At 42.7% G+C, this 115,343-nt stretch carries 91 protein-coding genes, 5 tRNA genes and 1 other RNA gene (2 of these 97 running past the window's edge); 39 read left to right on the top strand and 58 right to left on the bottom strand.

Annotated features, from left to right (window positions below):
* Together aat and M0221_RS02185 are read left to right on the top strand one after the other, a co-directional pair.
* Positions 1–373, top strand: partial view of a leucyl/phenylalanyl-tRNA--protein transferase gene (gene aat, locus M0221_RS02190; RefSeq protein WP_011512796.1) — the 3' end only. Its footprint begins 452 nt before the window's first position; only the last 373 of its 825 coding nucleotides appear in the window; the start codon falls outside the window, past its left edge; its stop codon occupies positions 371–373.
* A 152-nt stretch (positions 374–525) separates the two neighbouring features.
* Positions 526–960, top strand: coding sequence for a MerR family transcriptional regulator (locus M0221_RS02185; RefSeq protein WP_011512795.1), 435 nt, complete (start codon positions 526–528; stop codon positions 958–960).
* Positions 961–1,045: 85 nt separating this feature from the next.
* On the opposite strand, the gene rimI is transcribed toward M0221_RS02185, so the two are convergent.
* From rimI to M0221_RS02140, 9 genes are all read right to left on the bottom strand, one after another.
* Positions 1,046–1,522 carry a ribosomal protein S18-alanine N-acetyltransferase gene (rimI, locus tag M0221_RS02180; RefSeq protein WP_483284227.1) on the bottom strand — a complete coding sequence of 159 codons (477 nt, stop codon included), beginning with the start codon at positions 1,520–1,522 and terminating at the stop codon, positions 1,046–1,048.
* 163 nt (positions 1,523–1,685) lie between these two features.
* Positions 1,686–2,876 (bottom strand): elongation factor Tu, encoded by a 1,191-nt coding sequence (tuf, locus tag M0221_RS02175; protein WP_011512793.1) that lies wholly within the window; start codon positions 2,874–2,876, stop codon positions 1,686–1,688.
* Between the two features lie 483 nt (positions 2,877–3,359).
* Positions 3,360–3,434, bottom strand: a tRNA-Thr gene (locus tag M0221_RS02170).
* Positions 3,435–3,551: 117 nt separating this feature from the next.
* Positions 3,552–3,625, bottom strand: a tRNA-Gly gene (locus M0221_RS02165).
* 85 nt (positions 3,626–3,710) lie between these two features.
* Positions 3,711–3,794 (bottom strand) — tRNA-Tyr (locus M0221_RS02160).
* Positions 3,795–3,861: 67 nt separating this feature from the next.
* A tRNA-Thr gene (locus M0221_RS02155) sits at positions 3,862–3,937 on the bottom strand.
* Positions 3,938–4,412: 475 nt separating this feature from the next.
* Positions 4,413–5,546 carry an FHA domain-containing protein gene (locus tag M0221_RS02150; RefSeq protein WP_483284226.1) on the bottom strand — a complete coding sequence of 378 codons (1,134 nt, stop codon included), beginning with the start codon at positions 5,544–5,546 and terminating at the stop codon, positions 4,413–4,415.
* 82 nt (positions 5,547–5,628) lie between these two features.
* On the bottom strand, positions 5,629–6,483 hold the full coding sequence (locus tag M0221_RS02145) for an RsiV family protein (protein ID WP_483284225.1): 855 nt from the start codon (positions 6,481–6,483) through the stop codon (positions 5,629–5,631).
* A gap of 189 nt (positions 6,484–6,672) precedes the next feature.
* On the bottom strand, positions 6,673–8,268 hold the full coding sequence (locus M0221_RS02140) for a peptide chain release factor 3 (protein ID WP_483284224.1): 1,596 nt from the start codon (positions 8,266–8,268) through the stop codon (positions 6,673–6,675).
* Positions 8,269–8,586: 318 nt separating this feature from the next.
* On the opposite strand from M0221_RS02140, the gene M0221_RS02135 reads away from it, so the two are divergent.
* From M0221_RS02135 to M0221_RS02110, 6 genes are all read left to right on the top strand, one after another.
* Complete coding sequence (locus M0221_RS02135; protein ID WP_483284223.1) at positions 8,587–9,939, top strand: MBL fold metallo-hydrolase; 1,353 nt, start codon at positions 8,587–8,589, stop codon at positions 9,937–9,939.
* Positions 9,940–10,218: 279 nt separating this feature from the next.
* Positions 10,219–10,632 (top strand): Ohr family peroxiredoxin, encoded by a 414-nt coding sequence (locus tag M0221_RS02130; protein WP_011512788.1) that lies wholly within the window; start codon positions 10,219–10,221, stop codon positions 10,630–10,632.
* Positions 10,633–10,871: 239 nt separating this feature from the next.
* Positions 10,872–13,838, top strand: coding sequence for a DNA polymerase I (gene polA / locus M0221_RS02125; RefSeq protein ID WP_483284222.1), 2,967 nt, complete (start codon positions 10,872–10,874; stop codon positions 13,836–13,838).
* Positions 13,839–14,030: 192 nt separating this feature from the next.
* Positions 14,031–14,561, top strand: a complete 531-nt coding sequence (locus tag M0221_RS02120) for a hypothetical protein (RefSeq protein ID WP_483284221.1) — start codon at positions 14,031–14,033, stop codon at positions 14,559–14,561.
* Between the two features lie 118 nt (positions 14,562–14,679).
* Positions 14,680–15,468, top strand: coding sequence for an SDR family NAD(P)-dependent oxidoreductase (locus tag M0221_RS02115; protein WP_483284220.1), 789 nt, complete (start codon positions 14,680–14,682; stop codon positions 15,466–15,468).
* 219 nt (positions 15,469–15,687) lie between these two features.
* The gene (locus M0221_RS02110) at positions 15,688–16,044 is read left to right on the top strand and encodes a hypothetical protein (protein WP_263240740.1); all 357 of its coding nucleotides are present in this window, start codon (positions 15,688–15,690) and stop codon (positions 16,042–16,044) included.
* An 86-nt stretch (positions 16,045–16,130) separates the two neighbouring features.
* Here the strand turns inward: M0221_RS02110 and hemH are convergent, their stop codons facing one another.
* Positions 16,131–17,150: a ferrochelatase gene (hemH, locus tag M0221_RS02105; protein WP_263240742.1), complete on the bottom strand. Its 1,020-nt coding sequence runs from the start codon at positions 17,148–17,150 to the stop codon at positions 16,131–16,133.
* 511 nt (positions 17,151–17,661) lie between these two features.
* Here hemH and metX point away from each other — a divergent pair.
* From metX to trhO, 4 genes are all read left to right on the top strand, one after another.
* Entirely contained in the window at positions 17,662–18,984 is a 1,323-nt protein-coding gene (gene metX, locus M0221_RS02100) for a homoserine O-acetyltransferase MetX (protein WP_483284742.1), read from the top strand.
* Positions 18,981–19,598 (top strand): methionine biosynthesis protein MetW, encoded by a 618-nt coding sequence (metW, locus tag M0221_RS02095; protein ID WP_011512781.1) that lies wholly within the window; start codon positions 18,981–18,983, stop codon positions 19,596–19,598. The genes metX and metW overlap by 4 nt, the downstream gene beginning before the upstream one ends.
* A gap of 402 nt (positions 19,599–20,000) precedes the next feature.
* Positions 20,001–20,582, top strand: coding sequence for a tetratricopeptide repeat protein (locus M0221_RS02090; protein WP_011512780.1), 582 nt, complete (start codon positions 20,001–20,003; stop codon positions 20,580–20,582).
* 267 nt (positions 20,583–20,849) lie between these two features.
* Complete coding sequence (gene trhO / locus M0221_RS02085) at positions 20,850–21,908, top strand: oxygen-dependent tRNA uridine(34) hydroxylase TrhO (protein WP_011512779.1); 1,059 nt, start codon at positions 20,850–20,852, stop codon at positions 21,906–21,908.
* 123 nt (positions 21,909–22,031) lie between these two features.
* On the opposite strand, the gene serA is transcribed toward trhO, so the two are convergent.
* Positions 22,032–23,258, bottom strand: a complete 1,227-nt coding sequence (gene serA, locus M0221_RS02080) for a phosphoglycerate dehydrogenase (RefSeq protein ID WP_483284219.1) — start codon at positions 23,256–23,258, stop codon at positions 22,032–22,034.
* A gap of 399 nt (positions 23,259–23,657) precedes the next feature.
* Between serA and M0221_RS02075 the strand changes: the two genes are divergently transcribed.
* Complete coding sequence (locus M0221_RS02075; protein WP_483284218.1) at positions 23,658–25,100, top strand: FAD-binding oxidoreductase; 1,443 nt, start codon at positions 23,658–23,660, stop codon at positions 25,098–25,100.
* 147 nt (positions 25,101–25,247) lie between these two features.
* Here the strand turns inward: M0221_RS02075 and M0221_RS02070 are convergent, their stop codons facing one another.
* On the bottom strand, positions 25,248–25,880 hold the full coding sequence (locus M0221_RS02070) for a BLUF domain-containing protein (RefSeq protein WP_483284217.1): 633 nt from the start codon (positions 25,878–25,880) through the stop codon (positions 25,248–25,250).
* Between the two features lie 533 nt (positions 25,881–26,413).
* On the opposite strand from M0221_RS02070, the gene M0221_RS02065 reads away from it, so the two are divergent.
* Together M0221_RS02065 and M0221_RS02060 are read left to right on the top strand one after the other, a co-directional pair.
* The gene (locus tag M0221_RS02065) at positions 26,414–28,051 is read left to right on the top strand and encodes a carbon-nitrogen hydrolase family protein (RefSeq protein ID WP_149493181.1); all 1,638 of its coding nucleotides are present in this window, start codon (positions 26,414–26,416) and stop codon (positions 28,049–28,051) included.
* 256 nt (positions 28,052–28,307) lie between these two features.
* Entirely contained in the window at positions 28,308–28,859 is a 552-nt protein-coding gene (locus tag M0221_RS02060; RefSeq protein WP_483284216.1) for a protein disulfide oxidoreductase, read from the top strand.
* Between the two features lie 94 nt (positions 28,860–28,953).
* On the opposite strand, the gene M0221_RS02055 is transcribed toward M0221_RS02060, so the two are convergent.
* The gene (locus M0221_RS02055) at positions 28,954–30,312 is read right to left on the bottom strand and encodes an NCS1 family transporter (RefSeq protein ID WP_011512773.1); all 1,359 of its coding nucleotides are present in this window, start codon (positions 30,310–30,312) and stop codon (positions 28,954–28,956) included.
* Between the two features lie 64 nt (positions 30,313–30,376).
* Positions 30,377–31,075 carry an aspartate/glutamate racemase family protein gene (locus M0221_RS02050; RefSeq protein WP_149493178.1) on the bottom strand — a complete coding sequence of 233 codons (699 nt, stop codon included), beginning with the start codon at positions 31,073–31,075 and terminating at the stop codon, positions 30,377–30,379.
* A gap of 153 nt (positions 31,076–31,228) precedes the next feature.
* On the opposite strand from M0221_RS02050, the gene M0221_RS02045 reads away from it, so the two are divergent.
* The 3 genes from M0221_RS02045 to lspA all read left to right on the top strand — a co-directional run bounded on the left by M0221_RS02045 (position 31,229) and on the right by lspA (position 36,088).
* Positions 31,229–31,945 carry a GntR family transcriptional regulator gene (locus tag M0221_RS02045; RefSeq protein ID WP_133105487.1) on the top strand — a complete coding sequence of 239 codons (717 nt, stop codon included), beginning with the start codon at positions 31,229–31,231 and terminating at the stop codon, positions 31,943–31,945.
* A gap of 656 nt (positions 31,946–32,601) precedes the next feature.
* A complete protein-coding gene (gene ileS / locus M0221_RS02040; protein WP_483284215.1) occupies positions 32,602–35,445 on the top strand; it encodes an isoleucine--tRNA ligase in 2,844 nt (947 codons plus the stop codon).
* The gene (lspA, locus tag M0221_RS02035) at positions 35,438–36,088 is read left to right on the top strand and encodes a signal peptidase II (protein WP_483284214.1); all 651 of its coding nucleotides are present in this window, start codon (positions 35,438–35,440) and stop codon (positions 36,086–36,088) included. The genes ileS and lspA overlap by 8 nt, the downstream gene beginning before the upstream one ends.
* A gap of 95 nt (positions 36,089–36,183) precedes the next feature.
* On the opposite strand, the gene M0221_RS02030 is transcribed toward lspA, so the two are convergent.
* The gene (locus M0221_RS02030) at positions 36,184–36,843 is read right to left on the bottom strand and encodes a DUF1294 domain-containing protein (protein ID WP_483284213.1); all 660 of its coding nucleotides are present in this window, start codon (positions 36,841–36,843) and stop codon (positions 36,184–36,186) included.
* A 155-nt stretch (positions 36,844–36,998) separates the two neighbouring features.
* Here M0221_RS02030 and M0221_RS02025 point away from each other — a divergent pair, with 155 nt between their 5' ends.
* Both M0221_RS02025 and M0221_RS02020 read left to right on the top strand, forming a co-directional pair.
* Positions 36,999–37,496 carry an FKBP-type peptidyl-prolyl cis-trans isomerase gene (locus M0221_RS02025; RefSeq protein ID WP_483284212.1) on the top strand — a complete coding sequence of 166 codons (498 nt, stop codon included), beginning with the start codon at positions 36,999–37,001 and terminating at the stop codon, positions 37,494–37,496.
* 41 nt (positions 37,497–37,537) lie between these two features.
* Positions 37,538–38,578: an aldo/keto reductase gene (locus M0221_RS02020; protein ID WP_483284211.1), complete on the top strand. Its 1,041-nt coding sequence runs from the start codon at positions 37,538–37,540 to the stop codon at positions 38,576–38,578.
* 159 nt (positions 38,579–38,737) lie between these two features.
* On the opposite strand, the gene M0221_RS02015 is transcribed toward M0221_RS02020, so the two are convergent.
* Positions 38,738–39,538, bottom strand: coding sequence for a 1-acyl-sn-glycerol-3-phosphate acyltransferase (locus M0221_RS02015; protein ID WP_133105492.1), 801 nt, complete (start codon positions 39,536–39,538; stop codon positions 38,738–38,740).
* 408 nt (positions 39,539–39,946) lie between these two features.
* Between M0221_RS02015 and hflX the strand changes: the two genes are divergently transcribed.
* The 4 genes from hflX to M0221_RS01995 all read left to right on the top strand — a co-directional run bounded on the left by hflX (position 39,947) and on the right by M0221_RS01995 (position 44,119).
* A complete protein-coding gene (gene hflX, locus M0221_RS02010; protein WP_011512764.1) occupies positions 39,947–41,416 on the top strand; it encodes a ribosome rescue GTPase HflX in 1,470 nt (489 codons plus the stop codon).
* Positions 41,417–41,699: 283 nt separating this feature from the next.
* Positions 41,700–42,128, top strand: a complete 429-nt coding sequence (locus tag M0221_RS02005) for a hypothetical protein (RefSeq protein WP_011512763.1) — start codon at positions 41,700–41,702, stop codon at positions 42,126–42,128.
* A 31-nt stretch (positions 42,129–42,159) separates the two neighbouring features.
* Entirely contained in the window at positions 42,160–42,849 is a 690-nt protein-coding gene (locus M0221_RS02000) for an LrgB family protein (protein ID WP_011512762.1), read from the top strand.
* A gap of 448 nt (positions 42,850–43,297) precedes the next feature.
* Positions 43,298–44,119, top strand: a complete 822-nt coding sequence (locus tag M0221_RS01995; protein WP_483284210.1) for a lytic transglycosylase domain-containing protein — start codon at positions 43,298–43,300, stop codon at positions 44,117–44,119.
* A gap of 135 nt (positions 44,120–44,254) precedes the next feature.
* Here the strand turns inward: M0221_RS01995 and tsf are convergent, their stop codons facing one another.
* The 10 genes from tsf to M0221_RS01945 all read right to left on the bottom strand — a co-directional run bounded on the left by tsf (position 44,255) and on the right by M0221_RS01945 (position 57,264).
* Positions 44,255–45,139 (bottom strand): translation elongation factor Ts, encoded by an 885-nt coding sequence (gene tsf / locus M0221_RS01990; protein ID WP_483284209.1) that lies wholly within the window; start codon positions 45,137–45,139, stop codon positions 44,255–44,257.
* Positions 45,140–45,395: 256 nt separating this feature from the next.
* Complete coding sequence (gene rpsB / locus M0221_RS01985; RefSeq protein WP_011279657.1) at positions 45,396–46,190, bottom strand: 30S ribosomal protein S2; 795 nt, start codon at positions 46,188–46,190, stop codon at positions 45,396–45,398.
* Between the two features lie 355 nt (positions 46,191–46,545).
* Positions 46,546–46,995: a chemotaxis protein CheX gene (locus tag M0221_RS01980; protein ID WP_020442731.1), complete on the bottom strand. Its 450-nt coding sequence runs from the start codon at positions 46,993–46,995 to the stop codon at positions 46,546–46,548.
* A 41-nt stretch (positions 46,996–47,036) separates the two neighbouring features.
* A complete protein-coding gene (locus M0221_RS01975; protein ID WP_011512756.1) occupies positions 47,037–47,486 on the bottom strand; it encodes a chemotaxis protein CheX in 450 nt (149 codons plus the stop codon).
* A gap of 46 nt (positions 47,487–47,532) precedes the next feature.
* Positions 47,533–47,895 carry a response regulator gene (locus M0221_RS01970; RefSeq protein ID WP_011512755.1) on the bottom strand — a complete coding sequence of 121 codons (363 nt, stop codon included), beginning with the start codon at positions 47,893–47,895 and terminating at the stop codon, positions 47,533–47,535.
* Positions 47,896–47,915: 20 nt separating this feature from the next.
* A complete protein-coding gene (locus M0221_RS01965; RefSeq protein WP_483284208.1) occupies positions 47,916–50,117 on the bottom strand; it encodes an ATP-binding protein in 2,202 nt (733 codons plus the stop codon).
* A gap of 12 nt (positions 50,118–50,129) precedes the next feature.
* On the bottom strand, positions 50,130–51,002 hold the full coding sequence (locus tag M0221_RS01960; protein WP_011512753.1) for a transporter substrate-binding domain-containing protein: 873 nt from the start codon (positions 51,000–51,002) through the stop codon (positions 50,130–50,132).
* A gap of 356 nt (positions 51,003–51,358) precedes the next feature.
* A complete protein-coding gene (locus M0221_RS01955; RefSeq protein ID WP_483284207.1) occupies positions 51,359–52,618 on the bottom strand; it encodes a multidrug effflux MFS transporter in 1,260 nt (419 codons plus the stop codon).
* A 197-nt stretch (positions 52,619–52,815) separates the two neighbouring features.
* A complete protein-coding gene (locus M0221_RS01950; protein ID WP_483284206.1) occupies positions 52,816–53,628 on the bottom strand; it encodes a crotonase/enoyl-CoA hydratase family protein in 813 nt (270 codons plus the stop codon).
* 126 nt (positions 53,629–53,754) lie between these two features.
* Positions 53,755–57,264: an ATP-binding protein gene (locus M0221_RS01945; protein WP_483284205.1), complete on the bottom strand. Its 3,510-nt coding sequence runs from the start codon at positions 57,262–57,264 to the stop codon at positions 53,755–53,757.
* Between the two features lie 402 nt (positions 57,265–57,666).
* On the opposite strand from M0221_RS01945, the gene cysM reads away from it, so the two are divergent.
* The 6 genes from cysM to M0221_RS01915 all read left to right on the top strand — a co-directional run bounded on the left by cysM (position 57,667) and on the right by M0221_RS01915 (position 65,838).
* Positions 57,667–58,623 (top strand): cysteine synthase CysM, encoded by a 957-nt coding sequence (gene cysM / locus M0221_RS01940; RefSeq protein ID WP_483284204.1) that lies wholly within the window; start codon positions 57,667–57,669, stop codon positions 58,621–58,623.
* An 87-nt stretch (positions 58,624–58,710) separates the two neighbouring features.
* Positions 58,711–59,526, top strand: a complete 816-nt coding sequence (locus M0221_RS01935; RefSeq protein WP_483284203.1) for a 3'-5' exonuclease — start codon at positions 58,711–58,713, stop codon at positions 59,524–59,526.
* Positions 59,527–59,684: 158 nt separating this feature from the next.
* Entirely contained in the window at positions 59,685–61,226 is a 1,542-nt protein-coding gene (gene rlmD, locus M0221_RS01930; RefSeq protein ID WP_483284202.1) for a 23S rRNA (uracil(1939)-C(5))-methyltransferase RlmD, read from the top strand.
* Between the two features lie 368 nt (positions 61,227–61,594).
* A complete protein-coding gene (locus M0221_RS01925; protein WP_020442723.1) occupies positions 61,595–64,135 on the top strand; it encodes a RelA/SpoT family protein in 2,541 nt (846 codons plus the stop codon).
* Positions 64,136–64,174: 39 nt separating this feature from the next.
* On the top strand, positions 64,175–65,098 hold the full coding sequence (gene mutM, locus M0221_RS01920; protein WP_483284201.1) for a bifunctional DNA-formamidopyrimidine glycosylase/DNA-(apurinic or apyrimidinic site) lyase: 924 nt from the start codon (positions 64,175–64,177) through the stop codon (positions 65,096–65,098).
* A 299-nt stretch (positions 65,099–65,397) separates the two neighbouring features.
* Positions 65,398–65,838 carry a hypothetical protein gene (locus M0221_RS01915; RefSeq protein ID WP_181209564.1) on the top strand — a complete coding sequence of 147 codons (441 nt, stop codon included), beginning with the start codon at positions 65,398–65,400 and terminating at the stop codon, positions 65,836–65,838.
* Positions 65,839–65,937: 99 nt separating this feature from the next.
* Here the strand turns inward: M0221_RS01915 and mscL are convergent, their stop codons facing one another.
* The 3 genes from mscL to M0221_RS01900 form a co-directional block, all read right to left on the bottom strand.
* Positions 65,938–66,387: a large conductance mechanosensitive channel protein MscL gene (gene mscL / locus M0221_RS01910; protein WP_149493160.1), complete on the bottom strand. Its 450-nt coding sequence runs from the start codon at positions 66,385–66,387 to the stop codon at positions 65,938–65,940.
* A gap of 256 nt (positions 66,388–66,643) precedes the next feature.
* A complete protein-coding gene (gene typA, locus M0221_RS01905) occupies positions 66,644–68,491 on the bottom strand; it encodes a translational GTPase TypA (protein WP_483284200.1) in 1,848 nt (615 codons plus the stop codon).
* A gap of 354 nt (positions 68,492–68,845) precedes the next feature.
* Positions 68,846–70,024, bottom strand: coding sequence for an OmpA family protein (locus M0221_RS01900; protein ID WP_333954539.1), 1,179 nt, complete (start codon positions 70,022–70,024; stop codon positions 68,846–68,848).
* 569 nt (positions 70,025–70,593) lie between these two features.
* Here M0221_RS01900 and M0221_RS01895 point away from each other — a divergent pair.
* The gene (locus M0221_RS01895; RefSeq protein WP_483284199.1) at positions 70,594–71,181 is read left to right on the top strand and encodes a prepilin-type N-terminal cleavage/methylation domain-containing protein; all 588 of its coding nucleotides are present in this window, start codon (positions 70,594–70,596) and stop codon (positions 71,179–71,181) included.
* Between the two features lie 37 nt (positions 71,182–71,218).
* Here the strand turns inward: M0221_RS01895 and M0221_RS01890 are convergent, their stop codons facing one another.
* From M0221_RS01890 to coaD, 13 genes are all read right to left on the bottom strand, one after another.
* Positions 71,219–72,016, bottom strand: coding sequence for a pyridoxine 5'-phosphate synthase (locus tag M0221_RS01890; RefSeq protein WP_483284198.1), 798 nt, complete (start codon positions 72,014–72,016; stop codon positions 71,219–71,221).
* 91 nt (positions 72,017–72,107) lie between these two features.
* Complete coding sequence (gene recO, locus M0221_RS01885; RefSeq protein ID WP_483284197.1) at positions 72,108–72,872, bottom strand: DNA repair protein RecO; 765 nt, start codon at positions 72,870–72,872, stop codon at positions 72,108–72,110.
* Between the two features lie 56 nt (positions 72,873–72,928).
* Entirely contained in the window at positions 72,929–73,945 is a 1,017-nt protein-coding gene (gene era / locus M0221_RS01880; RefSeq protein WP_011512737.1) for a GTPase Era, read from the bottom strand.
* A 304-nt stretch (positions 73,946–74,249) separates the two neighbouring features.
* Positions 74,250–75,047: a ribonuclease III gene (rnc, locus tag M0221_RS01875; protein ID WP_483284196.1), complete on the bottom strand. Its 798-nt coding sequence runs from the start codon at positions 75,045–75,047 to the stop codon at positions 74,250–74,252.
* Between the two features lie 153 nt (positions 75,048–75,200).
* Positions 75,201–75,596, bottom strand: a complete 396-nt coding sequence (locus M0221_RS01870; protein WP_483284195.1) for a DUF4845 domain-containing protein — start codon at positions 75,594–75,596, stop codon at positions 75,201–75,203.
* Positions 75,597–75,755: 159 nt separating this feature from the next.
* Positions 75,756–76,658 (bottom strand): signal peptidase I, encoded by a 903-nt coding sequence (lepB, locus tag M0221_RS01865; RefSeq protein ID WP_483284194.1) that lies wholly within the window; start codon positions 76,656–76,658, stop codon positions 75,756–75,758.
* Positions 76,659–76,737: 79 nt separating this feature from the next.
* Positions 76,738–78,534: a translation elongation factor 4 gene (lepA, locus tag M0221_RS01860; RefSeq protein WP_011512733.1), complete on the bottom strand. Its 1,797-nt coding sequence runs from the start codon at positions 78,532–78,534 to the stop codon at positions 76,738–76,740.
* Between the two features lie 408 nt (positions 78,535–78,942).
* Positions 78,943–79,019, bottom strand: a tRNA-Met gene (locus M0221_RS01855).
* Positions 79,020–79,194: 175 nt separating this feature from the next.
* Positions 79,195–79,558, bottom strand: an RNA gene (gene rnpB / locus M0221_RS01850) — RNase P RNA component class A.
* A gap of 66 nt (positions 79,559–79,624) precedes the next feature.
* The gene (gene bioD / locus M0221_RS01845) at positions 79,625–80,344 is read right to left on the bottom strand and encodes a dethiobiotin synthase (protein WP_483284193.1); all 720 of its coding nucleotides are present in this window, start codon (positions 80,342–80,344) and stop codon (positions 79,625–79,627) included.
* 2 nt (positions 80,345–80,346) lie between these two features.
* The gene (bioA, locus tag M0221_RS01840) at positions 80,347–81,642 is read right to left on the bottom strand and encodes an adenosylmethionine--8-amino-7-oxononanoate transaminase (protein WP_483284192.1); all 1,296 of its coding nucleotides are present in this window, start codon (positions 81,640–81,642) and stop codon (positions 80,347–80,349) included.
* Positions 81,643–81,645: 3 nt separating this feature from the next.
* A complete protein-coding gene (locus M0221_RS01835) occupies positions 81,646–81,894 on the bottom strand; it encodes a YfhL family 4Fe-4S dicluster ferredoxin (protein ID WP_011512730.1) in 249 nt (82 codons plus the stop codon).
* Between the two features lie 71 nt (positions 81,895–81,965).
* The gene (gene coaD / locus M0221_RS01830; protein WP_020442709.1) at positions 81,966–82,478 is read right to left on the bottom strand and encodes a pantetheine-phosphate adenylyltransferase; all 513 of its coding nucleotides are present in this window, start codon (positions 82,476–82,478) and stop codon (positions 81,966–81,968) included.
* A 254-nt stretch (positions 82,479–82,732) separates the two neighbouring features.
* Between coaD and smpB the strand changes: the two genes are divergently transcribed.
* Positions 82,733–83,209 (top strand): SsrA-binding protein SmpB, encoded by a 477-nt coding sequence (smpB, locus tag M0221_RS01825; protein ID WP_011512728.1) that lies wholly within the window; start codon positions 82,733–82,735, stop codon positions 83,207–83,209.
* Between the two features lie 104 nt (positions 83,210–83,313).
* On the opposite strand, the gene rarD is transcribed toward smpB, so the two are convergent.
* Complete coding sequence (rarD, locus tag M0221_RS01820) at positions 83,314–84,324, bottom strand: EamA family transporter RarD (protein WP_483284191.1); 1,011 nt, start codon at positions 84,322–84,324, stop codon at positions 83,314–83,316.
* A 254-nt stretch (positions 84,325–84,578) separates the two neighbouring features.
* Between rarD and M0221_RS01815 the strand changes: the two genes are divergently transcribed.
* The 4 genes from M0221_RS01815 to M0221_RS01800 all read left to right on the top strand — a co-directional run bounded on the left by M0221_RS01815 (position 84,579) and on the right by M0221_RS01800 (position 89,234).
* Complete coding sequence (locus M0221_RS01815; protein ID WP_263240801.1) at positions 84,579–85,046, top strand: Lrp/AsnC family transcriptional regulator; 468 nt, start codon at positions 84,579–84,581, stop codon at positions 85,044–85,046.
* A 191-nt stretch (positions 85,047–85,237) separates the two neighbouring features.
* Positions 85,238–87,685, top strand: a complete 2,448-nt coding sequence (locus M0221_RS01810) for a YgiQ family radical SAM protein (protein WP_263240802.1) — start codon at positions 85,238–85,240, stop codon at positions 87,683–87,685.
* Between the two features lie 334 nt (positions 87,686–88,019).
* Positions 88,020–88,430, top strand: a complete 411-nt coding sequence (locus M0221_RS01805) for a hypothetical protein (RefSeq protein WP_011512724.1) — start codon at positions 88,020–88,022, stop codon at positions 88,428–88,430.
* Positions 88,431–88,703: 273 nt separating this feature from the next.
* Positions 88,704–89,234, top strand: coding sequence for a hypothetical protein (locus M0221_RS01800; RefSeq protein WP_483284190.1), 531 nt, complete (start codon positions 88,704–88,706; stop codon positions 89,232–89,234).
* Between the two features lie 100 nt (positions 89,235–89,334).
* Here the strand turns inward: M0221_RS01800 and M0221_RS01795 are convergent, their stop codons facing one another.
* The 4 genes from M0221_RS01795 to M0221_RS01780 form a co-directional block, all read right to left on the bottom strand.
* Positions 89,335–91,599, bottom strand: coding sequence for a tetratricopeptide repeat protein (locus M0221_RS01795; protein ID WP_483284189.1), 2,265 nt, complete (start codon positions 91,597–91,599; stop codon positions 89,335–89,337).
* A gap of 3 nt (positions 91,600–91,602) precedes the next feature.
* Positions 91,603–93,678 (bottom strand): NAD-dependent DNA ligase LigA, encoded by a 2,076-nt coding sequence (gene ligA / locus M0221_RS01790; protein ID WP_483284188.1) that lies wholly within the window; start codon positions 93,676–93,678, stop codon positions 91,603–91,605.
* A gap of 179 nt (positions 93,679–93,857) precedes the next feature.
* Positions 93,858–94,880: a cell division protein ZipA gene (locus M0221_RS01785; RefSeq protein WP_149408849.1), complete on the bottom strand. Its 1,023-nt coding sequence runs from the start codon at positions 94,878–94,880 to the stop codon at positions 93,858–93,860.
* Between the two features lie 188 nt (positions 94,881–95,068).
* Positions 95,069–99,025, bottom strand: coding sequence for an AAA family ATPase (locus tag M0221_RS01780; RefSeq protein WP_263240810.1), 3,957 nt, complete (start codon positions 99,023–99,025; stop codon positions 95,069–95,071).
* A 139-nt stretch (positions 99,026–99,164) separates the two neighbouring features.
* Between M0221_RS01780 and M0221_RS01775 the strand changes: the two genes are divergently transcribed.
* Positions 99,165–99,464, top strand: coding sequence for a DUF4298 domain-containing protein (locus tag M0221_RS01775; RefSeq protein WP_201530833.1), 300 nt, complete (start codon positions 99,165–99,167; stop codon positions 99,462–99,464).
* A gap of 3 nt (positions 99,465–99,467) precedes the next feature.
* Here M0221_RS01775 and M0221_RS01770 read toward each other — a convergent pair whose 3' ends face one another.
* Entirely contained in the window at positions 99,468–100,271 is an 804-nt protein-coding gene (locus tag M0221_RS01770; RefSeq protein WP_263242515.1) for a sulfite exporter TauE/SafE family protein, read from the bottom strand.
* Between the two features lie 213 nt (positions 100,272–100,484).
* On the opposite strand from M0221_RS01770, the gene M0221_RS01765 reads away from it, so the two are divergent.
* A complete protein-coding gene (locus M0221_RS01765) occupies positions 100,485–101,447 on the top strand; it encodes a biotin--[acetyl-CoA-carboxylase] ligase (protein WP_483284187.1) in 963 nt (320 codons plus the stop codon).
* Between the two features lie 37 nt (positions 101,448–101,484).
* Positions 101,485–102,213, top strand: coding sequence for a pantothenate kinase (locus M0221_RS01760; RefSeq protein WP_483284186.1), 729 nt, complete (start codon positions 101,485–101,487; stop codon positions 102,211–102,213).
* 231 nt (positions 102,214–102,444) lie between these two features.
* On the opposite strand, the gene M0221_RS01755 is transcribed toward M0221_RS01760, so the two are convergent.
* The 10 genes from M0221_RS01755 to M0221_RS01710 all read right to left on the bottom strand — a co-directional run.
* Positions 102,445–103,632 (bottom strand): isovaleryl-CoA dehydrogenase, encoded by a 1,188-nt coding sequence (locus tag M0221_RS01755; protein WP_483284185.1) that lies wholly within the window; start codon positions 103,630–103,632, stop codon positions 102,445–102,447.
* A 196-nt stretch (positions 103,633–103,828) separates the two neighbouring features.
* Positions 103,829–104,749: a hydroxymethylglutaryl-CoA lyase gene (locus tag M0221_RS01750; RefSeq protein ID WP_483284184.1), complete on the bottom strand. Its 921-nt coding sequence runs from the start codon at positions 104,747–104,749 to the stop codon at positions 103,829–103,831.
* A gap of 17 nt (positions 104,750–104,766) precedes the next feature.
* On the bottom strand, positions 104,767–106,878 hold the full coding sequence (locus M0221_RS01745) for an acetyl/propionyl/methylcrotonyl-CoA carboxylase subunit alpha (protein WP_483284183.1): 2,112 nt from the start codon (positions 106,876–106,878) through the stop codon (positions 104,767–104,769).
* A gap of 136 nt (positions 106,879–107,014) precedes the next feature.
* Positions 107,015–107,821 carry an enoyl-CoA hydratase/isomerase family protein gene (locus tag M0221_RS01740; protein WP_483284182.1) on the bottom strand — a complete coding sequence of 269 codons (807 nt, stop codon included), beginning with the start codon at positions 107,819–107,821 and terminating at the stop codon, positions 107,015–107,017.
* A gap of 61 nt (positions 107,822–107,882) precedes the next feature.
* The gene (locus M0221_RS01735; RefSeq protein WP_483284181.1) at positions 107,883–109,493 is read right to left on the bottom strand and encodes a carboxyl transferase domain-containing protein; all 1,611 of its coding nucleotides are present in this window, start codon (positions 109,491–109,493) and stop codon (positions 107,883–107,885) included.
* Positions 109,494–109,617: 124 nt separating this feature from the next.
* Complete coding sequence (locus tag M0221_RS01730) at positions 109,618–111,372, bottom strand: AMP-binding protein (RefSeq protein ID WP_483284180.1); 1,755 nt, start codon at positions 111,370–111,372, stop codon at positions 109,618–109,620.
* A gap of 341 nt (positions 111,373–111,713) precedes the next feature.
* Positions 111,714–112,949, bottom strand: a complete 1,236-nt coding sequence (locus tag M0221_RS01725; RefSeq protein ID WP_483284179.1) for an FAD-dependent oxidoreductase — start codon at positions 112,947–112,949, stop codon at positions 111,714–111,716.
* Positions 112,950–113,127: 178 nt separating this feature from the next.
* Entirely contained in the window at positions 113,128–113,847 is a 720-nt protein-coding gene (locus tag M0221_RS01720) for an amino acid ABC transporter ATP-binding protein (RefSeq protein WP_041753349.1), read from the bottom strand.
* A 183-nt stretch (positions 113,848–114,030) separates the two neighbouring features.
* A complete protein-coding gene (locus tag M0221_RS01715; RefSeq protein ID WP_483284178.1) occupies positions 114,031–114,699 on the bottom strand; it encodes an ABC transporter permease subunit in 669 nt (222 codons plus the stop codon).
* Positions 114,696–115,343, bottom strand: partial view of an amino acid ABC transporter permease gene (locus M0221_RS01710; protein WP_011512705.1) — the 3' portion only. The gene runs 99 nt beyond the window's last position; the window shows 648 of its 747 coding nt (coding positions 100–747); the start codon falls outside the window, past its right edge; its stop codon occupies positions 114,696–114,698. Before M0221_RS01710 ends, M0221_RS01715 begins: the two co-directional genes overlap by 4 nt.

The raw sequence follows: 115,343 nt of genomic DNA, 5'->3' as shown, positions 1-115,343 counted from the left end.
ACATGCTCAAGGCTTCGCGCATAGTATTGAAGTTTGGGATGATAAAGGCGCGCTCGTTGGTGGTTTATATGGCTTAAAAATAGGCGGTATTTATTTTGGTGAATCGATGTTCCATATCGCTTCTAATGCATCAAAGCTAGCATTTTGGGGCTTGATGCGCTTATGTGAGCACAGCAATGTTAATCTTGTCGACTGTCAACTACCTAACGATCATCTCATGAGTTTAGGTGCTATCACCTTGTCACGTACTGAGTTTTTGACTCAACTAGATATATTAATATCTAATAGTTCAGATAATTGGCACAAAAACTCGCATAAGCCTCTAGCGGTACCGCTGTTAGGGAGTTTGCAACCTTGGCAATTAAACCTCTAGTTTATTACTTTATTTTAAAATCTAAAGTTGATCTGGCTAATCGATAGTTAAAATAGCGCGACTCGATTGAGTACGTATGATTATTACTGTTACGTTTAATCGGCAATATTTTCATAAATCAGTAACTTACCTATCACGATCATGAGTACATTATGGCACCTGATACCTCTTTTTTATTAATAGGTAAGCTGGCAACCAAAGCCAACACCACCAAAGATACGATTCGTCACTATGATCAATTGGGGCTGCTAAAATCGCGTAAGCGTCAGGCAGGTTCGCGGCTATATACTGAGTTTCATCCAGAATGTGTTGAACGTATCGAATTAATTAAAAGCGCGCAAGCAATTGGCTTTACCCTGACTGAAATCAAAGACAGCCTCAATGATTATTATGATGGGCAGCTTGATATTGACTTACAGCTGAACATTACCCAGCAAAAACTGATTCAAATCAGAAAACAACAAACGACCATCAGTTTGATGATAGAGATGTTGACCGAACGCATTGATATTCTTGAGCATATGAAGGCTGATAGTGATTATAAACTCGACATTGATGTGTGTAAAAAGACACTGCCTTTATCTTAATAAGGAAGCCTCGATACCACACCGCATTTTATATTTGTTATTGTTTTAAATCTCAAACAATAAAAGCTGCTAATATTTTTTAAGATTAATTATAAATACGCTGCATGATTAGCGCGTCGACTGCCGGTTGATGCGCTGCTTGATAGTAGTTTTTACGTGTATGAATCACAGTAAATCCTTGCTGCTCATATAGCGCGATCGCAGCAGTATTGTCTGCCCGCACTTCTAATAAAAGACTCTCTACTTGATTGGTCTTTAACGCCTCATCTAGTCTAATAAAAACTCGTGAGGCTATGCCTTGACGCTGATATTCAGGATGAGTGCCAATGCGTAAAATCTCTGCTTGCTCAAACAATAATTGGTATAGGCAGTAGCCAATCAATTCATTTGCAGAATTATCAGTAACAACCATCAGACTGATACTATCCTGTTCGAGCAGGTCACCTATTGCTTGAGATGTCCAAGGGTCTTGTAGCTGAACCATAGCTTCAACAGCTGCAACTGCTTCGACCATTTCTTTACGCTTATCTGGTTCATCTAATAGCATCTTTATATCGAACATCAGTGCCTCTTTATTTGCTGGCTTTAATATCAGTTATATTATCGTTGATTGTCGACACTGTCATTCTATTAGCAAACCATACCCACAAAAAAGCCACCCTCTTTCGAGGATGGCTTTTGACTAATTATTAACAACGATCAGATTACTCTGACAGCATTAAGTATTAGTTCAATACGTTAGCAACAACACCAGCGCCTACAGTACGGCCGCCTTCACGAATTGCAAAGCGAAGACCTTTGTCCATAGCGATTGGGTGGATAAGCTCTACGCCCATCTCAACGTTATCACCAGGCATAACCATTTCAGTACCGTCTTGTAATTGGATTGCGCCAGTTACGTCAGTGGTACGGAAGTAGAACTGTGGACGATAGCCGTTTAGGAATGGTGTGTGACGACCACCCTCTTCTTTTGACAATACATATACTTCAGCGTCAAACTTGGTGTGAGGAGTGATTGAACCTGGCTTAGCTAGTACTTGGCCACGTTGTACGTCTTCACGCTTAGTACCACGTAATAGTACGCCACAGTTTTCGCCTGCACGACCTTCGTCAAGCAGTTTACGGAACATCTCTACACCAGTACAGGTGGTTTTTTGCGTGTCACGGATACCGACGATTTCGATTTCGTCGCCAACGCGTACGATACCAGATTCAACACGGCCAGTTACAACAGTACCACGACCTGAGATTGAGAATACGTCTTCGATTGGCATTAGGAATGCTTTGTCGATGTCACGCTCTGGCTCTGGGATGTAGGTGTCAAGAACGTTTAATAGTTCTACAACGGCTGGTTGACCATATTTTTCTTGTGAGCCTTTTAGGGCTTCAGTCGCAGAACCGTGGATGATTGGGGTGTCATCACCTGGGAAGTCATAGTCGCTTAATAATTCACGAACTTCCATTTCTACGAGTTCAAGCAATTCTTCGTCATCAACAACGTCGCATTTGTTCATGAATACGACGATGTACGGTACGCCAACCTGACGTGAAAGCAGGATGTGCTCACGGGTTTGTGGCATAGGGCCGTCAGTTGCTGATACAACTAGGATTGCGCCGTCCATCTGAGCCGCACCGGTGATCATGTTTTTAACATAATCGGCGTGACCTGGGCAATCAACGTGAGCGTAATGACGTGATGGGGTGTCATATTCTACGTGTGAGGTGTTGATGGTGATGCCACGTGCTTTTTCTTCTGGTGCTGAGTCAATAGACGCGTAGTCTTTGGCTTCGCCACCAGAGGTGATTGCAGCTACGGTTGCGATTGCAGCGGTAAGGGTGGTTTTACCGTGGTCAACGTGTCCGATGGTACCGACGTTAACATGTGGTTTTAGACGTTCAAACTTGGCCTTTGCCATGGGTATTTCCTCTTTTTTTGGTGAATATTTATCAATCAAAGATCGGTAAATAACTGTTTGACGGCTTATGATGTATGACCATCAAACCGTTGACACTGTGTTTTTTCTATTAAACCAATATTTATTAAAATACTAGCTATAACGCTATACTATCTTTATATTCGATATTTTAGCTGTTAAGCGTATAAATAGGGGCATTATACGTGCTTTTCAATCTGTTGAACATGACAAGTTAATATACAGTACTGCTATTGCACTACTTTATCTAACTCTTATTCATTTAATTCTTTATACAGCTCATTTATTAGGTAAAGATAACACCTACTAATAAACTGACAGCGCAAAAAGGCAACACCTCAGTGTCACCTTTGAATTATTCTCTGCCACACTGTATGTATAATTTTCGATATTTTATAATTTTGATACCAATACTGAGCTATGGACAAGCACTAGCAAAGCGAATATAAATAATGGAACAATAAATGGAGCTCATATTGAGAATTGAACTCAAGACCTCTCCCTTACCAAGGGAGTGCTCTACCGCTGAGCTATATGAGCGTGCTTTTAACAACTACAGTAGCCAACCACTAAGTTGCACTAAAAAAAATATCACGATACAGCAATAATAACTGACTGTCGTGATGAGTATTGATGATTTGTGCAATGGTACATATATGGAGCGGGTGGCGGGAATCGAACCCGCGTCATTAGCTTGGAAGGCTAAGGTGTTACCATTATACCACACCCGCATTTACTCTTATCTGGGTTGACTCTGATAAAGAATCATGGATTGATATAGAGTATGCTTGGCGCTAAGACGAACTTAGAAAAATATGGTGGTGGGAGAAGGATTCGAACCTTCGAAGCTTTCGCGACAGATTTACAGTCTGTTGGGTTTGACCGCTCCCCAATCCCACCTTAGGTTGCTTTAAACAAAAATGGCTTTAGTTTAAGACATATTCATAAAAAGCTACTTTGAGAGAGATGGTGCCGACTGCCGGGATCGAACTGGCGACCTACTGATTACAAGTCAGTTGCTCTACCAACTGAGCTAAGTCGGCTTGTTCTCTCAAAGTGGTGGCTATTCTATCAAATATTTTGAGATGCGCAAGCCCTTTTTTAGTATTTTTGGCTTTATTTTAATAAAAAATCTCAAGCAGCTGATTATAAAAGGGTTTTTATTTTGTGAAAATAGTTATTTTTACTGCTCTTACTTCAACGGTCTATCTTTTAGCCAAAAAACCTAGTCACTTAACTTCTTTGGATTGGTTATTCATTGCTAGAAACATTCAATAATTGTGTAAACCTGCCAAGCGCTAATACTTATCAGTGACAGAATTTTGAAAAGATACCGTTAAAACTTGTGATTCCTACGATGCTAAGACAAAACTTGTTCGCTATAAAATTACTATTTAAAGCGATGCAAAATTTATCCTAACATAGCACTAATCTCTTAAAGCAAATCAACTACAACTTTTACCAGTTGGCCAATTTATTATTTAAATAAACAAAGATAGCTCTCTTGTTAAAAATTGGCTATACCATGCCTGTATTAAACAACCATAGGGCTAAGCCAATAATAATAATCGCGACAAAAACCCATATAAACCAACTACCACTCGGTTTCTTTTCAACTGCTCCAGTAGTGGCAGGGTTATCCAGTGCTTGATCCATCGCATTATTGCCTGTAGTACCCAAATCGCGAGATTGACCTAGATTGGCTGTGCCCGAAAACTGTGAAGTGGCTGCCTGTTTAGCACGCAGTACATCTGGATCTGCTTCTTCTTGCAAGGCCGTCTTAGTGGTTTTGTCATGCTCTGGCTCAATAGCTGCTTCAATGACTGGCGCCTCACTTACAGGAGACGTTTCTGAAAGGGTTTCGGATACAGCGTCTTTATGTAGCAAAGGCTCATCAGATAAGACGGGCTGCTCTACAAGTGATTCTTGATGAGCAGAAGGCGTTGATGTAGTTTCGGTTGAGATAGAATCTATTACTTCGTCCTCAGCAGCCACACTAGGGACACTTGAGGTTTCAGTAGGACTATATTCTACTTCGCTCAATACAGGTTCGGCTTTATCTGCGGCGGCTAAGATATCAGTGATGCCTGTTTCTTTAATCACTGGCTCATCTGTTTGAGCAGCGCTAACAATCGGCTCTGCTTGCACAGCAGCAATAGGCATTGCTTCTAAAGAATTTTCGACAGGTAATATCTCTTCGATTATAGTCTCTTTAACAACTGGCTCTGCTTCAACAATAGGTGCTATTTCAGTATCAGGACTCAACATTAACGTTGGTTTATCAATCTCTACTTGTTCATGAATAACAGTAGCAGCCACTGGCTTACTTACCTGAAAAATAAAGCTTGCAAACCCAAGCGTATCCTCTGCTGCTAACTGCTTCGATTCATTGGCAGCAATACGCTCATCATTAATAAAAGTGCCATTTGACGACTCTAGATCTTTTACGTATAGCTGACCGTTTAAGACACTCAGTTGTGCATGATTGCGTGAAATTTGCTTGCTACCTAGTACCAGATCATTATCACTACCACGGCCCACAGAGAGGCTGTCAGTGACTGTTAATGTCAGATCACCAAGTGCCTCTGTCAAGGCATTCAACTGCCATGTATTGGTCGTTGCGGCATTCATATTATCGATATCATTTGTCATGCGATGACTCCTTATTTATTATTAAATATTCATGATGGTCATTAGCTGATCCATCCTATTGTATCTGACGTTTATAGCTATATTATTTAGGGATAAAGCGCGGTTGTATAATACCGCCAAGCTTATTATAAGGAATGCTAAGCACTGGCATACCATAGGCATAGGGAGCGATAGCATAATGCTGATAACGAATATCAACCCCTTTATCCGTCAATGTGACGTTATCACTTAAGGTAAATGGCCAATTTTTTTCGTAGTTTTTCACATCTTTATCGACCGTTTTCACCCAGTCTTTATAAGCATTGTAGGCCAGTGCCTTAAACTGTGGCTTTTTACCGCTTTGCAGCATATCCGCCAGTTTTATTTGCTTTTTCATCTCTTGATCAAACACTAGATATTCGCTATATGGCATTCCATGTGCGCCGCCAGTAAAGACATATGAGCTTATCTCGAACGTCTCAAAATCATTAATATGACCCACATACTCAGGTGTCACCGTTAGGCTGTAAGCAAACGCACTGTCACTCGGTAGCTCATTCAATTGCGAGGCAGCAAAACCATCAAGCGCGCTTTTGACAGCAGCTGGAGTAGCTTTGGTAGTGATAGGCGCAGATTCAGAGGGTTTACTATTTACAACCAGCGTATTGATACGCTGATTGGTGATATCATTTATCCATTTGTGATTGGTTTTAAGATATTTAACTTCAATCTCCGGACAGTTATCACGCGCCGTGCAGGTTTCTTGTAGTTTTTTGGGTAACTGATAATCAAGATATTCTGTGCTACTAAAAAGGCTATCGGCATATGCTGAGAAGCTTAACGTGCCAAACAGCAACGCACTACTTACTATTGACAATAAACGCAGCCTACCCGCATCCGTAGAAGATTGCTGGACTGATTGTGACTCAATAATAGGACGTTGATTAGCAGTTTTCATATAGCCTCTTTAATATATCTATAAGATTTACTGATATTCTACCGTAACCTTTGTCCTATATTGTAGGAACACTGTTCGTGTTTTTTCTAGATTCATAGGGATTAAAATCAATAACACACTGTTTGATAAGCTAATAAAAAAGACACGATAACGTGTCTTTTAAGATTAAGCAAAGTGGAATAATGGATTTTAGTGCTCACGCGTATTGCTAAACGTCACTTCTGGATAGCGATCTTGCATCAGCTGCAAGTTCACCCGTGATGGCGCAAGATAAGTCAGATGACCACCGCCATCTAGCGATAGTTGGTCATGGGCTTTGCGCTTAAACTTGGCTAACGCTACTTCGTCATCGCAATGTATCCAGCGTACCGTCGCAATCGATACTGGCTCAAAGATACACTGTACTTTGTACTCTTCTTTGAGACGATGGGCAACCACTTCGAACTGTAGTACACCAACCGCCCCCAAGATTAAATCATTATTAATCTGCGGCATAAAGACCTGTGTTGCTCCCTCTTCACTCAACTGCTGTAAACCTTTTTGCAGGGCTTTTGATTTAAGCGGATCTTTTAGAATAACACGGCGGAATAGCTCAGGGGCGAAATGCGGGATACCGGTAAAGTTGAGCTCTTCGCCTTCAGTGAAACTATCGCCGATAGAGATGGTGCCATGATTGTGTAAACCAATAATATCACCCGGATAGGCTTCTTCCAACGCTTCACGGTCACCTGCTAAAAAGGTCAAAGCATCAGCAATACGTACGTCTTTACCCAAGCGTACATGCTTTAATTTCATACCTTTTTCGTACTTACCTGAGCAGACACGTAAAAATGCAATGCGATCACGATGACGCGGATCCATGTTTGCCTGAATCTTAAAGACAAAACCACTAAACGTTGTCTCAGTCGCCGCTACTTCACGTTCATTGGTCGGATGCGCTTTTGGTGGCGGCGCATATTTGATTAAAGTATCAAGTACCATATTGACGCCAAAGTTACCTAGCGCTGTACCGAACAATACGGGTGTCATCTCGCCCGCCAAGAACGCCTCAACATCGAAATCTTCTAGCGCCATTTGTACCAATTCTAATGACTCTTCAAACGAGGCGAACATTAAAGCACCTAAGCGCTCACGGATATCAGGATAATCATAGCCTTCGCGCGTCTCAGCGACCGTCATATCACCGCCATGACCTTTCTCATAAAAATAGGTTTTGTTTTCGGTTAAATGATAGACACCAACGAAATCTTGCCCCATACCGATAGGCCAAGTGACTGGAATACATTTAATCTTTAATACCGCTTCGATTTCACTCAAGAGCTCAAGCGGCTCACGAATCTGGCGGTCAAGTTTATTGACAAATGAGATGATGGGCGTATCACGCATCCGGCAAACTTCCATCAATTTGATGGTACGTTCTTCAACACCTTTTGCGCCATCGACCATCATCAGCGCACTGTCTACAGCGGTCAGAGTACGATAGGTATCTTCACTAAAGTCAGCGTGACCCGGTGTATCTAGCAGGTTGACCATATGTTCTTTATAAGGGAACTGCATGACCGAGGTGGTAATAGAAATACCACGCTCCTGCTCCATACTCATCCAATCAGATGTCGCATGGCGGTCGGTTTTACGACCTTTGACCTCGCCCACTACTTGAATCGCCTTACCCCATAGCAGCAGCTTTTCGGTCATCGTAGTCTTACCAGCATCAGGATGCGAGATGATGGCAAAGGTGCGGCGTTTGGCCACTTCTTTATTTAATTTCTTTGGATCTACGCTCATAATGAATAACTTATCGTTAAATTTTGGAAGAAAAAAACAAGAATTTAGAAAAGATCTAACAGTAAATGTGGTGGATTTTGGTGCGCGTATTGTAGCGGATTTATGGTTAATATACTATTCATCCCTTAGCTTGCAACAGCCTTATTTACACCACTTATCTAGATCCATGATTTTTACAAAACACTCATTTAATTGTATAAGAAACCTGTTTGACAATCAAAACATCATCACACAACATTGATTATTCAAAGATTTTTATTAAAAGAGATAAAAACAATCATATGTTAGTCATTGTAAAATTATTAGAAGGAGACAGTTATGTTGCTTGAAAAGATTAAGACACCTGGGCTTGCCCATCTATCTTATCTGGTGGGGTCAGGTGGTCAAGCTGCAGTGATAGATCCTCGCCGTGACTGCGCGATTTATGTAGAAAAGGCACGGGCACAAGGGTTAGAAATCACACATATTTTCGAAACTCATCGCAACGAAGACCTTGTTTCCGGTGCTCCGATTCTAGCAGAAATGACCGGCGCCAGTGTTCTTCACGGTCCGAACCCAGAACAGCCTATCGTCTATGCTCAAACGGTGCGCGATGGTGATTGTTTTACCATCGGTCAGCTTGAAATACGCGTTTTAGAAACGCCCGGTCATACTGATGACCATCTTGTCTATGCTCTATTTGACACAGCTTACCCCGATAAAGCTGTGGCGGTCTTCACCGGAGATGCCCTATTCGTCGGTGACGTCGGCCGTACTGACTTCTATCCTGATAGAGATGAGGAAGTCGCAGGTCTACTCTATGATTCGCTACAAAAAATCTTAGCACTAGGTGATCAGGCCATTATACATCCTGCACACGGCGCGGGCTCTGTCTGCGGATCAGGTATGGCAAAGCGTGAATTCTCTAGCGTCGGTCATGAAAGATTGAATAACCCACGTTTACAATTCACAGATCGCGACGCCTTTATCAGATTTAAGGTCAGCGAAAACCATTATCAGCCGCCTTATTTCAGACTAATGGAGCGCTTGAACATGGAGGGCGGTACTGCACCTCCGTCTGTTATTCGACCGCGCAGCTTTTCGCTACAGCAGTTGAAAAGCTGCGGTGCCGATCATCTGATTGATATTCGCGAGCCGATGGCTTATGCTTCCGGTCACTTACCTGGAGCGATGAGCCTACCCGTGAGCATGATTTCCGCCTTTGCCGGGTGGTACATCCACGAAGGCGAAAGCTTGGCATTAATTGCCTCTGATGAGGCACAACTCGCCACGGCTATGGAGCATCTGGTTCGGATTGCCCTTGATAACGTATTAGGTGGCTATGTCGGCGTGGTTCCTGCTGCTGCGAAAGGTGAAAAAATGCAGCAAACCCCTATGATTGATACTAGCGAGGTTGAAGCTCGTCTAAAGAATGACACTGAGGGCTGGACCCTACTCGATGTCCGTGATGCCGACGAACGAGATACTGTCGCAATCGAGGGGTCACAACACATTTACGTTGGACATCTTAACAAATGTTGGCGTGAACTTGATAAGAAACATCATTACACCTTGATGTGTGCTAGCGGAGCACGGGCCACAATAGCCGCAGGATGGCTTGCAAGCCAAGGTTTTGAAAACATCGATATTTATCTTGGTTCGATGGGCGCATGGCAAGCAGCTCATAAATAAATCTATAGATACAAGCTGTTTGAATGAGCAACGATTTGTTTTGACTAAATCAGTCTTATCGCCTTCACTTTATTGCAACGACTACTTATAGAGAGCTAGTTATAATCTGATTTTACTAAGAAAACTAACTTACAAATTCATATCATACTTTTACTGCCGCTATATAAAGCTTGCCTTGTCCTCTGGTATGCTAGATGGGCTATTTTATAACTAGCTATAACAAGACTCAAAAATACTACCTAGAAATGATGGAAAACAATTTATATAAAAGGATACATTATGGAAACCCTATATTCGACCAAAGCATCTGTCACTGGTGGCCGTGCAGGTAAAGCTAGCGTACAAGACAGCGATTTAACCATCAATATGGTTGCACCTGGTTCTGGTAAAGACGGTAATAACCCAGAGCAACTGTTCGCTATGGGCTATGCTGCTTGTTTTGATGGTGCACTTGGTGCCGTCAAAGGGGCAGAAAAAGCAAAGTTTGATTCTACTACTGAAGTATCAGTAGATTTAAAGAAAGGCGAAGGTCTAGACTTTAAATTGGCCGTTAAAATTCACGTTATCGGTGAAAATACAGAGCTATCAGCGGATGAGTTTCAGCAATTGGTTGAGAAAGCCAATAAGGTCTGCCCATATTCTAAAGCGACCCATGGTAATGTCGATAGCGAAGTAACCTCAGAAGTAAAATAAATTTCTAGTAACTACAATAGTTACAATGATAAAAAGAACTCAGTTGATCTGGGTTCTTTTTTTATGAATTATCATTTTAGGTCCTACACATCATAACTGTTTATGCATTCTATTCATTCATCATCTATTCGGCACGCAGCGCTTTTATCGTTATAATGAGGGTATCTTTTTATCCCATACTTACTGCAAAATATTTACTGACCAATACTTGCGACCCAAAACCTGATAAGTGACTCTCTATGACTGCCAACGATCACAACTCCCACTCGCCTATTAATCCCAATACGCTACCGAATTTTGCAACGATGCCCAATGTGGCGACAATGGACACCACGCATGTGGACAAAAACCAGCCACCTTTTATTTTGGTCGATGGCTCTTATTATCTGTTTCGTACCTATCATGCGCTGCCAAAAACCATGCAAAACTCGCAAGGGCTAGTCACCAATGCAATACGTGGCACGCTCAATGCACTTTTAAAGCTGATGCGCCGCTATCATCCAACCCATATGGCCGTTTGTTTTGATACCAAATCGCCAACCTTTCGTCATGCTATGTCAGAAGAGTACAAAGCCAATCGTCCAAAAATGGATATCGAGCTTGCCGAGCAGATTCCTTATATTCATCGTTTGGTCACCGCGCTTGGGATTCCACTGTTACGTATCGAAGGCGCAGAAGCCGACGATATCATCGGTACGCTCGCCTATCGTGCAGTTGCCGAAGGGCATCACGTGGTTATCTCAACTGGAGATAAAGACATGATGCAGCTGATTAATGACTGCGTCATACTAGAAGATAGCTTCACAGGCAAGATGACTGATAGCGCTGGCGTGGTTGAAAAATTCGGTATCAATCCTGAGCAAATGATTGATTTTTTAACCTTGATGGGCGATTCCTCTGACGGTATCAAAGGCGTGCCCGGTATTGGTAAAAAGACCGCCAAAGATTTGCTAAACGAATATGGCAATATCGATAATATGCTCAAAAATGTCGCCAATATCAAAGGGCGTGCTGGCAAAAACTTGCTCGAATATGCCGATGATATTCCGATGAACGCGCAGCTGGCAACCATTGTCACTGATTTAGAAGTGGGGCAAGACTGGCAAGATTTAAAAATAAACACTGATCCTTGCGCCCACATCGATGAGCTACGTGAGCTATATAGTGAGCTCGAATTTAGAAATGAGCTAGCGTCACTTGATCACCCTAATCATCCAGCCAACGCTAATGGGCATGGCACGCAAAGTGTTGCTCATAGTCAGGCTGATGCCGAGTCACAAGCACAAATCGCCAAATCTCTACAATCAAGCACCATCGGTGATATTACCGATAGTAAAAGTCATGATAGAGCATGGCATACTATTTTAGACGAGCCTGCCTTTGACAACTTAGTTCAATTGTTAGCATCTGCGCCGCATTTCGTTATCGATACCGAAACCACGAGTGTCTATTGGCGTCAGGCTGAATTGGTTGGCTTATCTTTTGCTGTGCAAGCACACGAAGCTTATTATATTCCGCTGACTCATGCGCTAGAAGGCGATGAATTAACAGCAAAACAGCTCGACCGCGATACCGTTTTGGCGCGTTTAAAGCCTATTTTAGAAAACCCAAACATCGGTAAAATCGGTCAACATTTAAAGTATGATGCCCATATTCTTAGCCTTTATGATATAAACCTCTTAGGTAATATTCATGACAAGCCCAACAATTGGGCGATGGATACCATGCTTGCCAGCTATGTGATTAATGCTGCCATTACCCGTCATGGCATGGATGATTTAGCACGGCATTACCTGCAAACGCAGACCATTAGCTTTGAGGATGTCGCTGGTAAAGGCGCTAAGCAAGTGAGTTTCGATCAAGTAGCGATTGATATTGCTAGCGACTATGCTTGTGAAGATGCTGACATTACTTATCAATTATTTGAGCTGTTTAGTCAAAAGCTTGCTGATGATACCAATAACGCTAAGCTGCTACACGAGCTAGAAATCCCAACAGCGGAAATACTGTGCCAAATGGAAGCAAACGGTATCTTAATTAGGCGTCCGTTTTTAAACGAGCTATCTAAACGCTTTGATGAAGAAATCATTGCCCTAGAAAAACGTGCGTACGAAGTCGCCGGTGAAGAGTTTAATCTTGGCTCTCCTAAGCAGCTTGGCGAGATGTTATTCGATAAACTTGGCGTCGTGGGTGGCAAAAAAACAAAAACTGGTCAATATTCTACCGGTGAAGCCGTCTTATCAAAAATCGACCATCCTTTGGTCGATATCACCCTAGAGTATCGCGGACTCTCTAAACTTAAGAGCACCTATACCGATGCGCTTGATAATGTAGCAGATGCCAAGACTGACCGTGTGCATACCAGCTATCATCAAGCATTGACCAGTACTGGGCGCTTATCTTCGACTGATCCCAATTTACAAAATATTCCTATTCGTACCGCTACTGGTCGCTTGATTCGTCAAGCATTTATTGCGCCAGAAGGTCGAGTCATATTAGCGGCGGATTATTCGCAAATTGAGCTGCGTTTGATGGCGCATTTCTCAGGTGATAAAAATCTCACTCATGCCTTTAATGAAGGGCTAGATATTCATGCCGCCACTGCCGCCGAAGTACTAGGAAAAGAGGTCGCAGAGGTTACAGCAACCGAGCGCCGTAATGCCAAAGCCATTAACTTTGGTCTGCTATATGGCATGAGCGCCTTTGGACTGGCCAAACAGTTACAGATGAGTCGTAGTGAGGCGCAAGACTATATCGATATGTATTTTGAGCGCTACCCTGGCGTCAAAGACTATATGATCAATACTCGTGCCAGCGCTTATGAGCATGGCTATATCGAGACCATATTGGGTCGTAAGCTTTATACCCCTGATATCAATCATAGCAATCGCATGGTCAAACAAGGCGCTGAACGGGCAGCGATTAACGCACCATTACAAGGTTCTGCAGCTGACTTGATTAAGCTTGCTATGATTGCCGTCGACAAAGTACTACCTAAAGAGCAGGCAAAAATGCTACTGCAAGTGCATGATGAGCTGGTGTTCGAAGTCGATGCTGACAAGGTCGATGAGATAAGCCAATTGATTACTGATGCTATGCAAGATGTCTTAACAGCAACAGCGGTTGAAAAAGGCTGGAACGTCAATTTTGCAGTGCCGCTATTGGTTGAGACGGATAGTGGTCAGAATTGGGATGAGGCGCATTGATTCTTAAGGAGATTTTAAGTAGGTTTAATGCTATTTAAGATACTTGACACTCGCAGCGTAAACTAAAAAAAACAGTCGCGTATTATAATTGTCGGTATAATAAACCTATCTTATTTTTTCCCAAATTATTTTTTAGTCTAAAGTGAGCCTTAGCGCTCACTTTTTTTATTCTAAAAATCAGGAGCGCTTATTTTGGCTGCAGATGGCATTATCGAAATCCCCGGCATTATCTTACTGATAGCCTGTATATTACGTTGCGTGAAATATGTAGTGCAGAGTGAAAGTAAGCAAAGTCTTTATTTTTGGCTGGCATCAGTATTGACGTTTTTTGCGGTGATCCGTCGCGAGTTAAACTATTTACCTGAGTTGTTTATTGATAGCGATTTTTCACTGTTAAATCAGTCCTATGACTGGTGGGAAGATGCGGTGCTTCTTATAGTTTATCTGCTTATCGTGGGTTTATTAGCATATACCTGGCGTTATCTCTGGGCAGTATTAAAATCTGTGCCGATTTATTTATATCTTATGATAGTGGGGTTGGCATTATTAGAATATATGGGCGAAAACGCGATTATGATTCCTCAAGGTTTGGGAGAGGTTGTTGAAGAAATGGCAGAAACAGGCGTTTACGCGATTGCATTGACCTACATATGGCGTTTTAAACCGCTTGTGTTTGAAAGACGCTTGCCACCTAATAAGCGCTATTCATCATGCCAAGCGTAGCAAACACTGGTCATGATAGCATTTGTCTTAGCGCTAACTTTTAATAGAGAGTTTGCTATACTAAAAATTAGCGCATTTTTTCAGGCATCATTTATCACCAATCATTAAGCGAGTCATTATGAATATATTCATTACGGGTGCATCACGCGGTATCGGTCTAGCGACAGCAAAACGATTGCTCGCAAAAGGTCATAGCGTCGGTCTTTTTGATATTGACACGGTTGAGCTTGAGCGTGCGATTGATGATAAAACTTTTAAAAAAGCGCTAAAAGGCAATCGTCTCGTCCATGGTCATCTAGATGTCATTGACCCTGAAGCATGGGATACAGCAATCGATCATATGCTGGAGAATTTTGGTGGTATTGATGTCTTGATTAATAATGCTGGCGTATTGGTGAGTGGCGCGTTGCCCAATACTGACTTGGACAAGCAATTGTCATTGATTGATATCAATTGTAAAGGTGTGCTCATCGGCTGTCATAAGCTAGCGCCGCATTTAGCCGACAGTAAAAACGCCAAAATCATCAATCTCTCATCTGCTTCAGCGATATATGGTCAATCTGAAGTGGTACCTTATTCTGCCAGTAAATTCTTTGTCCGCGGTTTAACCGAAGGGCTAAACATTGAATACGCTGAGCTAGGTATCAAAGTGATTGATGTCATGCCACTGTGGGTAAAATCCGACATGACGAAAGACATCAAGGTCACCAGTATCGACCGTTTGGGCATCAATCTAACCGTTGACGATGTGGCTAAAACCTTGTGTAAATTAAGCGCTCAGCCGAATCGCAAGCTGTCACGTACTCACTATCCTATTGGCTTTCCTGCGAAAATGCTGCATACAGCCTCGCAAGTCGCACCTGACTCATTAATGCGCTTTATCAATAGTAAAATCGGTACTAAATAAGTTTAGACTATAAAATTCAAAAGTAACATGACAATATTTAAACGGCTACCAAGATTTGGCAGCCGTTTTTTTACGGTTGAATAAGCAATCTTCGTACATATTTTTAACATCCTGTGACACCTTACTACTAGAGGCAATGATGATAAGCGGACAAAATAGCTATACGACCACCTTTAAACCCTACTAGGCTTGTTAACTATAAAAACTAAGGAAGACAGTATGGAACACTCAAAAACCCCGCTACCAGAAGAGATGAATCACATCGAAGGTGATGAAAATATTGATAATGATATCGATGAAGGTCAAAATAACCAAGGTAGCCAAGAGGTCGATTTAGACAATCCTATGCTGCATGTTATCGACAATGATGACTTTGACGATGATGCAGGATTTAATAATTCGCAAGTCGGGAGTGATGCAACCCAAGGTCTTACCCCTGTACATCATCAAAATATCGATGAATCACGTATTGATGAGTTGCTGGTTGAAGAGAATTTAGATGATAGCCATTACCCCAGTATTGCCGACATTGCTGACAAAGACGCAGCAAAACTAAGCCATGACAATGACTTTTAAATAGTACTTTTAGAAAATTATTGATAAAAAAATACCGAACGTGATGTTCGGTATTTTTTTGAATATTCATTTGATATTAAAAACGTTTATGCCCAACCATCCAGAGTCCCTGCCCAACCTTTTACCAATGGCGCACTCATTGCCTCTAACAAGTCTATATGTGCTTCGTCAGCATTGAGCGCTGGAATATAATGGTATTCTTGCCCGCCAGCATGCAGGAAAGTCTCGCGGTTTTCGATAGCCAATTCCTCTAACGTTTCTAAGCAGTCTGCCGAAAACGCAGGGCTAAGAATCTGTACCGAGCGTACACCTGAGCTGCCCCACTCTTTGAGTACCACATCGGTATAGGGCTTAATCCATTCTTGCTTACCAAAGCGTGACTGGAAACTGATAATCCATTCATCTGGTTTTAGCCCAAGCTCATGAGCCACTTGTGCCGCCGTACATTTACAGCGCTTCGGGTACGGATCGCCTTTATCAGCATAAGGCTGCGGAATACCGTGAAAGCTAAACATGAGCTTTTCAGGCTTGCCATGTACCGCTTGAAAACGGCGGATGCTATCTGCTAATGCTTTAATATATAAAGGATGAGCAAAGTAATCTTTGACTATCGTTATATTGGGCAAATTACGCTGCTTCAGCGACCACTTAGTAATCGCATCATAAACCGCACCTGTTGAAGTCGCCGAATACTGCGGAAACACGGGTAACATAACGAAATGGTCAACCCCTTCGCTACGCAATTGATCCATGACATCAGGCAAACCCGGATTACCGTAGCTCATCGCGGCATGAACAGACACGCGAAATGGCGCAGCCCGTTCAGCCAAACGCTTGTCTAACATCTCAACTTGCGCGTTAAGAATATTGCGCATCGGCGAATCGCCATCCCAAATACTGGCATATGCTTCTGCTACCCGTTTCGGGCGACTTGGCAGCACAAACAGATTGAGGATAATCGCCCATAAGAATTTTGGGATTTCAATCACGCGCGGATCGGACAAAAACTGTTTGAGATAACGACGGACAGCTGGCGCGGTCGGCTCATCTGGCGTACCAAGGTTGACAAGTAAAACGGCAATACGGGGAGGCAGGTCAGGTTTCATAGCAGCACTGTTTTATAGTTAAGTTGATGAAGGAAGCTCTACAAAAGATTGTTAAGACAGTATTCAATGAGCACGCCGTTAGTGTAGCATTTTAACCCTTTATAACGCATGGCAAAAGTGTCCTTGTACAATTTGACACGCAGTTATCACTACTCGTCTACGTCGATAGCGCCTAAAACCTGTAGCAATGACCCAGCATTTTTTTCGATTGGCTTAATAACATAAAAACTAAGTATGAAAGGCTGCGCTTGAAGGTTGTACTCATATGCGCATCGCCCTACAATAGGCAAGCACATGGTCAAAAAGCAGTGTAGATAAAACGCTTTTAGTAAACCATTTAAAAATATCGGCAAAACGAGTTGTCGATACAGTGTCCTTCTTATTTTATTGATGATTGTTGTCTTGTGAGGTAGCTTTGAACGCACGCCCTGATAATACCAGTGACCAGTCCGCCACAGATAAAAGCAATGCTAAAGGCAATGCTAAAAGCTCAATCAACACTGAGGAATTATTGAACTCAGTCGGAGTCGTCACGCCCCAGACTCTTCATTTCGCTGAGCCATTAACTCTAGAGTGTAATCGCACTTTACCATCATTCGATTTGATTATCGAAACCTATGGTACGCTTAATAGCGACAAGTCAAATGCTGTGCTTATTTGCCATGCCCTATCAGGCAGTCATCACGCAGCAGGCTTTCATAGCGATGAAGATCAAAAAGCTGGTTGGTGGGACAATATGATCGGACCCAATAAGTCCATCGATACCAATAGATTCTTTGTGGTCTGCGTTAATAATATCGGTAGCTGCTTTGGCTCTACTGGTCCCACGACAATAAATCCAGATAGCAGTCAAGCACAAGTATATGGACCTGACTTTCCTCTGGTCACTATCAAAGACTGGGTCAAGACCCAAGCCATGCTTTCAGATCGCTTGGGCATTGACGTCTGGCATGCCGTCGTCGGTGGCTCAATGGGCGGTATGCAAGCTCTGCAATGGTCAGTAGATTACCCAAACCGTTTAAAACGTTGCGTGGTCATTGCCAGTACGCCCAAGCTGTCTGCGCAAAATATTGCCTTTAATGAGGTGGCACGCCAGTCTATTTTATCTGATCCTGACTTTAAAGACGGACGCTATCTGCTAGCAGGTACTTACCCTCGCCGAGGTCTTATCCTTGCACGAATGGTAGGACACATTACCTATCTGACTGACGATGCGATGAAAGCCAAGTTTGGCCGTGATTTAAAGTCCGGCAAGTTTATGTATGGCTATGATGTTGAGTTCCAAGTCGAAAGCTATCTGCGCTATCAAGGTGAGCGCTTTAGCGAAAATTTCGATGCCAATACCTATTTGCTTATGACCAAAGCACTGGATTATTTTGACCCGACACGGGATTATCCATTAGAGACTGCTATAGATTCGTCGCCAGAATCTTTAGCCTCGTCCCTTGCTGAATCTGTAAAAGCGGATAGTAGCGAAGACGAGCTAGCAAATGCTTTAGCGGACAGTGCGGGTATCGACAACATAAGTGCAGCTAATCATCAAGAGCTGACCGCATTGAAAGCCGCCTTTGCCCATACTGAATGCCAGTATCTGATTGTGTCATTTACCACGGATTGGCGTTTTGCTCCCGAGCGCTCACAAGAGATTGTCGATGCGCTGATGGCGACTGGTAAACCGGTCAGCTATATCAATGTCGATGCGCCGCACGGGCATGATTCTTTCTTATTTGATATTCCGCGTTATATGGGCGCTGTCAAAGGCTTCCTAAATGCACCATTTATGACTGATAACCGAGACCAAAACAGTCAAAAAACATTAGGAGCGCGCTCATGAGAATGGATCATCAATTGGCTGAGCGTTGGATTGCCCCACACTCACATGTGCTTGACTTAGGCTGTGGTAATGGCGAGCTGCTCGCGCATTTACAGCAAAATCGCGGTGTAACGGGTTATGGACTTGAGATTGACGAGGACAAAATCAATGAAGCCATCGCTAATGGTTTATCCATTGTTGAGCAAGACTTGAATGACGGCTTGGCGCGTTTCGCTGATAATAGTTTTGATACTGTAGTAATGGCACGTGCACTACAAGCAGTCAAATCGCCTGATATACTGTTGCTTGATATGCTGCGCGTCGCTCGTGAAGCAGTTATTACTTTTCCTAATTTTGCCCATTGGCAGAACCGAATACATTTGGGTTTGAAAGGTATTATGCCGGTCTCAGAAGCGCTGCCTTATGAGTGGTACAACACCCCAAATATTCATCTATGTACCTTTAAAGATTTTGAGAAACTGTGCGCGCAGCATGATATTCATATTATCAATCGTTTTGCCGTCAGTGATTCTGAAAAAGGGCATTCACCGTTGATGACAGCATTGATAAGACAAGCGCCAAACCTATTGGCAGATGTCGCTATTTATCGCGTCACCAAACAAAAACCTAAATGATATTTGCTACTGCTAGTTCTTATTAAAAGTAATATTGACACCCATAAGTACAACCTTAACCTTAATAAAGTCTTAATCTATTCTTACACCTAAGTAACTCTATGATTTTATTGAGGACAACGAGGTATAGATAGGCAGTAAATCGTGTAATTAGTATTTGAGTTTCGTAAGTTTGGGTGTTAAGCTAGCGAAATAGTGTCAACTGCACCCCGATTAATACCGTTTGTCGGCTTTATTGGAATCTATTGGCACATGATAACGATTAATTATATTGCTAATAATTAGGTAAGTTGGTCTTGTAAGATGTCGCCTAATTGTTATCGCCGTCTAACTGTCTTTAGCGAGACAATGTTTAGCGGGACAATTTTTTTTGCTTATTAACTGCCTAATTTTGGAGCTGCTATGAAATTATTAAAAGCTGCGTTGTTTACTGCCATTTTTTCTTGTGCAGGTTTTGCCAACGCTGAGTTAATATCAAACGTACCACTTGATACGTCACGTTTTGAGCTAATGCCTATTAGCGAGCTATCTAATCGCGCGGCTCAAGGTAATGATCATGCTCAATTTTATCTGGCCAAGCGTTTGCAAAAAGGCGAAGGCATTGCTCAAAATACCAAACAAGCGGTTCAGTGGTATACCAAAGCGGCTCAGCAAGGCGTTGCCCCTGCTCAGCTTAACTTAGCCATCATGTACTTGCGTGGTGAAGGTGTACAACCAAACCTACAACAAGCACGTGGTTGGTTAGAAAAAGCCGCTATGCGTGGTGATAACCGTGCTAGCTATACGCTTGCCTTGTTAGATGAAAAGCAAAAAAATCTAGTCGATGCTTATAAATGGTATGATTTGGCTGCCCGTGATGGCATGCTCGATGAAAAAGTCCGTAATAAAGCCCGTGGCAAAATTGGTCAATTGGCATTAAACTTATCCAGTGCTGATATCGCTAGTGCTCGCAGCAAAGCAGATACTTGGTTTCAGAGTAAATAAGCTATAATTTACTTTATACAATGAATATGCAAAAAGCTCAGTATTTTACTGGGCTTTTTTATTGACTATTTTTATCATCGCCTATATCTGGCTTAAGAAGGATAAAACACCCAAAACTTCCCTAAAATTTGTTACACTGCGCCCGCATTAGCCAATTCCACAATCGTGCTAGTGTTATGAATCTTACCAACTCATTCTAACCGTTAATGATAAAAAGCACCTTAACCCAATGCACTAGGTTTGCGACCTAGCCAGCAGGAGAAAAACATGAGTACCTCACAGACTGATAACGTAAAAGCATCAACCCATGCGACCGAATACGACAGCGTGACCAATAATATTGTCGTCGCTGCCCTATATAAATTCACTCGCTTTGCTGACTTTGAAAAGTACCGCGACCCAATTCTAAATACTATGCTCGACAATGACGTCAAAGGTACGTTGCTAATCGCTAGTGAAGGTATTAACGGGACCATTTCTGGCACACGCCAAGGTATCGATAATGTCCTAGACTATCTGCGTAGTATCGAAGAAATTGGCAGTTTTACTTTTAAAGAATCTTATACTGATGCCCAGCCTTTTTATCGCACCAAAGTAAAGCTTAAAAAGGAAATTGTCACGATGGGTGTGGAGAATATCGATCCATTGCAGTCGGTAGGTCGCTATGTCAAGCCAAGCGACTGGAATGCCCTAATCTCAGACCCTGATGTCATCCTGATTGATACGCGTAATGATTATGAAGTAAAAATTGGCACGTTCCAAAATGCGGTCAATCCTAATACCGAAACGTTTCGTGAATTCCCAGAATACGTGGCAAAAGAGCTAGACCCAAGCAAGCATAAAAAAGTCGCCATGTTCTGTACGGGCGGTATCCGCTGCGAAAAATCAACGGCATTTATGCGCGAGCAAGGTTTTGAAGAGGTTTATCATTTAGAGGGCGGCATTTTAAAATATCTAGAAGAAGTACCTGCCAGCGATTCTATGTGGGAAGGCGATTGCTTCGTCTTTGATAACCGTGTCTCAGTCAATCATAACTTAGAAAAAGGCAGTTATGAGCAGTGTTTTGCCTGTCGTATGCCGATTACGCAAGCTGAGATGCAAAGTCCTGCCTATATAAAGGGTGAGTCATGTCCGCACTGTATCGATAAAGCGACCGATGAGCAAAAAGCACGCTTTCGTGAGCGTGAGCATCAAATGCAATTGGCACAAAAACGTGGTGAAGCCCATATCGGTAGTGACGTCATTGATGTCATTGAGAAGCGCAAAGCAGCTAAGATCGAAGCTCGCCGTCAAGCAGACGCAGCCAATAAAACTAAAGCTGGCTAAATTTATGCCTTAGAAATATGTAAAATGCGATAAAAAAAGAGAGACTCTTATGAATAGAGCCTCTCTTTTTTGTTATTTGCTATTTATAGTGCTAACTATAAATTCAAACTGTTATTACAAAACTTAAAACAAAATACGCACACGAATTGTCTCTTGAACGTCTTTTAGCTGATCTAAAGCCGCGGTTGAGTCGTTATAATCGACATCCATAACGAGATAGCCGACATCGCCTTCCGTCATCAAGCTCTGCGCCAAGATATTGATATTTGCTTCAGCAAACAGACGGTTAATCTGTGACAGGACGCCTGGTACGTTTCTGTGAATATGTAGCAGGCGATGCGTGCCTTCTTTAAACGGAATCGATACTTCTGGGAAGTTGACCGCCGTTGCTGTATCGCCTTGGTCAGAATATCGCACAAATTTATCTGCAACTTCCAGTCCAATATTTGCCTGTGCTTCTTGCGTTGAGCCACCGATATGCGGCGTCAAGATAACATTATCAAATTTACGCAGTGGTGACTCAAACTCTTCATCAGCAGATTTTGGCTCTTTTGGGAACACATCAATTGCAGCGCCCAAGATTTTGCCAGATTCAAGCACGGCAGCAAGGTCATCAATCTCGACACAAGTACCACGCGCAGCATTGATAAAGTAGCTGCCGTCTTTCATATGCGCAAACTGCTCAGCTTTCATCATGTAGCGTGTGCTTGGCAGATCAGGTACATGCAAAGTCACGATATCAGCAGTAGATAACAGCTCTTCTAAGCTAGCTACTTGGACTGCATTACCTAGTGGCAGTTTGGTCAAAACATCATGATAAATGACTTTCATACCAAAGCTTTCAGCCAATACAGACAGCTGCGAGCCAATAGAGCCATAACCGACGATACCGATGGTTTTGCCGCGTACTTCATGTGAGTTAGTCGCAGACTTACCCCAACCACCGCGATGTACAGTGGCACTCTTTTCAGGGATACCGCGATAGAGCATAATGGCTTCAGCAAGTACCAACTCAGCGACCGAACGGGTGTTTGAGAATGGCGCATTGAAGACCGGAATACCGAATTCACGAGCAGCATCTAAGTCTACTTGGTTGGTACCAATACAAAAGCAACCAATGCCGATAAGCTTATGTGCATGCTGAAGCACTTCACGCGTCAGCTGCGTGCGCGAGCGAATACCGATAAAATGAGCATCTTTAATCTTTTCAATCAGCTCATCTTGATCCAATGCATGACTGATATTTTCGATGTTTTGGTAACCAGCATCTTTTAATACTTTTAAAGCATTGTCGTGCAGACCTTCAAGCAATAAAAACCGGATTTTGTCTTTTTGGAGTGATAACGCCATGTGAGAACTGTCCTATAATTGTCTTATAAAAATCATCTGAGGGATAAGCTTGGATGAATGAAACGAAAAGAGTCTGGATATCTTACACAAAATTGGGCGGCGATGTTAGCAGATTAGATGAATTATTGGTTATCAATCCTGAAAACTTTTTATGCTATAGTGAATCCTGCTATCCAAATGAGAAAGCACCCCTTCTTTATGCTATGTACGCATATACAGAGGCAAACTAATAACACTCTACGATTGCGACGACTATTAAATTGCAATAATATACATCGTTAATATTCCCTTAATAACATACACCATTAAACACGTTTAGTTATAGCCATTTGGTTATATGATAATTCCCATAATAATCCCCTCTATGCATAGCACTCACGTTGATACCGAGATTTGACCATGACTTCTTTATCTAGCCAAGCCCTATCTGAAACCTATACCGCGGCTGTCCAGACCCTATTAAATTCGCTGATTGACGCCCATCAGTTTGATGCCAGTCAAATTAAAACTGATAGCGAAAGCTTAGAGCATTGGGGTAAAGACTGGACCAAGCACTTTGCACCCGCACCTGCGGCTATCGTCTTTCCAAAGACTACTGAGCAAGTGCAATCTATCGTACTACTTGCTAATGAGCATGATGTGGTATTGACCCCAAGTGGCGGTCGTACCGGTTTGTCTGCCGGCGCTGTCGCCGCCAATGGCGAGATTGTCGTCAGTATGGATAAGATGAACCATATCGGACAATTTTATCCTGCCGATCGTATGGTTGAGATTGAAGCCGGTGTGGTCACGCAGCAATTACAACAGTTTGCTGAATCGAAAGACCTCTACTACCCTGTCGACTTTGCCTCAGCAGGCTCCAGTCAAATCGGCGGTAATATCGGTACCAATGCTGGCGGTATTAAAGTGATACGCTATGGTATGACCCGTCAATGGATTATGGGGCTGACTGTGGTGACCGGTAAAGGTGATATCTTACAATTGAATCGCGGTATGGTCAAAAACGCCACGGGTTATGACTTACGTCAATTGTTTATCGGTAGCGAAGGTACGCTAGGCTTTGTCACTCATGCCCAAATCAAGCTTGAGCGTCAGCCGCAAGACTTAAACGTCATGGTGCTGGGTATGGACAGCTTTAATGATGTGATGAATGTGCTGTCTGCTTTTCAAGCACAGATAGATTTGACCGCGTTTGAATTCTTTGATGACGTAGCGATTGATAAGCTGATGGCACACGGTCAAGTACAAGAGCCATTTGAATCGCGCACCAAATTCTATACGCTATTAGAATTTGAAGCGCCATACGAGCCTATCATGGATAAAGCCATGGCGATATTTGAAGATTGTATGGAGCAAGGTTGGGTCGTTGATGGGGTGATGAGTCAGAGTCTCGCGCAAGCAGAAGAGCTATGGAAGCTACGCGAATATATCTCTGAGACCATCTCAGTATTTACCCCTTATAAGAACGATGTCTCGGTACTTATCAGTCATGTCCCTGAGTTTATCGCTGAGATTGATCATATCGTCAGTAGCAACTACCCTGACTTTGAAGTCTGTTGGTTCGGTCATATCGGTGATGGCAACTTGCATTTAAATATCCTAAAGCCTGAGAACATGAGTAAAGACGATTTCTTCAGCGAGTGTCAAGTCGTCAACAAACACGTGTTTGAAACAGTGCAAAGATATGGCGGTTCAGTCTCTGCTGAGCATGGCGTTGGTATGACTAAAAAGCCGTATCTACATTATAGCCGCAGTGAGACTGAGATTGATTATCTGCGAGAAGTCAAAAAGGTCTTTGATCCGAATAATATTATGAACCGTGGTAAGATTTTCGATATGTAAGGCGTTTTCACTCCTGATATATCTTTAATTATTAAAGATAAATAGAAAGACGCGCAATCGATAAGATTAGCGTCTTTTTTTATGCTCAAATAACACTAGTACGATATATTTAAGTGAATCACCTATATCTTTCTAAAGTGGCATAAACTATACATACAGCAGCGCTAAACCTGCAACGAGCAGCACACTCAAAAAACCCTGAACAACTAAAAAAGCCTGATGCGGCGCAGCGAAATGGCGCACCATATTACCTAGCGCATTGTAAGTGATGCCCGCTGCATTGATATGAGGCGGCGTATCAAAATTTTTGATCACTTGTAAGAATAATTCGGTATGATCAGGTCTCCAATCGTGGGGCGAAAATGGCAAAAACGGTGATAGCTGTGCCGCTTGTTTTTTGGTCGCAGGTGACCATAACCAACGTTCCAAAAACAGTAAGCGCATACGCCAATCAGAAAAACTGCGCTGCTTGATGACTTGCACTAATAGCACTTGAATGTTTTTATGACTGGTATCGACATATATACGTTGAATTAGCGTCAGTACTCTGGCCTTTTCACCCTCAATGCACTGCAAAAAATGCCCATTGCCATAGCATAACGTGCCTGTAATACCCTGTTGCTGATTATAATTACGCGCATGACTTTCTACTTCTTCGAATATCGTCGTACTAAAACGCGAACTAAGCGTCATGCTACTGACGTACACCAATTGCACCAGTGCAGTATCTTCAATGTCATCTAATGTTCTAAAAACAGCAGTATGAATTTCAGGCGTCATTAAAAATTCCTAACGGGTTAATATCAAATATGAGCAAGGAAAAATAACCAAATAAAATTAAATATAAATTTATCAAATGATGTCTAGACGAGGCAGAAAGACTCACAAAAACCTAGCAAATCTTTACGACGTTTGACTGTCATTAGCTGACGAGCTTGATATCATACCAGTCGACATTTACTTCAAGAATACTATAATCAGCAGTCAATGTACGTCAAAAGGTAGTCAAAGCACCCTTGAAGTGCGATAGAGCCACTTGCAAACTTATAAAAATGCCTCATTAAAATAGATCATATGAGAAACGATCCTTATAACTTATTGTAAATACACAGATAAATGATTGTAACGATTCTCACAGCCTATTGGTATATTTTTCTCAACATTGTTATGCCGAAACCTTGTCCTTAAGTTGAGACTTAAATTTACCGTTATTTATACCACTTATATAAAAATTAATCACAAGATGTGTCTTACCTTCATTTATCAATATCACTTATCAACACCCGCATACAGAAACAACAGACAGGAATTTTATGAGTAAGATAGAAAAACCAGAAGACTTTCATTTAACGATTGCTGAGATTAAGAAAAAAGACTACCCGCAACTAAAAGCGTTAATGGATCGAGTCTATGTCAATTTAGGCGGCGCATGGTCAAAGAATACAATTCATACTTTGATTGACGCTTTCCCAGAAGGGCAGATTGCTTTATTTGATCACGACGAGCTGATTGGTATCGTATTATCTATGCGCGTTGATTATGCAAAGTTCTCTAATCCACATACCTATGATGACTTGATTGGTCATAAAGAGATTATCAGAGACAACCCTGAAGGCGATGCTATCTATGGTTTAGACGCTCTCATTGACCCTGAATATCGTGGTTATCGCTTGGGTCGCAGGCTGTATGATGCCCGTAAAGAGCTTTGTCGTCAGTTGAACTTCCGAGCAATTTTAGCTGGTGGTCGTATTCCAAACTACCATAACCATCAAGATTTAACGCCCGGTGACTATATCGATGCGGTTGCCTCACGTGAAATTCATGATTCTGCGCTTTCTTTCCAGTTATCGAATGGTTTTATCGTCAAGCGTATTTTGACCGCTTATTTGCCAGATGACAAACAGTCTAAAGGCTTTGCGACCTTGCTTGAGTGGGCAAATATTTATTATGAACCAAAAGACTACAAGCCAAATACTCGCAAATCTGAAGTGCGTATTGGCGGTATTCAATGGCAGATGCGTGAAGTTGAATCGCCAGAGGAACTACTGCAACAGGTTGAATTCTTTGTCGACGTTATGGCTGATTACAACTCTGACTTTGCCTGCTTGCCAGAATTTTTTAACGCGCCATTGATGGGTTTGTGTGAGTCGACGGATCAAAACATTGCGATTCGCTTTTTGGCAGGTTATACCGAGTGGTTTAAAAACGAAATATCGCATTTAGCGGTCAGCTATAACGTTAACGTTATTATGGGCTCCATGCCATTACTAGATGAAGACGACACGCTGTACAATGTCAGTTATCTATGTCGCCGCGACGGTACGGTAGAAGAGCAACGCAAAATCCATATTACCCCTCATGAGCGTAGCGCTTGGGTCATCGAAGGCGGTGATGAGGTCAAAGTATTTGATACGGATGCTGGTCGTATTGGTATCTTGGTCTGTTATGATGTTGAATTCCCTGAGCTTGCCCGCTTGTTGGCGCTCGACGATATGGATATTTTGTTCGTGCCTTTTTGGACAGATACCAAAAACGGCTACTTACGTGTGCGCCACTGTGCTCAAGCGCGAGCCATTGAAAACGAATGTTATGTGATGATTTGTGGATCAGTGGGTAACTTACCGCAAGTTGAGAGCTTAGACATTCAGTACGCGCAGTCGTCTATTTTTTCACCGTCAGATTTTGCATTCCCGCATGACGCGATTATGGCAGAAACGACGGCCAACACTGAGATGGTTTTCTTTTCAGATGTGAATTTAGACAAGCTCACTCACGTCCGTAACGAAGGTTCGGTCCACAATTTGCTTGATCGCCGTGATGACTTATTTAGCTTAAAATGGAAGCGAAAATCCAAAATTCCAGCGAGCAAGTTGAGTGATGAAGAGCGCCGTGAAAACTCAGGTAGTGTGCTCACTGGCGATCCACTACAAGACCGCGCCCAAAAACCTTAATCATCTCGACTAAAATCCTTAATGTATTGAATAATACGGCTGACCATTCAGCCGTATATTTTTATCTATTAAAAACTATAGTCAATTCCAAATAAAACAGATACGTTATGTTCCAACGCAGTACTGGTATAAATTTTTCTGGCATGCTGTGCCTACGCCGACAGAGGCTGCGTAAAATTCATCCCAGTCCTACTGTAGCGCTTTAATACTGAACTCACTATACTTATAAAAGCCACTGAGCAAAAAAGCAGCCACTATGACGACTGATAGCGACAAGACGACTGAGAGATCTAAAAAGACACCCAAGCAAAAAGCACTGTCACTTATTAAAACTGTGCTGCTCTACGGCTTGGTATTTGCCATTATTTATACTGCTGTTAACTGGTGGCGACAGCCGGTCATGCCAGCCGATCCACAGTTGCAATTGATGGATTATCAAGGGCAGAGTATTGATTTGGCAGCAATGAGTGCGGATAAACCCACGCTGGTCTATTTTTGGGGTACGTGGTGTCCGATATGTAGCGTGACCTCACCGAATATTAATGCGTTGGCTGCAGAAAATAGCTATCCAGTCGTTACTGTTGCTATCAAGTCCGGCTCTGACCAAGAGTTACACAGCTACCTTAAGCAAAACAATTATAGTTTTAATACTGTAAACGATAAACAAGGCGCTATCTTTGACGATTGGCAGGGACAAGTTACGCCCTCTTATGTGATATTAAAAGATGGCGAGATGAGCCAAGGGCTTACGGGTATTCAGCCGTTATGGTCATTGAAATTAAGATTGTGGCTGTCGTCAGTTTTTTAAGGCTAAAATCAAATAGTCTTAGCTTAGCTCCTACGTAAAAACCCCTATAGCAGACTTCACTGCTATAGGGGTTTTTACGTAGGAGCTAAGTGTCTTATGACATAAAGCGCTGAGCCGCTGGCATCTTTAACATCAAGATCCAATAGATAGCGCCCGCTGGAATCAAGCTTGCGTACCAAGAAATACTTGAAAATAGTAGAGCAACGACAATCCCCACTACCATAGCGATAACAGCTGCCATATTGACGCCTTTATAAGGACCATTCTCATCGTATAGCTTATCTAGATCCAGCTTTTGCTTACGTAAGAAATAGTAGTCAACGACTAAGATGGCAAAGATAGGACCCAAAAATGCGGAGTAAGTTTGAATAAATAAGTTTAAACCAGCAGCAGATTCATCTTTTACTAGCTCCCACGGGAATGTCCCAAAGGCTAGCAAACCTACAATCACCGCAGCGGTCTTATACTTGATTTTGAAAATATCCATCAACGCATAAGCAGGTGGTACGACGTTGTTTAAGATATTGGTAGTAACCTGTGCAAACGCAATAAACAGCATGGTGATGATTAATAAAGGCTTATTATCAACGGCGCTCGAGAACACCTTGATAGGGTCGACTTCACCAGTCGCACTGGTCACCATCACACCAATTAGACCCATAAACAATGTTGCAGGTAGGATAGAGTTGGCATAGATGGCTACTTGACGAAAAAGACCAACATCTTCTTTTAGTTCACGCGAATAGTCGGAGACGTTAAGCATCATCGTACTGTAAACGCCTAAAAACAGCATAGTTGCACCCCAAAATGGCGCTCCCCAAGTCCCTTCTGTATTGATAAGATTGGTTGAGATCACATCACCATATTTATTAATCACACTAATAAACATGTAAATCAGTGAACCAATAATAAAAATTGAGCCAATGTTTTCAAGCCATTTGATACCATGAAAACCCAAAACGGACAGACCAATTTGTAAAAACTGAAAACCAACAAAGAAGACGACTATATTGCTGTAGCCAAACAAAGCATCAGACACCAAATTTAATGCACCGGCACCAATCCAGCTCTGAAAGCCAAACCAGACAATCGCAGGTACAGAGCGCACCAGTGCTGGTATGCGACTACCAGTGAAACCAAAAGATGAACGACTTTGCACCATAAATGGGATACCATATTTATGACCTGCGCGACCGTTAATCATGAGCGCTGCACCAATAACCGTACAACCAATGGCGATTGCTAGCACTACTTGTAATAAGTTAAGAGTACCAACCAAACCTGACCCAACGGTGAAGGTACCAATAGAGACACACCCACCTAACCAAGTAAATAAATAAGACCAAGAGCCCATAATTCGTGTGGTTTGCGGCGCTAGGCTCTCTTCACCAACCCCTTTATGCTCTATTGTTTTTACGCCTGCCGTAGCAACGGCTCCTTGAATATTGTCCATCACCTTCTCCTTCCTTGAGAATTTTGAATACTTATTGGTTAATAGCTGTTTCGTCCATTTCTATTTAATGTTGGATAGGTGCTGCATAGGCGCCAATTTTACTGGTTTTTAGACCACAGCCAACCAGTGCCTCAATCATACGAGTAGCCACAGTCACACCATCAATCACAGGCACACCCGTTTCCGCAGTCAGCCATTCTGTTAGGTCTGCCATCCCAGCACAGCCCAAAACCACCGCTTCGCAGTTGTCTTCACGCACTGCACGTAAAATTTCATCACGAATTTTTTCACGGGCACCAGAGCCAGCTTCCTCAAGAGCAAGCACGGGTATGGCAGCAGAGCGTACTTTTCTACAGCGATGAGATAAACCATAACCATGAATCAAATCTTCAATCACAGGTACGGAACGTGGCAAAGTGGTGACTACACTAAAAGAGGTTGAAATCATACTAGCGGCTTTGACCGCTGCTTCACAAATTCCAATAACTGGACCTGAAAACACTTCGCGGCAAGCACCAATACCTGGGTCATCAAAGCAGGCAACGACCACACCATCAATTCCTTCTTGTTCCGCTTGTTGTAAGCGTTTAATCAAACCAGGGACAGAGAGCGCTTCATCATGATGTCCTTGAATAGATGCAGGCGAATCCGTTCCAGAAGCGCCAATAATGGTCGTACCTGCACTGGCTTTTTGACGCGCGCTTTCAACGATTTTATCGGTCATAGAAGTGGTCGAGTTTGGGTTCATCACTAGAATTTTCATAGAGCCTCGCTATTCATAGGTTATCGTCATTATTCACAGATCGGCAGCATGTAATATTTGTTAACAATCATTGTTAACTATTATTGTTAACAAAACAATCTATTTTTTTAATATTTGTTGTAGCGATAACAGTCGCACACTATAATTGCGTCTATGAAAATAGAGAAAACCAAACAAACAGTTCCTGCGCTCGATGAAATACCCGAGCAAACCATTATCAACTCCATCACCGCTGCGGTGTCAGAGCAACGCTTGCCCGCTGGAACAAAGCTTGGCGAGCAGATGCTGAGTGACTTGTTTAACTGCAACAGAGCCAATGTGAGGCGAGCACTCTCTACCCTTGCAACGATGCATGTGGTGCAATTACAGCCCAACCGAGGCGCTTTTGTTTCAACTCCGTCACCGAAAGAAGCAGGTGATGTGTTTGAAGCACGGCGCACGATTGAGCGTACGCTTGCCCGTAAAGTAATCAAAAATGCCAGGCTGCAAGACATTGCTGACATGCGTGCTACGATAGCTGCCGAAGCTGACGCGCGGGCGCAAGGTGATAAGCCTGCGGAGCTACGCCTATCGCGCACTTTCCATATGCAGTTAGCAATGATTTCAGGCAATACAGTTTTAGAGCGATTTTTGAGTGAACTTACCTTACGTACCACGCTAATCATTGGGCTATATAATAAAGTTGGCTCATCTAACTGCGCTGAAGACGAACATCTTGGCATGGTAAATGCCATTGAAAACAGGGATGAAGAAGGTCTGTTATTGCTGATTAATCAACACTTGAATCACTTAGAATCTAGCCTGGATTTTAAATGCGCAGCAAAACCTTTCTTTAGCTTAGCCGAGCAGCTGACTATCGTGCCTGCTTGAGTATTGGTAATAGAAATGCACTTGTAGCACCCTTTAAAGCCGTTTACATTAAAAAACCTGCCAATCATTTGACTGGCAGGTTTTTTATTTAAAATAATCAGCGGCGATAAAAACTAGCCAACTAAAGCATCTATTTCTCTATACTGATAATCTAGCGCTTATGATACGGCTTTATACGTCATATGAGCTTGCGTGGTATTCACACCTTAATAAACCCATATTAGTAAGTGTATGTTTCATTTCTTGAAATCGAATTGAATCGGATATGATATGTGATACAGATTGAAATCAATGAATAAAAACAGTTAAATCAACAACGACCATCAACTACTGAAAGTAGGGATTATCTGACGATAGTGATATGATGCTGTCTTGCACATAAAGACAGCATCAACATTGATTGCTCAATTTATTATCGCCTTTATTATCCTAGCAGATATAAAGTAACAACCAATCGCTCGTTAAATGAATTTTGTGACGGTTTTGACGGACATAGAAACGATACTCGGCAGCTCTTCTTACCCCACTCTTTTTGTCATATAATAGCGAGTGTTATCTACTTTCAATCAAATTATTACTTTAGCTTTTGTAGCCAGCTTTACACGCACTTTTTAATTCAATTTACATTTTCATCACCATTCTAAAAGACGCCTTCTATGACTGATAAAAGTACTGATATGCCAAGCCAAGACTATAAAGACACCCTAAACCTTGCCGACACGCCGTTTGCGATGCGTGCAAACCTTGCCAAACGTGAGCCAGATTGGCTAGCAGCTTGGGAAGCAGATGATGTTTACGGTAAAATTCGTGCGGCACGTGCTGGGGCAACCAAATACATTTTGCATGATGGTCCTCCATACGCCAACGGTCAAATTCACTTGGGTCATGCAGTCAATAAAGTACTCAAAGACATTATCGTAAAATCAAAAACACTATCCGGTTTTGATGCGCCTTATGTGCCCGGTTGGGACTGTCATGGTCTACCTATCGAGCAAAAAGTCGAAGCCAAACATGGTAAAGTCGGTCAAAAGGTTTCTGCAACCGAATTCCGTGGTCTATGTCGTGAATATGCCAGCACACAGATCGAATTACAAAAGGCGGATTTTAAACGTCTGGGTGTGTTTGGTGATTGGGACAATCCTTATCTGACTATGAACTTCCACCAAGAAGCCAATATCGTGCGCGCCCTTGCCAAAATTTATGACAATGGTCACGTAACTCGCGGTATGAAGCCGGTCAACTGGTGCTTGGACTGTAGTTCAGCATTGGCTGAAGCCGAAGTTGAATATCAAGATAAAGTCTCAGACGCCATTTATGTCAGCTTTGATATTGTAGACAGTGACAAAGTTGCGGCATTGGCTGAAATAGACGGCAATATCTCTGCCGTTATCTGGACGACGACGCCTTGGACATTGCCTGCTAACCAAGCTATAGCAGTCCATCCTGAGCATGATTATAGTGTGGTCGCTACGGAAAACGGCAACTTACTACTGGCGACTGATTTGGTTGAGTCGGCGCTAAGTGAATTTAAGCTCGAGAATAAAGGCGTCCTAGCTACTGTATCAGGTCGTGAGCTTGAAGGTCTACATGCTCAGCATCCGCTTATCGAAGCTCGCCAAGTACCGCTTATCTTGGGCGATCATGTAACAACTGATAGCGGTACTGGCTTGGTCCATACTGCACCGGGTCATGGTCTTGACGATTATATCGTCGGTCTAAAATATAATTTGCCTGTTGAAAATCCAGTGAGTGGTACGGGCGTTTATTTAGAAAGCGCGGCGGTATTTGCTGGTGAGCACATATATAAAGCCAATCCACAAATCATCGCTGCCCTACACGAAAACGGTCATCTGGTTAGCCATACCAAAATTGAGCACAGCTATCCGCACTGCTGGCGTCATAAATCGCCAATCATTTTCCGTGCTACGCCGCAGTGGTTTATCGGCATGGAAACTCAAGGCTTACGTGAGCGCGCACTTGCGGATATTCCAGCGGTTCAATGGACACCAGCGTGGGGTCAAAACCGTATCGAATCGATGATGACAGGTCGCCCAGATTGGTGTATCTCGCGCCAGCGTACGTGGGGCGTACCGATTACTTTCTTTACCCATAAAGAAACGGGTGAACTACACCCAAATACACTTGAACTGATGGAAACGGCAGCACAAAAAATCAATGAAGGTGGCGTAGAAGCATGGTTTGATGCCAGCTGTGAGGATTTTTTAGGCGAGGAAGCTGCTGATTATGATAAAGCGACTGATACCTTAGACGTTTGGTTTGACTCTGGCACGACACATTTTGCCGTACTTGATCAACGCGATGAGCTGACCAACCCTGCTGATATGTACTTAGAAGGCTCCGACCAACATCGTGGTTGGTTCCAGACGTCGTTACTGACCTCGGAAGCCATGTACGAGCGTCCACCGTTTAAACAAGTCCTGACTCATGGCTTTGTGGTTGATGAAAATGGTCGCAAGATGAGTAAATCACTGGGCAATATCATAACCCCGCAAGAAGAGATCAACAAAACGGGCGCGGATATGTTGCGTTTGTGGATTGCATCAAGCGACTACCGTTATGAGATGAGCGCTGGTAAAACCGTCTTTAAAGGCGCAATCGATATGTATCGCCGCATTCGTAATACCTTGCGCTTCTTGCTTGCCAATACTGATGACTTTGATCCTGCTACCAATAGCGTTGATATTAATGAGCTGGTTAGCCTCGATAAATTTATCATTGAGCGTGCGCAAACGGTACAAGCACAAATCATCAGTGCTTATGATGCGATGGACTTCCACCAAGTCACGCAGCATATCACCGCATTCTGCTCGCAAGACTTGGGCAGCTTCTATTTGGATATTATCAAAGACCGTCAATACACCACACAAACTGACGGGCAGCCGCGCCGATCTGCACAAACAGCGATTTACCATATTGCTGAAGCATTGATTCGCTGGATTACACCGATTTTATCCTTTACGGCACAAGAAGCATGGGAAGTATTGCATGGCGCTGATAGCTATGTATTCACTAAAGAATGGTATACCTTCCCAGAGTTTGAGCTGAGCGCCATCAGTAACGATGACTGGCAGCGTATTATGCTTGCAAAAGATATGGTCAATAAGCATATCGAAACTGCACGTGGCGAGAAAATCATCAATGCCAACTTATCTGCTGACGTCAGTCTATATGCTGATGGCGCTATGCATGAAAGCCTAGCTAAGCTTGGCGAAGAGCTGCGTTTTGTCCTTATTACCAGTAGCGCAACTTTAAAGCCTTTGAACGCTGCCCCTGCTAATGTAGCAAACATCGATGAGCAAACAGATAGCAATAATATAACGGCAGATTTAGTCGTCGAAGTGAATGCTGCAGCGGGCACCAAGTGCGTGCGCTGTTGGCATATCCGTGATGACATTGGCACAGATAGCGCACATCCAGAATTATGTGCGCGCTGTGCAACCAATGTCAGCGGTGATGGAGAGGTGCGCCACTATGCCTAATACAACACCCAATCCAACGCCTAATCCAACAAATTCGCCTGACGATAAGCAGGTGCCTATTGACGTCGACAGTTCACCTAAACCGGCTCATGCCACTACGGGTAGCTCATCGACGCCGAAGAGTCGATTGAACAAGACGCCAAAGATGATCGCTAATGGTCGTCTTGCGCTTAACTGGTATCTGTTGTCACTGGTCGTGATTATCCTTGATCAATGGACAAAATGGTTAGCTGAGACCAATCTGACCTTCCTTGAACCTGTACCTGTGATTGAGCCGTTTCTAAACTGGACGCTCGCTTACAACTACGGCGCTGCTTTTAGCTTTTTGGCAGATGCAGGCGGTTGGCAAAAGTGGTTTTTTGCAGGGCTGGCGCTATTGATGTCGCTATTCTTGATAGGCTATCTAGCTAAAGCGCCCCGTCAAGCGAAGCTGTTATCACTAGGTTTGGCATTGGTATTAGGCGGTGCCGTGGGCAATTTGATCGATCGCTTATTACATGGTCACGTCATTGATTTTATACATGTGCATTATGCTGATGTTTGGCATTATCCCATTTTTAATATTGCTGATATTGGCATTTCTATCGGTGTATTATTGATTGTCATTGATATGCTGTTTCTAGAAAAAAAGCGTGAAGTTTAACGCGTCTCAAGGCATATCGCTTTATTAATAGAAAAGGTGGATTGCATTTTTGTAAATCCACCTTTTCTTTGGCTTTTATTCTCACTATCTAAAACCTATAACAATCCTTCCAGAAAATCCAAACCGCCACCCGCCAATATAAATAGTAACCCTGCCATGTTAATGATGACAGTCAAATAATACGCAATACGAAATTCAGGCTTTTGTGACTTATGACGCAAGTAGGTTTGTGCGACCATTGCCCCGACCCAGCCACCAAGCGCACTTAAAATATGTAATGTCATCTCAGGTGTTCGCCAGTCGTTATTTTGAGCCGCCGCTTTGTCTTTAGCATACATGGTATAGGTTATCATACCCAATACAGCATACCACCCAACAACTAGCCAGCTAAGCTTATTCATGACCGCCAGCAATATCAGTACACCATAAAATCCAACACCAAGAAACAAGCGTTTCTTTTGTCCTGCTTCAAACTCTGCTTGGGCGTTACGTTTGTGATTACGCTGGCGAATTTGCTTATTTTTTTGCGCCATCTTTTGTTGTACAAAGCTTAGCTCTTGCACCCCTTTTGCTTGCAAGCGTCTTTGATTATCATAGCAAACCGTAAAAACAACCTCTTCGCCGATAAAAGGACGACGCTGCGCTTTAAACGCGCTGACATGAAAAAATACCGACTCGCCTGCTTCGGTTTCGATAAAGCCAAAGCCTTTATCGTCTTGCCATTTTGTGACTCGACCTTGTTGTTTAGTTGCCATCGGTTTTGCCATAATGTTGCGCTCACTTTTAGATTCGCCAAATATATTACACTATTTACGTTACACTATTGGCGCTTACAACCTTTTCTAGATGACTTATCATTTCTTATATTGATTCCACCTAACTTCCTACTCCAGTAATAGGTAAATTTTCCATGACCGACTCGCAATTTATTACACCCAATGAAGATGTACGTATCACCTTTGGCAGCCTAGTTAAGCTGCATTTTGAAGTATCGCTCGAGAATGGCACCGTAATTGATTCAACCTTTAGCCGTGATACACCCGTTACTTTAACTATAGGTGATGAGAGCCTGTTACCTGGCTTTGAGCAAGTGCTGATGAATCTGCGTGCAGGCGATACGCGTTCCGCTCATCTTGAGCCAGAGCAAGCATTTGGTGAATGGAATCCTGACAACATCCAACGCTTTAGCCCTACTCAGTTTGCGCTTATCGCTGACAATCCTGAAATTGGCATGCTAGTAGAATTTGAAGACAAAGGCAAAAACACTTTACCCGGTACGATTAGCGCCATCACTGATGACGAAGTAGAAGTAGACTTTAACCATCCGCTTGCTGGACAATCTGTACAGTTTAAAATTAAAATCTTTCAAGTGACGCCACCGGGTGTCACAGGTATCAAGCTCATATAATATAAAAATTGCTTTAGAATAAAATAAAAAAGGAAGAACATATGCAATATCAAACACTGCCACAGCTCAATGAAAAAGTTTCCAAAATCTGCTTGGGAACGATGACGTGGGGACAGCAAAATAGCGAAAGCGATGCGCATGAGCAGATGGACTTAGCACTCAGTGAAGGCGTAAATTTTTGGGATACTGCTGAGATGTATCCCTCACCACCGGATAAAGATAAGCAAGGCGATACTGAGCGCTTTATGGGCACATGGTTCCAAAAGAGCAAACAACGCGATAAAGTCGTTCTTGCCAGTAAGATATCGCCAATGGATTTTTTACGTGATGGGCAAACGCGTTTTAATGCCGCGCATATCAGCAGTGCTATTGATGGCAATCTTGAGCGTTTGCAGACCGATTATATTGATATCTACCAACTACACTGGCCTGAACGTCAAACGAACTATTTCAGTCAGCTCGGTTATACCGAAGCAATGGCAGCACAGCCGCTCGATGATTTGACGCCTTTTTTAGAAACCATCCAAGCGTTAAATGACGAGATTAAAAAAGGCCGTATCCGTGCTTATGGATTATCAAACGATACTGCTTGGGGATTGATGCGCTACTTATGGGAAGCGGATAAGAATGGTTTGATCGCACCTATTACGGTGCAAAACCCTTATAGTTTGCTGAATCGCTTATATGAAGTTGCTATGGCAGAGATTGCCCATCGTGAAAACGTAGGTTTACTTGCTTATTCACCGCTTGGCTTTGGTGTATTATCTGGTAAGTACCTCGATGGTAAACGTCCTACTGGCGCGCGCTTGACCATGTATGATCGCTTTGCCCGTTATACTAATGAAGAAGCACTGTCAGCCACCGCCCAATATGCCAAAATCGCAGCAGATGCTGGTTTAGATATGGCGCAGATGGCATTAGCCTTTGTTAACTCACGCTCGTTTGTAACCAGCAATATCATTGGCGCGACCACTATCGAACAGCTAAAATCTAACATTGATAGCATTAACTTAACATTAGACTCAGATGTACTAGACGCTATCGAAGCGGTACATACTCAACAACCTAATCCTTCACCATAGTTGATGCTTATTAGACTTTTTATAAATAGAGTCATTCTATTTTCTTCAAAAAAGATACAAGTATCTATCAGTTAAAAAAAGGCGCAAATCGCAAGTATTATTACTGCGATTTGCGCCTTTTTTATACACGTTTAACTAACCAATTTAAAGCGTATAGAATTAAACTTTCGCTATTTTGGTCAATACACGTGAATGTAATTCAGCTAAGCCTTCTTGCATACGTGCTTGCAATAAATCTGTCAGCTGACTTTTGCTCAAACCTTTAGGATCGATTGCTTCTAGTGGTAAGACGTAAGCGGTGACATCTTTACTATCTAAAACCTTTTTCAAACTGTCTTTCATCGTCAGCTTGCCGTAATAAGGCAGTTCTTCACTTAAGGTACCGTCTTTATTGACATACGCAATCACCAGCGGGCGCACAGGTACATCAGCGTCTATCGCCGCTTGTAGCAATGTGCCATGGATACGTTTGATTTTTTTGCCATCTGTGGTAGTCGCTTCAGGGAAAAAGATAACCGAGAAGCCTTTGGTTAAAAAGTTAGCAATTTGCGACGCAACTGAGCCGACATCACCGGAACCACGCTCGATAAATACTGTACCTGCCGCGTGTGCCAGCTTACCAAAGATAGGCCATTCACCTATTTCGGCTTTGGATAAGAAAAAAGCAGGGCTCACTGTACCGACCACAGGGATATCCATCCACGATACATGGTTAGAAACCCATAGCCCGTGATGTTGCTCTACGCGCTCAACGGCGATAACCTTGACGCCAAAAGAGCCTGCCATTTTGCGACAAAAAGCTTGAATGTAGCGTGGCAGTGTTTCGCGTGGTGGCTGTTTAAATGCCCCGATACGTTGGGCAGCGCGTAGCCCACCAGCAATTGTGGTGGTCATACCAGCAATCTGTTTGCCGCGCCCCAATTGCTGTTTGATTGAAAAGCCTGTCTTGGGTTGGCTCATCTGTGTCCCTCGTAATTAAAACTTATGATTATATATGGTAAACAAACGCAATGAGTATAACAAAGTTTATGCAGTCAGTGACGACTTGTTCACTGAGTTATGAATAGGTTTTGTGAGTAATTTGCTGCTAATGTCTCTCACTGATTCAGTTTAGAAAGAATATTACGCTGCAAAGATAAAATCCTACTTAATGAACGCTGTAACATAAAATCATCGCTAATTGTGTGAATACGCTTTAATATCAACTGATAAGACCACATATAAATGGTTATCTGAACGCAACTAAGATAGTTATTCTATTTAGATAAGCTTGGTAATTTATTCAATGTATTGAATAAATTCCATTAGGAATAATATTTAGAATAAGCAGCGTTGCGATTTATTTACTTTATGGATAGGTGATACTCTTTGGAATATTTTGAAAGACATACCGGTGGCGAGCGCGCCATCATTGTACATTTAGACATCCGCCAAATTCAAGATCCTGATGATTTAGGGGAATTTGAATTATTGGCAGACTCAGCAGGCGCAGACCGCTTGGCACTGGTCACAGGCTCACGTGCACGCCCTGACGCCAGATATTTTGTTGGTAGCGGCAAAGCAGAAGAGATAGCAGAACTGGTGCGCGAGCATGATGCGGACATCGTGCTTTTTAACCACAGCTTATCGCCTTCACAAGAGCGTAACATTGAAGCCTTGGTACAATGCCGCGTACTTGATCGCACGGGTCTGATTTTGGACATTTTCGCGCAGCGTGCACGTACTTACGAAGGTAAGCTACAAGTAGAGCTGGCACAGCTTAACCATTTGTCGACACGTTTGGTACGTGGTTGGACGCATTTGGAACGTCAAAAAGGGGGTATTGGTCTACGTGGACCCGGTGAAACCCAGCTTGAGACGGATCGTCGCTTGCTACAAGTGCGAGTCATGCAGCTCAAAAGTAGAATCGAAAAAGTCAGACAGACGCGTGCGCAAGGTCGAGCTCGCCGTCAAAAATCAGATGTACCGACTATTTCGCTTGTGGGTTATACCAATGCTGGTAAGTCTACTTTGTTTAATCGCTTGGTCGATGAAAACATTTATGCGGCCGACAAACTGTTTGCGACACTCGATCCGACGTTACGCCGCTTAGATTGGCAAGGTGTAGGACGTGTGGTACTGGTCGACACAGTAGGTTTTGTCCGTCATCTTCCACATGAATTGGTTGAATCTTTCCATGCGACCTTAGAAGAGACACTTGAAGCAGACCTATTGCTCCATGTCATCGATTCTTCGAGCGAAGACATGCATGAGCAAATTCAGGCGGTGAAAGATGTACTGGCTGAAATTGATAATGATGTGCCTGTGCTTAATGTCTACAACAAGATTGATGTGACCGATGAGCCTGCACGTATCGGTTATGCTAGCGAAGGTCAACCCAACCGCGTCTATGTTTCTTCTAGAGAAAACTTAGGCATGGAAGAGTTGTCATTGGCCGTGCAGCAATTACTAACTGGCACACTGACCACCTTTGATTTGACCCTACCTTATAGCGCAGGGCAGTTAAAAAATGCTTTGTATGAGCTCGGCGTTATTCAAGAAGAAAGCTATGATGACAGTGGTCATGAGTGCTTAACGATTCGCTTGCCAAGCGATAGACTGAGACAGTTACTTGGTCAAGCCAACTTAGAGCCTCTAGATGTATTGCCATTAGCGCAAGCAACATTGCTGATGCCGATACTTGAAGAGTTTGAGCAGCCTGATGATGTGGAAGAACAAACGATGACGGATGCTGAAGAAAAAGCGTTTGCTGAATTTGAGGCGTTAAATGCTGAAGCTGAGAGAGTAGCGGAAGACTTGCTGATAGAAGATACTCAAACATCCGACTTGCAAAAATAAGTCATTTACTTAACATACTTTGAATAAAATTAAAAAGGACGCTATTTATTAATAGTGTCCTTTTTAATGCTGAATCAACATAGCGTACAAGAGAAACTCGTATTAGCAACAGCTATATATCGATGTATCGATTTTATTACTTACAGACTATATGGTCACTATTGACCGATACGCTTTATTAGTTGCGATACTATATATATAATCTTTTATATACTGCACTCGTGAATCTCCTCTCACTCATCTTTTTACTCTTTTATCTATCCCTGACGTGGTCCACTTGCTTATGAAGTCTACCCATTCTTCAAAAATGCCCTTATGGATGGCATTACTCCTGACGCTCACCATTGTCGTTACTGTGCGTGAGTCGGCAGTATTTGTCTGTCAGTTGGCGGGTATTGAAAAAGCGGCCAATATCGTCGGCTTACTGACCATGTTTTTTATTCTGATGATTTGGCGATTTATCAAAGGTATTCCAGGCTGGCTTACCCAAGCGAGTAATACTTTACTTGTCGATAGTGGCTTTGCTTTTTTGCCAGTTTCAGCCGGTGCAGGCTTGCTGTTATTTGCTTTAGGAGATGAGCTATGGGGCTTTATGCTTACCATACTGATTAGTACGCTGATACCGATTTGGGGATTTGCCGTGTTATCCAATCGTTGGCTGAACCGTAATAATGATATGAACGGCAACACTACCATTAATGAGCAAAAATGACAGCCTTGAGCGGTATGGATAAAGGAATCTTATGAGTTTTGATAATGTGTTTGTGGCAACCTTTACCGCGATATTACTGACTTTAGCAGCCCATGTAATTGCTCGCATATTGGCACGCAAACTTTCATGGTTACCGATGGTCATTACCGCACTAGTATTGGTCGTTATATTTCTATTCATTTTCCAATGGGATTACAATCATTATTATGCCGTTGCCAAACCCGTTTTTGACCATCTATTAGGTTATGTCACTGTCTTATTGGCAATACCTTTGGCTGCCATGAATTTCAAAGGTTTACCCATCAAGAAACTTGTCTTGATTGTGGCGATGGCGAGTTTGATTGGCGCATTATTACCGATGTCATTAGCCTATCTATTTTCACTCAGTCACGATACGATATTAGCATTTGCCAGTCGTTCAGTGACCACGCCGATTGGTCTGAGCATCGCAGATTTAATCAAAGCACCTCTAGCGATGGCAAACCTGATTATTATCGTTTCAGGTCTCATTGGCGGGACATTAGCGCGTTTCTTATTTATTGGCATTGAAGATGACCGTGCCAAAGGCTTAGCGCTTGGCTTAGTCGCTCATGCGTTCGGCACTGTAGAAGCATGGCAAATCAGTCATACAGCGGGCAGATATGCCGCGTTTGGCTTAGCAGTGAATGGTTTGGTCACTGCTGTCTGGGTACCTATATTTATCACAGCACTGTCTGCTTAATAGTCCTTTAATACAGCACTGCTATTCTAATACGGCTGCGAATATTTAGATTCATCGTGTATTTCAATGCTTTTTGGCAAATATTAGTGATAATAGCCCTCCTCTATTTTGCCTTCACTGTAAATGGTCTGTCGCTACTTCTGACCTCGCACTCAATAAGGTACACTGCAATACCATATTGATTTTATTAAAAATTTTTACAATTTAAATGTTTGTTTGGCCAGCTTGTCAGGGCAATCAGATGTAGTAAAAAGTTATTATATGTTATAGTAAGCAACTATTATTTTTTGTATCTATTGCAATTGGTTTTGTTAACCGTGGTTCTGCGTTGTAGTACTTAAGCTTAGTGACTATGAAATATTGCAGACAGGATAACCGCTTTATTGCGCAAACCAATGCGTCCATAAGCAAGGCAATTTGCTACTACTCGATAAAAAGTGATAACCCTATGATAAATGTTGCACCTTTCATAACCCGCTGCTTGTCTCCCGTTTTACTCACCGCCGTTGCCCTATCTAGCCTACCTATCGCTGCTCAAGCAGGCAATATGTATATCTATAAAGACAAAGGCGGACAAGTACTTCTCACCAACGTCAATCCCAGTGGTAATTTTGATAAATTTACTAAAAAAGTAAAAGTCACTTACTATAAAGATTCTAGTCTATATGATGGTAGTAGTAGCAGTAATAGCAATGACTATGGGAGCAGCTCTGCAAGCAGCAGCGGGACTCGTAACTCTTATGATAGCTATATTATTGCTTCAGCGCAGCGCCACGGTGTCGATCCAGGACTTATGAAAGCCATGATGCATACTGAGTCAGCCTTTAATCCCAATGCTCGTTCACCAGTCGGTGCGCAGGGTTTAATGCAGCTAATGCCAGCTACAGCACGTCGATTTAAAGTGAGTAACCCTTGGAATCCTGCTGATAATATTGAAGGTTCTGCCAAATATATCGCTTGGCTGATGCGCCGCTTTAACAACAACGTCGAGTTTGCGGTCGCGGGTTATAATGCAGGTGAAGGTAACGTCGATAAATATAATGGCATTCCACCGTTCAAAGAAACGCGTAACTATGTCAAAAGTGTGATGAGCCGCTATCATAGCCTATATAAAAATGACTCAGGGCTATCTGGTAATACGATGAATGCTAATAATAGCAATACCGCCAATACCAGTAATGGCGGTGGCATGCAAAACGTTAGTTATGGCACGAGTAGCAACAGTAATAGCGCAAGCTATGCCAACTCTGCTTATTTAGCATTGCGTTAATCCAAAATAAAAATCACAGACATAAAAAAACCCGTTAAATAAATAACGGGCTTTTTTATGCTCGATTGCTTCTTATATCAAACAATCTATAAGTACTGAGCAAAAACAAACTCAGTACTTACTGCATTTTAAAACTTACTTGTTAGCTAGTGCTTGAGTAGCAGCAACTTCAGCAGCGAAGTCTTCTTGCTTTTTCTCAATGCCTTCACCGACTTCTAGACGTTTGAAACCAAGTACTTTTACGCCTTCAGCTTTTAGTACGTCACCAACTTTTTTCTCATTGTCCATAACGTATGGCTGACGTAATAAAGTAACTTCTTCTAGGTACTTACGTAGACCACCTTCGATCATTTTTTCAACGATGTTGTCAGGCTTGCCAGACTCACGTGCTTTTGCTTCAATGATGTCTTTTTCGCGCGCTAATAAATCAGCAGCGACGTCTTCATCAGAAACAGCAACAGGGTTGAATGCAGCGATGTGCATAGCAAGGTTTTTACCAGTTTCTGCACTGCCGCCTTCATAAGATACCACTACGCCGATACGTAGACCATGGCGGTATGCAGCAATGTTAGCGCCTTCAAGTACTTCAACACGGCGGATTTGGATATTCTCACCGATTTTTTGTACTAGAGATACACGTGCTTCTTCAACTGTTTGACCATTGCCATATGGCAATTCAGCGATAGCAGCTACGTCAGTCACATTGTTTTCTAATGCAAGGTTCGCGACTGTTTCTGCAAATGCAGCGAAGTTTTCGTCTTTTGCAACGAAGTCAGTTTGGCAGTTGACTTCTAACAAGAATGCCTTACTGTCGCCTTGAGCGATGATGATAGCGCCGTCAGCTGCGATGTTACCCGCTTTTTTAGCCGCTTTTGCTTGACCAGATTTACGTAGGTTATCAATGGCAGTTTCGACATCACCGTTTGATTCTTCTAACGCTTTTTTACATTCCATCATGCCAAGACCAGTACGGTCACGCAATTCTTTTACCATTTTGGCAGATACTTTTACTTCTGACATAAGAGTTACCTTTTATTATGTAGGTGAGCATTATTATATATGGGAGTGCACGATATCTAAACGCATTTGAATTCTGTATAGCGGCTTAACAACGCCACTTTAACAAATCCGCTTTAACAATAAGGCATGACGAGTAATACTACATCATGCCTATTGTTTGTCTTTATGCTGTCTATACTATAAGTCATGTTATATGGCTGTTAATAGAAAAACTATCAAGGCAGCCTTACAACATTAAACCATATCACTCAGCGATTTATTCTGCTGGAGTAGCAGCTTCTTCAGTTTGAGCATCAGCCGCTTCTTCAGTAGCAGGTGCTTCTTGCTCAGCTTTACCACCAGCTTGAGTTTGTGCGTATTCTTTACCGGCGATGATTGCATCAGCCATAGAAGTTACGTACAAAGTCACAGCACGGATAGCATCATCGTTTGCTGGGATGATGTAATCAACGTTATCAGGGTTAGAGTTAGTATCAACGATACCGATAACTGGGATACCTAGGTTTTTAGCTTCTTTGATAGCGATTGCTTCATGATCTACGTCTACAACGAAGATTGCGTCAGGTAGACCGCCCATGTCTTTGATACCGCCCAATGAACGCTCAAGTTTTTCCATATCGCGAGTACGCTCTAACGCTTCACGCTTGGTAAGCTTAGCGAAAGTACCATCTTCAGCTTGTTTTTCTAGCTCTTTTAGACGATTGATTGACTGACGTAATGTTTTCCAGTTAGTCAACATACCACCTAACCAGCGATGGTCAACGTATGGCATGCCAGCACGTGCTGCTTGCTCAGCGATAACGCCGCTAGCTGCGCGTTTAGTACCAACAAATAATACTTTGTTTTTCTTAGCAGCTAAGCCGTTAACGTAAGTCAATGCTTCGTTAAACGCTTTTACAGTGTGCTCAAGGTTAATGATGTGAATCTTGTTACGGGCACCAAAAATATATGGACCCATTTTTGGATTCCAAAAACGTGTTTGGTGACCAAAGTGAGCGCCGGCTTGTAATAGGTCGCGCATTTCGATTTTGGTTGGATTCTTTGTAGCCATGTTAAATGTCCTGTTGGTTGGGTTATGCCTCCACATCACAAAAACTGCCTATCTAGCGACACGCATCTGCTATGAGTTAGATGAAATAAAGCACCTAGCCGTGAAGCAAATTAATCAAGTCGCCAAACACCCAGCAATTTTTTGCCATGATGTGTGTGTCATTGGTTGATGGGTTGATTAAAAAAACTGAGCTACGATTTGAACGTACAGAATACTATATGATAAAAAATAGCTGGGCTGTATCTTATCATATAACGCTTAGCGACTGCTAGCGCTATTATAAGGTTTAAGTGGATGATAATGCATAAAAAAAACGACGGTGAGACGTCGTTTTTTTAATCAATTTAGAATAAGATTAAGCGATACTGATACCGATAACTGCTTTATAGCCTCGCCAGGTAAATGGCGTGACATAGCTTTGGCGGTCTTTTGGCAGATAAGGGATGCTGGGTATCCCTTCAATAATCTTAGGAGGTGAGATAATAAAATCGGCACCAAACTCGGTGCGAGCGTTACCAGAGATGGTATTTGCCATCTCACCCAACAAGTCTTTCATCATCGTCATAGAAGAGTCAGGCTCGCCCATCACTTTGATAACTTCACGCAACATATTGCTTGGGGCACTGACATAGACACAGCCTTCAAGCGGTCCAGATATTTTAATCATGCCACTATAATCATAACCAACAGCATTTTTATTACTGTTTAGGTAAGGCGTATCAATGACCACTGCCTCGGCATCAATCTGCGCAAAAAATGCGCTGATTGAACTTAAAAAGACGCCTAACTTTTCTACATTAACCATAATTGTTCATCGTCCATAGTTATCAGCACGGGGTTGTGTAATCAATCTTGCAAACAAACCACAATCTCTCCGATTTGACTGCGCCAACTCACTGGAATGATAAAAGAACGTCCACTTTTAGGCAAAATGATACTTTGCGGCGAGCCTTTAAAGACAAACGGGACAGAGATATGAAATTCTGGACCAAACTCGTGACGAGCATTACCCGAAACCGTATTGGCAACCTCGCCTGCTAAATCGACCAGATTGTCCTCACTTTTATCTATCTCGCCCATACTGTCTAGAATACTGCTCAATAGCGCCGTGGTCGCCGTAAAATAAACCACCCCTTTTTGTACCCCTGATATACCAATGACGCCCGTATAATCATGGACTTTTGGCTGTTGGTTTTCTAACAAGTAAGGCGTATCGACCACCAACTCATCATTACCAAACTGAGTAAAATAGTTGGTAATGATACTCACAAAAATTTGTAAATTTTGCTCTTTCATAATGTGTGTTCTTTAATAAGGTATTTATTAAAATTATTGGACAATATTAGTCTTGTACCAACTCATACAAAGACTCTACCAGCTCTTCTTCTGAAAAAGGCTTGCACAAGAACCCACTCGCGCCCAATGATAACGCTTCAATGCCAGTAGATTTGTCAGACAAGGCTGAGACCACCAAGATACGAACGTCAGGGTCGATAGCAATGATTTTTTCAATACATTCAAGACCGTCCATTTGTGGCATGGTCAAATCCATGGTCACCACATCTGGACGATGGATATTGAACTTTTCAAGCGCTTGAACCCCGCTGGTTGCCGTAGCAACCAACATGAATTGACCCGAGTCATAAGCGCGCTGAATACGGTTTCGAATGATATTTGAATCATCGACGATCATTAATTTATACATAGATTTTTTATTGTCCTTAATTACGCAGCAGGCAAGGTAATGACAAAACGGGTCATTTTTCCAAGCTCAGTATTTACATTCAGCTTACCGTTGTGCTCTTTGACCAACGCCTTGATAACGTCTAAGCCCACACCACGACCGCCATCTTCATCGGCATGTTCTTTGGTCGAGAAACCAGAAGCAAACAAAGTTTTGAGCAGATCACCATGAGTCATCTGACTTGCCTCTTCTTGCGTGAAACGACCATCAGCAATCAGCTTATGGCGAATGCCTTCATAATCAATACCTTGACCATCATCTTGCAGTGCGATGATTAAGTTTTGACTGTCACGTTGCATCTCTAAATCAATGCTACCGATGGCAGACTTGCCCGCTGACTGACGCGCTTCAGGTGATTCGATACCATGTACCACTGCATTACGTAGCAACTGAATACTGATTTCTTTGATCGGTTGTTTGAGGCGTTCAGGGATGTTTATATGTGCTAAATTATGACCATTAAGCTGTATTTTCTTGCCTTGTCTAACAGCAATGTCTTTAGCAAAATCTTGGTAATAAGAGAGATGCTCGTCATCTGACTCATCGCTCAAATCGATCTCATTACCGCCATCGACATTTATGTTAGTGGTAGCAACGTCTGCTACTTGAGATTGGACAACACTTGGTTGTGGTGCAGTCTTTACTGGCATTACAGGTTTTGCATTATTGTTAGCTTTTGGCGCTGCCTGATTGATACGTTCACCTAGCGTTTCAATGGTATTCGATAGGCTCAATAAGTCATCTAAATGCACGGCGAGCGGTAAGAAGTTATTACCCGACAGCTTGCCTTGATTTTGCAGCGCATCAAGCTTGTCTTCAGCGTCTGACGCGATCTTGGTAAAGCTATGCAGTTTAAGCGCAGATGCCTCGCCTTTTAGGCTATGCATTTCACGATAAATCGCTTTTAGCTTACCCTCAAGCTCAAATTGCGAGCTACCAGGGTTTTTCAAGATATTGTTCATCTTATCGATGTGAGCTTTGGTATTACTAATAAACTCATTAATAATTTTTGGATTCACGTTTAAGATGGTCGTCAACATCTCAATCTGCATATCATTTTGCGAGCGTTCTTTTTCTAGGCGCTGCTCTAAATATACTGCATCTGAGACGTCATTGACGTTGACCAAAATACGGGCAATGTCTTTATCTTCATAGACGCGTGAAAACTTAAAGTCTAAGAAGCGACTGGTCGTACTCTCCTCTCCAGACGCATTGTGTAGCATGACTTTATGCAAAGGATTCAAAGAATCAACCAGCTTTTCTTTGACACGTGGATTGTATAACTGCTCGATAAACTGACGGGTGGTTCTCAAATCCTTGTCTGAAATACGGCCACGCAGTACATCAGCAAAGTTTTCTCCTGCCAACCTATCCTCACCAATAATGCCGTTAAGCGCGCGAGAATGCTGCTGACCAATATTCAAGTCCTTATCCAACAAGAACAGGCCGGTATTAACCGTTTCCATAATTTCTTGCGTTTCACGACGAGCGGCCAACGCTTCAGCATCGGTATCACGCAGACGACGTACAAAGAAAAATACGAAGATTAGGAAGTAAGCAAAAATAGCTGCAACCCCTAATATCTGAATTAGGCGGATAGTGTCTGCTTGGCGTTCAGCGTTGATAAACACTTCATCGGTGAGCTGGTCTAACGAATCGTTAATTAGTAGACTCGATGTTTTTGCCTGTTCAACCGCTTGAATCAATTCATCAGATGAATCGACCATGATGTTGTCAGCGTCTTTAAGGTAAGTCTGAATCTTAGGCTCTAAAAGTAACCACTGCTCATTCGCCGCAGCGACTTTGGTTTGAGAGTTATTATTAATCTTCGGTAAGTCATAGCTTTTACCATCGACATCGGTAATTTCACCACCCTGTTCAATGGCAGTGATAGAGCTAGTAATAAGCGCTGTATTTTGCTCCAAACGCTCTAATACTCGTTGTATATGCGGCGAGTTGGTGTCTTCACCGTAACTGCTGTCCAAGTCGAATAAGTCTTTAATTACCGCTTGGGCGCTATTAGCAACTTGGTTGGTTTTATCAATTAAAACTGTATTTCTTTCAAGCAAGCTTGAGGTATAAAAAGTAAACGCTAGCAAGGCGCCAATCAAAGATAAAAATAATGCAATCGAAATAATCAGACTGCGATAGCGCTTATTATCGACATTGTGTGTGGTTGCCATCTTTATAGTCCCTTAGCTCGATTGCTGATTATTTGAAGTACTTTTGGTCGCAGGCTCAGTCGCACCCAGCCATTTCTCTTCAATCTCTTTAAATGTGCCTTTTGCTTTTAGCTTGGTAATGCCTTCATTTACACTCTTGATCAGCTTGGTATTTTCTTTTGCCATCAACACGACTTGCTGTGCTGAAGGCGCATCCGCTGCTTCATAAGGGACAATCTTAACTTTATGTTCTGGATAACCTTTTATAATGTATTGCAAAACTGGCATATCATATAAGAACACATCAGTATTACCTTGAACTAAGTCCTGATAAGCCAAAAATGCAGTAGATCTTGAAACCAGCTCAACTGAGCTGCCCATCTCTTTTAGAGTGTCTTCTTCTTTAGAACCCTCTAAAGTACCTGTTTTTAGACCTTTGATATCATTTAAATCTTTGATATCAAACTTTCCTTCCAAATACATAATAGTAGCTGGATTGAAAAAGTAAGGCGTTGATAGACCATATCTAATTGCACGATCATCTTTATAAGAAATACCAGAAATAGCTAAATCACGCTTTCCTGATTCCACACTATCGAACATATCCTGCCATGACTCTTTGTAGAATTCGACTTTAAAGCCTTGCTCTTCCCCAATGGCTCTAATCGAATCGACATCAGTGCCTTGCATGTTGCCATAATCATCTTGAAATGAGAAAGGCGGTAAATCACCAGTCATTGCCACTTTTAATGTCGGTGCTGTAGCAGGAAGTTTACTGACAAAATTGTCTTTATGTTCCGTTACTGTTGCGCCAGCTGCATTAGCGTTGTCTTGGGTAGAAGAATTTCCACACCCAAATAAGCCTACACTCAATATAATCGGTAATGCTCGATATAATAGTTTCATCTCTTATCCTTAAGCCTCAATTTTATTCAAAAAATCAATTTTAAAAACAATTCTGTAAGTTTAAGAAAGGTATAAAAAACACTTAATTACAGAAAATTACCTTAGATAATAATTGAGCAACTCAGTCATTGCAATCACTTTGTTTTGTCAAGACAAACAATTGTTTATATATAGCTATAAATGTATATACAATATATAAATCAAGTTCAAGATTTTTACCTATCAAGCTAAGCGTACTGAGGCTTGTACTAAAAATAGATATTATTAATAATGAATAAAAAAAAGCATTCAGACGATGTATACGTACTGAATGCTTTTTTAATTATGAGTATTAATAAATAGAATTTGTTAGTTAATTAATCTGCATTATCTAAATCCAAATTACGGTCTATCTGCCAAATTAAATAGCAACCAAGACTCATCAGTGCAAACATCGCGATACCGATTTTCAGTACTGGATTGACAGGGAATAAGTTTAATAACAATCCACCAAAGATACCTACTGAGAACATAAGCGAGCCTTGTAGCGCACTGGCCATACCAGCACGGCGCTTTTGAAAAGCGAGCGCAATCGCTGAAGCGTTGGGCTGTGTCAAACCTAGACCTGAGATACAAAAGAAAATACAGACTAAGACCAATGGCAACCAAGCATCCGTGCCAAATACAATGCCGAGGATAAATAGAGCCCCTGCTGAGATGACCTGCATCATCGCACCAAAACGTAAAATACTCAAAATACGGAAGCGATTGGTCAGCCATTGGTTAAGCTGCGTCAATGCCACAAAGCCTGCGGCATTCATACCAAAGAGCCAGCCAAAATGTGTGGCTGACATACCATAGGTATCCATGATAAGTTCAGAGGCTGAGCTGATATAAACGAACATTGCGCCCATCAATAACCCGCCGCCAATCGCCGGATAGTTAAAGGTGGGATCTCTAAGCAAATCCCAATATTGACTGAGTATCTCTTTGGCAGGACGCACAGTGCGGTTTTCTTCGCTAAGGGTCTCAAAAAAGAAAAATTTGGTCAGTAATAAATTTAACGTGCCAAAAGCCGCCAAAAACCAAAAGATAGAATGCCAGCTAAAATACTGCAAAAACACTGCGCCAAGTGATGGCGCTAATATCGGCGCTAAGCCCATTACCAAAATCATGATAGAAAACGCTTTTGCCGTTTGCTTAGCGGTTAGACGGTCTCGAATCGCAGCACGGGTAACCACTGCCCCTACGCAAGCACCGAGCGCTTGCAAGGTACGACCAGCGAACAACACGTATTCATTGTTGGTGGTTGCACAAATAATAGAGGCAATCACATATAAGACCATGCCTATATATAAAGGCTTGACACGGCCAACGCGGTCACTAAAGGGACCATAAAACAATTGACCAAATACCAACCCGACAAAGTAAGCAGGTACGGAGTTTGCCATAAAGGCCGTCGACACACCAAAGTCATCTGCCATCGATGGTAACGCTGGCAGATACATATCAATAGATAAAGGTCCTACCGCAACGATAAGACCCAGCATCATAATCCATGCGACAGGTAAATCGGCAGAGCGCACGCGGTCAGCAGCAAGCGGTTTATTAGAAAGGGGGGATTTTGGAGCAGACATAGTTAAACCATTTGATCTAGTGATTGTTATTTTATTTTTATCGACGAACCGCTACGCAAGCAGACAGTCTTATATCGCACTGTCTGCCTATATTTCAATAGAGGTATCACGTTAATAAAACAAACTTTAATCAATAAAACAATGGTTCGTTTGAAATAAGATGAAGTCATTTAAAACAATAAGCTATCTAAACTGTATTAACGGAACTGGCGCTTGCCAAATACAGTACTGGCTTGCTTCGCTTTTCTAAGGGCAAGTTTACGATTGCGACCGAACATCATCTTTAATTGCCAGACTTTTTCTATATATAAAGTAGTCGCAGATTGTTCAAACATGGCATTGATAACGCGTTTACTTGCCAGCACGGCATCTGGTGACCGTTCAGAAAATTCAGCGGCAAGTTGCTGCGCTTGCTCAAGTGGCGTCTCACTGCAATGACTGACCAATCCTAGCTCTTTGCCCTGCTCTGCACTAACGATACGGGCTGTCATTGCCAGCTCTTTTAGGATATCAGCGCGTACCACGCCAAAACCAGATTGCGTCAAGCCCATATCTGGTACTAGTCCCCATTTCGCTTCCATAATAGCCAATTTACAATCAGGACGGCTGATACGAATATCACATGCCAGCGCCAGCTGTAAGCCTGCACCGATACAATACCCTTCAAGCACTGCAATGACAGGTACTGGGACATCGCGCCATACTAAGCACACGCGCTGAAATGAGCTTTGCCAAGGTTTGATCAACTCCCATAGCGCAAAAACTTGGTTTTTGGGGTGATTTAAGTCGCCCAAATCGATACCTGCGCAGAAGGTGCCTTCAGCGCCATTTAAAATCACTGCACGTATCGTTTTGTCTTTACTAATGCGCCCGGCTACCGCAATCAACTCTTCGACCACTTTAAAGCTCATGGCATTTTTTTTCTCAGGTCGATTGATTGTCACGGTTAAAATATCATCAGTCGCGCTAACTTGCAGTGTTTCATATTGGTAGGTGGCGATAGTGTGCATAATCATCCTTAATAATTGAAATAATAGCTTATATATAGAGTGATATTAACAGCCTTGCCTATCTCCTACCTTATCAATAACTGACTGCCACGATATCGTTAGCTCTTAGCATCATAAAACTTCTCCTTAAATCATTTTCCAAGTCATATCATTTTCACTTAGACGATGGTAATTAAGCTGCGGATAAGCAGACAAATCCAGCGTTTGCAAATTGTTCAAAGCGGTTAATAAAGCCTCATAGTAAGGCTCTAACATTGCAAACTGTGCAGGCGTGGTATGCTGGATATTTAATAAACACTTATCTTCTAAATCTTGGCTGGCTTGGCGCAGTTGTGGCACGCCCGTATAACGACTGCCGCCCAATATCCGATGAGCGATTTGCGCGAGCATACTGCGATTGTGTGCCTCCCATGCTTGCGTCAATGCTTGTTTTTCCTCATTAATGGTATCAAGCATCATAATGATTAGCTTGGCAGCAAGATCTGGCTTATTGGCTGATCGCGTCAATGCATCTTGCCAATCTAGAATATCCAAGGTATTAAATACAGAAGCATTTAAGTTATTGTCGTTTTGCAGATACACAGTACTGACTGATAGTTCATCTTTATTATCATCGAGTGTTTGAATAGAACGCGTACCAAATGCCGCCTGCCCTTGTTCTTGAAAACGCAGGTTTTCATAGCGTGGCTGCGTTTCGCGCAGGTTTTCACGTCGATAGTCTTCACGTGGTTGACTGTCACGCAGGTAGTCATCACGGATTTTTTTCAGTGACAGAGGTCGCTTCACTCTTTTCTCATTGCTCATCTTGGTAGGTTTATAACTCTGAACCTGCTCGCTTCGAATCATTTGATAGGTAGGCGGCGCTGCATTTTTAGGCGCAGACGAGGAAGGTTGCAGCATCATATTTGGTACATCAGAATTTTGAGCGTCAATGGTTTTTGACTCTAATACTTGTAAGTCACCTGCTATGCCAAGACCTTGTGGATGCTCATCATTTTCTGCCGTCAATGGTGATGACGACGCATTACGCCCAAGCCATTTTTGTAATACTTGTAGCAGCTGCGGCTGGCTAATAGGCTTACCAACATAATCATTGATACCACTAGCGACTAATTTATCCCGCTCGTCTGCTAGCCCATGTGCAGTCAGTGCAATAATGGGAATATGACTATCTGCGGCTTCAATCTTACGGATTTGTCTCGCCGCCTCATGCCCTGACATACGTGGCATTTGAATATCCATAAAGATAAGATCGATCCTATCTTTAGGTTGTGCGTTACCCTTTTCTTCTGTCGTTACGTCTTCGATATGTAACGTGCTAACCACTGATTTACTGACATCATCTCGCGTGACCGCTTTTGAGATTTGAGTTTTTTTCGACAGGCTTTGTTTTTCAGTTTTAGTAGCTTTGATATTTTTCGCTTGTTGTTTACTGATTAGCTCTATCGCATCAAATCCGTTACTGGCCGTAATAACATGAATACCAAGCTCGCTCAGCAGCGCATCAAGCACCAGTAAGTTTGGCAAATGATCGTCAACTGCCAATACGGTAACCCCTTTCCAACGTGGTTCTGCGATACCAGTAGGTACGCTACGCTTTTGCGTATCTAGCATGGCATATAACTGTCTCTTGTCTAATGGCTCATACAAGATATTGGCATGGTAACGATTGAGTAGTGCTTGATCAGCGGCAACTTGATAACCAAAGACGGCCAGTTTACCTTGATAATGTAGACGGATTTGCTTAAGCAGCGCCATCATATCGTCTTGGGTATCATCATCAACGATGACCCAGTCCCAATAGTTACCACGCTCTTTTAACGATTCAAGCAAACCTGGCAAAGAATTGGCTTGGGTTAGCTTAATAGGCAAATGATGCAGACTAGCTTTCAGTACTTGTATAGACGCGGTATGATTAATCCAAATAAGAACATTAAATTCATCAGTCGCACTTGCCAATGGTGCCAATACGGGCAGCTCAATGGTTTGTCCTGTCGCTGCCTCTACCACATCAACATGTGCGGGCATACGAAACCAAAAAGTTGCGCCTTGATTGGAAATATTCTCTTGCATATTGTCATAAAAACCAATATCGCCGCCCATCAGCCGTGTTAATTGTTTAGAGATGACCAGACCCAATCCTGTGCCACCATATTGACGCGTGATGGATGGGTCTCCTTGACTAAAGCTTTGAAAGAGCATTTTTTGATCAGACAGCGAGATGCCTTTACCACTGTCTTGCACGCTAATCATCAAATAATTGTCTTGATAGTCATCTAAACTGACGCGCACCACCACGTCACCGCTATCAGTAAATTTAATCGCATTGCCAACAATATTGGTTAGTACTTGTTTGAGGCGCAGCGCATCACCATTGATACGCATTGGCACATCGTTGTAGAACAGTACCGCCATGCGCAGACCTTTTTCTGCAGACACTGGCGACAGCATATCGACCACATCATAGATAGTGTCATAAAGATCAAACTCATGGCGATCTAGTACCAACTTGCCCGCTTCGATTTTAGAGAAATCAAGCACATCATTGACCAATGCCAATAAGTGCGCAGACGATTTGCGGATGGTTTGTACATACAAGTCTTGCTCAGGATTGAGCTCACCGTGACGCGCGAGCAAATTAATAAAACCATCAATGCTATTGAGTGGCGTACGCAGCTCATGACTGATATTGGCTAAAAACGCTGATTTGGCTTGGCTGGTTGAGATTGCCGCATCACGCGCATTACGAATAGAGATGTTTTGCATCTCCATCTCATCAAAAGCAAGACGCAAATCATCTTCGGTCTGCTCCGCATGCTCTTTCAGCTCTTGGAAACTGACATATAAACGGCGTAATGTTCTCACCAAGTCTTGTTGTAATAGATTTAGCTCACCATTCGACTCAACGGGGATAGGCTGATAAAGATTATCGACGTGAGTACGCTGTAATTGCAGCCGCAGCTCATAAATCGGCGCAATCCAACGTTTTGAATAAATGTTTAAACTTAGTAGTAGAATTAATAATGTAAACAAACCGGTAATCACCAATGCCATAGCGATACGATAGCGCGCAATATAAAGCGGCTCACTATCCATATCGACTAATAACCACAGTGTCTGACCCTCAAATTCACCTAGTATACTGCCGTAAGCGGTACCGATAGGAGTGGATTTTTGCGCTAAAAAACGCTCTGATGGATCGATTGCAGGCCACGCCTCTTCCGTACCATAGCCAACTGTAGCGAGTATGTCGTTGCTCTGATTGACAATAGCGATACGCTGAACATGTTGCTCTGCCCGCATACGTCTGAGTTTATCTTGGATGCCTTCTAACTTTGCAATCGCAGCTTGCGAGACTTTATTATTATTGTCATCAGCGTTTTCATTATTATTTTCTGAAGTCTGTATCTTGGCAGCATCTTGCTCTAACAGCTCAGGTATTATCTCTGCAATCGTAGGTGAATAGCGGATAAGCACCGCCTCAGCCAACACTGCTTGCTCTGAATTACTGGCACGCATGGTTTCATAAAACACCAAGATACCGCCCACTGCTGCGAGTAAACAGATGGGCAAAAATACCAATATGACCAGCTGACCATAGGCACTACTGGTATCAAAACGTTTTTTGTGAGCCATACTGGGCACCATCTCCACTACTGTTTTTGTTACTGGCATTTTACAATGCTTTGACTGACCGCTTAGGCATCATCTATTAACGACTATATAGATTATGATTATCTTAACAGGATTCCATTAGCCGCTGTTAGACAATCATCGATAAAGCTATCTGCGTTAAGCGCCATCAAAAACAAGATGATACAATGTCGCAAATTTTTATTTTCCATAATAAATACCTGACAGTCACGATGTATTGACTTATTATTGACGCATTTATAAAAACATGGTTATTTAACACTTTAATACCATAATCTTATCAAATAATAAAAACGCTGCCGTTACCTCAAAGTATTGCCGAATATATAGCACTTTACTATAGCGTTAAACTACTTTAAAAATAGATACTATTAAGGATACTTTATGTCCGCTACAGCTCAGTCAAACGCCAATTTTATTACTCAAATTACTGACCTTGCTGATTGCGTCGGTCAAACGCCGTTAGTCAAATTGCAGCGCTTACCTGAACAAGAGCAGATTGACAATGGTGCTATCATGCTAGCCAAGCTTGAAGGTAATAATCCTGCTGGTTCTGTCAAAGACCGCCCTGCTTTTAATATGATTTATCAAGCGGAGCTACGCGGTGATATTAAGCCAGGTGACATGTTGATTGAGGCAACCAGTGGCAATACTGGTATTGCATTAGCCATGGTAGCGGCGATGCGTGGCTATCCGATTACCTTGTTTATGCCAAGCAACTCAACCCAAGAACGTAAAGACGCCATGACAGCTTATGGTGCGACGCTGATTGAGGTAGAAGAAGGGATAGAAGCCGCGCGCGACATGGCATTACAAATGCAAACGGACGGTAAAGGTATTGTCTTAGATCAGTTTAATAACCCTGATAATAAACAGGCGCATTATCTGACTACAGGTCCTGAGCTGTGGGCGCAAACAGACGGTGAAATTACCCATTTTATCAGCTCTATGGGTACCACTGGCACTATCACTGGTGTGGCACAATATCTAAAAGAAAAAAACCCTGATATACAAATCATCGGTTTACAGCCTGATGAGGATGCAGCTATCGCTGGTATCCGCCGCTGGCCTGCCGCTTATATGCCAGGGATTTTTGATGCCGAATTAGTCGATGAGATTATGGATATCGATCAGCGCGTCGCTGAGGTTTATATGCGTAAGCTTGCCAAAACCGAAGGGATTTTTGCGGGCGTCTCATCAGGTGCAGCAGCATGGGCAGCCACACAAGTTGCTAAAGCAAATCCTGATGCCGTCATTGCCTTTATTGTCTGCGATCGCGGTGATCGTTATTTATCGACCGGCTTATATAATGTTGATGATAACTTAGATAATGTAAACTAAGATAATTTATAAATCGCTGACAATGCCGTTGATGCGGTCAGTGCGTTTAATGCAGTGTAGTAAGACAATAATCAGGTAGAAACCTCTATGTCACAAGCTTTTTCGTCTGACCCTATTTTGGTCTTTGATATTGAAACGGTTGCAGATACCGATGCTGCCCGCCGTATCTATCCGCAATTGGCTAAGCTCAACGATGCAGATACACTCAGTGCATTAACTGCCATTCGTATACAAGAAGCCGGGCATGATTTTATGCGTTTGCCATTACAGCGCATTGTCTGTATCTCTGCTCTATATATTAAGGATGGTACTTTTTCATTATTTTCCCTCACTGCAGACAAATTTAGCGAAGAAGAAATTCTTGCCAAGTTTTTTCGCGCCTTTAGTGATATTGCAAAACTGCCTAAACTGATCAGCTGGAATGGTTCAGGTTTTGATATTCCTGTACTTATTTATCGTGCCATGCAATATGACTTGGCAGCGCCTTGGTTATTTGAAGAAGGCGAGCGTATCAAAAACATGCGTTTTGATAATTATGTCAATCGCTTTCATACGCGCCATATTGATTTGATGGATCGGTTTAGCCAATACGGTGCCAGCCGCCGCGAGGCTATGGATGTCGTTGCTAGCCTATATGGCTTGCCCGGTAAGACAGATGTTGATGGCAGTATGGTTGGCGAGCTTGTCAGCAATAATGACTGGCAAACGCTGTCAATATATTGTGAATCTGATGTGATGAATACTTGGCTGATATATCTGCGCTGGCTGCGTTTGACCGGTCAGCTATCTTTGCCAGATTTTGCCATTTGGCAGCAGCAAAGCCGTGATTATCTAACAAAATTTACCCAAGTAGATGGCACGCCACGTCATCAGGCATTTTTGAATGACTGGCTTATCAGCTAGCAATTTTAGCCAGTTGATATATTGATGGACAATACATGTAAGCGGTGATTATAGTTTTATAATCACCGCTTTTTTACTTTGTGAGCGCCTAATACCTTGGCAGCTTTATATGTTAAAATTGCTATTATTTTTAACACCTTCATTTTATAGGCAGGTTTATGCAACCCACCGATTCAAAGACGCTTACCAACGTAGATGCAACCGAACAGGCAAATGAGACGCAAACCATTACGATTCCGCCTAATAAGAAAAAATCTAAGCCATCATCAAAGACGCGTCGTCGTCTAAAAGATGCTGAGCCACTCCCCTTTACTATCGATGGCTTATCGCATGATGGTCGCGGCGTTGCCGTATACGGTAATGGCTTTGGTGAAGCTGACGGTCATATCACTGACAAGCATGGCAAAAAAATCTTTGTCAGCTTTGCCCTGCCAGGTGAAAGTGCGTTGGTCAAAATTACCAATAGCCGCACGAGCTTTGAAGAAGGTGATGCCGTTAGAATCACTGCCAATCCAAATCCTGAACGCGTGGTACCGCCCTGCCCGCATTTTGGTGTTTGCGGTGGCTGTAATTTGCAGCATTGGCAGCCAGATGCACAAATTACATTTAAGCAATCTGTCCTTGCTGAGATGTTGGTCCATCAAGCCAATGTGGCACCTGATCACTGGCTTGAGCCGGTAGTCGGTGATCGCCTTGGCTATCGTACCAAAGCCCGACTGGGCGTACGTTATGTGGTCAAAAAAGAGACTGCTCTGGTCGGCTTTCGCGAGCGTTCTAGTAATTTCTTAGCAGAGTTAAATGAGTGTCATATCTTAGATCCGCGTATTGGCTTTGAGATTGAAAACTTAAAAGCCCTTATTAGTACTTTAGATAGCCGTGACAAGATTGCTCAGCTTGAGTTGGCAATGGGCGAGCATTTACCAGAGCTGCCTGATGGCGATCAGCCAGTCGCGCTCATTGTGCGTAATCTTGAACCGTTATCAGATGGTGATATTGATAAGCTAAAAGTATTTTTTGTAGCACGTAATTGGCAGCTGTATCTACAATCAAAGGGTGCGGATAGTATCCAACGTATTGCCTTGAGGGATACAGATGATTTAAGCGAACAGTTTGGACGTTTGTATTATCAATTACCAGAGTATGATTTGACGTTTGAATTTATTCCTACCGATTTTACCCAAGTTAATCTGTCGGTGAATCGTCAGATGACCAAGCTGGCTTGTGACTTGCTTGATTTAAAAGCAGGTGAACGCGTTCTAGATTTATTTAGCGGTTTAGGCAATTTTAGCCTGCCTCTCGCGCGCTTGGTTGGTGAAACCGGCTCGGTCGTTGGTGTTGAAGGCAGTGAAGCTATGACTGCACGCGCCGCTGATAACGCGCGCCGTAATGGCATTAATAATACTGAGTTTTATAGCCAAGATTTGACACATGACTGTACGGACAAACCGTGGGCTAACCAAGGGTTTGATGCGCTACTTATCGATCCACCGCGTTCTGGCGCGTGGGAGATTATGCAATATTTGCCTAAGTTTAACGCCGAGCGGATTGTCTATGTCTCCTGTAATCCTGCTACACTTGCTCGCGATACCAAAGCATTGCTTGAACAAGGTTATCGTTTGACTCACGCTGGCGTCATGGATATGTTTTGTCATACTGGTCACGTTGAATCCATCGCGCGCTTTGAAAAAATATCTGCTTAAACCGTATGTAATGGCAGAGTATGGTATTAACCTATGATTTTTAGAGGCGTTAATAGCTGCAATTTAAGAATGATATCTGCGTTACTCGCATATGCGGCTAACGCTATCATTACAGAGCCTTGCTTGATTTGTCATCGCAACATGCGATAATAATAGTCACTGTTTTTATTATTTATAAAACATAGTGAGTCTAAGCGCTCATAATTCTATGCAAGATCCCTATAATTGATTTTATAGCTGCTAAAAAATGGATTTTTTAGCGGCTGTATTGATTTATAACTGACCATTTATCGATAGCAAGCTCATGTTTAGCTCTAGCATTGTAGATGGCGTTATTATCAAGTCAAAATAGCTAAGAGGAGTGGGCAATGGTAAAAATTCGTGAAGGATTACCGCTGGTAGATGGACAAACCACGCAAGCCGACAGTGCAACTTTGGCAGCGCAACTGGTCGCGAGTCAACGCTCGCACCAGTCTGCCAATAGCTATGCTCAAATCCCACTAGATATCAAGTATCAACTTGCCACTCATAAACTCCATACTACCTTTGATCGCTCTGTTAATTACGCCTACTACAGTCATGACTCAAATCTTGAAAATGACTATTTAAGGGATAAAATCCTTGATGAATCCGAGGCGTTTTCACAACAAGAGCTTGAAGCGTTAGATTTAAATCAAATCAATATTGATGTACCTACTTGGCTTGATAATGTTGCAAAGCGTATTGGGCAGGATTCAGTACCCAATCTTAGCGCTGCCTGTGCATTCGTCCGTAATCACATGAATACCAGTGAATCGGAGCGTTCGGGCGCTTACGTGACTGGTATCGGCATGACTGATATCTTAACTTACCTTTATCAAGATGAAGATGCCCTTGTCGCTGCCATGCTCTATCGCAGTGCGCGCAAATCGATTATTAGTCTTAGCGAAATCGAAAAAAAGTTTGGCACCGATATCTCAACCTTGGTTAAAGATACCTTAGCGATGGGACAACTGTCTGAGATTATCGAAAGCAATAAGCGCTTAGAAGATCACTTCGTAAATAATCAGCGGGATCAATTATCGAATATTTATAGCATGCTGATCTCAGTGACAAACGATGTCCGAGTAGTACTGATTAAGCTTGCTGAACGCACTTTTGCTATGCGCGAGCTAACCTTTTCCAATGAAGTTCGGCAAGCTCGCGTGGCGCGTGAAGTCATGACTATTTATGCGCCATTGGCACATCGCTTGGGTATTGCCCAGCTGAAATGGGAGCTTGAAGATTTAGCCTTTCGCTACCTTGCCCCTGATCGTTATAAAGAAATTGCCAAACTATTATCAGAAAAGCGTAGCGAGCGTGAGTCTTATATCCAGCGTGTCCAAGATAGACTGAACGAGTCTTTAGCAGAATCTGGTATTGAGGGCGAAGTTTCAGGACGCGTAAAGCACATTTATTCTATTTATCGAAAAATGAAGCTTAAAGGATTGTCTTTTGATCAGCTGTACGATATCCGTGCGCTGCGAGTATTGGTGACCACTCCTTCAGACTGTTACCACGTGCTAGGATTGGTACACGGGTTATGGCGTTATATTCCTGAGCAATTTGACGATTATATTACCAATCCAAAATCTAACGGTTATCGCTCACTCCATACTGCGGTCATCGCTGAAAACAAATCGCTTGAAGTACAGATTCGTACTCAAGAGATGCATTTTGAAGCTGAGCTTGGCATGTGTGCCCATGTCAACTACAAAGAAGGGCTCAAAAACAAAAAGGACAATTACCTTAATCAGCGAATCAGTTCTTTACGTCAATTGCTGTCTATCAATAATCAGCCGCGCTCATCTTTATCAACCGGTGATGAATTAGAGGAAGTTGAATATGATGATGAAGAGCAATTGGTTGATTTTGATGAACTCGAACGTATTTACATATTTAGTCGTGATGGCGATATTACGGAGTTGCCAAAAGGCGCGACTGTGCTGGATTTTGCCTATTATGTTCATACGCAGGTCGGTAACCGTGCCCAAGCTGCGCGGGTCAATCAGCGTTATGTGCCGCTAACCTATCAGCTCAAAACCGGCGAGCAAGTTGAGATTATCACCAAATCTTCACGTGAGCCCAATCGCGACTGGCTAGTGGCTTCACTAGGCTATATTCATACCAATCGTGCCCGCTCAAAACTGCGTCAATGGTTTAACAAACAAGATCGTGATAAGAATATCGAAATCGGGCGTCAGATGCTCAGTAAAGAGCTTGAACGTCTATCGGTGCATCCGAACAGCATTGATTTAAACGATTATACGCAACATTTTAATGTCAACAATACCGACGATATTGTGGTTGGTTTGGTGACGGGTGAAATTGGTCTAAATCAGCTTACCAGTCATATCTCTCGTCAGCTGCATTTAGAGCCTGAAAGATCTGAAGAAGATTTTGCCCCTATTATTGATAAAAGAGATTCAGGTAAGCTTGATGCTTACAAAATCCAAATCGATGGCTTGGATAATATTGAAGTTGGTTTGGCAGGCTGCTGTCACCCTGTGCACGGTGAGCCTATCGCGGGCTACATTACTTTATCGCGCGGTGTCAGTGTCCACAATCGTGGTTGCCCTGAATATCTGCGCCTGATCGAACGTGATCCTGAGCGCGAAATCAAGGCTGCTTGGAAGATTAAATCTGGTCGCTATCAGCCGGTTGATATTCATATAGAAGCTTATGATAGACGTGGTTTATTGCGCGACTTAACCCAAATCATTGATAAAGAAAACGTCAATATTCGTCAAGTTCAAACTCTGAGCAATGATGATAATATTGCCTTTTTAAAGTTTCATATTGAAGTGTCGGGGCTGGCACATTTATCCAAGTTACTTGCTAAGCTTGAACAGCAGCACGGTATCTTACATGCTCGCCGCGCTGTTGCCTAATAATATATTTAATTCTTAATAGAGATTTTATAAAATACTATGCCTGAGTTACCAGAAGTAGAAACGACAAAAACCAGTCTGACGCCTTTATTAGGACAAAAAGTCACCAACGTACAAGTCTTTCAACCCAAGCTGCGTTGGTCGATGCCTGATAATTTAGCAGATTTGATTGATTATACATTGGACAGCGTTGAGCGACGGGCAAAGTATTTAATCCTCAATTTTATACCGCTAGCTGATGATACTGTCTCATCTTCTGTTCAACCTAGGAATTTACAGCCGAGACAGCTTCTGGTTCATCTTGGGATGTCAGGTAGCTTGCAACAACACAGTCATGCAAGCGATAAGCGCAAACATGACCATTTGGTTATGAGTTTTATCGGCGCTGACGATACTCAAACTCAGCTACATTATTACGACCCCAGACGCTTTGGCTCTATCTTATGGCTTGAGGATTACGGGGATAAACTACTAAACCATTTAGGACCTGAGCCATTATCAGATGCGTTCACAGCAGAGTATTTGTATTATCTTATCCAACGTAGTGAACAATCCATCCAGACTCAAAACAGCAAATCGTTTAAAAAGCAGCCTATCAAACGAGCCATCAAGTCAGTTATTATGGAGCAGCAAGCTGTGGTCGGCGTTGGTAATATCTATGCCACTGAGAGCTTATACCTCTCAGGCATCCATCCTGCTACTCCAGCGAATAAGATATCATATGACCAAATAGTCATTTTAGTCGCCCATATCAAAACGATTTTACAGAAAGCTATCAAGCTAGGTGGTTCAACACTACGTGATTTTACGGTTGCTGATGGTCAAACAGGTTATTTCCAGCAGACCTTGAATGTCTATGGTAGACAAGGTGAAACTTGTCCGCACTGTGATTCAGTTTTAGAGAATATCAAGCTCAATGGACGTGCCAGTGTCTACTGCCCTGTTTGTCAGCCAATTAATTAGATTCTAGATTTTCCAATATTAATTTTTTTTCAATATTTACTTAAATAGACCAGTTCGGCGCTCTTTAACTACTGGTCATTAAAATAGAGCAATTCATAAACATATCCTTATATGCTGCGCATTTTTGTTGCTTATTGATCCACATATTGCTTTAATAGTGCTTGCACTTACATAAATAGTGCAAACCATTTATTTACCTGTAATATATAAGCTATTTATCGTTGCCGCGATGTATCTATTTCTGTGGAGAAATAGCAACAGCCATTTATCATTCTATTTATGAGTTTTAGGATATCATTATGACTGCTCAAGCTAACACCAAACGCACAGCAAAGTATAAGCTATTAACTGTATTGATAAGTGCCAGCTTAGCTTTTGCAAGTATGCAACCTGCTTTGGCAGCGATAGAAATTGATGAAACAGATTTTGGTCCCTCTTATGAGACTATGGCTGTAGATACCGTTGTCGGCAAGCCATTACAGTTGATAGCAGCTGTCGCAGGTACAGCCGCTTACATCGTCAGTTTGCCCTTCTCTTTGATTGGCGGTAATGCTGACCAAGCACAGCAGAAGCTCTTTGTTGAACCATGGAATGCCATGAGTCGCTGCTTAGGCTGTACGGTTGCTGAAGACAACTATTACAAATCGCAAATCGTTGATAATAACGTTGTGCGTATCGTCGTTGATCAACCATCAGAGATTATTATCAATACCAATGACTATGTTGTCGTTAGACCCTAAACATAACTACCATTAAGTAGTTATAAAAAATCCAATAAAAAGAGGCTAACATGACGTTAGCCTTTTTTATTTTTTAATCTGACGATCAGTAAAATATATTTACTTATTAATATTGCCAAGCTTAGCGCTAATTTCACGAAGCAATTGCACTTCTTCTGACGGCTCTTCTATTGCTTCTTCTATTGCTTCTTCTACCTCATCTGCACGGCGCAATCTGTTGACCATTTTTACCATTATAAAAATAATAAACGCCAAGATTAGAAAGTTAATCAGTACGGTAATGAAGCTACCGTAAGCCAATACAGGAATGCCAGCAGCTTTGAGGGCATCATTGGTTCGTGCCACACCTTCTGGCGCATCGCCCAATATCAAAAACATATTCTTGAAATTAATTTCGCCGCCGACGATAAAAGCAACAATGGGCATGATCACGTCTTCTACTAAAGACTTTGTGATCGTAGCGAATGCTCCACCGATGATCACACCGACGGCCAGATCCATCACATTACCTTTTAAAGCAAATTCTTTAAACTCAGATACCATACTCATGATTTATCTCCTCAAAAATCTTATCGACCATAAGATAAGCGTATAAATGATGCATCCAACTTGGGATTTTAATAATAACCGTAAGATTACTCATTTTTTTAGTAAGTGATATCCGACTATTGTCTTTTTATTCTATGTAAAATGCAACACAAAAAAAAGCAGCATGGAATAGTTGGTATATCACTATTCTATGCTGCTCACTAGATATCTTTAATGCGGAACCAAATAATGGATAACCACTATTTATTGTTCAATATTACGCACCTTTCTTACGACCATAACGTTTACGCTCACTTTCAGTCAAGTAGCGTTTACGAATACGTATCGCTTTTGGCGTTACTTCTACCAATTCATCATCTTGGATAAATTCAAGTGCTTGCTCAAGCGTAAACTTAACCGCTGGAGTCAGTGTCAATGCTTCATCAGTACCACTAGCACGAACGTTGGTTAACTGCTTACCAGTCGTCGGGTTCACTGCCATGTCATCATTACGTGAGTTAAGACCAATAATCATACCTTCGTACACTTCAAGCTGTGGCTCAGCAAATAATTTACCGCGTTTTTGTAGGTTGAATAAAGCAAAACCTAAGCAAACACCTTTCGCCATAGAAACCAAAACACCGTTTGAGCGAGCACCAACCTCACCAACTTTCTGTGGACCATAATGTGAAAAGCTTGAAGTCATGATACCTGTACCTGAAGTCAGGGTTAAGAACTCAGAGCGGAAACCAATCAAACCACGGGCAGGCATTGTCGCTTCGATACGCATACGACCTTTACCATCAAGCTCCATATTGGTCATCTCGCCTTTACGCAAGCCAACCTGCTCCATGATAGGACCTTGATGCGCATCTTCGATATCGAAGACAACATTTTCATACGGCTCTTGTAGCTTACCATCAACTTCTTTGACGATAACTTCTGGACCTGAAACGCCCATCTCGAAACCTTCACGGCGCATGTTTTCGATCAATACAGATAAATGCAGCTCACCACGACCTGATACTTTAAATTTATCAGGCGATTCTGTATCTTCTACACGTAATGCTACGTTATGAATCAATTCACGCTCAAGACGCTCACGAATATTACGTGAGGTCACAAACTTACCATCACGACCAGCAAAAGGTGAGTTATTTACTTGGAAGTTCATAGAAACGGTAGGTTCATCAACCGTTAATGCTGGTAATGCTTCGACAGCACTAGGATCACAAATCGTATCTGAGATATTAAGCGAATCAATACCAGTAATACAAACGATGTCACCAGCTTGTGCATCTTCAACATCAATACGATCAAGACCATGATAACCCATGATTTTTAGGATACGGCCATTACGGGTATTGCCATTTTTATCAATGACAGTTACTTGTGTATTGGTTTTTACTTTACCACGCTGGATACGACCAATACCGATAACACCAACGAAACTATTGTAGTCAAGACTTGAGATTTGCATACGGAATGGTGCATCTGCATCAACCTGTGGAGCCTGTACAACATCAACGATAGTTTTGAACAGTGGCGTCATGTCAGCAGCTAAATCATCAGCTTCTAAACCTGCAATACCATTCAATGCTGAGGCATATACCACTGGGAAATCTAATTGCTCATCAGTCGCACCCAGGTTATCGAACAAATCAAAAATTTGATCCATTACCCAATCAGGACGTGAACCAGGACGGTCAATTTTGTTGATAACAACAATAGGCTTTAGGCCTTGCTCGAACGCTTTTTGCGTTACGAAACGAGTTTGTGGCATTGGACCATCAACAGCATCAACCACTAAAAGTACGCAGTCAACCATAGACATTACACGTTCAACTTCACCACCGAAATCGGCGTGACCAGGGGTATCCACAATATTAATACGATATTCAGTACCGTCAGTGTTATCTGTCCAACGAATGGCTGTATTTTTCGCCAAAATAGTAATACCACGTTCTTGCTCAATATCACCTGAATCCATTGCACGCTCAGCAATATTTGCACGGTCGCCAAAAGTACCAGACTGATGTAATAGCTTATCAACCAAAGTTGTTTTACCGTGATCAACGTGGGCAATAATTGCAATGTTACGCAGGTGTTTGATATCGTTCGCCATATAAAATGCTCGTTTCGTCTTAAAAAAATGCAGTAGCAGTAAGCACCGCTGGATAAACTTTTGCCATTAACCAGATAAGTAGTATTACGCTATGATTAAGTAACCATACAATAGGTACAGCTAGATAATTAATAGAAGTAAAACATAGACTTATGGTGATGAATCCATCGTACAGATAGCTATGCTAATGTACACTTTGTCAATTTACAAAGTGTTTGGGTGGCTAGTATAGCATTATTAAATCATAAATTTATGTAATAACTTACTTTTCTCGATACATAAATAAAAAAAAGCCACCCATTGGATGACTTTTTTTGTAACTAATTAGCTTATTACATAATTAGTAGCTAGTACTTATTGAACAACCATATCTTTAGTTTGTTCAACAGTCATTGTTTTGTCACCAGTGATGATGGCATAAACACGACGGTTCATAGCACGACCTTCTTCAGTGTTGTTGTCAGCGATTGGTTGATCATAACCATAACCAACAGTTGATAGACGGTTTGGAGCAATACCAAATTCGTTAGTCAACATAGATTTCACAGCAACAGCACGGGCTTCAGACAAACGTTGGTTATAACGTGCTGATGGACCAGTTTTAGAAGCATGACCTTCAACACGAGCGGTAGAGTTAGGATACTCGCGCATCTTCTCTGCTACTTTAGCGATTTCAGGTTTGTACTGAGTTTTGATAGCTGATTTATCGTTATCAAAGAATACACGTAGTTCCATTTTCAATTCATCAGTAATATCTACTGGTACTGGGCAGCCGCGCTCATCTACAACAACATTCATTGGAGTGCCTGGGCAAGCATCGATGCTATCAGGTACGCCATCGCCATCAGAATCAAGATCAGATTCAACAACAACGATTGGTGGCGTTTGAACATCAGGCTCTTGCATCGGTGGAACAGCTACTGCAGGTGCTAAATGACCACCAAGTACTACTTCTAGACCGGCTAAAGCCATGCCTTCCCACCAGTTTTCGTCAAAGTTATGAATCGCACGAGCTTCACCGCGTAGGCTTAAAGCGTCGTTGATACGGTACATAGCACCTAGACCTAGGTTACCGATAGTATCTTTAGAACCAGTAACGAAGTTACCAGCAGCATCTTCAACTTCAATCTTAGAACGACCAGCACCAACCAATACATATGGCTTTAATGCACTATCAGTATAACCAGTAAACTGCTCAGTACCGATCAAGAAGTTACCAGAAATCATTTCTTGTTCAGCATCATTAGTTACAGTACCAGCACGATTTACAGCATCAGTATTTGATACACCATACTCTACTTGGAACTGAGTAGAAGGAGTCAATTCGATACCTAGTGCAGCACCAGTGTATAAACCATTCTCTTTATAGAAACTATCACCAGTAGCTGTACCCATAGTTGAAAGCTGCTCTTCATCAGCACCTTCGCTATAATGATAACCAAGTAATAATGGGCTGATAGTTACGCCAGCGTTAGCTGCTAGTGGGGCTGCTGTGATGGCAAACAAAGCCAAAGCAATTTTATTTAATTTCATGAAACTTCCTCCAAAGGATAATTTTAGTAGTGCATTAAGCAAAACTATTGCTCAAAAACAAACATCATTTACGAACTTAAAATTACAAAGCAAAACCAATTAAGACGTAGCTTAGCGATTATCAATTCAGTTTACAACTTTTTTCGTAAACCAGCTACACATTATTACACGATAATGTCATAACTAAAACACATTAGCCCGCTTAACTTACTGAGAGCTAACACACTTTACACTCTTTATCTTTTGTATGTTAGGTCGCAATAGATGATGAAACGATTCCTACCTATTGTTGCAACTCATTTTAATACAAGTAGTTAATTTTCTCTATTATTAAAAGCATCTATTCACGAATTGAAACATTCTTTGACAGTAGACATATATTTGGTTTATATTTACAATTATAGAAACAAACAATATTCTACTTATTTTGATTAATGGCTTTTTTTGCTATTCATTATATTAGTAATGCAACTTGATAAAACAAATGGTGACATGAACAATAGACTTAAAAACACAATGAACATTTAAAACCATCTTAGCTATCCCTTTCATACAGGTGGCAGTCCATTATGGCTATATCATATATAACACTTCCAATATGCTCGAAGGATTCTAGACGCTATGATGAACATGGGTTTAATTTAGTAGAATTAATCGTAACCATTGCTATCTTAGCTATTATATTAACGATTGCCACACCTTATATTTTGACTCAGTTGGCAAGTATGGAAGCCAGACGTATTGCAAGCCAAATAGACACTACCTTGACTTTAGCAAAAGCTGAGAGTCATATTAGAAGACAAGATTTACTGGTTTGCTTATCTAATGGGGGTGGTCTTTGCCATAGAGACAGCTTTAAAAAGTTATTATTATTCTCGGATAAAAATAATAATAACAATTTTGATGTTGGTATTGATGATTTGTTAGAAGACCAAGCGCTGAACCCAAAATACAGTACTTTATATTTACGGGTCGGTAATAACCGTCACTACACTAAATTTTGGGGCAATAGCGGCAGTCCTCGTGGGCATTTCGGACATATTAAATACTGTCCAACCTCAACCTATAATCACACCATGTACCAAATCTCTTTTAATCAGACAGGCGGTATTACCTACAAACCTAACGAAAACCATCCGACCGGATGTGGTACATAATGATATATCAATATAAGCTAAGAATAAACTGTCGTAGCTATCGGTGCATCGCTGTTTTCATCATAATAACCGCCTGCTCTATCCCCACAAATAGCGCATCTGCTATCAAAGCATGACCAATATTTAGCTCATATATACCGTCAATTTGGGCAATCGCATGAACATTATCACGTGTTAGACCGTGACCAGCATTGACCAACAGTTTACTATCAACTCGTTTAGCGGTAATCACTGCATTTTTAATACGTTCAAGCTCTACATTTACCCTATCTGTTTTACCTGCCAGACCTGCTTCAGCATAAGAACCTGTGTGTAATTCGATTGCGTCAGCGCTACAATTAACTGCTGCCTCGATCTGCTTATCTTCTGGATCAATAAACAAAGAGACTTTGATACCTGCTGCTTGTAACTGACTGACATAATCTGTCAATGAAGCTAGCTGCCCTGCCACATCAAGCCCCCCTTCTGTAGTCAGTTCAGCCCGTTTTTCCGGCACTAGGCATACCCAATATGGTTTGACTTGACAGGCTATTTCTAGCATCTCAGTCGTTGCTGCCATCTCTAGATTCATTCTCGTAGTCAGCTGCCCTGCCATCTCATATACATCGGCATCTTGAATATGACGGCGATCTTCACGTAAATGAATAGTGATACCGTCAGCACCTGCTTTCTCACACAAAAGTGCTGCAGCTAGTGGGCTTGGATAGCTCACACCGCGTGCTTGACGTAAGGTTGCCACATGGTCAACGTTGACACCTAAGAGTGGTTTTTTTGAAGTATTTTGTGGATTTTGCTCTAATGTAGTAGTCGGCAAAATCTGCGCTGTATCCGTCATAAAAAATCCTTTTATTAATAGTTAGATCATTTACTAAAAATAGCTTATTGATGATAAGTAGTTGTGAACATATTCTATTGTTAAGTATGCTTTATAGTTGATAACGCTGTTGCTGCTGCCAAAGTAGACGACTTTGCAGCGGTTGATAATCAAGCATATAATCAATCAACTGCCGATGTAAACGCGAACATGCGTTCAGAGTACTAACGGACAACCCTTGCTCTACCATTATCAAAATATCATTCCCTTTAAAAACCGCATGACCAACCATACTTTCGCCATCTTCTGTATGCAAAGTCGGCACTAAGCCCATATCGGGTAAGAATCGGTAAACCTGTTCAGGCTCAATAGGGTTTTCAAGGCTGTCTTGATGTAACGTCAGTGAAAATCCCAACTCATCAAATAGATAGCTTTCAAACTGGCGTAAGCACAGACGTAGCTCGTCAGCGGTTAGAGGTTTTTTGAGCGCATCTAGGCTGTTTTGATAATGTTGCCATAATATGGGCATAGGATCTTCAGTAGGCAACAATCGCCACAATATCTCATTCAAATACAAGGCTGCATATTGATGCTGACCTGTAATGCTTTCTTGATGTCGTATATCCACATTTGCGGCATCGTCATCTTGGACAGCTTGTGTATGGACTGAACTAAAAGAGGCTATATTGATTTGACTGAATGTTTTGAGATCACGTTTGCCAGTAGCAAAGAGTTGTAAAGGCATAAATAGTGGCGCGCCTTTTTTACCAATACCATGTATTACCCCATGCTGCTGAGAAAATAAATAATATAAGGCGCGCTTTTCTTGATAAGAGCGCTGATGTAATAAATAACCGATTAACGCTTCGTTACGCATGATTATTACCTCAGCTATAGTTCACTCAATATAAAAGAGAGTCGCTATTAATATTTTTAATAGCCTAAACTGGTCAAAGCTCGCTCGTCATCCGACCAACCGCGCTTAACTTTTACCCACAGCGTTAGCATGATTTTTTTATCAAACAGCTGCTCCATATCTTTACGAGCATCCATACCGACTTGTTTGATACGTTGCCCTTTGTCACCAATCACAATCGCTTTTTGCCCGCTACGCTCGACATAAATAGTGGCATCGATAAAGGTACAGGCTTTACGTGGACGACCAGTTTTTGGGTCCGTATGAGCCGCTTCATCTTTAAAGCCGTCAATTTGTACAGTTAAATCGTAAGGTACTTCATCACCGGCACTGCGCATGATTTTTTCACGAATAATTTCACTGGCTAAAAAACGTTCTGAGCGATCGGTGATTTGTTCTGTATCATAAATTGGCGCAGCGACTGGTAAATGTGATGCGATCACTTCTTGCAGACGATCTAAGTTTTGATTCTTTAATGCAGAAACGGGGACGATATCGGCAAAATCAAAACTGTCGTTAAAGGTTTCCATTAACGGTAAAACGCTGCCTTTATCTTTTAAGGTATCAGCTTTATTAATCACTAAAACCACATTTAAATTGGTATCACCAAGCTTTTGTAGAACCAGTAAATCATCGTCACGCCATTGATCAGAATCAACGACAAACAATACTAAGTCAACATCTACCAATGCAGAGACGGCCGCTTTATTCATGCGTTCATTGATAGCACGTACTTCGTTGCGATGAATGCCGGGGGTATCAACAAATACTGCCTGCATCTCATCATTAGACAAGATACCGTGGATACGATGACGCGTCGTTTGTGGTTTACGTGAGGTAATGGACAGCTTTTGACCCAATAAATGGTTCATCAGCGTTGATTTGCCGACATTTGGACGACCAACAATGGCGACATAGCCGGTTTTGAAACCTTCAGCAGCAAGCGCACCATTATTTGGCGAAAAGAAATCTTCAATTGCTGAATCGTTATCTACTGCATTGTTTTCTGTTTCGTTGATTTCTACTTCACTCATGTCTACTGCATTGTTTGTACTTGTATTTAGGTCAGTATTTTCGGTCATATTTGTGGCATTATCTTCATTATTTAATGGCAAGTCAGTATGATTGCTCATGGGGTAATCCTGTGGGGTTTGTCATCAGTTAAACTGCTGTATGCGCATATGACATAAATAGCAGCACTGTTATCAAGTTATGAATATTTGATGTTGCAATACCAATTCGTTAAAGAATGAGCATTTTAAAAATATAGAAATAACAGTCTTGAAGGCATTACTATCAAGTCAGCAATATAAAATCAGAGTAATATTACAAAAACTATTAGCTGCGTTTTTTAGGCACACTTGGTAGCTTATGAAGTTGGTTAATCATCAATTCTGCCGCTTTTTGCTCAGCAATACGGCGGCTTTCACCAGATTCGGTAATATCAGGACAGTTAATAATGTTTACCTGACAGCGTACCACAAATATTTGATGGGGGGCATTACCGCGTGTTTCCATCAACTCATAATGTGGTAAGTCAAATTGCTTCGACTGCAGCCATTCTTGTAAACGGCTCTTGGCATCTTTTAGGGCTTTTTGATCATTGACATTATCAATCAAATCACCATACCAAGACAATACACATTCTCGTGTGATATTCATATCTTGACTGTCTAGATAAATAGCACCAATCAAGGATTCGACGGCGTCCGCCAATATAGAAGCACGATTGCGTCCGCCACCTTTACGCTCACCCACACCCAATATTAGCTGATTAGACAGCTCTAGATTTTGAGCGATAATGACCAAGGATTCTTGCCTCACGAGCGTCGCTCGCATACGGGTCAGACGACCTTCGTTTTGGGTTGGATAACGATGATATAACGCCTCACCGACTATCATACCTAGCAATGCATCACCCAAAAACTCTAAGCGTTCATAGTTCTTTTTACTATCAAACGAGCGATGCGTGAGTGCCAGCTTAGGTAGACTTAAATCATTAAATACATAACCCAACTTGCGCGTTAATACTGCTAAGCGTTGAATAAATTCTGAGCTAATAATAAGCGTGTCATCAGACAGGCTATTTTTTGGTGGGTTAGGAACCGCCTGAGGATACTGCGAAGTTGGTTTCATGCGTGGCTTATGATTATCCCTTTTGTTGTACTATTTAAAGTCATTAAATAGTAACGTTTAAAAATACTAAATACAAAAAACCAGCTCATAAAGAACTGTTTTCTAAAGTACTGGCTTGTTAGATCGTTGCTGCTCGTATTTTAGAAAATCGAATTACTCTGCTATTGTAGGATCGATATCGCCTTCAAAGCGATTCACAATATCAATATTTCCAAAGAGCGTATTGGTTTTTTCATATTTTTTATAGATAGCCAACTGACCTGTTTTTTTATCTTTAAAGGTAAATACATCCTCTGCTTTGGTATCGTAGTCAGCATTGATAGACAACTGCTTATCAACACGCTCGACGAATTGCTTGGCAGTCTCTTTCTTGTTATTAGACTCTTGAAGCTGCGTACTCAAGGTTTTGGTCAGTTGATAATCGCCAATTTGTGCTGGCACAATGGCAACAATCAATTTAACAGCAACACCCAAAGCGATGATAATAAAAACGATACTCGTGACACTAGCACCGCGCTGTGTAGATAAGCCAGATAACTGTTGCACCATAATACCTCTTAACGAAAAATAGCTATATTTGTAATGTATCTAGCTTAGAAAACACTATTTCTTAGTGGATGTTTATAAGCTAAATATCATTGCATTGAATAGCCATAATATTAGCACAAAACGTTTGTCGGTAAATATATCTATAGAACATTGATGTCATTAATCGATAGCACCATTACGTTTAAAGGTAGGTAGCTGCAGACCTGACGGCTTATGCATCCAAATATATACTGCTTTTCCTGCTAAATTATCATCAGGTACAAAGCCCCAAAAGCGTCCATCTGCACTGCGATCACGGTTATCGCCCATCACAAAATACTGACCTTCAGGCACATTAATACGCCATTCATTGCCTTCTGAGCTCACCACTTCTGGTGACTGTTGCTGTAAAAATGGCGCATATTGCGAGCTGTTCATACTATTCAAATAGCGAACAACATACTCATGCTTACCTTGAGTTTCTTTAAAATATTTTGCGTCGCTTTCTTCTTGCTGACCCATCACAGCAGCATTCTCTTCTGTCAGCATCTGACCCGGAGCAACTTCCCCTGACGAATATAACTGTGACGTCAGCTCTGCATTGGCGTCAAAATCAATGGCTTGAGTAGCAACAGGCACGTCATTAATCGCAATTGTGCCTTGATTATAACTAACCGTATCACCCGGCAGACCAATGACGCGCTTAATATAATAAATACTTGGGTTCTCTGGATAACGAAAAACTGCAACATCGCCATGTTCAGGCGTGCCAGTATCGATTACTTTATTATAAGTCAGGGGCAAACGAACACCATAAGCATACTTATTGACGGCAATAAAGTCGCCCGTATATAGCGTTGGCACCATCGAGGACGACGGAATATTAAACGGCTCAATTAAGAATGAGCGCACAATAAGCACCACCGCTAATACAGGGAAAAAATCATATGCCCAGCGTACCAGTAAGCTCTCTTTACCGCGACCCCGTGTTTTACGTTGTTTAAGTGTCAGCTTATCTAATAGCCAAATAATACCCAAACCTATGGTTAATGGCACTAAAATCAAATTGAAATCAAAATCCATACTTAATTGCCTATTAGCGAGCTACTTATCCAATGATGACATCCGTAAAAACAGCAATGATGATTCATTTATTAATAATCTAATCTACCTGCAATACGGCTAAGAAGGCTTCTTGTGGAATCTCGACGTTACCCACTTGCTTCATGCGTTTTTTACCGGCTTTTTGCTTAGACAGTAGCTTTTTCTTACGCGAGACGTCACCGCCATAACATTTAGCCAAGACATCTTTACGCATGGCTTTCACAGTACTACGCCCGATAATTTGGCTGCCAATTGCCGCTTGAATAGCGACATCAAACATTTGACGCGGAATCAGCTCTTTCATTTTGGTCACCAGTGCGTTACCACGGTAGCGCGACTGAGTTTCATGAACAATCATAGCAAGCGCATCGACTTTGTCACCGTTAATCAGCACGTCAACTTTAACCAATTTATCGACTTGATAACGCTCAAAATTATAATCAAGTGACGCAAAACCACGTGATACCGATTTTAGACGGTCAAAGAAGTCCATGACCACTTCACCCATCGGAATATCAAAAATGAGCTGCACTTGACGACCCATAAAGCGCATATCAACTTGCACACCGCGGCGCTCAATACAAAGCGTCATCACGTTTCCGAGATAATCCTGTGGTACTAAAATCTGACAACGAGCAATCGGCTCACGGAACTCTTCGATATTATTCGGTTCAGGCAGTCTTGATGGGTTATCAACATAGATAATGCTGCCATCTTTTTTCACAATCTCGTAAATAACAGAAGGTGCAGTAGTAATCAGATCCAAGTCATACTCACGCTCTAGGCGCTCTTGGATAATTTCCATATGCAGCATACCGAGGAAGCCACAACGGAAACCAAAACCTAGCGCGTCTGAGGTATCCGGCTCAAAGAATAATGACGCATCATTAATCTGCAGTTTTTGTAGTGCTTCACGGAACTTTTCGAAGTCGGTAGATTCTACAGGAAACATACCAGCATACACTTGCGGCGTAATCTGTTTAAATCCAGGAATACGATCGACGTCAGGCGTACTAGCATGAGTAATCGTATCACCAACTGGCGCACCTGCAATGTCTTTAATACCCGCAATAATGAAACCCACTTCACCCGCTTCTAAGATACCCGTATCTAAAGGCTTCGGGGTAAAGACACCAATTGATCCGACTAAATGCGCATCTTTGGTCGATTTAATATAAAGTTTATCACCTTTTTTTATCGTACCTTGGCGTACACGTACTAATGATACGACGCCTAAATAATTATCAAACCATGAGTCAATGATCAACGCTTGCAGCGGTGCGTCACGATCACCTGTTGGTGCAGGAATAAATTCAACCAACGCCTCAAGCAGTTTATCAACGCCCAGACCAGATTTTGCCGACACACGTGGCGCATCAACGGCATCAATACCAATAATGTCTTCAATCTCTTGAATCACCCGCTCAGGCTCAACTTGTGGCAAGTCAATTTTATTTAAAACTGCCATGACCTCTAAGCCTTGATCGACCGCGGTATAGCAGTTAGCAACCGACTGCGCTTCAACGCCTTGCGCTGCATCAACAACCAATAGCGCGCCTTCACAAGCCGCTAAGGAACGAGAGACTTCATAAGAGAAATCGACGTGACCCGGCGTATCAATAAAGTTTAGCTGATAGCGCTCACCATTTGGATGGTCATAATACAGCGTCACCGACTGCGCTTTGATCGTGATACCACGCTCACGCTCAATATCCATCGAATCGAGGACTTGCGCCTGCATCTCGCGATCTTGCAGCGCGCCACACATTTGGATAAAACGATCGGCAAGGGTCGACTTACCATGATCAATGTGGGCAATAATAGAAAAGTTACGAATATTGGCTAATGCAGTCACAAAGCGCCTACTAAATAATGGAGGATTGAATAACGAATATAAATGCTGTCAGATGGCAACAATAGAATACTTACTCATAGTTAATATCGGTCAATACACCAATATCACTACATTAAGCAAACCGTATTGTAGCAAGTGAAGTGCCTACAGCGCTGATTATTAGTTATAACTACGCGCAGGCACGTGAGGGTATTCTAGCAGTTTTCCACTATAAAGTAAGTGGATTTTGTCAGCAAGCCTTGGTTTTATAAATGAAGGTAAACAAGTAAGCTTTAAATCAAGAATATTTACTTCGTTAGATCTGATATAGATTCTATGAGTAGCTATTTATTTTCAGCCATAAAATAGGCAAAAAAAAACCAATCAAATAATGATTGGCATTTTTAATGTTACAGGTCTTGCTAAAAATGGTGGCGATGAAGAGACTTGAACTCTTGACCTCACGATTATGAGTCATGCGCTCTAACCAGCTGAGCTACATCGCCATTTTAGGCTCGGTATTATGCCGATATGAGTGACTTACGTCAACCCTTAAAAGGCATTTTTTGCAAAAAAATTGAATTAAATTCAAAATAAGCGCAATTTTAAAACACCAAACCGGTACTGCTGTGCTTCTTTAAAGATTAGCTAATAAAGAAACATGTTTAAAACATTGCTAAAAAGGTTGGTAAACCGATAAGCCGGGTTCTGTCGTGGACAATCATTCCTCTAGGCGTATCATCGCTAATACGCTCAAGCAACCTACCCGCATCGAACGCGGGCCGCGCCATGCCGATGCCTATTTGGTCTTGCTACGCGTGGAGTTTACCATGCCGTGAACTGTTGCCAGCCACGCGGTGCGCTCTTACCGCACCCTTTCACCCTTACCGATAGTGTCAGACACTAAAGGCGGTCTACTCTCTGCTGCACTGGTCGTCAAGTTACCCTGCCCAGCCGTTAGCTGGCACGCTGCCCTATGTAGCCCGGACTTTCCTCCCCTGCATGTCTGTTACCAGTGTGCAGCGGCGATTGCCTAGTCTACCAAGCGCGCTAGTATAGCAAACTTGTGACGATTTAGGGCAGCAAATTTTGACTTATTTTTAGCGGTGATTTATACAAAGTTTTGAGGGACTATAAAGTCTGTATGACTAAACCTATTATCCTTTTGTACAGGTAAGGCTAACCAATGCGCCGTTGGATGATGCTCAGCTAAATAGTTTTGCAGAAAATCAATTGTACTAGCTGCTATCTGTTTATCTGTCTGAGCAGCATTGTCGTGAATATGATTATAAATGACACTATGAACGTCTAGACCACGCGATTTTATCGCCTCTAAACTTAACAACGTATGGTTGATGCTGCCCAGCCGACCTGATGTGACCAAAATAACCGGATAGCCTTGTTTAGCAATATAATCCAAGGTTAATAATTGCTCAGTGATGGGTACTAATAAGCCCCCTGCCCCCTCTAAAAGCACCACCTCATAATCCGCTTGCAAATTTTTTGTAGCGCTTGTAATCACATCAGTATTAAGAATTTCACTGGCAAGTGCGGCGGATAAATGCGGTGACGCAGGTTTCTCATAACGATACGGGCAAGTGGTGCTATCAATATCACACGGCTGTAGCGGAATGCCCATCAGCTGACGATGAGTAATAATATCGTCAGCAATTCCCATTTTTCCGCTAATTAAATCTCTTGCGACGCCCGTTTGCACCAGTTTTTGGGTAATGACATTAACGCCTTGCTCCATTAAGGCTTTAGCAATCATACCGGTTGCATAAGTTTTGCCAATATCGGTATCAATTCCTGAAACAAAGAGCACGCTCATCATTAATCCTTTCGCGTTAAATAACTACTGACCACTTTTAATAACGCTTGGCAAAGAGTGGTAAGTTCATCATCGGTAATCACATAGGGCGGCATAATATAAACCAATTTCCCAAAGGGTCGCACCCAAATGCCGTTTTCAATCAGTAAGGATTGAAAGACTGGCATATTAACGGCTTCTTGCAGCTCAATCACTGCTACACCACCCAAACAGCGTACCTCAGCAACGCCATTTAAACTCACAGCTGGCGCAAGTTGCTGCTCCATGACAGATTGCATATTTGCTGTACGCGCTTCAATATCATAGGACAGTATTAAATCAATCGACGCACAAGCAACGGCACATGCCAGCGGGTTGCCCATAAAGGTCGGACCATGCATCAGTGACGGGTAATCACTTTGGCTAATGGTATCGGCAATAGTGCGCGTGCATAAGGTCGCGGCAAAAGTCATATAACCGCCGGTCAGTGCCTTACCAATCGTCATAATATCAGGGCTAATAGCAGCATGTTCACACGCAAATAACTTGCCACTACGCCCGAAACCAGTGGCAATTTCATCGGCAATTAATACCACGTTATGTTCATCACACAATTGGCGTAAGAGCTGAAAATACTGAGGACTATAAAAGCGCATGCCGCCTGCGCCCTGGATAATCGGCTCAATGATAAATCCAGCAAGCTGGTCGCTATTTTTGACAAAAAACTCCGTTAATGCCTCACGCTCACTTTGGGTTAAGTCACGCTCAAATCCCATTGGTGGCGCTGCGACAAAGTGTTGCATCGGTAATTGCTTACCATAGAGACTGTGCATACCATTAATAGGGTCGCAGACACTCATCGCATGCCATGTATCACCGTAATAACCTGAATGGGTCGAGGCAAACTGCTGCTTGGTTGGACGCTTGGCGGCAATTTGATATTGCAATGCCATCTTAAGCGCAACTTCTACCGCGATACTGCCGCTATCGGCATAAAATATCGCATCCAGTCCAGCAGGCACAATTGACAGCAGTTTTCTGCCCAAGTCTATCGCTGGCTGATGGGTTAAACCACCAAACATGACGTGCGCCATTTTGCCCAATTGTTCAATCATCGCCGCATTCAATTTGGGATGATTATAACCGTGCACGCTTGCCCACCATGACGACATACCATCAATCAGGCGCGTACCATCTTCAGTAACGATATAAATACCTTCGGCACGATCAATCACGATATTGGGATAAGTCGGTGGTAGGCTGGCATACGGGTGCCAAAGATGCTGTTGGTCAAAATCGTTGGTTGATATAGTTGTCATATTTTATTGACCAGTAATGCGTTTGTATTTAGACATCAAATCACTTTCGGTTTCGATATGATTAGGATCATGAGGAATACAATCGACAGGGCAAATAACCACACATTGCGGCTCATCGAAATGACCGACGCATTCGGTACATAAGTCAGGGTCGATTACATAGATATCATCGCCCTCTGAGATGGCTTCGTTTGGGCAGGCAGGCTCACACACATCGCAGTTAATGCATTCATCCGTAATTAACAACGCCATAGACTGCTCCTTTTTTTCTATCAGGCATTTCTATTTATTAAGAAATACGCAATCTAACACAGATACGCGACCTATTTATTACCGAGCTTTTGAATAAAAGCTTCAGAGACACAAGGCGGCACAAATTTTGTCACGTCACCGCCGAGCTTAGCAATTTCGCGAATCATGGTCGACGAGATGAATGAGTAATTCTGCGAAGGCGTCAAAAATACGGCCTCAAAATTTTCATCAAGCTCACGGTTCATATTGGCGAGTTGAAACTCATATTCAAAATCTGACATCGCACGCAAACCACGCAAGACAGCAGTGGCATTTTTTTCACGCATAAAATCGACTAGCAAGCCCTCAAAGCCTATAACGGATACCTGCGGCAAATCAACAAATACGGTCTCGACCAAAGCCACACGCTCTTCAAAGTTAAATAACGGCTTTTTATGGTGACCAGATGCCACTGCAATCACCACCTCGTCAAATAATTTGGTCGCGCGCGTCACTAAGTCCACATGACCATTGGTAATGGGATCAAAGGTGCCAGGGTATAGAATCTTGGTATGCAATTTTGAAGAAGTAGCAGAAGAGCTCATAGCAGGACCAATGTGGTTGGTGATAAAATAATAAGCTATATGCTAGCAAATTTTATCCAAACTTAATACTTATCTGCTACATTTGTCCTAACAGCGCGGCTACATTTGCAGCGGAAGCTTTGTTACAATAGCCAGTTCGACTCATCTGTTTAGCATTTATAAAAAATAACCCGCATTTAAGGGTTAGGATGAGGAATTAGTAAGACTAGAAATATAGGGACAAGATATATTTAAGCAGTCCTTATGGAGACATTATGTCAAAAAAATCAAAAAAACCGGAAAATCAAATTTGTGCCAATAAAAAGGCTCGTCATGAGTACTTTATTGAAGAGACATTTGAGGCAGGTCTGTCGTTACAAGGTTGGGAAGTTAAAGCCATTCGTGCAGGCAAAATGACCATTACGGAAGCTTATATTATTTTTCGTAATAATGAGGCATTCCTATTTGGCGCGCATATTCAGCCGCTGCTATCTAGCTCGACGCATGTCAGCCCTGATAGTATCCGTACCCGTAAGCTGCTGCTTAATCGCCGCGAAATCGAAAAGCTAATGGGTGCAGTCAACCAAAAAGGCTATGCCTGCGTGCCATTATCCTGCTATTGGAAAAACTCGCTGGTAAAATGTCAAATTGGCTTGGCACTGGGTAAAAAACAGCATGACAAACGTAAAACGCTTAAAGACCGTGATTGGGAACGTGATAAGCAGCGTGGTTTTAAGAAGGATTTAGATTAAAGCCCTCTTTCAAAAGTTTGGGGTTAATCTTAAAAAAACGGACGATTCAGCATAATGTTGAATCGTCCTTTTTTATTTATTCGATTACTCTTATTGATTAATTTTCACATAACTGTTGCAATTTCTGTCGTTTGCGATTGTTGATGGGCGCGGCGTAATTGACGTACACCATGCGCAATCAGACAAGCTATCCCGACCCAAATCAAACCATAACTGTAGATCATCGCTGATTCAAAAGGATTGCCCAAAACGGTTATTGCTAAGATAAATAGTAATGCTGGCTCCAAATAACTCATCATGCCATAAACGTTCATTGGTAGCATTTGACTGGCATCGACGTTGGTTTTCATGGCCAGCACGCTCATAACACCGAGTCCTACCAGCATCGCAATAAAGAACCCAGAGCCGCTGACTAAGCTTAAACTACTTGGGGCAATAAAAAATAAGTACGCCAAAGCAAATGGTGCGAATATGGTTAAATCAACCAACAGCCCAGTAACTGCGCCAATACCTTGCAAACGGCGCAAAATATAATAAACAGGATAAGTACCGCACACCCATAGCGTTGCCCACGAGACGCTTTGCGTACGTACAATCTCACTGCCTACTCCAACTGCGGCAAAAGCAACCGCCAACCATTGTAAGCGACTTAGTTTTTCACCGAACAATACGCATCCAAACACCACCATCATCAATGGAAATAGGAAATAACCCATCGCGGTCTGTACGCCCTGCCCATTGACGGGTGCCCACATAAACAGCCAAAACTGACTTAAGAATATCGGTGTAGGCAATAATAACCACGCCCATTGTTTAACAGAGCCTAATGCTTTGATTTTATCCATATGCAAACCTAAGCGCCCGCTGATAAGCAGATATCCTATCAGTGTGGCCCACATCGCTAGCATCCGCCAGATAAACACTTGTGTCCCTGATAACGGTGCTAAAAAACTGCTATAAGCATATAGCACGCCAAACAATACGTTGGATAAGACTGCTAGCGCTACACCCATCATTAAAGTGCGCTGCTGCACGCTGCCTTTCGTCCACATTGCTGGCATCGGGAAACGTGACAAAGTCGACGCTACAGTATTGGTTAGGGTTGAAGTAGACATAAAGCACCTTTATTTGCATGAGCAGCGAAAACACTATTTGATAGAGATTATTATCGTTTTCTAATATATAAAGCTTAGTTTATAGCCAGTGGTTGCGAAAAAATCTCTATATTTATCTTAATGTGAATATATTTATCTTATAGTTACCTATATTACTAATAATTTATTACTTTATGATTTATAGTGACAATACTTCTATAGTAAGTGAATTGTAATCATCCTCTGTTAATGTCTCTACCTTAAAGCGAAACCCTATGAATCAGCCACTAGATAAGATCGACAAGTCCATTTTGAATTTGATGCAAGATGATGCGACATTGCCTTTAAAAACCCTTGCAGAACATGTCAATGTGTCTATCGCTACGGCTCAACGTCGTGTGCAAGCGCTGATAGACAATGGGGTGATCACTAAGCAAGTCGCTATAGTAGACCCTCATAAGGTTGGTTATAGCTTGACGGCGGTGGTGATGGTAGAGATGGAGCGCTCCAATAACTCTATGCAGCATCGATTTGAGCGTTTGATGAATGCCCAGTCGCAAGTGATGAGCTGTTATGAAGTATCTGGCGATGCTGACTTTATGCTTATGGTGAGTGCTAAAAATATGAAGGATTATCATCAGTTCACTCGCAATTTACTCACTTACGAAAATAATGTACGTAATTTTAAGAGTCAGTTTGTGATGAACTTTACTAAGAGTGGTACGAAGATTTATTTAGATTGATAGCTGCTTTTTGCCTAATTGCTATCCATAGATTACTCTGCGCTATCAATAACTTATCGCTAATACGTTTATTACATCATGAACGTTATTCATGTTAAAATGAGCGCCTTTAAATTAGCCATCAACTACCGTTATCTATAATGGCTATTATATATATGCATTTTTTCTGATTTTCTGATTAAGGTTATCCCATGTCTGCCGATACCATCGCCCGCACCGCCTTTAAACAAGGCACCAAACCCCTTTACGACTACGACAAACATTGGGCAAGCTGCTACGAGCCTGCGCCTTATTTGCCGATGAGCCGCAAAGAGATGGATGAGCTTGGCTGGGATGCCTGTGACGTCATCATTATCTCGGGCGATGCTTATGTCGATCACCCAAGCTTTGGTATGGCGATTATCGGGCGCTTACTAGAATCACAAGGTTTCCGCGTCGGTATCATTGCTCAGCCAGATTGGAAGAGTAAAGATGCCTTTATGGAACTTGGCAAACCTGTCTACGCTTATGGCGTGACGGCGGGCAACATGGACAGCATGATTAACCGTTATACGGCTGATCGTAAGATCCGTAGTGATGACGCTTATTCGCCGGGTAACGTCGCGGACAAACGTCCTGATCGCGCCGCCATCGTATATAGCCAGCGCTGCCGTGAAGCCTATCCTGATGTGCCGATTATCTTAGGCGGTATCGAAGGCAGCCTGCGCCGTATTGCGCATTATGATTATTGGTCAGATAAAGTACGCCGTAGTATTTTGCTTGATGCCCGTGCTGATGTTTTATTGTATGGTAATGCTGAGCGCGCCATCGTCGATGTGGTACATGGTCTATCAAAAGGCTATAGCTTTGAGCAAATGAGCAATTTGCGCGGTACAGCTTACTTGCTCACGCCGACGCGCCGTCATTGGCAAGCAGGCATGACCGAAGTTGCTAGTAATGATGTCGATACCGTTGGTCGTGTTGATCCGATTATCAACCCGTATGTGATGACTGAAGATCTTGACCAATGCTCAATCGAACAAGATAAGCCTAGCGCCTCTCCTGTTGGACAATCAATGTCAGGAATGTCAGGGCAATATCCAGGATTCGTGTCTGAACCAGTGACCAATAAAATATTGAATACTGACCAAGTCGATGAAGAGACGCAAGTTGTACAAATGCGTGGCTTTACTAAACCGATGACAGCACGTAAGCATAAAATTAAAATGCCACCGCGTGAGAAAACCGTCATTCGCTTGCCTGATTATGAGCATGTCAAATCTGACCCTGTGCTTTATGCTCATGCTAGCCGTATCTTGCATCTTGAGACTAATCCGGGTAATGCACGCGCATTGGTACAGCGTCATAGCAGTGGCGCCGGTAACTCACATACCTCTATCGATGTGTGGCTCAATCCGCCACCGATTCCTTTATCGACGGAAGAAATGGATTACGTGTTTGACTTGCCATACGCTCGCCTGCCGCATCCAAGTTATGGCGATGCGCGTATCCCTGCTTATGACATGATTAAGTTTTCGGTCAACATTATGCGTGGGTGTTTTGGCGGTTGTACTTTTTGCTCTATCACCGAGCACGAAGGACGCATTATCCAAAATCGCTCAGAAGAATCTATCCTACGTGAAGTCGAAGCGATTCGTGATACTGCTCCGAACTTTACCGGTGTTATCTCTGATCTTGGTGGTCCAACGGCCAATATGTATCGTCTAAACTGTAAAGATGAAACTATTGAGAAGAATTGCCGTAAACCGTCTTGCGTTTATCCTGATATTTGTGAAAACCTGATTACCGATCACAGCAATTTGACTCAATTGTACCGTAAAGCGCGCGACATTAAAGGCGTGAAAAAAATCCTTATTGCCTCTGGTCTACGTTATGATTTGGCAATTAAAGATCCTGAATATGTCAAAGAATTGGTCAGTCATCATGTCGGTGGTTATCTAAAAATTGCCCCTGAACATTCAGAAGAAAACGTTTTATCGAAAATGATGAAACCGGGCATGGGTAATTATGACAAATTCAAAGCCATGTTTGAGCAATACAGCCAAGAAGCGGGCAAAGAGCAGTATTTGATTCCTTACTTTATCGCCGCCCATCCGGGTACCAAAGATGAAGATATGATGAATCTTGCGCTATGGCTAAAAGGCAATGGCTACCGCGCTGACCAAGTACAGGCGTTTTACCCAAGCCCAATGGCTACCGCGACCACCATGTATCACACGCATAAAGACCCACTGCATAAAATCAGCCGTGACGAAGGTGATATGGATATCGTCAAATCAGGTAAGCAGCGCAAATTGCACAAAGCTTTCTTACGCTATCATGATCCAAAAAACTGGGTAATGCTGCGTAAAGCCCTGCAAGATATGGGGCGCGGTGATTTGATTGGTAAAAATCGCGGCTGCTTAATCCCGCCATTTAATGCCAGCTTAGAAGGTCGTGATGCGGCGCAAGACAGCTATCAATCAGCGCGTAAGAAAAACAGCCGTCTGGGTAATGACTCGGTGAAACGTAGCAATAAAACAGCTGACAGCTGGTCAAATAAAGGTACTTCGAGCAAAACTACTGGCGGCAAAAAGAATGTGAGTAAAGGCAACTTCCAAACTCAGCATACCGGTCTACCACCACGTAAAACCAAGTAATCAAATCATCAATGATCGGCTGTTATACAGTGGATCAATAATATCTATTGGCTAATGCCTAATTAGATAAGCGCCTATCAGCCACACGTTGATAGGCGCTTTTTTATTTGATCTTGAAATTGATTATGCTGCTTGCTGAAAGTAAGCAAATCAGAAATTCATTAAGCATCCTTAAATCAATCGTTACAGTAATCAGTGTCTAAGTAACCAAGTGAACACGTAACAAACAATTTCTAACATTCTATAAAGTGAGTTTTCGATACTATATGCGCTATATGCTTAACGCATAGTTAATAACAAATACACGATGATTTTTATATTTTTGGAGAATGCTATGAATACCCTAACCAAACTTGCTACCGCTCTACCTGCGCTTGCCCTACTAAGTGCATGTGCGACTACCGCTCCTACTACGCCAAATACACCTGCTTCAGAAAGCGTGACTGACGCCGCTTATGACCGTATGGCACCAGCACCTTATACCTGTACTGATGGCAGCAAAATCTTGGCAAAGCAGTCAATCAATAAGAAGCAAGTAATGCTAAACGCTACCTTACCTAAAGTAAACTGGGCAAACCAGCCAATTATCTTGAATGGCGCTGTTCAAGGCGATACAGCAAGCTATGTGAATGAGTCAAATCCAGAAGTGGTCTATGCATGGCACATGAAAGACGACAAAGGTATCTTCGCTATGAAATGGGCAAATGGTAAAGAATACCAAGTAAACTGCCAAGTAGGTAGATAGTTATTTCGGTTTAATCATTCATTTATAATGATAAATGTATAATTATTAGACTGAGCATTACTATAAACAGTCATCGAAAGATGGCTGTTTTTTTGTGCCTCCTCTGTTAAACGGTTTATAGAAAACTCGTCTTCTTATCTGACTTGCTAGAATAAGAAATCGCTAGAGTGAAAAGAACCCTTTTTTGCATTTCGCTAGAGAAGCGCATAGAAAGCTGTCAAAATAGCGCCTCTATCAAAACATCTCATGACTTATCATAAAGAGGATACCTCGATGCCAAAGCGTCTTATAACCATGCTCATCATTACGACTGCCAGTATGTGGGCGCTGTCAGGCTGCGATAATAGTAATGATACTACTGTTAAAAAAGCTGATACATCGGTATCTACGACGGATTCATCGGCAGCAACTACGATAGATTGGTCAGTTATAGATAGCGGTGAAAAGCCCGCTGATCTTGCTAACTACAAGTATCCATTTGCGCTCGATAGCCAAAATGTCCGCGATTATGCAGAGTACTTCAAAGTGGATAATGGTACTGCTCAGCATAATCTGACCATAAGTATGGCAAGTAACGAGGCACTATCTAAAGCGTTGGATCAGCTCAGTGAAAGCTATGTCTCGCATGAATTGACCGATGATAAAGAAATGAAGCTGATCATTCATACTACGCCGGATGTCGCTGCCAGCAGCTATGATTATGTATTGGCAGGGGATTTTGCAAAAGGGTTGGTGTTACCTATCGTTATTCAGCCAGATGGTAAGAAAAGTGATGTAAAAGGGCATGGAGAGGTGGTGGAGTAGAAAACTGAAATATAATGTGGATGAAGACCCATGGAGAAATAAATGGTCATAGAACGTGAGTCAACATCCATACTATTTATGATTTTTCGCGTTTAGGCAATTATCGAAATACATTTCCTGATACTTCAACTGGCACATCAATATCTTTCAAAAGGTGATCGAAGTATCGTTTGTGGTGCAGCGCAGCAGGAGCTATATAAATTTTATCAAGATGGTCTTTAACGCTAGGTTCATACTCAACATATAGAAAACTACCATATTCCATTGTCACTTCAGGCCTATCAATCGAAGTGATATAAATCATCCTACACTCTTGCTCCTCACGAAATGCTGAATGTTTGACAAGATACTTCAAAGGCAAAAGTATTTCTTCAGCAAATTCATTCATTTCTTTAGCTTTAGAAGCACCTAAACTCGCTTCTACATTATCAATTTTCTTCTCTACTTCCTTGTAAATAACCTTAAGTTTGTCATAAGCTTCTTTGAAGTTATCAGTTATTTCACCTATATATTTTTGATAGAGCTCCCATTCGTATTCAGCTTGACACTGCCAAGTACCATCTTTAAGTATTATTTTATCACCAAACTCTCTGAAAAATGTTAAACGGTTACGTTGTGCTAAATGGAAGTAGTCTGAAGTTGGGTCTAAATATACACACCTCATAACGGAGCGTTTAACTATTTCTTCATTTTTGTTTTTAGAACTTTGAATCTTTACATTTTCTAGCTTTGCACTATCTATATTTAAAAGACTTGCAGTCTCATTCGATGGACTCTCAAGCGATAAATAAGAAATACCTCCTATGAGACTCTTAGGCTGGAAAAAATCTTTATGGAAAACTAAGCTCATTCCAGAAGCTTCTTTGTTATCTTGCTTACCATAGAGTCTAAACTGATTTAGACTGTCATGGTTAAAAGTAAAACAGCTAATGAAGGCATGAAAGTTCTTATCAAAATCCAATGGAACAAAGACGTTATCATTTATACCTTTTAACTTTTTAATAAGCAGTTGACCTTCACTAGGATCATTGACGTTGTTAATTGTGTTCAGCCTAAATAGGCTTGGGGAGTCACTTCTTTTATCATTCCCTATTAAAAGATTAGATGTATATGTTGAAGTATAATGAGCAATTTTTCTTTCAAATGGTTTTTCTTCATCAGCATACTTCTTAAAATCTAAGGTTAGTATTTTAACTATATTTAATACTGCGTTTAAAAAATCAATTGATATCAGACCAAAATTTTCTGTTTCTGGTGAATTCAATATTTTGCAGATTTTAATATGACATCGCGCTTCGTATGGAAATACCTCTCTTGCTAGCTCAAAATATTCTTCAGCAGAGGTATAATCTTTGAGACTATTATCTCTAATTAGTATTTCACCTATAGCATATTGCGCTTTACCATATGCTATAGGACTATAGTCATATTCAATGTTTCGAAATGCTTTTAAAGCTCCATCTAGATCATAACCTTTCAATAAATCACCAATATTAAATTGTGCTTTGACATAAGCTTCAATATCATCCGATATTTTAATAAGCTGTAGTGTTGAAACTGCTGCTTGATAATATGTGACTTCTATTAGAAAAATTGCAATTTTAAATTGTGCCTTGGCATATGCTTCTAAATTGTCTGAACGTTTAACGTTACACCATGCTAGTAGTGCACTTTGATAATCTCCCTGTTCTGTCAAAATACTTCCAATTTTCAATTGAGCCTTAGCATAAGCTTCCGGATTATCCTTTTTTTCAATATTATGCCAAGATAATAGAGCACCTTTAACATCACTACTTTCTAATAAGTTACTTCCGATATTAAATTGAGCTCGAGCATATAATTTTGGGTTATCCAAACGGCTTATATTATTCCAAGCTAACAATGCTTCTTTTGTGTTTAACTTCTCTGATAAACAAATACCGATATTAAACTGGGCTTGAGCATATTGTTGGGAGTCATCCGAATGAGTGATATTACCCCATACTAGTAAAGCTTCTTCAATGTCATTTTTTTCGAATAACACAAAACCAATTTGAGCCTGAGCTGCAGCATATATTTCTGGGCTATCATAATGATTAATAGCTCTCCAAATACTCAATGCAGACTCTATATCACCATTGCTCTCTATTATTTCACCAATATGGTATTGAGCAACTGCATATAATTTAGGGCTGTGTGAGTGTTGAATATTAGAAAAAGTGTCTAAGGCTTCTTCAATATTTCCAATTTTTATGAATGTTGCTCCAAGATTGAACTGTGCCTGTGCAAAAAACTTATTTCCATGCTTCTCAGGCGTAATCCTCTGCAATTCTTTAATTTCTTGCCGAGTTTCTTCGTCCAAACCTTCCATGTCTTCAATATTCATACTCTACTCCCCAACCAACACCAAAAACTCTTCTTCACCCACTACTTTAACGCCCAGTTTTTCAGCTTTTGCCATTTTTGAGCCAGTCTTATCACCTGCCAGTAACGCCGTGGTTTTTGCAGAGATGCTACCAGATACTTTGGCACCAAGCGCTTGCAGTTTGGCTTTGGCTTCATCGCGTGCCATGCTATCAAGCGCGCCAGTAATCACCCATGTTTGACCATCGAGCGGCAATCCTTCTGACGCGACCTGCTCAACCTTATCCCAATGCACGCCAGCTTCTCGTAATGCCATTATGACTTCGATATTATGCGGTGCGCGGAAGAATTTATAAGTAAGTTCAGCGGTAATAGCACCCACATCTGGCGTGAGTAGCAGTTTTTCGATACTGGCAGACATTAAGGCATCAAGATCGCCAAATTGTTGAGCGAGGTTTTGCGCCGTCGTCTCACCGACACCGCGAATACCCAGCGCATAGATAAAGCGTGCGAGCGTCGTCTGCTTACTGGCTTCGATAGCGCTGAGGATATTTTGAACAGATTTTTCGCCCAGTTTCTCAAGCGTAATCAGCTCCTCTTGATGATTGTGCAACTGATAGATATCGGCAACGGTCTTGACCAAACCGTGCTCAAAAAAGCTAATCAGCCAACTTGCGCCTAAGCCATCGATATCCATCGCCCGACGCGAGACAAAGTGAATGAGCGCCTCGACCTGCTGCGCGGGACAAAATAGCCCACCGGTGCAACGCGCCAATGCTTCATCTTTGGGCAGCACCACTGGCGAGTCGCATACTGGGCAAGTCGATGGCAACTTAACGGGTTCAGAGTTTTCTGGACGCTGATCTGTCCAAACGCGGGTGACTTTAGGTATCACATCCCCTGCACGATGGACGCTGACCATATCGCCTGCACGCACATCCAATCGCTGAATCTCACCAAAGTTATGCAAGGTAACATTACTGACGGTGACGCCGCCGACTTTCACGGGTTCTAATTTACCAACTGGTGTAATCGCGCCAGTGCGTCCGACTTGCCACTCGATAGTATGCAAGCGTGTCATGACGGTTTCAGCAGGGAATTTATAAGCAGTTGCCCAGCGCGGCTCACGCGATAAAAAACCAAGCTGTTGCTGCAACGCCAAGCTATTGACCTTAATCACCATGCCATCAATCTCGAACGGCAGCTCGCCACGTGTCTCTTTTACCGATTCATAATAGGCTTGAGCCTCACGTGGATTTTGCACTACTTCCACCGCACTGACGGTAAAGCCAATGGTTTTTAGCCAAGCAAGCGCTGCCGATTGGGTTTTGATATGCTCAGGTAACCCTTGATTGACTGAATAACAGTAAAATGCGAGCGGACGGCTAGCAGCAATGGCGGGATCTAGCTGACGTAAACTCCCAGCAGCAGCATTGCGTGGATTGGCAAAAGTCTTTTCTTCTTTTTCGGCTGCTAAGCGATTGAGGCGCTCAAATCCCGCCTTGGGCATGAGCACTTCACCGCGCACTTCTAACAGCGGAATATCAGTGGCATCAGCAAGCCAAAGCGGCAAGTTACGAATGGTTTTGGCATTTTGGGCAATATCCTCGCCCGTTTGACCGTCGCCGCGCGTGACCGCTTGAGTAAATTTACCGTAGACATATTTGAGTGATACCGCCAAACCATCCAGCTTTAGCTCCATCTCATACTCTGGGCTTTGCTGAGCGACGCTTAAGCGGTCATTAACGCGGCGCATAAAATCACGCAAATCATCATATTCAAAAACGTTACCAAGCGATAGCATAGGGATATCGTGGGTCACTTGCGTAAATGCCGATAGCGGCATATCGCCGACTTGATTGATTGGGCTGTCTGGCTGTACCAAATCGGGATATTGTTCTTCAAACTCCAATAAAGAGCGACGCAACTGATCGTATTCGCTGTCTTCTAAGATGGGATTGTCGAGCACATAATAGGCATAATTGTGCTGCTTGAGGGCATCAATAAACGTGCGCATTTGAGCCACGATAGCATCTTCGTTTGCTGCAGATTTTGCAGTATTGATGTCTTTAGAGGTAAGCGGTGCGATAGGGTCAGTCATAGTCGGCGTCTTTTTTTTGCAATTCAAGATGTCGATATGATAACAAGTTTGCAAGATACTCGGATAAACTTTTAATGAAAATGAATGGCTAGGAAAAGTAAAAAGGCAAACAACGTTATCGCTATTTGCCTTTTTTAGTACTGATACTATTTATCGATTTTAATCAACTTTGGTAGCGATCAACCTTCATAATCGCGCACTTGGTTGCGTAGCTGTTGCTTGTATTCAGGCGTGATTGGGTCGTTCTCTTCATCTAGCATCACAGCGTCCAAATCGCTTGCCATCATATAAGCGATGCTCATCATACTGTCGAAACTGCGCAGCGCTTGAGGATGCGGCAACGATAAGAAGACCACCACGCCGTTATAGTTATTGGTCGCCACGCTATGCGGATCAAAAGGCGCGATACCACTATCGGTGATGCCCATCATACTAAACCATAGCATACCGGTGCCGTCTTTTTGCTCATAGCGATGGAACATATTCATCGCGCCATAACGCAGACCATATTTATCGATCAATGCCAATAAATCACGACCGCGAATCAACGCTGCTGGACGGTCACGATATTGGTGCGGCAAGATGGTGATATTGATATTGTCTTTGGCATTGATAAGTGGTGCATTTTGCGTATCATCGACTGGCTCTGATAAATGCTGATCAAGTATCGGGCTATTATCATTGAAACTTGGCTCTTCTGCCGTATCAATAGATGGCATCAGGCTGTCGGTTGCCGATACCAAGCTTGAAAACGCATCAGGCTCTTGTTCGATATTCATTTGCTCAGCAGCAGAGGTAAATTCGCTATTATCGTTATGCTGCTCTGCCTGCCAGCGCGCATAATCTTCATCATTTACTTGGCTATAGCTATCGTTTACATCGCTACTGACATTATCGTATCCAGACATCAACTGTACATCGTCTTGCTGACGCGCTTGGCTCAAAGGTGCATCTTCAACGACTGCATTCAGATAACTGCGGTCAGGCGTGATACTGGTTTCGCCAGCGATCGTGTCGTCTAAATCTGGCTGATCGACGATATTGCGCTCATGACGCGGTATGATAGGAATACCGTTTTTATCATAATTGACCGCGGCAGCTTCTGCATTTTTGCGACGCTTAAAGCTACGCATGACCATAATTAGCCCGGCAAGCACAATCAATGCAGCAATGGCGATCAATATAAACTGAATAGCGGTCATGAGAAATAATCCTAATCTACGACAAAAGAGAATACATAAGAGGGAATAAATGGCAATAGTCTAGCATGGCTAATTAACATCGTCACCATATAGTCATTGTTTACCGTGAGGCTGACACACTTGCGTGACCTTCTGCCCTGACCCCTAACTATACCACTGACAATCGCTGTCAGTTATCACTATTTTTGCTATTCAGCAATATAAAGTGCTGCTTCATCGAGCGATACGCTGACCAAGGTAGAAATCCCTGCGCTTGGCATGGTAACACCTTTTAATTCATCAGCAATTTGCATGGTTAATTTATTATGGCTAATAAAGATAAACTGCAAATCGTCTGCTAATTCATGAATGAGACTGGTAAAACGAGCGACATTAGCATCATCAAGCGGCGCATCAACCTCATCAAGCACGCAAAATGGTGCAGGATGCTGCTTAAATATCGCAAAAATTAAGCTCAGCGCGGTCAGGGTTTTTTCACCGCCTGATAACACGGCTAATCGACTATTACGCTTACCTTTTGGCTGTGCCATCAAAGTCAGCCCTGCCCGCCACTGTTCTGATTTTGGCGCATTAGCAGGCATATCCTCAGTATTTAGCGTTAAGCTTGCTTGCCCGCCGCCAAAAACCTTGGCAAATAAGTTAGCAAGCTCATTATTGACCGCATCAAGTGTCTGCATAAATAGTGTCTTGGTCGTCTCGTCAATAGAGGCAATCGCTTCGGTCAACGTCTGCATACTGGCAGCAATGTCCGCTGTCTGCTGCGCCAGTGGCTCTAAACGTTCATTAACCTCAGCCAATTCTGCCACCGCGGCGAGATTAACTGCGCCAATTTTGCTTAATTGCTGCTCAAGCTTATTACGCTCAGATTCTAATTCTACGATTTTGTCTGGACGCACACGGCGATCATGAGCGATAAAGTCTGCCAATAAGTTTGAGACACTCATCACTTGTTGCTGATGCTGTGGCTGCTGAGATATATCCGACTGCGCTTTATATTTATGACTCGCATTAGAGTACACATCTAGCGCTTCTTGCGTATGGCTGCTAGCATCCTCTAACCTCGCCACGCTTAGTGCCAACTCGGTCGAGTGATGGGCAAGCGCGCTTTGCTGAGTTTGCAATTTATGTTGCAGGGTATCTAGCTCGACCTGCTGCTGATTATACTCTTGCTTAAGCGCCGTTAATGCTGTCTCGCGCCCTGTTAATAACGTCTGCTGCTCATCACGCGCCGTTTGCACTGTTTGCAGGGTTGCTTGCAGTTCTGGCAGCTTATTTTGCTGCTGTTCATAATTTGCCTGTAAAATTTTCTCGCTTTGCAGTGACTTATCGTGTTGCTCGGTCGCACGCGCAAGGCTGCTTACGCCATGCTCTAAACGCATCTCGCTCTGCTGGATACGCAGCTGCAATGCTTGCCACTCATCATCGTCTGCCTGACGGGTGCGACTTAACTCACTACGCTCAGCTTGTAATTGCTGCGTTGTTGCTCGAGCATCGGTGATTTGTGGCGTTAGCGCCGCTATTGCGCTTTGGATGTCCTGTAGCTCATTATTAAGCGTTTGTTGTTCTTGCTTAAGCTCTTGCCGCTCTTGCTCAAGGGCTATTTTATCAGTGCTTAAGCGTTGGCTGTCCGCTTGTAGACGCTCAGCATTAGCGCGTTGAGTAGTGAGCTGTTGCTGATATTTATGCTGGTCACGGGTCAATTGCTCAGCTTGCGCACGGGTTTCTTCTAAGCTGACCGTTAGTGCATCATAGTTACGCTGATTATTAGTAATAGCCTTTTGCTGATTTTGGATTTTGGCTTCAAACTCATCAATCAGATCTTCTAACACTTGCAGACGGCTGCGCTGCTGTAAACGCTGAGTTAAAAATTGACTATTGCTATCGTTTTGACCATTTTGAGTGCCAGCAAACTTACTTAGATTAATCGTCCCCTGACGACTGATAAGCCAGCCATCAGACGTTAGCAAAATGGCTGATGATGGCAATGCTTTTAAAATCTCAGCAAGCACTTCTAACGTTTGCTTATTATTTGTCTCAGGTTGCGCAATATATAAATAGCATTGCTGCCAAAGCGCTAAGTTCGGCGCGCTAATCAGCTCTGATAGAGGTAGTACTTTATCACTTAGAGTATCTGGCAATTTACTGATAAATGGTTTTGTATTTGCCTCATTTTGCTTTGTAGATAACCATAAGCTGTGACTAGTTTCTACTAGTGACTTCTCTTTCGTACTACTATGCGCATTTTGCGCAGTCCGATAAGTAAATAAAGCTGTTAAGTCTTGCTTAAGCGCTTGCCATAAGCTGTGTGGTTTCTCAGAATCATCGCTCGCGTTATCAATGCTTGGCTGCATGGTTTGATTGCAAACCAATACATGACTATCCAACCACAACGCCAATACGCTATCGAGTAATTGCGCATGTTGTTTGCCTTTCTCGCTTAGCTCAATCTGCTCGCGCAAGGTTGATATGGCCGGCTCTTTATAATCGCTGACTATTTCGGTTCCTAAATCGCCTTTAACATCAGCAGTTTTTGCATGAACAAGCGGTTGCGATTTTGGAATAGGTTTAGGATGCAATATCTGGTGTAGGGTATCGTACTCACTTGCCAATACGGCATGACGTTTTTCATATTCACTCAACTCGCGCTGCTGCATGTTTAAACGCTGTTGTAAATCATGCGCTTGCGGTTGTAGCTCTGACAGACGTTCATCAACGCTATCTTGTTGACGCTCAATCTGTTGCAGCTGTTTATTTAGCTCAGTCACTTGCGTATCTAATGTGTGCTGTAAATTGTTCGCATCAGTCGGCTCTTGCTCGTCAGCACTATTATTTAGAGATACAGACTGTTGTAATTGCTGCCAGAGATTTTGCCAATTTTGCTGGCGGCGCTGCCACTTATCATGATTTTTCTGCTGCCGTTTTTGTGCTTGGCTATTAATCGCTTGCTGCTGCTCAAGAGTACGCGCAGTATCTTGCAGGCGTGACAGCTGATTTTGCGCGTCATGGTAGGCGCGCTGCAACGGTTGCTCGTTGCGTTTATGCGCTTCACGTTTATTCGTTAATTCAATGAGCTTCGGACGCAATAATTCTAGCACCTTCTGCTGCTCAGCTTCATCAGATTTTAAGCGCTCAATCTCATCGACTAATTGCTGACGCTGCTGCTCTAAACTGGCAAGTTGCTGCTCAATGGTGGTCAGCTGTGACTTTGCATCACTGAGCTGGTGCTCTGCTTGTTGATAGCTTAGCTGCTGTTGATAATGGTTGCTTTGGGCATCGTCTTTGAGCCATTGCTCCTGATTGATATATGTCGCAAGCTTATCTTGTTTGGCTTTTAGAGTCTCATAGTCGGCTTGTAAGGTTGCAACCTCAGTGGCACTACGCTCATGAGCGATTTTCTGCTGCTGCTGATTATGTTTGGCTTGATATAATTGTTGAATGGCAAGTTGTTGTTTAATATCAGCAAGCGTTAACGCCAGCTCTTCATAACGCTCAGCACTGGCGGCTTGCTTAGACAAGCGTTTTTGTTGGCTAATAAGCTCGCTTTGCATATCATGCAGACGTGCCAAATTATCTTTAGTTTTCTCTAACTTCTTTTGCGTCTCTTCACGGCGCGCTTGATAGCGCGAAACCCCTGCCGCTTCTTCGATAAACTCACGCAGTTGCATGGGGCTAGACTCAACAATACGCCCAATCATACCCTGCTCGATGACGGCATAACTGCGCGCGCCAAGACCCGTGCCCAAGAATACATCGACCACATCACGACGACGACAGCGCGTGCCATTGATAAAATAATCTGAGCGACCTTCCTTATTTACCTGACGACGAACGGACAGCTCTTGATACAGATTAAACTCATGGCGAATACCGTTTTGCTCATCTTGCGTATGCTCAAAAGTCAGCTCGACACTAGCGACACTTTTGGCGGCTTTATCTTGCGTACCGGCAAAGATGACATCACTCATCGCGCCGCCACGCAGCTGCTTGGCAGAGGTTTCACCCAGCACCCAGCGAATGGCATCAATGACGTTGGATTTGCCGCAGCCGTTTGGCCCGACAATGGCAGTAATACCACGACGAAAGGTAAAAGTCGTAGGATTGGCAAAGGATTTAAAGCCTGCCAGCTTGAGAGATTTTAGACGCATGAATAATCAGTAAACTTAGCAAAAACAGGCGGCTATTCTACCTCAAATTGTGCTAAATTTTTAGGGTTTATGAGGGACGCTATAATAGGGCTTAAAATCAACATCATTAATTTAAACACTAAAAATCAAGAGAATTAAAATGACTAACTATAATCCGCAAGAATTGCAGCAAAAATATGAGCAATGGTGCGAACTATACCGCCAGCAGCTCAAAGCGCAACAGCAGTTTTTGCAAGCTGAAGCATTGCTAAACGAGTTGAAAGATTACTATCTTAATCCACAATGGATGGCGGATCGTGAAGCAGATCTGCCAATTGAGCACTCAGGTAAAGAGCACTCTATCTTTAGTGAAGATGCGCTATGGAGTATGCTCAGCGACCATGACGAGCTGGCAAGAAAATGGATGCGTTTAGGGCTAGATGCGATTGATAGGAAGTAAAACCTAAATTACCCCGATCCCACTTAACAATAACTGTCCACCCGCAAATAACAATAATATGCCAAAGGCACGCTTAAGCGTGAGCGCAGGTAATACATGGGCAAGTTTGGCACCGACCTTTGCCATCGCAAAGCTAGCAACGGAAATACATAAGAATCCTGTGATATGGACAAAGCCTATCGTACCTTCGGGCATATTAACCACATCTTGACCAAACCATGCAAACCCTGCTGCACCAGCCAATGCAATAGGTAAACCACAAGCGGCAGACGTACCGACCGATTGCTTCATCGGTAGCCCTGCCCAGTTTAAAAATGGCACGGTCAAGCTACCGCCGCCAATACCAAAGATAGAGGACGCCATACCAATGCCCGTACCGGCGCTAAACTGTACACCAGTAGATGGCAACGGCTTACCGAGCTGCTCCTTATTGGATAAAAAGAGCATTTTTAGCGCGACCAGTAATGCACCAATACCGATGATAGCTTGTAACACTTTACCATCAATCATGTCCGCAATACCGGCACCAACTAGACTACCGATGATCAAGCCCAGTGCCATCTTGCGCCATACTTCCCAACGTACCCCGCCGCGCTTATTATGCGCAGTTAATGAGCTGATCGAAGTCACAACGATGGTAGCCAAGGAAGTGCCAATCGCCAAATGAGTGACCACTTCAGAAGGAAAATTATAAGCCGCAAAAATCCAGACCAATGCTGGTACGATAATCATACCGCCACCGACGCCAAACAAGCCTGCGCTGACGCCAGCAAACGCCCCTGCAATCACAAACCATACATATAACATCATCGAATCAGCCTTTTATCCTGCTTCTTTTTACTAGATTACTTTATCTTTTCAGCACTTACTTATCATACGCTTAATTGCATTTGCCAAATCGTATACTGACCTTTATCCTATCTACTCTGTATTGACTATTTGTGACCATCGCTCAGTATATCAAAAATTTCCCTTGCCACATTTATCACATTTGCTCTATTAACCACAGCGGAAAAACGTATGCTGCCACTCGACTCTTTATCTGACTGCGACTCTAAGTCACATCTGCTTACTCATTTGCCAGAGCTTAACCATCGGCACCTATTTAGCAGCGTCTCAACCAACAGTGAGCTCATCGCAGCAGTACAGGATGGCACGCTCAATGCCCATGAGATGCATCTACTGACTGCCGAAACCCAAAGCGCAGGTCGTGGACAACATGGGCGCTCGTGGCAATCACCACGTGGCAATGTTTATCTGTCGTTATATTATCCAGTACATATGCCGATTAGCGGTTTATTGTCGTTAATAATCGGTATTGATCTGGTAAAAATGCCTGTTATTCAAACATTAAATGCACAACTAGCTAACCAAGGTTTAACACCTATAGGGGTAAAATGGGCGAATGACTTGGGATTTTATCAGTCTCTCTCTGAAGCAGATGAAGCCGTATCAGGCACGAAAATTATTCAATTTAGCAAACTTGCTGGTATATTAATTGAGCCGGTTACCCAAGCGGGCAAATTGGTCGGCGTGGTGATGGGAGTTGGTCTTAATGTACAAGCAACTCCCAAGCTTACTGCCCAAACCTGCGAAGGTATGAGCTACCAAGCCATTAGCTTACAAGATATCGAGCAGCTGCTAGCGCCAGATAAACCAGCAAGTACGCTGCCAAGTCTACGAGAGCTTTATCAACAAATGAGCAAAGCACTAATGGCAGCAATGACACGCTTTGAGCATTTAGGGTTAGAAAAACCAACTGGTCAAACCTATAATTTAGACAGCTTTTTGCAGCAATTTGACTCAATGGATGCACTAGCAGGACGGCACTTACGTATTAGCCAAGAGCACAACGGTCAAACAGAGATACTAACTGGCTATGCTTGCGGTATTGATACACATGGATGTTTGCAATTACGCCAAGATAACGGTAATATTTCTGCGCTTTTTACCGGACGCATCGACGTTATTGATAACGCTTAAAGCATTTACTGAATGCGCTCTATCTAAAGGGAATTTTATGCTCTGGCTTGATCTCGGCAACACCCGCCTTAAATACTGGCTGACTGATGATATCGGACAGATAGTCTCACATGATGCCAAGCAACATTTGCAAGCACCTGCCGAATTACTCATGGGTTTGACCGACCGCTTTGAGCGTTATGCCCCTGACTTTATCGGTATCTCATCGGTGCTCGGCGATGATCTTAATGTCAAAGTTTCAGAAACGCTCAGTCGCCTTAATATCCCGTTTGAATTTGTCCATGTCGATGCCAATTATCCACTTATGAAAAGCGCTTATAATGATGAGCAGCTTGGCTGTGACCGTTGGCTACAAATGCTCGGCGCGGTGGATAGAACCAAACGTCAATGTGTGATAGGTTGTGGTACAGCAGTGACGATTGATTTGATTGACCATGCTGAGCATTTGGGCGGTTACATTTTCCCGAGTATTTACCTGCAACGCGAGTCGCTATTTTCTGGTACCAAGCAAATCACCATTTCTAACGGTACTTTTGATAGTGTTAGCCAAGGTCTCACCACGCAAGATGCGGTACATCGCGGGATACTACTATCTATCGTCGGTGCTATTAACGAGATTAGCACACGTCATCCCAACTTTGAAGTGATCATGACTGGCGGTGATGCAGCTATTATCGCCCAACACGTCAACCGCCCAGTGCGCCTGCGTGACGATTTATTATTAAATGGTCTTGCGCGCTATTTTGATCATAGTAAACAGGCATGATGACTGAAAAAATTTTATGAGCTAGAAATTAAAAAAGCAGGACGCTTAAAACGTCCTGCTTTTTTATGTCTATTTGATTTGAGATCAATACAGAGTGCTAAAGGGATGAGCTATTCGCAGACTCTGTCACGCCTGCGAACAGCACGCAAGAAAAATTTAGCTCATTAGCACGAGGATATTAATGTATCGATTTTATTTTGAACTTAATATCTAATGAACACTCAATAATTCTTACTTAGTCTCGTTAAACAATTCACGACCAACCAGCATACGGCGAATCTCACTGGTACCCGCGCCAATCTCATATAGCTTGGCATCACGCCAGTAACGACCTAGTGGATACTCGTTGGTATAGCCATTACCACCAAAGATTTGAATACCCTCGCCTGCCATCCAAGTGGCTTTTTCGGCACACCATAAAATCACACTGGCACAGTCTTTACGCACTTCTCGACTATGACCGGCACCGCGTTGATCTAACATGTCCAAATTCTTGCCAACGGTGTATAAGAAGCTACGACCTGCTTGCAGGATGGTATACATGTCTGCAACTTTACCTTGGATAAGCTGGAACTCTCCGATGGCTTGTCCAAACTGCTTACGATCATGAATATAAGGCACGACATTGTCCATCACGGCTTGCATGATACCGATAGGACCTGCGGCTAATACCGCGCGCTCATAATCAAGACCGCTCATTAAAACTTTAACGCCTTCGTTTAAGCCGCCTAAGATATTCTCTTTAGGTACTTCAACATTATTAAAGGTCATTTCACCAGTATGACTACCGCGCATACCTAGTTTGTCGAGCTTTTGCGCCGTGCCAAAGCCTTCCATGCCTTTTTCAACGATAAAAGCCGTCATGCCTTTAGCGCCTAATTCTGGATTGGTCTTAGCATAAACCACCATCACGTCAGCATCAGGACCATTGGTAATCCACATTTTGCTACCGTTTAAAATGTAGCTGCTATCTTTTTCTTCGGCTTTTAGCTTCATACTAACGACATCTGACCCCGCACCAGTTTCACTCATTGCCAATGCACCGATGAATTCGCCACTGATGAGCTTAGGCAGATATTTTTGCTTTTGTTCCTCTGAACCATTACGTTTGAGCTGATTGATACACAGATTGGAATGTGCACCATAGCTCAGTGCTACAGAGGCAGAGGCACGGCTAATCTCTTCCATCGCGACCATATGTGCGACGTAGCCCATGTTGGAGCCGCCGTACTCTTCAGGAACAGTGATGCCATGTAGACCAATATCACCCATCTTTTGCCATAAATCCATTGGGAACTCATCGCTACTGTCAATCTCGGCAGCACGTGGGGCAATTTCATTAGCCGCAAACTGTTGCACCATGTCACGTAAGGCGTCGATATCTTCGCCAAGCTGAAAATTCAATCCAGGTAAACTCATAGCCATTCCTTGTATTTTGATGTTTAATTTTTTACTAGCGCTGTGTCAATTTAAAAATAGATGATATAGCTTGGACAAATTTTCCTCGCTTGCTGTGCAACTTCGTCACTCCAGAGGCTTCAAAAAATTTGTCCCAGCCATAAACCTATCTATCTATTCATTTAGCTTATGACTAACTATATTCTTAATGAAATTATTAAGACTGACGTTTGTTAATTAAAGCACGTGCCACGTTTGACCCATTAGGACGACCTAAAAACTCACTGATACGCTCACCTGCCACGACCAATTTATCCAAATCAATACCAGTACTGATACCCATACCATGCAGCATATAAACCACATCTTCAGTCGCGACATTGCCCGTTGCGCCTTTGGCATAAGGACAACCACCAAGTCCAGCGACGGAGGTATCAAATTCACTGACACCCATTTGTAAGGCAGCCAAGGTATTACCTAACGCTTGACCATAAGTATCATGAAAATGTCCTGACAACATGCTGATATCAGCATATTCAAGTGCAGCCTGTAGCGCCCGCTGTACCTTGAGCGGCGTACCAACACCAATCGTATCAGCAATGCCAATCTGCTCAGCACCAATCTCGACCAAACGCTTGGTTACATACGCCACTTTACTTGGGTCAATGTCACCTTCATAAGGGCAACCTACCGTACAAGAGATGACGCCTCGTACTTTGATCCCTTGCGCTTTAGCCGCGGCAGCCACTGGTGCAAAACGCTCAATACTCTCATCAATACTACAATTAATGTTTTTTTGGCTAAAGGTTTCACTTGCTGAGCCAAAAATGACGATTTCATCAGGACGATGCACGATAGCATTTTCAAAACCACGCATGTTCGGCACCAACACCGAATAGCTCACATCACTGTGACGTGTCGCTGCAAGTGCCTCTAACAGCGTGCTATTGTCGCCCATTTGCGGTACCCATTTAGGCGATACAAAGCTAGAAGCCTCAAGCTTTTTAACCCCTGCGGCAATCAAATCGTTGATAAGCCTTTGCTTAACCGCAGTCGGTACCGTCATTGATTCATTTTGTAGCCCATCACGTGGGCTAACATCAACGATGGTGACGTGTTTTGGGTACGAGATACTCATACAGATTGTCCTTTTTACTAATTCTCTTCGCTATCAATACGCAGCAGCTCATCACCATCAGCAACCAAGTCACCTGCGGCGAATAATAATTCTACAACCACGCCATCTGTCGGTGCCGTAATAGTATGTTCGATTTTCATCGCTTCAATGACAGCCAATGGCTCGCCTTTTTTCACCGTATCACCGACTGCAACTTTGAAGGCCACGACTTGCCCTGGCATTGGCGACTTTAAGCTACCGACCGCCGCATTCTCTTCGCCGACGTGCGCCATGATATCAACAAGGGTGATTTCATCACGCCCGTTATCAGTAAAGACATAAACGGTCTCATGGTTTGTCCAGCTTTGGGCGTTGATACGAGCACCATCTAACCATAGAGTATGATTGTGTGCGTCAATACTGCTATAGCTGACTTGACCTTCATAGACAGTTTCTATCTGGGCAGCTACATTAGCGTTGCTGTTATCTTGAGTGTTCGCAACTTCTTTCCTAATAACTAGCGTAAAGCTACTGAGGTTATCGCTGCCCTTTTTGTTATCTGAACAACTTGCATTGTGCCAGTTGCTAATAAGAGCTTTATAAGATTGCTCATTATAAACTAAGCTAAACGAGCGCGTATAATCGCTAAAGGCACGGAAACCCGTAGGCTTGCTAAAAGGATCTGACCCTTGCGTTGTCGCTTCATTGGCAAGCTGCTGCGCAATAGCAGTAACCGCAAGTATCGATAACTCAAGCGGATGCTGATCAAACAGCTGCTCACGCTCACGCTCAATCAGCGCAGTATCAAGATTGGCTTGGCTGAATGATTCCGTATTAAGAATATAGCGCAAAAATGCGACGTTATTTGGCAGACCGACGATGCGCGTTTGGGCTAGTGCACGATTAAGCTTAGCTAACGCTTGCTCGCGAGTAGGCGCATGAACGATAAGCTTTGCAATCATAGAGTCGTAGAATGGGCTAATCACATCACCTTCGCGTACACCGTCATCGATACGTACATCCGTGCTGTTCTTATTAATGATGAAAGTACTATGCTCAGGCTTTTGATAAGTGAATAAAGTACCTGTGGCTGGCAGAAACCCATTATCAGGATTTTCAGCACAAATACGTGCTTCAATCGCATGACCGTTGATAGTCAGCTCTGCCTGTTTTTTCGGCAATGGCAAACCTGCCGCGACCAATAGCTGCCATTCGACCAAGTCGACGCCAGAGATAGCTTCACTGACCGGATGTTCAACCTGCAGACGGGTATTCATTTCCATAAAATAAAAATTCATTGAGCCTTCGCGCTGCTCAACGATGAACTCAACCGTACCTGCACCAAAATAATTGACCGCACGTGCAGCTTCAATTGCCGCTGTTCCCATTGCTTCACGCATCGCTGCATCAACACCCGGTGCCGGCGCTTCTTCCAATACCTTTTGATGGCGACGTTGTACCGAGCAATCACGCTCAAACAGATGCACATAGTTGCCATGCGTATCACCGAATACTTGGATTTCTATATGGCGAGGTTTCAATGCGTATTTTTCGACCAATACTTGATCGTTACCGAAACTGGTAATCGCTTCACGGCGACAAGATTCTAATAAATCAATAAAGTCACTGGACTGCTCAACGATACGCATACCTTTACCACCACCACCAGCACTGGCTTTAATCAGTACAGGATAGCCAATGCTATCGGCTTGCTGCTGCAAAAATTGCGCATCTTGATTTTCACCATGGTAGCCGGGTATTAGTGGCACGCCAGCCGCTTCCATCAAACGTTTGGACTCAGATTTTCCGCCCATGGCACGGATAGCGTCAGCTGATGGTCCGATAAAGACCAAGCCTGCATCTTGACAAGCTTGAGCAAAATCCGCGTTTTCACTTAAAAATCCATAACCTGGGTGAATCGCTTGTGCGCCAGTCTCTTTGGCAATGGCAATGATAGCATCGCCTTTCAGGTAGCTATCTTTAGGAGCCGAACCACCCAAATAGACAGCTTCATCGCAGACAGCCACATGCTTAGCCTCACGGTCGGCATCGGAATAAACCGCAACGGTACTTACACCCAAACGCTTGGCAGTCGCGGCAACTCGGCAAGCGATTTCACCACGGTTGGCGATCAAAATTTTAGAAAACATAACTATCCCTGTATCTTGTCGTTTTATCGTTGATAAATAATCAAACGGTAGGATGATATTCACGTATAACTGTTTACGCTAAACTGGTTTTATTATTCATTGGCAATTTAGCAAAAATATTTTTATTGATACATGGCTACTCTGCTACTAGCCAATCAGGTTGGCGCTTTTGCAAAAATGCTTGCACCCCTTCCTTACCTTGCTCTGATGAGCGAATATCAGCGATGCCTTTGACAGTATCGGCGATTAGCTCATCGGTAATCGGTGCGCCCGCGACTTCATGCAATAAACGCTTGCAGGTTTTGACGGCCTCAGGGCTGTTTTTGACTACTTTGGCACAAAATTCTGCAACTGCATCATCAAGCGACTCTTCACTAACGCGCTCATGGATAAAGCCAAGCTGACGGGCTTTTTTGCTATCAAATACTTCCGCACTGAGAAAATAACGCTGTGAGGCTCTAGCACCTAATGCACGTATCACATAAGGGCTAATGGTTGCTGGTGCTAAGCCCAAACGCACTTCGCTAAGACAAAAATTGGCAATTCTTACAGCGATAGCTACATCACAGACAGCAACCAAACCCATGCCGCCTGCATAAACATCCCCTTGTACCGCTGCTATCGTTGGTTTTGGGCACTCATAAATGGTCTTAAGCATTTGTGCCAATTTAACCGCGTCCTCTAGGTTCTCTTCATAGCTATAATCCGCCATGGCGCGCATCCAATTCAAATCGGCACCCGCACAAAAGGCTTTACCAGCCGCTGCTAAAAGGATAACGCGTACTTGATCATCAGCGCCAAGCGTTTTGAATGCATCGGTTAGCTCAGCAATCATTTCATCATTAAAGGCGTTACGTATCTCAGGGCGATTCAAGGTGACTGTTGCAACGTGCTGCTCAACGTTAACCAATAGACTTTCATAATTATTCAAATTTTGTTGCATATCTTTCTCTATATTTTATGTATTGATGAGCGCTAAATGTCTGGCAATATACCTTTCAATGCTACATTCTAAAGACACCAAAGTTTGTCTCTTCAATCAGCGCGTTATGAGCCGCGCTAAGTGCTAATGCCAACACATTACGGGTATCAGCAGGGTCAATCACGCCATCATCCCATAAACGAGCGGTGGCATAATAAGGATGACCTTGCTCTTCATACATCTCACGAATCGGCGCTTTAAATGCCGCTTCGTCTTCATCACTCCACGCCTCGCCTTTACGGTCAAAGTTATCGCGTTTAACCGTTGCCAATACTGACGCCGCTTGCTCACCGCCCATCACAGAGATACGAGCATTTGGCCACATCCATAAGAAGCGCGGACTATAAGCACGTCCACACATACCGTAGTTACCCGCACCGAATGAGCCACCAACAATAACGGTGAATTTTGGTACTTTAGCATTCGCTACCGCCATCACCATCTTGGCACCATGACGGGCAATACCTTCGTTCTCATACTTACGACCGACCATAAAGCCTGTGATGTTTTGTAGGAATATCAAAGGAATTTTGCGTTTACAGCAGAGCTCGATAAAGTGCGTGCCTTTTTGTGCAGATTCACTAAATAAGATGCCATTATTGGCAATAATGCCAACTGGCATACCTTCGATATGAGCAAAACCACATACTAACGTCATGCCAAAGCGCGCCTTAAATTCATCAAAGGCACTGTCATCGACGATACGAGTGATAATTTCTCTAATATCAAATGGCTTACGCTTATCGGTTGGAATGACGCCGTATAGTTCTTTAGCATCATAGCGCGGTGGACGTGGTTTTATTTGATTTGGAATCTGTTTAGCAGAACGGTTTAAGTGGCTAACGATATTACGCGCGATTGATAACGCATGGGTATCGTTTTGCGCCAAATGATCGACCACCCCTGATAGACGGGTATGTACATCGCCGCCGCCCAAATCTTCTGCTGTGACTTCTTCACCAGTGGCGGCTTTCACCAGTGGCGGACCACCTAAAAAGATAGTTCCTTGTTCTTTAACAATAATAGACTCATCGCTCATCGCTGGGACATATGCCCCGCCAGCGGTACAGCTACCCATGACCACTGCAATCTGTGGAATGCCAGCGGCACTCATATTAGCTTGATTGAAAAATATACGTCCAAAGTGTTCTTTATCAGGGAATACTTCATCCTGATTGGGCAAGTTTGCACCGCCAGAATCCACCAAATATACACAAGGCAAGTTGTTTTCTTGCGCGATTTCTTGTGCACGTAGGTGTTTTTTTACCGTCATTGGGTAGTAAGTGCCGCCTTTTACCGTGGCATCATTACAGACAATCATACACTCAGTGCCATTAATACGGCCGATACCCGCAATCACGCCCGCCGCTGGAATATCTTCACCATACATATCGTGCGCTGCCATCGGAGCCACTTCTAAAAATGGCGTACCAACATCAAGCAAACGCTCGACACGCTCACGAGGTAGTAGCTTACCACGTGCTAAATGCTTGGCGCGTGCACGCTCTGAACCACCTTGGGCGACTTTACGCAAGTGCTGATATAAGTCATCGACGACCTCTTGCATGGCAGCACTGTTCTGCTGAAATTCAGCGGCATTTGGACTCAGTTTACTGGTTATGATAGCGCTCATGATATCCCTTTTCTTTAATGCGTAAATGCGAGTAGCTTTTTATGCGAATTTTTTTAACTACTGGTTATTTTAATATTTACTGAAAAATTTATTAGTAAAATAAGAAGTAAAACGGCTCAATTTTTTATAATCCTAACTCTTCTCTCATTTGCTCAATAATTTTATATTTCTGAATTTTACCAGTGATGGTCATTGGGTATTCGGTCACAAAGCGATAATATGCTGGCACTTTATAATGAGCAATATGCTCACTACAGAATTGACGGACTTCTTCTTCCGTTAAGCTGCCAGCTTCTTTAGGTATAATCCAAGCAGCCAATACTTCACCATACTTTTCATCAGGAACACCAACAATTTGCACATCACGGATTTTAGGATGACGATATAGATAGTTTTCGATTTCAACCGGATAGATGTTTTCACCGCCGCGGATGACCATATCTTTACTACGACCGACGATTTTGACATAGCCATCTTCGTCCATGGTCGCCAAGTCACCGGTGTGCATCCAGCCATCTTGAATGGCTTCACGCGTTTTAAAGCGACTGCCCCAATAGCCTTTCATCACCGAATAACCCCGGGTGAGTAACTCGCCAGTCTCACCTAAGGGCACAATTTCACCTGTTTCAGTATCGATGACTTTGACTTCAAGCGCTGGCTGCACAAGTCCCACGGTCGAGACTTGCTTATCAAGTGGCGTATGTTCATTGGTTTGACAAGATACTGGGCTGGTTTCAGTCATGCCATAAGCAATGGTGACCTCTTTCATGTGCATCTCATCAATGACACGGCGCATGATCTCAATCGGACAACTAGAGCCTGCCATAATGCCAGTACGCAAGGTCGATAAGTCGAAATTTTTAAATTCAGGGTGATCAAGCTCAGCGATAAACATCGTCGGTACGCCATGTAAACCCGTACATTTTTCCTGTTCAACGGCTTGTAATACCGATAATGGCTCAAAACCATCATTTGGATAAACGATACAACCGCCATGAGTGAGAATGGCTAAATTGCCAAGCACCATACCAAAGCAATGATATAAAGGCACTGGAATACACAGTCTATCCTTTTCAGTGAAATTCATCGCTTCACCGATGAAATAGCCGTTATTTAATATATTGCGATGGCTTAAAGTTGCGCCTTTCGGTGTGCCCGTTGTACCACTGGTAAACTGTACGTTAATGGCGTCAGTATTTTTAAGCTGAGCTTGACGCTCGGCGATACGCGGATCATTGGCATCACCTTCTGCCATCCATGCAGAAAACTTCTGCATAAACCCAAACTCTTCATCGCTATTTGGTTCATCAATCCAAATGATGCGCTCAATCGTTGGAATCTCGACCAAATCCAGCTGAGTGTAATTTTTGTGGTAAATCTCAGGACACATCTCACGGATTAGGCTGGCATAGTCACTACTTTTAAAATGGCGCATGAGCACCAATGCCGAGCAGCCCAATTTATTTAGCGCATATTGCAGCTCAAAAACACGATAAGCAGGGTTGATATTGACTAAAATAATACCAACCTTGGCAGTTGCCAATTGCATGAGTAGCCATTCAGCATTGTTGTGCGACCAGATACCGATACGGTCACCAATCTCAAGCCCCATCTCAATCATACTGCTCGCTAACTGATTTACTTGCTGTTGCAGCTGTTGATATGTCCAGCGAATATTTTGATGGCAGACGACCAGCGCTTCGCGTTCAGGATATTTGGAGACGATAGCATCAAAGAAATCACCGATGGTCGCTTCAATCAGCGGCACATCAGGACCTTTATCATAGCTTTGAGTCAATGGCGCATTTGCCGAACGTGCGCCCATATTGATAGAGGGGATATTATTTAGAATGGTATCAGAATGGATATTTTGAGTCATAACGAGTCCTTTCGTTTTACTTTTTATAATGCTTATTAGTCGCCTGCCACCCATTCATTCTTCCTTGAACAGGTCTCGACTAGCGTTAGCTACTATACCGCCTTAAATCGAATGCTGTCAATAATAGTAATACAATATGTATCATTTAATTAGAATCTAATGGTAATGATTTATTAAAGATAACATGAAAATATGGCAGATATTTGACACAAAAAAGCCAGTCACGCTATGTATAGGTGGCTGGCTTTTTTTTAGCACTAAATTTTAGAGTATTTTCAACTTAAAAACATGATGCATATTTAACAAACTAAGACCATAAACTACAGCCAATTTGATAATTACTACACTGATACAATTGGCGGCGCCTTAATAGTAACGGTCGCGCTGACTTCATTATTATCATTGAGTAAATTCATAATAAGCTCGTCTTCAGTTTCAGTGGCTACTTGCCAGTTGCCGTTTGCTTGCGGTACGCCCGTGGCCATCACTGAGATCGCTTTATTCTTTAAGCGAATCATCGGTGGCTTATGCTCATAACCGCTATGCTCTAAACCTAATACATCATCAGCAATCGTTGCTGCTTGCGCACGTAGTGGCGCTACATAACGGCAGGCAACACCATTGATAGACATACAATCACCAATCGCATAAATATTATTGGTATTGGTTCGTAGTGTTGGCGCATCTACCACGATACCAGTGCGATGGTTGAACTCAACTCCAGCTGCAGTTGGTAATTTACCATCAACGGTCAGACCCGTGCTGGCAATCACATGGTCGACGATTAACATCTCAGATGACTGAGCCTCTGTATCTTCTCCATTAGGAGTAAATGGCTCATAGCTAACTTGCAGCTTACCGTCATCATTACGTATGACATCGGATACTTGATAACCGCCTAAGAAATTAATACCCTGCGACTGCACTGCTTTGGCAATACGAGCTGTCGCTTTTGGCGGTAGCATTTGCGATAGCGGCGCATCATTTAAATCAATTAAGGTCACCTCATGACCCGCCTTGAGCAAGTCCTCAGCAATCTCAGTGCCTACCATACCCGCACCGACAATCGCCACATGCTGACTGCCAGCTGCCAGCTTTTCTTGTAGCTGCCCAAAACGCTCAATATGATTGACATGCCATACCAAATCTTGCGGCAAACTCTTAGGGAAAATAGGATGAGCACCCATCGCTAAGACCAGCTTGTCATAGCTGATGGTTGCATAATTGGTATAAACAGGATCTGAGCGCAGCGCTGAGATAAGCTGTACCGTTTGCGCAGCAGCATCAATGTCCGTGACTTGCGTATTGGCAAGTAAGGTCACTTGTGCCGCTTCTGCCGCATCAGCGCCAGTCGCGCGTACCAAGTCTGATGCCTGCTTGTTTTGGCTGATTGCCATGGTAAGCATCGGCTTATGATAACGATCGCCATTGTCTGTGGTGATTAGAGTAATCGACACATCTTTGTCTTTGGCACGAATGGCATCAATCACGTGCCAGCCGGCTAAACCTGCACCAATGATGACAATACCTTTGGCGTCTGTTGCTGTAGTAATAGGAAATGTAGCTTCTTTGCTCATACTGACTCCATGATAGATGAGAGATTATATTGTTTTTATGATAGTGGTTGTTTATGATAGTGGCTGCCATTATATCAGTAAACAGGTATTCACTCACGTAGGCGTTTATAAAGTCGCTTACAATAAAAAAAGCGCCTATTAATAGGCGCTCTAAATAAATCAACTCTAAATGACTGCCTTAATGATTGAGAATCTTTGATAAAAACATTTGCGCGCGGTCACTTTTCGCGCTTTCAAAAAACTCATCCTTGCTACAGTTTTCAACGATATGACCTTCATCCATAAAGATAATCCGATTGGCCACCTGACTGGCAAAGCCCATCTCATGGGTAACACACATCATCGTCATGCCCTCACGGGTTAGCTCAACCATGACATCAAGTACTTCTTGAATCATCTCAGGGTCAAGTGCTGAAGTTGGCTCATCAAAGAGCATTGCCACTGGATCCATTGCTAACGCACGTGCAATCGCGACACGCTGCTGCTGCCCACCGGACAGCTCAGCTGGATACTTTGCTGCTTGCGCCGTTAGTCCGACGCGGTCTAGATATGCCATGGCTTTTTGCTTGGCTTCCGCTTCTTTACGTCCCAATACTTTGATTTGCGCGACAGTCAAATTATCAACAATCGTCAGATGCGGGAACAGCTCAAAGTGCTGAAAGACCATACCGACACTACTACGTAATTTTGGCAAGTTGGTTTTTGGCGCGCCAACGGAGATACCGCTGACCATAATCTCGCCTTTTTGAAAAGGCTCTAGTCCATTAACCGTTTTTATCAAGGTCGACTTACCGCTGCCCGATGGACCACAAACGACGACGACATCGCCTTTATGCACATGGGCACTACAGCCAGACAATACTTGAAAATCACCATACCATTTACTCACATCACTCATTTGGATGACGATTTCATCGCTTGCATGACCAGTGTTAGTGACCAGTCCGCCAAATTCATTTATATACGTGTCAGTATTATTCATTACTGGCTCATTCATCACTGGCTCCTAACCACATTATTTTCATCATTATTAAATATAGCTCTTAACGTACAGGTTCCGATACGAATTTATTAAAGATCATTAGAACCTTAAACGCTTTTGTACTTGTTGCACGCCAATAGAGGCACTCAAACTGATAATAAAATAAACAGCGCCTGCTCCTAATATATAGGGCGTTAATAAACCCATCAGCTCACCGCGTACATAAGCGGCACGGAAAAAATCCGTCAAGCCAATCGCAAAAACCAATGTCGTATCTTGGAATAAAATAATACATTGCTGCAAAATCAGCGGTAGCATCTTGCGAAAAGCCTGCGGCAAAATAATCAAGCGCATCGTTTGCCCATAGGTCATGCCAAGCGCTTTGGCAGCGTTAACCTGCCCACTGCCGATAGATTGGATACCCGCACGTACCACCTCTGAAAAATATGCCGCTTCAAACATCATAAAAGCGACTACACACGAGGTAAAAGCTGTATCGAGTTGTAGGTATTTACCAGCGACCCAAAAATAAATCATCGGTACGGCAAAATAAAACCAGAGCAGTACGAGTAACAATGGCACAGAACGGAAATAATTGACGTATAGCTTTGCAGGTATCTCAAGTGCTTTGATACCAGACAAACGCATCAAAGCCAATACCGTCCCTAAGCTGAGACCGCCTAAGATTGCTAAAAATAATACTTTTAAAGTCATCAGCATGCCACCCATCAAACCGGGATAGGCAGTTGCAAGTTCGGTCATATTCATTTTTGACTCCCTGCAATTAGCCCAGGCACACGCAATTTACGTTCAATTAGCCCCATAATGGCAATTAAAGACAGATTAAACACCAGATAAATAATGGTCGCATAGGTATAAATCTCAAGACTGTTTTGGGTATATTCACTGATGGTTTTGGTCTGACTGATCAGCTCCATTACCCCAACCAAAGACGCAACTGAGGCGTTTTTAAAGCAGTTGGTCAGCTCTGAGCTCAGCGGCGGTAAGATAATCCGAAACGCTTGTGGCAGCAGTACTTCTTTATAGGCTTGCGGGATACTAAAGCCAAGCGCGTAAGCAGCATTGATTTGCCCTTGAGGTAGTGACTCGATACCAGTACGTACTTGTTCAACAATACGAGCTGCGGTGAATAAACCAAGACCGATACTGGCTGACAGCATGGCTGAGGTATTGGGAGACAAGTCTTTATACCACCACTCTTGTATGGATGGCGTGAGCCAACCTGGAGCGATATAAAACCAGAAAAATAATTGTACCAATAAGGGAATATTACGGAAAAACGTCACATAAGCAGTACCGATAGCACGTGCGCCTTTATTCGGCAAGGTACGCATGATGCCAAAAATAGTACCAACCACCATGGCGATTGCCCATGCAATACTGCCAATCAA

The sequence above is a fragment of the Psychrobacter sp. ANT206 genome (genome assembly GCF_056880555.1).
The sequence above is the reverse complement of the archived record's forward strand: the minus strand, read 5'-3'. Positions and strand labels throughout refer to the sequence as shown.

Coding starts and splice junctions, on each gene's coding strand:
- M0221_RS02185 (WP_011512795.1), top strand. CDS start 526: ATGGCACCTGATACCTCTTTTTTATTAATAGGTAAGCTGGCAACCAAA.
- rimI (WP_483284227.1), bottom strand. CDS start 1,522: ATGTTCGATATAAAGATGCTATTAGATGAACCAGATAAGCGTAAAGAA.
- tuf (WP_011512793.1), bottom strand. CDS start 2,876: ATGGCAAAGGCCAAGTTTGAACGTCTAAAACCACATGTTAACGTCGGT.
- M0221_RS02150 (WP_483284226.1), bottom strand. CDS start 5,546: ATGACAAATGATATCGATAATATGAATGCCGCAACGACCAATACATGG.
- M0221_RS02145 (WP_483284225.1), bottom strand. CDS start 6,483: ATGAAAACTGCTAATCAACGTCCTATTATTGAGTCACAATCAGTCCAG.
- M0221_RS02140 (WP_483284224.1), bottom strand. CDS start 8,268: ATGAGCGTAGATCCAAAGAAATTAAATAAAGAAGTGGCCAAACGCCGC.
- M0221_RS02135 (WP_483284223.1), top strand. CDS start 8,587: ATGTTGCTTGAAAAGATTAAGACACCTGGGCTTGCCCATCTATCTTAT.
- M0221_RS02130 (WP_011512788.1), top strand. CDS start 10,219: ATGGAAACCCTATATTCGACCAAAGCATCTGTCACTGGTGGCCGTGCA.
- polA (WP_483284222.1), top strand. CDS start 10,872: ATGACTGCCAACGATCACAACTCCCACTCGCCTATTAATCCCAATACG.
- M0221_RS02115 (WP_483284220.1), top strand. CDS start 14,680: ATGAATATATTCATTACGGGTGCATCACGCGGTATCGGTCTAGCGACA.
- M0221_RS02110 (WP_263240740.1), top strand. CDS start 15,688: ATGGAACACTCAAAAACCCCGCTACCAGAAGAGATGAATCACATCGAA.
- hemH (WP_263240742.1), bottom strand. CDS start 17,150: ATGAAACCTGACCTGCCTCCCCGTATTGCCGTTTTACTTGTCAACCTT.
- metW (WP_011512781.1), top strand. CDS start 18,981: ATGAGAATGGATCATCAATTGGCTGAGCGTTGGATTGCCCCACACTCA.
- M0221_RS02090 (WP_011512780.1), top strand. CDS start 20,001: ATGAAATTATTAAAAGCTGCGTTGTTTACTGCCATTTTTTCTTGTGCA.
- trhO (WP_011512779.1), top strand. CDS start 20,850: ATGAGTACCTCACAGACTGATAACGTAAAAGCATCAACCCATGCGACC.
- serA (WP_483284219.1), bottom strand. CDS start 23,258: ATGGCGTTATCACTCCAAAAAGACAAAATCCGGTTTTTATTGCTTGAA.
- M0221_RS02075 (WP_483284218.1), top strand. CDS start 23,658: ATGACTTCTTTATCTAGCCAAGCCCTATCTGAAACCTATACCGCGGCT.
- M0221_RS02070 (WP_483284217.1), bottom strand. CDS start 25,880: ATGACGCCTGAAATTCATACTGCTGTTTTTAGAACATTAGATGACATT.
- M0221_RS02065 (WP_149493181.1), top strand. CDS start 26,414: ATGAGTAAGATAGAAAAACCAGAAGACTTTCATTTAACGATTGCTGAG.
- M0221_RS02060 (WP_483284216.1), top strand. CDS start 28,308: ATGACGACTGATAGCGACAAGACGACTGAGAGATCTAAAAAGACACCC.
- M0221_RS02055 (WP_011512773.1), bottom strand. CDS start 30,312: ATGGACAATATTCAAGGAGCCGTTGCTACGGCAGGCGTAAAAACAATA.
- M0221_RS02050 (WP_149493178.1), bottom strand. CDS start 31,075: ATGAAAATTCTAGTGATGAACCCAAACTCGACCACTTCTATGACCGAT.
- M0221_RS02045 (WP_133105487.1), top strand. CDS start 31,229: ATGAAAATAGAGAAAACCAAACAAACAGTTCCTGCGCTCGATGAAATA.
- ileS (WP_483284215.1), top strand. CDS start 32,602: ATGACTGATAAAAGTACTGATATGCCAAGCCAAGACTATAAAGACACC.
- lspA (WP_483284214.1), top strand. CDS start 35,438: ATGCCTAATACAACACCCAATCCAACGCCTAATCCAACAAATTCGCCT.
- M0221_RS02030 (WP_483284213.1), bottom strand. CDS start 36,843: ATGGCAACTAAACAACAAGGTCGAGTCACAAAATGGCAAGACGATAAA.
- M0221_RS02025 (WP_483284212.1), top strand. CDS start 36,999: ATGACCGACTCGCAATTTATTACACCCAATGAAGATGTACGTATCACC.
- M0221_RS02020 (WP_483284211.1), top strand. CDS start 37,538: ATGCAATATCAAACACTGCCACAGCTCAATGAAAAAGTTTCCAAAATC.
- M0221_RS02015 (WP_133105492.1), bottom strand. CDS start 39,538: ATGAGCCAACCCAAGACAGGCTTTTCAATCAAACAGCAATTGGGGCGC.
- M0221_RS02005 (WP_011512763.1), top strand. CDS start 41,700: ATGAAGTCTACCCATTCTTCAAAAATGCCCTTATGGATGGCATTACTC.
- M0221_RS02000 (WP_011512762.1), top strand. CDS start 42,160: ATGAGTTTTGATAATGTGTTTGTGGCAACCTTTACCGCGATATTACTG.
- M0221_RS01995 (WP_483284210.1), top strand. CDS start 43,298: ATGATAAATGTTGCACCTTTCATAACCCGCTGCTTGTCTCCCGTTTTA.
- tsf (WP_483284209.1), bottom strand. CDS start 45,139: ATGTCAGAAGTAAAAGTATCTGCCAAAATGGTAAAAGAATTGCGTGAC.
- rpsB (WP_011279657.1), bottom strand. CDS start 46,190: ATGGCTACAAAGAATCCAACCAAAATCGAAATGCGCGACCTATTACAA.
- M0221_RS01980 (WP_020442731.1), bottom strand. CDS start 46,995: ATGGTTAATGTAGAAAAGTTAGGCGTCTTTTTAAGTTCAATCAGCGCA.
- M0221_RS01975 (WP_011512756.1), bottom strand. CDS start 47,486: ATGAAAGAGCAAAATTTACAAATTTTTGTGAGTATCATTACCAACTAT.
- M0221_RS01970 (WP_011512755.1), bottom strand. CDS start 47,895: ATGTATAAATTAATGATCGTCGATGATTCAAATATCATTCGAAACCGT.
- M0221_RS01965 (WP_483284208.1), bottom strand. CDS start 50,117: ATGGCAACCACACACAATGTCGATAATAAGCGCTATCGCAGTCTGATT.
- M0221_RS01960 (WP_011512753.1), bottom strand. CDS start 51,002: ATGAAACTATTATATCGAGCATTACCGATTATATTGAGTGTAGGCTTA.
- M0221_RS01955 (WP_483284207.1), bottom strand. CDS start 52,618: ATGTCTGCTCCAAAATCCCCCCTTTCTAATAAACCGCTTGCTGCTGAC.
- M0221_RS01950 (WP_483284206.1), bottom strand. CDS start 53,628: ATGCACACTATCGCCACCTACCAATATGAAACACTGCAAGTTAGCGCG.
- M0221_RS01945 (WP_483284205.1), bottom strand. CDS start 57,264: ATGGCTCACAAAAAACGTTTTGATACCAGTAGTGCCTATGGTCAGCTG.
- cysM (WP_483284204.1), top strand. CDS start 57,667: ATGTCCGCTACAGCTCAGTCAAACGCCAATTTTATTACTCAAATTACT.
- M0221_RS01935 (WP_483284203.1), top strand. CDS start 58,711: ATGTCACAAGCTTTTTCGTCTGACCCTATTTTGGTCTTTGATATTGAA.
- rlmD (WP_483284202.1), top strand. CDS start 59,685: ATGCAACCCACCGATTCAAAGACGCTTACCAACGTAGATGCAACCGAA.
- M0221_RS01925 (WP_020442723.1), top strand. CDS start 61,595: ATGGTAAAAATTCGTGAAGGATTACCGCTGGTAGATGGACAAACCACG.
- mutM (WP_483284201.1), top strand. CDS start 64,175: ATGCCTGAGTTACCAGAAGTAGAAACGACAAAAACCAGTCTGACGCCT.
- M0221_RS01915 (WP_181209564.1), top strand. CDS start 65,398: ATGACTGCTCAAGCTAACACCAAACGCACAGCAAAGTATAAGCTATTA.
- mscL (WP_149493160.1), bottom strand. CDS start 66,387: ATGAGTATGGTATCTGAGTTTAAAGAATTTGCTTTAAAAGGTAATGTG.
- typA (WP_483284200.1), bottom strand. CDS start 68,491: ATGGCGAACGATATCAAACACCTGCGTAACATTGCAATTATTGCCCAC.
- M0221_RS01900 (WP_333954539.1), bottom strand. CDS start 70,024: ATGAAATTAAATAAAATTGCTTTGGCTTTGTTTGCCATCACAGCAGCC.
- M0221_RS01895 (WP_483284199.1), top strand. CDS start 70,594: ATGGCTATATCATATATAACACTTCCAATATGCTCGAAGGATTCTAGA.
- M0221_RS01890 (WP_483284198.1), bottom strand. CDS start 72,016: ATGACGGATACAGCGCAGATTTTGCCGACTACTACATTAGAGCAAAAT.
- recO (WP_483284197.1), bottom strand. CDS start 72,872: ATGCGTAACGAAGCGTTAATCGGTTATTTATTACATCAGCGCTCTTAT.
- era (WP_011512737.1), bottom strand. CDS start 73,945: ATGAGTGAAGTAGAAATCAACGAAACAGAAAACAATGCAGTAGATAAC.
- rnc (WP_483284196.1), bottom strand. CDS start 75,047: ATGAAACCAACTTCGCAGTATCCTCAGGCGGTTCCTAACCCACCAAAA.
- M0221_RS01870 (WP_483284195.1), bottom strand. CDS start 75,596: ATGGTGCAACAGTTATCTGGCTTATCTACACAGCGCGGTGCTAGTGTC.
- lepB (WP_483284194.1), bottom strand. CDS start 76,658: ATGGATTTTGATTTCAATTTGATTTTAGTGCCATTAACCATAGGTTTG.
- bioD (WP_483284193.1), bottom strand. CDS start 80,344: ATGAGCGTGCTCTTTGTTTCAGGAATTGATACCGATATTGGCAAAACT.
- bioA (WP_483284192.1), bottom strand. CDS start 81,642: ATGACAACTATATCAACCAACGATTTTGACCAACAGCATCTTTGGCAC.
- M0221_RS01835 (WP_011512730.1), bottom strand. CDS start 81,894: ATGGCGTTGTTAATTACGGATGAATGCATTAACTGCGATGTGTGTGAG.
- coaD (WP_020442709.1), bottom strand. CDS start 82,478: ATGAGCTCTTCTGCTACTTCTTCAAAATTGCATACCAAGATTCTATAC.
- smpB (WP_011512728.1), top strand. CDS start 82,733: ATGTCAAAAAAATCAAAAAAACCGGAAAATCAAATTTGTGCCAATAAA.
- rarD (WP_483284191.1), bottom strand. CDS start 84,324: ATGTCTACTTCAACCCTAACCAATACTGTAGCGTCGACTTTGTCACGT.
- M0221_RS01815 (WP_263240801.1), top strand. CDS start 84,579: ATGAATCAGCCACTAGATAAGATCGACAAGTCCATTTTGAATTTGATG.
- M0221_RS01810 (WP_263240802.1), top strand. CDS start 85,238: ATGTCTGCCGATACCATCGCCCGCACCGCCTTTAAACAAGGCACCAAA.
- M0221_RS01805 (WP_011512724.1), top strand. CDS start 88,020: ATGAATACCCTAACCAAACTTGCTACCGCTCTACCTGCGCTTGCCCTA.
- M0221_RS01800 (WP_483284190.1), top strand. CDS start 88,704: ATGCCAAAGCGTCTTATAACCATGCTCATCATTACGACTGCCAGTATG.
- M0221_RS01795 (WP_483284189.1), bottom strand. CDS start 91,599: ATGAATATTGAAGACATGGAAGGTTTGGACGAAGAAACTCGGCAAGAA.
- ligA (WP_483284188.1), bottom strand. CDS start 93,678: ATGACTGACCCTATCGCACCGCTTACCTCTAAAGACATCAATACTGCA.
- M0221_RS01785 (WP_149408849.1), bottom strand. CDS start 94,880: ATGACCGCTATTCAGTTTATATTGATCGCCATTGCTGCATTGATTGTG.
- M0221_RS01780 (WP_263240810.1), bottom strand. CDS start 99,025: ATGCGTCTAAAATCTCTCAAGCTGGCAGGCTTTAAATCCTTTGCCAAT.
- M0221_RS01775 (WP_201530833.1), top strand. CDS start 99,165: ATGACTAACTATAATCCGCAAGAATTGCAGCAAAAATATGAGCAATGG.
- M0221_RS01770 (WP_263242515.1), bottom strand. CDS start 100,271: ATGTTATATGTATGGTTTGTGATTGCAGGGGCGTTTGCTGGCGTCAGC.
- M0221_RS01765 (WP_483284187.1), top strand. CDS start 100,485: ATGCTGCCACTCGACTCTTTATCTGACTGCGACTCTAAGTCACATCTG.
- M0221_RS01760 (WP_483284186.1), top strand. CDS start 101,485: ATGCTCTGGCTTGATCTCGGCAACACCCGCCTTAAATACTGGCTGACT.
- M0221_RS01755 (WP_483284185.1), bottom strand. CDS start 103,632: ATGAGTTTACCTGGATTGAATTTTCAGCTTGGCGAAGATATCGACGCC.
- M0221_RS01750 (WP_483284184.1), bottom strand. CDS start 104,749: ATGAGTATCTCGTACCCAAAACACGTCACCATCGTTGATGTTAGCCCA.
- M0221_RS01745 (WP_483284183.1), bottom strand. CDS start 106,878: ATGTTTTCTAAAATTTTGATCGCCAACCGTGGTGAAATCGCTTGCCGA.
- M0221_RS01740 (WP_483284182.1), bottom strand. CDS start 107,821: ATGCAACAAAATTTGAATAATTATGAAAGTCTATTGGTTAACGTTGAG.
- M0221_RS01735 (WP_483284181.1), bottom strand. CDS start 109,493: ATGAGCGCTATCATAACCAGTAAACTGAGTCCAAATGCCGCTGAATTT.
- M0221_RS01730 (WP_483284180.1), bottom strand. CDS start 111,372: ATGACTCAAAATATCCATTCTGATACCATTCTAAATAATATCCCCTCT.
- M0221_RS01725 (WP_483284179.1), bottom strand. CDS start 112,949: ATGAGCAAAGAAGCTACATTTCCTATTACTACAGCAACAGACGCCAAA.
- M0221_RS01720 (WP_041753349.1), bottom strand. CDS start 113,847: ATGAGTGATGTGAGTAAATGGTATGGTGATTTTCAAGTATTGTCTGGC.
- M0221_RS01715 (WP_483284178.1), bottom strand. CDS start 114,699: ATGAATATGACCGAACTTGCAACTGCCTATCCCGGTTTGATGGGTGGC.